This is a genomic window from Phyllobacterium sp. 22552 (assembly GCF_052044585.1).
GTDB lineage: Bacteria > Pseudomonadota > Alphaproteobacteria > Rhizobiales > Rhizobiaceae > Phyllobacterium > Phyllobacterium ifriqiyense.
This window is the reverse complement of sequence record NZ_JBQENG010000003.1, coordinates 115,344-227,409: the sequence shown is the minus strand read 5'-3', so window position 1 is coordinate 227,409 and position 112,066 is coordinate 115,344. Positions and strand designations below refer to the sequence as shown.

Genomic DNA, 112,066 nt, shown 5'->3' with positions numbered 1-112,066 from the left:
CAACCGTGCCTCGAAAAGTTCGCGCATGCGCGTTTCGATGGGGTCCGGCAATTTGCGGGTAATTACGACCAGAGGCTTTTTGCTCACCGATATTCCCCTCCCTTTCGCCTGCAATATTGAGAGCTCTTTAACCAAACCATTGCAAACTGCAATTGCTGTTATGCCGCTCTGGCGCGAAACTTGTCACGCCTGAACAACTGTCTACCAAGGCCAGACATAGAAGACAAAGAAAAACAAGGATCGTTCCGCGATCAGATGAAAATCACCAGGTTGAACGGAACGATGAAGGACCAATATTGTTGACGATTAAGAAATTCCGCCTTTTCGCCGTTTCCACAAGTCTTGCCGCAGCGCTCGTTACGGCAGCACCGCTGAGCCTGCCCGCGCTTGTCAAAGCCGAGGCCGCCGGGCAGATCGGCCCCAGTGGGTTACCCCTGCCGCGTTTCGTCAGCCTCAAGCCCGGACGCGTCAATCTGCGTGTTGGCCCCGGACGCGATTATGCGGTGACATGGCTGTTTCTTAAATCCGGACTGCCAGTCGAAATTGTCCAGGAATATGATAATTGGCGGCGGATACGCGATTCGGAAGGCACTGAGGGCTGGGTGTATCAATCATTGCTGTCAGGCAAACGGACCGGCATGACTGCACCTTGGCAAAAGGACAAGGACGGGGTCATGCTCAATGTCTTTGCCAAGGCAGATGACAAGACACCCGTTGTTGCGAAAGTACAGCCGGGTGTTCTTGGCACATTGAAGAATTGCAATGGTGATTACTGCCGTGTGGTTTTTGGTGGCGCAAGCGGCTGGATGCGCCAGAACGAGATTTGGGGTGCCTATCCCGGCGAGAAATTCGAGGATTAGGCCGAGGCTATTTTTTCCGACAATTGCTTTGGCCGGAAAACCAAATAGCTGCAAAGCGCCAGAATCCACACCGAGACTGCACCGTAAAGCAGCACCCAGCCATAGCCATGGATAAGCGCAGACCGAATGACCGAGGCGGAAAGGCCCGGCAATTCGGTTGCTATTGCCGCAAGGTTTCCTGATGCGATGCGCTCTGCTGCCGAATAGAGCGTCGTTCCGGACAGAGCCTCTTGCGCAACGCTTTGCAAATGCGCCGAAACACCACTGATAAGGATAAAGCCCATAAGCGCTATATTGATTGCAAGCGCAGTCAGGCGCGCACTCATATCAATCCCCGACGCCATGCCGGCACGGTTGCTTGCCACAGCTCCAGTTGCAGTGTTGGTGACTGGCGTATTGGTCAGGCCCAAGCCTGTTCCCGCGAGCACCGCACCGGGCAGCATGGTTAGCCAGCTTGCATTTTCCATGCCTGATCCCAACCACATGAAAACAAAGCCAAGACCGATGATGAAAAGTCCCATCGGAATGACAGTACCGGGTCCGAATCGCAGGGTCAGCTTTTCGGCAATAGGCGGGACAATCAAGGTTGGCAGCGTATAGGCAAGGACGGCAAGTCCCGTCGCCACATTGCTATAGCCAAGCGCGGCTTGAAAATAGAGCGGCAGATAAATCATGAATGGCCAGAAACAAAAATTCATGCCCATGGAGCCAAACATTGCACCGGAAAAACTCCGCACCTTGAAGACCGAAAAATCAAACATGGGATAGGGATGGTGCCGCTCGATCATTACAAAGGCGAAAAGACCAGCTAGAGACAGCCCGATCGCGCTCAGAGCAAGAGTGCTGGCAAACCCGGTAACAGGCCCCTGCGTGATGAAAAATACGAGGCAGAAAACCGCAACCGAGTAGGTTCCCATGCCAAAAAAGTCGAGCGACTTGGCTTCCTGATCCGAGGATTCCGTCACGCCCGCATAGGCAAGTACAAAGGTTACAGCTGCGACAACCGCGTGAACCAGAAACACCCATTTCCAATCCAGCAGTGCCAGAATCATACCGCCAATAATGGGTCCGAATCCTAGGCCTATGCCAAAAATGACGCCCCATACAGCAAAGGCACGGGCGCGCTGTTTGGCGTCGGAAAATAAATGCGACAAAACCGATATATGACCGATCAGCATGATGCCGCCGCTGATCCCTTGCAGAAATCTGGCGGCAATCAGCACAGCCATATTTTGTGCCAAACCACAAACCAGCGATGTCACACCGAACATTACAATACTGATCAAAAAGACCCGCTTGCGGCCAAACCGGTCAGCAAGCGTCCCTGCTGCCATCAGGACCGAGGTGCAAGCCAGCGTATAGGCGGTCATGACCCATTGCAGCTCATTGAAACTGCCGTGCAAAACCTGCTCCAGGACTGACAAGATGACCGGGACGCTGGAGATTTCCAGCCCGAACATGAGCGAAGCCAAACAGACCGCTGCCAAAGCAAGCGGTGTTTTGGCCGAGGTAGAACTGATCATGTGTAAATACTCTCTGGTTAAACGATGCCGGAGGGCCAAGCAGCAGGTGCCCCGTGACTATCGTTGTAAAGGGAGATGTCTTATGATAGAAATGATATAATTTCGCGTATTAATTAACATTGGTCATGAAATGAATCCCGACTTTGATCCCCCGCTTTTGCGCGCTTTCATTGCCGTCGTCGATACCGGCAGCTTCACCCATGCAGCGCAACGTTTGCACCTGACCCAATCGGCGATCAGCCATCAGATAAGACGTTTGGAGGAACAGGTCGGCACGCCTCTGCTCTACAGGACAACGCGCGCTTTAACTTTGACCCCGAGCGGCGTCGATTTCTTGCAATGCGCCAAACAGATTATTGTGATGCTGGACAGTCTGTCCCAGCGGTTCAATCCGTCGCCAGTCACAGGGATCGTACGGTTCGGCGTTATCGAAAATTTCCTGGGTGATAAATTGGCGCATCTGCTTTGCCAGTTCGGCCGCACATATCCCTCCATTACCCTTGATGTGAATGTCAGCCCCAATCTTGATTTGACAGCGATGGTTGCCGCCGGGCAACTCGATTTGGCAGTGCTGCTATGCAAGGAAAATGACGCGGATTGTGGTTCCGTCCTGCGTAAAACACGGCAAGTATGGGTAGCAGCTGACAATTTTACGCTTGCTCCCGGTGCATCGCTGCCGCTTGCCTTGTCCCCTTCGCCCTGTTTTCATCGGCGTGCCTGCGCCACTGCCCTTGAAGAGACCAATTTGGGCTGGCACATTGTTTTCACCTCGCCAAGCCAGCATGGCCTTCACGCCGCTGTTCTCTCGGGACTGGCAATTACCATCATGCCCGATGATGATGTGAGGCCCGGCATGCGAATTGTTGATGGTCAATATGGCTTGCCGCCGCTGCCCGACGCTGCTTTTGTTCTTGCATGGAGTGAAGGCAATAAAACTGATGCGGCCTGTGAATTTGGCAAAATGATCGAAGAAATATCCCGTGCGCCCATGCAATCACAAAAGATTACGGTTCCGGCATAGGCAGGAAAGCGCATCATTGAAAGCGAAGTTAGGAGGCGGAAGGCGATGTTTACAGCGTCGGCGCTTTACAGAAAGATGCGTATCAAGCTTTCCCTTGGAAGCTCGACCGTTCTGCGCTTCAGCCGCGCTTCTTGCGCAGTCGAATGACGATATCGACGTTGACGATTTCCATGCCCTCAGGAACAGGCGGCAGATGACCTACCATGGCGGAGCCATCTGGAATATCGATGACCTCGTTTTCACCTTCAACGAAAAAGTGATGATGGTCGGAGGTATTGGTATCGAAATAAGTCTTTGCACCTTCAACCGCCAGAATGCGCAACATTCCGGCTTGCGTGAATTGATGCAGTGTATTGTAGACCGTCGCCAGCGAAACGGGCACATCGGCGCCAAGCGCCTCTTCGTGCAGCTCTTCGGCTGAAAGATGGCGGTCGCCTTTGGAGAAAATAAGGTTTGCAAGGGCAATACGCTGACGGGTGGGCCTCAGACCAGCAAAGCGCAGGCGCTCCTGTAAGGGAACGTCGGCGTCAATTTCATAAGAAATATGCATGGCGCTTGTGCCACTCCGTTAACTGATATCCAAAGTCGCACAACAGATTTTTATTCAGCGTGCTACACCATTCATATATGCCGTCTTGCGAAATCGATCAATAGGCAGCAAATACGCCGATAATATGTGCTTTGCCAAGGATTCAGTCGCATAAGTTTCGCACTGTTTCCAGTGAAAGCAAGGGTTCCATTTGCGCGTGGTTTGCTCTAGGAAGCGTTTTCAGGCGGAAACACTCTATGATAGGGTCCTGCAGCCTGGATGTCGTGTGCCCCAAGCGCAAGATTTGAAGTTACCGATGGGAGAAAGAATGCCAGAACAGAAATCAAGCTACGGCTACGAAGAGCTCCTGGCTTGCGCCCGTGGAGAGATGTTCGGTCAGGGCAATGCCCAACTGCCAGCACCACCTATGCTGATGTTCGACCGCATTACCGAGATTTCTGAAACGGGCGGTGAAAACGGCAAGGGCTATATCCGCGCTGAATTCGATATCAAGCCTGACCTCTGGTTCTTTCCCTGCCACTTCATTGGCGATCCGGTCATGCCAGGTTGTCTCGGACTCGATGCCATGTGGCAATTGACCGGCTTCTATCTCGGCTGGCTCGGCGAACCTGGCAAAGGCCGCGCTCTATCCACGGGCGAGGTAAAATTCACCGGAATGGTTACGCCAAAAAATAAACTTGTCGAATATGGCATTGATTTCAAGCGTGTAATGCGCGGTCGTCTGGTCCTTGGCATTGCCGATGGCTGGCTAAAGGTCGATGGCGAGACTATCTACAAGGCAACCGACCTGCGGGTTGGCTTGTTCAAGGAAAGCGCGGCGTAAGCCGATGCAATACCTTTAAGGAGATCGCAATGCGGCGAGTGGTTGTGACGGGCATGGGTATTGTGTCCTCTGTAGGCAATAATGTGCAGGAGGTTCTCGAATCCCTGCGTACAGCGAAATCGGGCATCGTCTTCGCAGAAGAATATGCAGCCCATGGTTTTCGCAGCCAGGTCAAGGGCGCTCCAACGCTCGACCCGTCTACTCTGGTTGACCGGCGCGCCATGCGTTTTCACGGCGGCGGCACGGCATGGAACCATGTAGCCATGGATCAGGCCATTGCTGATGCCGGCCTTGACGAGAGCCATATCTCCAATGAGCGCACCGGCATCATCATGGGCTCTGGCGGCTCCTCCACACGAACAATTGTTGAGGCCGCTGAGAAGACCATTGAATCCGGCTCCAGCAAAAAAGTCGGGCCCTTCGCTGTGCCAAAGGCCATGTCTTCAACTGCGTCGGCAACGCTTGCTACATGGTTCAAGATCAAAGGCGTGAATTATTCTATCTCTTCGGCTTGCGCGACCTCCAACCATTGCGTCGGCAATGCCTATGAGATGATCCAATATGGCAAACAGGACATGATGTTTGCTGGTGGCTGCGAAGATCTGGACTGGACGCTCTCCGTGCTGTTTGACGGAATGGGCGCGATGTCATCGAAATTCAATGACCGGCCGTCCGTCGCCTCGCGTGCCTACGATAAGAATCGCGATGGCTTTGTCATTTCCGGTGGCGCAGGTGTTCTCGTTCTTGAAGAGTTGGAACATGCCAAAGCGCGCGGCGCCAAGATTTACGGCGAACTGGTCGGCTATGGCGTGACCTCTGACGGGGCCGATATGGTTGCACCGAGCGGCGAAGGCGCTGCACGCTGCATGCGTATGGCTATCGCCAACGTCAAGGGCAAGGTCGATTATATCAATCCGCATGCGACTTCTACACCTGTTGGGGATCTGAAGGAAATTGAGGCGATCCGCGAAGTTTTCGGCTCCGGCGATCAGTGCCCGCCGATTTCTGCCACCAAATCTTTGACCGGCCATTCGCAGGGCGCGACAGGTGTGCATGAGTCGATCTATTCGCTGCTGATGCTCAACAATGATTTTATCGCGGAAAGCGCCAATATCGAAGAACTCGATCCGGCATTTGAAGATATGCCAATCGTGCGCAAGCGCATCGACAATGTAAAATTAAACACAGTCCTGACCAATTCCTTCGGATTTGGCGGCACGAATGCGTCGCTGGTCTTCCAGCGCTACGAGGGTTGAGGAATCAAAATGGGTGATCTGATGAAGGGCAAGCGCGGTCTCATCATGGGAGTCGCGAACAGCCATTCCATTGCCTGGGGCATTGCCAAGGAACTCGCCGACAATGGTGCTGAGCTTGCCTTCACCTATCAGGGTGATGCATTTGGCAAGCGTGTGGCACCTTTGGCCGAACAGCTTGGCTCCAAGTTGCTGCTCCCCTGTGATGTCGAAGACATTGCAACAGTCGACGCTGTTTTCGAGACCCTGGAAAAAGAATGGGGCACGATCGATTTTGTCGTGCATGCCATCGGTTTTTCCGACAAATCACAATTGAAGGGCCGCTATGCGGATGTAACCACGCGCGATAACTTCTCGCGGACAATGGTTATTTCAGCCTATTCCTTTACCGAGGTCGCGCAGCGCGCTTCAAAGCTGATGAAGGAAGGTGGCTCTATCCTGACGCTGACCTATGGCGGCTCCACCCGCGTTATGCCGAACTACAATGTCATGGGTGTCGCCAAGGCCGCTCTTGAAGCCATGGTGCGTTATCTGGCCGCTGATTATGGTCCAGAAGGAATTCGCGTCAATGCAATCTCTGCGGGTCCTGTGCGGACTTTAGCGGGTGCTGGCATTGGCGATGCCCGCGCCATGTTCTCCTATCAGCAGCGCAACGCACCTTTGCGACGCACGGTTGATATTGGCGACGTTGGCCGTTCGGCCCTCTATCTCCTGTCAGATCTATCAAGCGGCGTGACTGGCGAAATCCACTATGTGGACTCCGGCTATAACATTGTTTCAATGCCTACATTGGAAGAGCTGAAAAAATCCGATGACGGCAAGGAATAATCTCCAGCCAGTATCTATAATTGAGAACTGATCTGCCGGTTTGAACCTAAAATTTAGAGAATCGGCAGATTTTCACCGAAAAACCAACGAAAATGACCGAGAATTTTCTACCCTAGGCCGAAAATTAGTTGCGTGCGGTAGAACTACTTCTTCGCTTCAATGATTTTGTACCCGGAATTGTCCTCAATGGGCGTCACGTGCTTGAACAACGATTTCAGTCCTGCCTCGTAGGGCATTTGCCGGTTGGCAACGAGTAGGAGCCGACCACCCGGCTTCATCCGTTTTGCAGCCGCTGCGATAAATCCCTGCCCCATTGTAGGATCGGCGCTTCGCCCGGCATGAAATGGCGGATTCATTACGATCGTGTCGTAAATCTCTGTAATTGCTTCACTATTTACATCATGCCAATGAAATTTAACTGGTATTTCGCCGCCAGTAATATTGGTTTTAGCAGCTTCCAGCGCTTCGAAATCGGCCTCATACAGATCCAGCGATTTCAGCTTTTCGGGGTATTTCAGCACCTCACTGGCAAGATAACCCCAGCCCGCTCCAAAGTCCGCTACATGACCGCTGATGCGTCCTGCGAAATGCTTGACCAGCATTGCTGAACCATTGTCGATAGCGGTGTGTGAGAACATGCCTGGCGCCGTATTGAAACGACTTTCAACTTGCGTTGGCGTCGGTATAAGTGACTGAACTTTCTCTTTATTTATCTCTACAGAGCGGTTGAACCAGAAGACCACTGCGTGGTTTTTTGACAGCCTGTCTTCTACCGGAGCAATGCTTTCTACGGTCTTGCGGAAACTGTCTACACCCAGTTTTTTATTGCCGCAGACAACTATTCGCCCGCCTGCTTTGACCTGATTCAATGCCTGTGCCAACCAGCCTTCGTTGCGGCCACGATGCTTGCCAAGCAAGATTAACGCACCGTCAAATTCTTCGTTGCCCTGTAATCGAGGAACGGCATTAAATCCTGCCTTCTGCAAGGTGAGATAATCCGGTTTGAACGGTTGAAGACAGGTCAGGATAGACTTCCACTCATCTGCAATAGTGCGATCAGCTTCCGCGCCAAGAAACAACCATGACGCGCCTTTACCAGGCACGGGCAGTATCTCGTCTTCGAACGGAAGGAACAGTGTCTGGAGAGCGCCGTTGGCCATGAGTGGGTCCATCTATAGATATTTATAACAAGAAAAAAGCGCGCCACTGGGGCGCGCCTTTATTATTACATGGAAGAAAGATTACTCAGCGTCTTCCTGAGCCTTCTTTTCCTGAACGATTTCCTTGCCAGTTTCCTGATCGACAACCTTCATCGACAGGCGAACCTTGCCACGTTCGTCAAAGCCCATGAGCTTGACCCAGACCTTCTGGCCTTCTTTGACAACATCTGAAGTCTTGGCAACGCGATCGGAAGCAAGCTGCGAGATGTGAACCAAGCCGTCGCGTGGACCAAAGAAGTTTACGAAGGCGCCAAAGTCAGCAGTCTTTACGACTGTGCCTTCATAGATCTCGCCTACTTCAGGTTCTGCAACAATCGAGTGGATCCACTTGCGGGCAGCTTCGATTTCCTTGGCTGAGGACGATGCAATCTTAACTGTACCATCGTCTTCAATGTTGATCTTCGCGCCCGTCTTTTCGACGATTTCGCGAATGACCTTGCCGCCTGAACCGATAACATCACGGATCTTGTCGGTCGGAATGTTCATGACTTCAATGCGTGGTGCAAATTCACCGAGTTCCGAACGGCCTTCAGTGATGGCCTTTGCCATTTCACCAAGAATATGCAGACGGCCATCCTTGGCCTGAGCCAAAGCAACCTTCATGATCTCTTCGGTGATGCCGTCGATCTTGATATCCATCTGCAGAGCAGTGATACCATTTTCAGAACCGGCCACCTTGAAGTCCATATCGCCAAGATGATCTTCGTCGCCGAGAATGTCGGAAAGAACAGCGAATTTCTCGCCTTCCAGGATCAAGCCCATTGCGATACCAGCAACGGGACGCAGCAGTGGAACGCCAGCATCCATAAGGGCAAGCGATGTTCCGCAAACCGTAGCCATCGAAGATGAACCATTGGATTCAGTGATCTCGGAGACTGTACGCAGCGTGTAGGGGAACTGTTCCTTGGCAGGCAGAACCGGGTGAATAGCACGCCATGCAAGCTTGCCATGACCGATTTCACGACGGCCTGGCGAACCCATGCGACCTGTTTCACCGACCGAGTAGGGCGGGAAATTGTAGTGAAGCATGAATGTCTCTTTGTACATGCCGGTCAGCGAGTCGATATATTGCTCGTCTTCGCCTGTGCCGAGCGTAGCAACAACGATGGCCTGTGTTTCACCACGGGTGAACAGAGCCGAACCGTGTGTACGGGGCAAAAGACCAACTTCCGAAACGATAGGGCGAACTGTTGAAAGATCGCGGCCATCGATGCGGCTGCCTGTGTCGAGAATGTTCCAGCGAACGATCTTCGCCTGAACTGACTTGAATACGGTCGCGATTTCTTCTGCGGAAAATTCTGGCTCTTCAACGCCTTCAGGGAAGAAATGCGCCTTCACCTTAGCCTTGGCAGCGTCAACCGCGTTGTAGCGATCCTGCTTGTCAATGATCTTGTAAGCGGCGCGCAAATCTGCCTCAACAAGCTTGAGGACAGCAGCTTCTGCTGCTGAAAGGTCATCGGTCTGGAAATCGCGTGGCTCTTTGGCAGCGACTTCAGCAAGCTTGATGATCGCATCGATAACCGGCTGGAAGCTGCGATGACCGAACATGACAGCGCCGAGCATGATGTCTTCAGCCAATTCCTTGGCTTCCGATTCAACCATCAGAACTGCCTCGCCTGTACCGGCGACGACCAGATCTAGGCTCGATTCAGGCATTTCATCGACAGTTGGGTTCAGGCGGTATTCGCCATTGATGTAGCCAACGCGTGCGCCACCGATCGGGCCCATGAAAGGAACACCGGAAAGTGTCAGAGCAGCGGAAGCGCCGATCAGCGAGATGATGTCCGGATTGTTTTCAAGATCATGCTGGATAACAGTCAGAACGACCTGGGTGTCATTCTTGTAGCCGTCAGCAAAGAGAGGACGGATCGGACGGTCGATCAGGCGCGAAACCAGTGTTTCGTTTTCGCTGGGACGGCCTTCACGCTTGAAGTAACCACCAGGAATTTTGCCGGCTGCGTAGGTCTTTTCCTGATAGTTGACAGTCAGTGGGAAAAAGTCCTGACCAGCCTTTGGTGCCTTGGCGGAAACAACAGTGGCAAGCACGACTGTCTCACCATAAGTGGCCAGAACCGCGCCATCAGCCTGGCGGGCGATCTTGCCGGTTTCCAGAATGAGCGGACGTCCGCCCCATTCGATTTCAACTTTGTGTTGATTAAACATATCTTGTCCTTGAGTGGAGAAAAACGCGCTTCCCTTTGGATCGCAGCATCTTTCTTCCGTTTCGTTTAGACCAATCACGGGCAAGACAATTTGCAACTCGCATAACGAGTTGCCAGCAATCCTGCCCCATGACCTGTCTCATGGGTATTCTTCATTCCTTGAAGGAATGAGTAGAAACCGGCGGGACAGAAATGTCACCGCCGGTTTCAATCCGTTATTAGCGGCGCAGGCCGAGCTTTTCGATCAGCGTCTGGTAGCGGCTCTGATCAATCTTCTTGAGATAATCAAGAAGGCTGCGGCGCGTCGAGACGAGCTTGAGAAGACCACGGCGGGAATGGTTATCCTTTTTGTGGTCCTTGAAATGTTCGGTCAAATTGACAATGCGCTCTGTCAGAACTGCAACCTGGACTTCCGGAGAACCGGTATCGCCTGGCTTCGTTGCATATTCAGTGATCACTGCCTGCTTGCGTTCAGCGGTTATCGACATCGTATATCCTTTCTTTTGAAGAGGAAAACAGGATGCCCACGGCCGGGATGTCGTCCAGCGGGGGCCAGTTAAAGCGACAGACAAAGCCTGAAGCTTGGGGCCGTATAGTCGAAATTGTGACGAATTACCAGTCGCAAATGATTCTTGGAGCTTTTCCGGCCGATAGCGCTGATTTTCGCTATTGCGAATGTGAAAGCATTTGCCGCAAATATGCTCCCAACTAAATTGGGAAGCCTGCATTATGAATGACACTCCTTGGATCAACCTATTCTCCTACGGGACCCTGCAATTGGAGAGCGTTCAAATATCGTCGTTCGGGCGGTTGCTTACCGGTTACAAGGATGCCATTCCGGGGTTCAGCCGCTCAATGGTGGAAATCACTGATCCCGATGTCATTCGGGCAAGCGGTAGCAATGTTCATCCCATTGTCAGGCCGAGTGGTAATCCTGCAGACGAGGTAGAGGGAACCCTATTTCACATTACCGAGCAAGAACTCGCTGCTGCCGATGCCTATGAGGTTTCAGATTACAAGCGAATTGAAGTCCGCCTGAAATCCGGCATCAAAGCCTGGGTCTATGTAAAGGCCTAATGCGCAAAAACCCGCTTGGGGTTGAATTGTCCATGCTCGATAAAGCCAATGGCTAGAAGCTTGCCCTTGGCTGTTACACAGGCCTCATCAGCCTCCACAGGTGCGTCACGGCCTCGCAAAATAATCGGATTGCCCATGCGAATCCGATGCGCCTGATCGTCAGATATGGCAATTTGCGGCAGACTTTCCAGCGCGGCGCCCGTATCGATCAAAAAGGCATCCATAACAGAGAAACGTTCGGCAAGACGCTCATATGAGCCTTCGTCACCCTCCCCTTCGGCAGGTGCCGGGGGATGTGCAGCTTCAAGTTCTTCGAGTGTTACAAAATCTGCCTCATCGAAAGGCGCAACTTCCGTTCGACGCAGATCGGCAATGTGGCCGTAACACCCAAGATCACGACCCATATCGCGGGCGAGCGAGCGCACGTAGGTGCCTTTGCCACACTCAACTTCAAAAATTGCAGTAGCCTCGTCAGGGCGTTCAATCAGCTCAAGCCGGTCAATCTCGACTTCTCGCGCAGGTATCTCGACCTCTTCGCCGCCGCGTGCCAGATCATAGGCCCGTTCGCCAGCGATCTTGATGGCTGAGAATTTCGGTGGGGTCTGCTGAATCACGCCAGTATATTTCGGCAGTACCGCCTTGATCGCCGCTTCGTCTGGGCGATTATCCGATGTAGCGCTGATTTCACCTTCCAGATCATCTGTCGTGCGTTCGGCACCCCAGCTCACCGTGAAGCGATAAATCTTTGTGCCATCCATCACATAGGGCACAGTTTTGGTCGCCTCGCCCAGGGCAATCGGCAACATGCCCGAAGCCAAGGGATCAAGCGTGCCCGCATGACCAGCTTTTTCCGCTTTGAACAGCCATTTTATCTTGGAGACGGCCTCCGTCGAGCCCATGCCTTTCGGCTTGTCAAAGATCAGCCAGCCGGATACCGGACGGCCCTTTTTCTTGCGCTGTCTTGCCATTTAATTATCGCCATGCCCCGGCACATCGCCCGGATTCGGATCGCCGCCATCATCATCGTCATGGTCATCATCCAGATCGCGTGTGACCTCCGGTTTGCGCAGCAAAGCGTCAATCTTCGCGTAATTATCGAAGCTTGTATCAATGCGAAAGCGAAATTCCGGCATATATTTCATGGATTTAAGGTATGTTCCTGCACGCCCGCGGATAAATTTAGCATGCTTGTTCAGGGCGGTAATGACACCTTCACTATCCGTTGCACCGACGGGCGATACGAAACAGGTAGCAATCTTCAAATCCGGTGACATGCGCACTTCGGAGATTGCAATGACGGCATTCTCAAGCTTGTCATCCCGCACATCGCCCCGTTGCAGCACTTGTGAAACCGCATGTCGCACCTGCTCGCTGACGCGTAGCTGGCGTTGAGATGGACCTGATCCGGTAGCAAAACGAGCCATTATTACCTATCCAGACAAACAAGAGATCGCCGGATTATTATTCCGGCGATCCTGTTATCAATAATCGAGACGCTTGAGTTTAGAGCGTGCGGGTTACATGTTCGACGCGGAAAGCTTCGATTGTATCGCCTGCGCGAATATCCTCGTAGTTTTCAAACGCCATACCGCATTCCTGACCCATCGGCACTTCGGATACTTCATCCTTGAAGCGCTTGAGCGTCTTGAGCTTGCCTTCGTGGATGACAACGTTGTCGCGGATGAGGCGTACGCCTGCACCACGTTCGACCTTGCCTTCCGTGACACGGCAACCGGCGACCTTGCCGACCTTCGTGATATTGAAGACTTCCAGAATTTCCGCATTGCCGATGAAGGTTTCGCGGCGTTCTGGAGAAAGAAGACCGGACATTGCTGCTTTCACATCATCGACCAGATCGTAAATGATGTTGTAGTAGCGAATTTCGATGCCTTCGCGTTCAGCCAAATCACGAGCCTGCTTGTTGGCGCGTACGTTGAAGCCGATGATTGCAGCGTTCGATGCTTCTGCAAGCGCGATATCACTTTCGGTGATTCCGCCCGCACCCGAATGGATGATGCGCGCGCGTACTTCTTCAGTACCTAGCTTGTCGAGAGCGCCGGCAATGGCTTCGATTGAGCCCTGTACGTCACCCTTGATGAGCAACGGGAACTCTTTCAAGCCGGTAACTTGCAACTGGCTCATCATCTGCTCAAGCGATCCGCGAGAACCGGCTTGCTTGGCCACAGCCTTTTCACGGGCCAGACGTGTGCGATATTCGGAAATCTCGCGTGCCTTGGCTTCGTTTTCGACAACGGCAAAACGATCACCCGCCTGTGGCGGTCCGCCAAGACCGAGAACCTCAACCGGCATGGCCGGACCGGCATCTTTCATGTTTTCGCCACGGTCATTGATCAGTGCGCGAACACGGCCCCATTCACTACCGGCAACAATGATGTCGCCAGGGTGCAGAGTACCCTTCTGCACGAGAACAGTAGCCACCGAACCGCGACCGCGATCAAGCTTGGCTTCGATAACCACACCTTCCGCCGTACGAATTGGATCGGCCTTGAGATCCAGAACTTCTGCCTGAAGCAAGATTGTTTCAAGAAGCTTGTCCAGGCCAACGCCGGTTTTCGCAGACACCTCAACGTCCAGCGTTTCGCCGCCCATCGATTCTACAAAAACTTCGTGCTGAAGCAATCCGTTACGCACCTTCTGCGGATCGGCAGAAGGCTTGTCGATCTTGTTGATCGCGACAATGATCGGAACGCCTGCCGCCTTGGCATGATTGATTGATTCAATCGTCTGCGGCATCACGCTATCATCAGCCGCAACCACCAGAATGGCGATATCGGTTGCTTGGGCACCGCGTGCGCGCATTGCCGTGAAGGCAGCGTGGCCCGGGGTATCGATGAAGGTGATCTTCTGACCGTTCTGCTCAACTTGGTAAGCACCAATATGCTGGGTAATGCCACCGGCTTCACCGGATACAACGTTCGCCTTGCGGATAGCGTCCAGCAATGAAGTCTTGCCGTGATCGACGTGACCCATAATGGTGACAACAGGTGGCCGTGATACGAATGCACCCTGATCATCCTGAACGTTAAAGATACCTTCTTCAACGTCCGATTCGGCAACGCGGCGAACCGTGTGACCGAATTCTTCGGCAATCAGCTGAGCCATATCGGCATCGATCAAATCGCCCGGCTTCATCATCTGGCCTTCTTTCATCAAATATTTGATGACGTCGACCGAACGCTCAGCCATACGCTGGGCAAGTTCCTGAATGGTGATGGTTTCCGGCAGAACGACTTCACGCGCGATCTTTTCGCGTGTTTCCTGCTGCATGCCGCGCTTGAACTTTTCCTGGCGGCGGCGCATGGCGGAAAGCGAACGGCTGCGGCCTTCATCATTGAGCGCAGAGCCCAATGTCAGCTTGCCGCGACGGCGTTCATCTTCACCTTTGACAACCTTAGGGGTGCGAACTTCAGGCTTTGCCGGGGCAGCACTGCTGCCGCGACGCGCGCCTGCCGGACTACCGCGGCGGGTCTCTTCTTCTTCCGCAACATTGGTCTTGCGAACGGATACTTTCGAGCTAGCCTCTTCAGTAGCGGCAGACTCGGGTTGACGCTTGCGTGATTCTTCTTCAGCGCGCTGCTTGGCCTGAGCTTCCTTGCGCAGACGCTCTTCTTCTTCTGCCTGACGGCGAGCGGATTCTTCACGCTCCTTGGCGCGCAACGCATCTTCTTCTGCGCGGCGGGCAGCTTCGATAGCTGCTTTGGCCCGATCCTCAATATCGCGTGCTTTAGACCCTTCAAGAGCCTTGCGGCGCGCTTCAAGCTCGGCTGCCGATAGCGTATTCAAGACCATGCCTGAACGATCATTCGGCCGCTGACCGGACGAACGGTATGGCTGTCCGGGACGCTGCGGCGATGATGGTTGAGCCCCACCGCGCTGTGCAGGGCGAGCAGGGGTGGCCGGTGCCGTAGCCTTGCTGGATGGAGCGGCAGCGGGTGCCGGCGCAGCCGAGCGAGGTTCTGGCGCAGGTGCAGGAGCAGCAGCAACTGGCTGAGGCGCAGCGGCAGCTGGCTGGGATACAGCCGGCGCAACTGGTGCCGCCGTCACTGGTGCAGCAGGCGCTGGCGCAGCAGGCGCTGTCTGAACAGGTGCTGGCGCTGGAGCCGGAGCAGCAACAGGTGCAACCTCCGGCTTCTGGTCCGGCAGGCTGAACTTGCGCTTCTTCGTTTCAACGACAACAGACTTCGTCCGCCCGTGGCTGAAATTCTGGCGCACCGTGCTTTGTTCGATACCGGGCCGCTTCAGGGTCAGGGTTTTCTTATTGACGCCAAGCGTCTTGTCGTCTGTCGATTTTATATCGCTCATTCCGTTTCCGTTTCCTTCGCAGCAGTTGCCGCTTTAGCGCTGGTCTGCTCGTCCAGACCCACGCGAAAATGCTGTAGCATCCAGACTCGTTTCATGAGTCCGGCAGCTGCCCTCCCTCTGAGTACGGCAGCATGTATCACATTAACCCCACCCAATGCCAAATCCATTTCATCGCTACTGAACAATGAAAGGGCGGGTATATCAGGTCCGTCGGCATAAACTACCGAACGCCGGGCCTGGTCAAGCTTTCGGACGCCGTCTTCCGCTGCTTCAGAAGCATGCAGCACAAGTCCTGCTGTGCCGTTGCGGATGGCGATATCCACTTTTGCGGCCCCTGTTATCACAACACCGGCCTTTCGCGCCAACCCAAAACTTCCCAAAGCCGATTTTACCAGCATCTGGTCGACGATCTGCCCGAAATTATCGGGAACTGTCACCGCTGTTTTCAGTCCACGCGGGAAAAGCTTTCGCTTTACCGCTTCGTCAATATAGCGCCGCTGGGCCTTGACCCAACATCCCCGTCCGGGAAGGTTGTGCTTTAAGTCAGCAACAACCGATCCATCGGGGCCAGCTACAAACCGGATCATGTCATCGACAGAACCTGCTTCACGCGTGACGATGCACGTTCTGTCGTTCATATCCGCTTCCATTTTCAAGCTACTGGGCTCAGCCAGCAACCTCTTCTTCAGCGTCGGCTTCGGTCTCGGTTGCAACGAGATCATCTTCCGTGATCCATCCAGCCTTCAAACGAGCAGCGAGCACCATCTGTTCCGCATCTGCACGGCTTACTTCAAATGCCGACAAAATGCCGGGGAAATTTACAGTTTCCCCGTCCTTGCGCTCACGCCATCCGGTCAGTTCGTCAACAGCATAGCCAGCAAAATCTTCCACGGTTTTGACACCGTCTTCACCGACGGCAACCAGAATCGCGTTGGTCATGCCTGGCAGATCACGAAGTTCGTCCGAGACACCCAATTCCTTGCGGCGGGCATCACGCTCTTCTTCGATTCGGCCCAGATATTCCTGCGCGCGCTGTTGAATTTCAGTCGCCGTGTCCTCGTCGAAACCATCGATCGAGGAAATATCGTCGCTATCAACATAAGCGATTTCTTCAACGCTGGCAAAACCTTCGGAGGCAAGAACCTGACCGACCATTTCATCAACGTCCAAGGCTTCCATGAACAGGTTGGAGCGTTCGACAAATTCCTTCTGACGGCGCTCGGACTCTTCCTGCTCTGTGAGGATGTCGATATCCCAGCCTGTCAATTGCGAAGCCAAGCGGACATTCTGACCGCGACGACCGATCGCTAGTGATAATTGGTCATCCGGAACCACAACTTCAATACGCTCGGCATCTTCATCGAGAACAACTTTGGAAACTTCCGCCGGCTGCAATGCATTAACGATGAAGGAAGCAGGCTCTGGTGACCAAGGAATAATGTCGATCTTTTCGCCCTGAAGCTCACCGACAACAGCCTGAACGCGCGAACCACGCATACCGACGCAAGCGCCGACTGGATCAATCGACGAATCACGCGAAATAACAGCAATCTTGGCGCGTGAACCCGGATCACGGGCTACTGATTTGATTTCAATGATGCCGTCATAAATTTCCGGTACTTCCATGGTGAAAAGCTTCGCCATGAATTGCGGGTGCGTGCGGCTCAGGAAAATCTGCGGACCGCGCTGTTCGCGGCGCACATCATAAACATAGGCGCGAACACGGTCCCCATAGCGGAAAGTTTCGCGGGGGATCAATTCGTCACGACGAACAATAGCTTCACCGCGACCGAGATCGACGATCACATTGCCATATTCAACGCGCTTGACGCTACCATTGATGATTTCGCCGACGCGATCCTTGTATTCGTCATACTGGCGGTCGCGCTCTGCTTCGCGCACTTTCTGCACGATAACCTGTTTTGCAGACTGTGCCGCGATGCGACCGAAATCCATCGGAGGCAATTGGTCCGCAAGGAAATCGCCTGGCTGCGCATCAGGGTTACGATCGCGGGCGGCATCCATACCAATCTGCGTGACCGGATCTTCAACGGTTTCGACGACTTCAAGCAGGCGTTGCAACTTGATTTCGCCCGTCTTGGCGTTGATGTCGGCGCGGATATTGGTTTCCTGGCCATAACGCGAGCGCGCAGCTTTCTGAATGGCATCGGCCATAGCCGCAATAACGATCTCGCGGTCAATCGACTTCTCGCGCGCAACCGCGTCGGCGATCTGCAGAAGTTCTAGCCTGTTTGCACTGACTGCCATTTTCTTCTCCTTGGGTTCACCACCACGCTTCCTCTGCGGGCGTATGAAATTCAATCCGGTTGTTAGCTCTGCTCTTCGTCCGAAGCGTTCGCTTCGTCAGCGTCCGAGCTATTATCTTCTGGTATGCGGCCTTCGCGCAGATCCTTGTCGCGGCGTAATGCATCGCGAATGAGATCATCCGTTAAAATAAGACGGGCATCGGCAATCATTTCGAATGGAACCTCGACAGCTGGCTTGTCGCCATAGGTCGCCTGATCGCTTTCGATCGTTATTGATTGATCTGTAACGTTGGCGATCCGGCCGCGAAACTTTTTCCTGCCATCGAGAACTGCGGAAGTATCAACCTTTACGATATGCCCACTCCAGACCGAAAAATCCGACTTCCGCACGAGCGGACGGTCGATCCCCGGGGAGGACACTTCCAGATGATAATTCCGGTCAATCGGATCTTCAACATCAAGAACCGGAGACAGCGTGCGGCTCACAAGCTCACAATCTTCAACGGTCATGGTGCCATCGTTCCGCTCAGTCATAATCTGTAGCGTAAGTCCATTAAGACCTGAAAGGCGCGCCCGAACAAGCCGGAAACCTATAGACTGAAGTACCGGCTCAATAATTGAAGCAACACGTGCATCAATGCCGGTTTCCGTAATAATACGCTCTTCCAGGCCACTTGCCGGTATAGCTTGCTCTTCTGTATTGGTGCCGTCTGTCACGCAAATTTTCCTTGTTTTGGCCCCAAGAAACAAAAAAGAGCGGGACCTGTGTGGACCCACCCCTGTTCTAACGACCAAGAATATACGATCTATATACCGAAACGGGCGGAGACTTTCAAGCGCCGTGACAAATTTCTGCGAACCCAGACCTCCTGTGGTCTGTATAGGTCAATTCGCATAGCTGCCTTGCATAAGAAGCTCTTACTAAACTTGCCTCTCATCCCTATCTTTGTTGCATCGCAATATAAACGCGAAAAGGATGAATAAAATGAGCAAGAATTCCGCAAGTTCCAAGATCAGCCGGATGCTGAACGTATTCGGCAGCGCCGTCGCAGTTGCATCAGCCACACGCACTGGCCACCAGCCAATTGCTTCTGATCTGCGCACGCTGGGCATTGATCCGGTTCAGTTCAGCTCCATCCACCGGAACTAATCGGTCCGGTGGACGGTGAATGAAGCTTAGTCTTCGTTCGCTGCAAGCGAGGCCAGAACTTTACCTTGGCCTCGGGCACGCATGATGAGCGGTATAACCACCGCACAGACAGCCAGAACCAGCAAGGTTACCGCGATTGGTGACCCGACCAATACAGAGAAGTCGCCCTGACTGATCTGGATGGCGCGACGTAATTGCGTTTCAGCCATCGGGCCAAGGATAAGGCCGACAACAACCGGCGCAATCGGATAACCGAATTGCCGCATGAAGTAGCCAAACAATCCAAAAAGTATCAGCATTGCCAATTCGAACGAGAAGGCGAGCCATCCAAGTTGAAAGACTGCGGAATTTGCTCCTATCGTGCCTAACGTCGCGAAAACAAGAATGCCCGCATAAAGCCATGGCTTGGGAATAGACAGCAAGCGCACCCAAAGGCCGATAAGTGGCAGATTCAGTACCAGCAGCATAAGGTTGGCTACCAGAAGGCTGGCAATCAAGCCCCACACCAATTGCGGGCTTGTTACAAACAGCAATGGCCCGGGCTGAAGTCCGAATTGCTGGAAACCCGCAAGCATGATCGCTGCAGTTGCAGTTGTCGGCAAACCAAGCGTCAGCAGTGGAACCAATGTACCTGCGGCAGAGGCATTATTGGCCGCTTCCGGTCCTGCCACACCCTCAATCGCGCCATGACCAAACTCTTCCGGCTTTTTCGCAAGTTGCTTTTCCACGGAGTAGGAAAGGAACGTACCGATTTCAGCACCGCCGGCAGGCATTGCCCCGATAGGAAAGCCGATAAATGTTCCGCGCAGCCATGGCTTCCACGAACGTGACCAATCTTCCTTGGTCATCCAGATCGAACCTTTAACCGCTTCGATTTTTTCGTCCATTGAAGAGCGTGAGGCCGCAACGGCAAGTGTTTCGCCAATCGCAAAAAGCGCGACTGCCAAGGTGGTGACTTCAATCCCGTCAAGCAAATCGGGAATGCCGAAGGCAAGCCTTGCTTGTCCTGTCAATTGGTCCTGCCCCACCAGACCCAGTGCCAGTCCGATGAACAGCGCTGTCAGGCCGCGTAAAGTAGAATCACCAAAGGCCGCGGAAACCGTCATGAACGCCAGAACCATGAGAGCAAAATACTCCGCAGGTCCAAACGACAAGGCGAACTTCACTATCCAGGGCGCGACAAGCGCCAGACCGATGGTCGCAATCAAACCCGCTACAAAGGAACCAATTGCTGCCGTGGCAAGAGCCGGTCCGCCGCGTCCCGCGCGGGCCATCTTATTGCCTTCAAGCGCCGTGACGATCGAAGAGCTTTCGCCCGGTGTGTTCAGCAGGATGGATGTCGTCGACCCGCCATACATGCCCCCGTAGTAAATACCGGCAAACATGATGAGTGACCCGGCAGGGTCCAGTTTGTAAGTGACGGGTAGCAAAAGCGCCACCGTCAAAGCCGGGCCGATGCCCGGAAGCACGCCAACAGCGGTGCCCAATGTCACGCCGATCAAGGCGTAGAGAAGGTTCATCGGGTCCATCGCAACGGCGAAGCCCTGGAACAGCAATCCAAACGTGTCCATTGACCTTAACTCCCAAAAAAGAAGTGTTCTGGCGGCCCTGCCGGCAGAGACAATTGAAGCCCCTTGGCAAAGAGTACCCAGACGACAAAGGAAAGGACGATGCCCGCAGGTATCGTTATCCAAAGCTTCGTTTTGCCGAAGCCTCGCGCTGTGGCGGCAAACAACAGGCCCGTGGCAATTGAAAAGCCGACAACGTTAAGAAGGAGCATTTGAGCGGCGAGTCCACCAACAATCCACAGGACCGGGCCCGGCGCCTGTGCCTCGCGCTCAGGAAATTCTCCACGGAAGGCTTCGAACACAGTCCAGATAGCCAAAATAAATAAAACAATACTGATGGCGTATGGGAAAACAGCGGGGCCAATCCGCGTGACGCTGCCGCCATGAGTGGTGGCCGTGCTGTATCCGATTATGATGGCCAGAACCGCCAGAAAGGCGGCAATGCCCAACGCCGCCCGATCAGGGCGGCGCGTTTTTGAGGTTGATGACTGCTGCGTCATTTTACCAAGCCGATATCTTTCAGGATAGCGGACGTTGCTTCCGTATCCTTGGCCAGCTGTGCCTTGAATGCATCGCCTGCAAGATATGTGTCAGCCCAACCTTTGGCATTCAACTGTTCCTGCCAGCCCTTGGACTTAACCAATTTTTCGATGTCGGCGCCAATAGCCGCTTCCTGCTCCTTAGTGATGCCGGGAGCCGCGGCGACCATGCGCCAATTCTGGATGGAAACGTCGAGGCCACCTTCCTTGAAGGTTGGCGCATCAATGCCCTCAACCTTGGTCTCACTGGAAATACCGATAATACGGAGAGTACCTGACTTGATCTGCGATTCGAACTCACCGTAACCCGAGATACCAACCGTCACCTGATTACCGAGAATGGCTGCAAGTGCTTCGCCGCCGCCGGAAAAGGCAATGTAGTTTACTTTGGTTGGATCGACACCCGCTGCCTTGGCCAAAAGACCTGCAGTGATATGATCTGTACCGCCAGCCGAGCCGCCACCCCAGGATACTGCGCCGGGATCAGCCTTAAGCTTCTCGACCAGATCGGCTATCGACTTGATTGGAGAAGCAGCCGGCACGACCAATGCCTCGTATTCGCCAGTAAGGCGCGCAATTGGCGTTACCTGCTCCAAAGTAACTGGCGATGCATTGGTGAGAATTGCACCAACCATCACGTAACCGCCCACGATGAGCTGCGACGGATCGCCTTTGGCGGAGTTTGCAAATTGTGCGAGACCAATCGTACCGCCCGCGCCGGTCACGTTGACGACCTGCACATTGCCCGAGATTTTCTCTTCCTGAAGCACTGTCTGGAGAGTGCGGGCGGTTTGATCCCAACCGCCGCCGGGTGCGGCTGGCGCCATTATTTTATAATCTGCGGCAAAGGCATTTCCGAAAATAGCCATTGCACCGGCAGCTACAAAAGCGAGCAACATCTTACGCATTGTGTGAAGTCCTCCCAAAACGGCCCTCGGCCATCGATTTTTTCAGTTTTTCGAAGATTGGAAAGTTGTCGCCATAGGATTGCGCAGGCATTGTTGCCACGATTAACGCGCAAATCTATGGACAGCCTCCCAGCGGTCTCCTCGTCTTTAGAATGATACTAGAAAACTGTCAGGAAGCTGTCACGCGAAATAGCGTGCAAAGAGGCTTAGCGTCGTAGAAATGTCAGATAAGCGCCGACCCTGCCTTCGCGATGAGCTTTCTGCTCATAGCGGGTGCCCGGCCATGCTTCGTAAGGTGTATGCCAATCAGCGGCTGTTTCAGCAAGCCAATCGAACTCACTATGTTCATGACAGTGCTGCAATGTCCAATTTACATAGGTATCTATGTCGGATGCAAAGCGAAAGCGTCCGCCCGATTTCAACACACGAGCAAAGCGGCCGAGATTTTTCTGGCTGATAAAACGGCGCTTCCAATGCTTCTTCTTGGGCCAGGGATCAGGATAGAAAAGATCTATTCCATCAAGCGATGCTTCCGGCAGCCAATCGAGCACTTGCGTTGCGTCGTCGTCGTAAAGCCTGATATTGGCGAGCGGATTGTCGTGAAGATCAACAACCAGCTTCGCCATGCTGTTGACGAATGGCTCAACGCCGATAAAGCCCGCTTCAGGGTGACGCGCGGCTTCATGCACAAGATGCTCGCCGCCCCCGAAGCCAATCTCCATACGCACCACGTCAACCTCGGCAGCAAAAAGACTGCGGAGGTCGACGGGTGCTGGGGAAGTAAGATCGAGCTTTAATTCAGGCAGGAGTTCATCCCTGATGGAACGCTGCAAAGGGCGCAGCGCCTTGCCGCTTCTCCTGCCGAAGAATGCTTCTGTTGAACGCTCGCGTCTGGGCTCGGTCATACCATTTATCCACATTGGCCGCTTAGGCGGCCAATGCTGTCTTCAATTGCTTGGCAAGATCTGTCTTTTCCCATGAGAAAGACCCATCGCGGCCGGGTTTCCGTCCGAAATGGCCATAGGCCGAAGTCTTGGCATAAATTGGCTTGTTAAGGTCAAGATGCTTACGAATGCCGGAGGGCGACAGGTCCATAACCTTGCGCAGGGCTTCCTCGACCGCATCTTCCTTTACTTTGCCCGTGCCATGCAGATCAACATAGACCGAAAGCGGCTGGGCAACGCCAATTGCATAGGAAAGCTGGATCGTGCAGCGATCAGCAAAACCCGCGGCTACAACGTTCTTTGCAAGATAACGTGCTGCATATGCCGCAGAACGGTCAACCTTGGTTGTGTCCTTGCCCGAGAAAGCACCGCCGCCATGGGGGGCAGCACCGCCATAGGTATCGACAATGATTTTGCGGCCAGTGAGGCCAGCATCGCCGTCTGGACCACCAATGACGAACTTGCCCGTAGGATTGATGTACCAGACGCAATCGTCAGCAATCTTGAGGTCACCCATGGCTTCGCGAATATAGGGTTCAACGACGCTGCGGACCTTTTTTGAGTCCCAGCTTGCATCCAGATGCTGCGTTGAAAGCACGATTTGGGTTGCTTCTGCCGCCACACCGTCCACATAGCGGACAGTAACCTGGCTCTTGGCATCAGGTCCAAGCTTGCCAGCATCGCCTTCGCCCTTGTGACGAGCTGCTGCCAGCAATTCCAGAATCTTATGGGAATAATAAATTGGAGCAGGCATGAGATCAGGTGTTTCGCGGCATGCGTAGCCGAACATGATGCCCTGGTCCCCAGCGCCTTCTTCACCTTGACGATCGGCTGCATTATCGACGCCTTGGGCAATATCTGCCGATTGGGGATGCAGCAGAACTTCAATCTTCGCCGTCTTCCAGTTGAAGCCTTCCTGTTCATAACCAATGTCGCGAATGGCGCGACGGGCGGCAGCACGGAATCTGGAAGGATTGATAACCGGATGGCCTTTGGCATCCTTGACGACAGCGCCGTTTTTATCTTTCTTCAGCAATGTATCCGGAACCCGGACTTCGCCAGCTATTACGACCCGGTTCGTTGTCGCCAGAGTTTCGCAGGCAATACGAACAGTCCAGGGATCAACTCCTGTTTTCTTCGCTTCTTTGTAGATCATGTCAACGATTTCATCGGAAATACGGTCACAGACTTTGTCCGGGTGACCTTCCGAAACGGACTCACTGGTAAAAAGATAAGAACTGCGCGTCACGGGGAACCCCTCTTGAAAGCAAACGAACGCCAGCAGGCATATGCCGACTGGCTGCATAGTGTTTGCCAAGCTGCAGCGGTTCCGTCAATTGCTTTCACTTTTAAAAGGATCGCGCCAAGAGGATTTTTTTCCCGTTTCACACCATAAACAGATGAAAAGTTGTGGTTGGAGCCTTTCTTGCTTAAGGAGAATCCTTCTACTGAAGGGAATCTTGGGGCAAAATCGAAGGGTTTAGCGAGGTTGATCTCGCCCCATTATGCGTAGGTGCAACGGAAGGATTTGGCCCAATTGCACGCGCCACGGATCGAACTGCATTTGTTACGAATCCAGTTAGCGCGACCGGCGGATTTGAAAGCTGGTTGGTTTGCTTTTGCAAACCAACGCTTGGGGTTTCAGCGCGCGTCCAGCCGCTTTGTCACGCAACTTCGGAGAGACGTCGCCCTCGCCACTTTCGGTGTCCCTTGTCACGCCTTTGGCGGAACAGAATTGCTTTTCTTTAAGCAGAAAAGCCTCTAGACCGCATCATCCTCTTGGCCAAGCGTGCGTACGAGGTCGAGCACTTTACGCCGGATTTTCGCGTCGCCAATTTTTGCAAAGGCGCGCGCCAACTGGATACCCTCTGAACTGTTCAGGAAACCAACGACATAGGTTGTCTCGTTTTCTTCCTCAAAACCACGAGGTTTGTCTGACTGACCGGGCATGTCGTCAAAAAAGAATGTAACCGGCACGTTGAGGATATTGGCTATTGCCTGAAGGCGACTGGCACCCACACGGTTCATGCCTTTTTCATATTTTTGAATCTGCTGAAACGTTATTCCAAGGCTCTCACCGAGTTTTTCCTGGCTCAAGCCTATCATATTGCGTCGCAATCTAATTCTTGCGCCAACATGGATATCAACGGGGTTCGGACTCTTTTTACTATTATCAGACATGAAAATCTCATTCATATGAAATGGAATTGAAAATGAATTTTACCATCAATGTATCAACGTACCAAATATCACTTTATTCGACAGGGCTGTATCGGAAATGTCAACCAACACGCCTTCTACCGCGCAAAAAATACCCCAACGCCACAATTAGAACCATTATTAATACAACCAGAAATTGAACCGTATGAACCCCCTCTCCCCAAGGTAGTTCTACGCGTCCTGGAAGTTGAGCATCAATCACACCCACCCCATTGAGTGCAAGCGCATCAATGATTCGTCCATAGGGGTCAACGACTCCTGAAAGACCGTTATTAGCGGCCCGCACCATCGGCAGCCCCTGTTCCACTGCGCGCAATTGCGCCTGTCTGAAATGCTGGTAAGGACCAGGAGTATCGCCATACCATGCATCGTTGGTGACGTTGACAATGGCATTGGCGGCTGCGCCTTGGTAGAACATCTCACCCGGAAAGATGGCCTCATAACATATGAGCGGCAGTACTGAGAAACCGCTGATAACCTCAAGCGAGCGGCGCACCGAAGCTGCGCTGAACCCGCCGGGCAGTTCCACCACTTCGCTAATGCCGATCTTTCGGAGAATGCTCTCAAGCGGCACATATTCCCCGAAGGGCACGAGATGAACTTTATCGGCCGCTCCGGTAATTTCTCCCGAGCTGTCGATGGTATAGATGGTGTTGTAGTAGAGAGGTTCCTCCGCCCCGCCAGGCTCTTCCATTCTGATGGCACCAGCCAAAAGAGTCTGCCCGTCAGCCAAATTATCGGCGATAGCTTGCAGTGCTTCCGGGGTTTTCGTCAGAATGTAGGGAACTGCTGTTTCCGGCCAAACTATAATCTGCGGCTTAACTTTCCCCTCTGCTGGCTCTTCAGCGGTCATGGCAAGGTACTTGTCAAATATACCGCGCCGCGCCTCTGCGTCCCATTTGAGATCCTGCGAAATGGAGGGCTGCACGATACGAATATGCGGGCCGTCGAGTTTGATATCCGCTGTGGAGAGCCGGAAAACGCCGAAGCCGACATGAGCGATGATCAGGATGAGTGCAACGGCAAGTCCAGCTATCCGGCCTTGCTTGGCATTATAAACCGCAGGCATGGCAAATACGATTACCGCCAGAATATTCATTGCGAGCAAGCCCACAATAACAGACGATTGCATCAGAACCGGTATTGGCATTGCGGCATAGCCGATGGCGTTCCAGGGAAAACCGGTTAGCACAAAGGAACGCAACCATTCGGCGAGGCCGAAACCAAGGCCGAGCGCAAATATGCGCCCGATCCCGTCGCTCCATATGAGACGCGCAATTACTGCTGCAAAAGCATAGAAAAATGCGAGAAATGCAGGAAGGCCAAAAATTGCCAAGGGAATTGCCCAGGCAAAATTTGCAGCATCGACCAGCAAAGCATTGCCGATCCACCACAGCCCGAAAACAAAATAGCCAAAGCCGAACCACCAGCCGACTATTGCGGCGGGAACCAGCCGACGGATCGGGCCGCTTCCGGCATTATCCACTGCGCCATCAAGCAGCCAGACCAAAACAGGAAAAGCAACAAATGCTACGGCAAAAAAGTCGTAGGGCGGCAAGGCAAAGCTCGCCAGAGCGCCCATAAGAAATGCCAGCCCACAACGCCGCCAACCCGACAGAAGCACGATCCTATCGATCAGACCCCGGATCATGCCTTGACCAATTTACACAAGATCATTCGTCATCCGCTGATGGCTCGACAACACCTTGGCGCTGGCTACGCGGCCTGCGTTCTGCGTGACGCAGGGGAACAATTCTAACCTTACGTATGCGGCGTGGATCGGCTTCCAAAACGTGAAACTCATATCCGGGAACGGCCTGGACCATTTCCCCGCGCACGGGAATGCGTCCGAGAATCGAGAAGATCAGGCCACCGACCGTATCAACATCCTCACCATGTTCGCCGACGACGAAGCCTGAACCGATCTTTTCAGACACTTCGTCAAGATCCGCCCGGGCATCCGTAATGAACACACCCTCCGGATCCTCGACGATCATCACTTCATCATCGTCATGTTCGTCTTCAATATCACCGACAACCATTTCCACGATATCTTCCAGCGAAACCAGACCATCAGTGCCGCCATACTCGTCAATCACGAGCGCTATCTGGATACGCTGCGCCTGCATGCGCCCCATCAAATCACTGGCAAGCATGGAAGGGGGCACGAACAGGATCGTGCGCATCAAGCTCAAATCTGAAATCGTTTTGGTGAGATCAACATTGGAGAGATCAAATTTTGCCGCAACCGGGGACTTGGGCGCGCGCGCCGTTTTTCGTGGCGTTTTAACCCGGGACGTCTTGGTAATGTGATTAACCACGTCGCGGATATGAACCATGCCGCGCGGGTCATCCAGCGTTTCGGCAAAGACTGGCATACGCGAATGACCGGACTTCTCGAATATTTCCAGGAGATCGCCAAGGCTCGTGCTGATTTCGACCGCTTCAATATCAGCGCGCGGAATCATCACATCTTCGACCCGCAACTCCCGCAGGCGCAAAATATTATGAAGCATTGCGCGCTCTTCAGGAGAAAAGGCCGTGTCACCATGATGATCCTCGGCAAGCGCAGCATCAAGATCGTCCCTTAAGGACGTTCCGGGACGCGCGCGCAAGAATGGAAAGATCGTGGAAAGGAGCGAGCGCTTTTCTAAAACAGGCGCTCTGGTGATACTTTGCCCTTCGGCATCACTTTCCTGCCCATTCATGCCTTTGGCTGGCGCGGCAGGATCGTTTTGGTGCGACGTGTCAGACATGGTCCTCAATCAAATTAATCGTCTATGACCGATAGCGCATATGGATCAGGAATTGCAAGCCGCGCAAGAATTTTGCGCTCAAGCTGCTCCATCTCTTCGGCTTCATCATCTGTTTCGTGGTCATATCCGAGGAGATGCAAAACCCCATGAACGATCAGATGCGTGAGGTGATGGTCGAAGGATTTTTCTTCATCTTCCGCTTCCCGCACAACGGTTTCGCGGGCAATAACGATATCGCCAAGCATCGGTCCGGGCGCTTGACCCGGTTTGATCGGAAAGGCCGGAAAGGACAAGACATTGGTAGGCTTGTCCTTGTGGCGCCAATCATTATTAAGTTCCTTGATCGCCGCATCATCGGTGAAAACCAGACTTAGCTCGCTATCGGGCTGGTTTCCGCTAGCCAGCTCGTCCCAAACTGCAGCAATAGCAATTGATGCAAGGTCCGACAGCGCCGCCTCCCCTGGCCAGCCATCGGTTTCAACCAATATGTCAATGTCGATCAAGATACTCCGTCAAGCTTTAGGCTTGGCGCCTTCCTTATCGTAAGCACGAACAATCGCCGCAACCAGCGGATGACGAACCACATCGACATCCGTAAACTTCACGGTGACGATACCCTGAACATCGTTCAAAATATTGAGCGCTTCCACCAATCCGGACTTCTGGCCTGGCGGTAGATCAATCTGGCTCGGATCGCCAGTAATAATCATACGTCCGTTTTCGCCAAGGCGGGTCAGGAACATCTTCATCTGCATTGCAGTCGTATTTTGCGCCTCATCCAGAATAATTGCAGAATGAGCCAGTGTACGCCCGCGCATGAAGGCGAGCGGTGCGATTTCGATAACGCCTGCGGCGATGGCACGCTCAACCTTATCAGCAGGCATCATGTCGTAAAGCGCGTCATAGAGAGGACGCAGATAAGGGTCGACCTTCTCTTTCATGTCGCCGGGAAGAAAACCAAGCCGCTCACCAGCTTCGACGGCTGGGCGGGAAAGGATGATGCGGTCCACCAGACCACGCTCCAGCAGCATCGCCGCATGGGCGACCGCCAGATAGGTCTTACCCGTACCCGCTGGCCCTACGCCGAACACCATTTCCGACCGGTCAAGCGCGCGCATATAAGCATCTTGCGTCGGCGTGCGAGCGAAGATCGTCTTCTTGCGGGTCGATATCTGGGCTACAGCCATCTTGCTCTTGTTTTCCATTGTGGGAAGCGTCAATTGATCGTCGGCAGCGATAGCCATTCGCAAAGCACCATCAACATCCGATGCGGATATATCATGGCCTTTTTGCAAATGTTCGTAGAGTTGATCCAGAGCGCGCCGAGCCTGCTCCGTTGCTCCTGGCTCGCCACGAATAGCGAGCTGATTGCCTTTGGAACGGACGTCAACGCCCAGCTTCTTTTCGATACGAGCAAGATTCTCGTCAAACTGGCCGAATAGCGCACTCGCCAGCCGATTGTTATCAAATGTCAGTACGATATGCGCCAGGTCCGAGGCTCCGGAAGGAGCGGGTTTCAGTTTTTCGGTGGCGTTCAAACGGCTCTCCTAAAAAAGTATTCGCCTGTTCATATAGTCGCTACTTGTTCCTCAAACCATCTCCCGGATACCGATAAGGCTGTTGGTTCCCGTGTCAATGATTCGTACATTGATAATGTCGCCGATTCTGCCGCCGTGTACATCGATAATTACAGGTTGTAACCAAGGAGATCGTCCAACCATCTGTCCAGGCACTCTTCCGGCCTTTTCAATGAGCACATCAAAGCTTTTATTCACAAGGCTGCGTTGGAAGGCATATTGCTGTTCGCTGAGCAAAGCCTGCAAACGCTGCAATCTCTCGTCTTTTACCGCTTCATCAATATGGTCAGGCAGATCGGCACCGGGTGTTCCTGGTCGCGGCGAATATTTGAACGAATAGGCTGCGGCGTAGGTAACGTCCCGAACCAGCTGCAACGTCGCCTCAAAATCCTCGTCCGTTTCTCCGGGGAAGCCAACAATGAAGTCACCCGACAGCGCTATATCGGAGCGGGCGTTTCGTATCCGCTCAATCAGACGCAGATAATCGTCGCCCGTATGCTTGCGATTCATCGCTTTCAAAATACGGTCCGAACCAGCCTGAACCGGCAGATGCAGATAGGGCATCAACATATCGAGATCACGATGCGCATTGATCAAAGCGTCATCCATGTCGCGCGGGTGACTGGTAATGTAGCGTAGTCGCGCAATGCCGGGTATCTCGGCCAGCCGGTAAAGCAATTCGCCCAGCCCCCACTCGCGGCCATCATGCCCCTCGCCATGCCACGCATTGACGTTCTGCCCAAGCAGCGTCAGCTCACGTACACCGGCATCGGCGAGTTTTTCGGCTTCTTTCAGAATCTGGGCAACAGGACGCGAAACTTCAGATCCCCGTGTATAGGGGACCACGCAGAACGTACAGAATTTGTCGCACCCCTCCTGGACAGTGAGAAATGCAGTAACGCCGCGGCTTCTCGTCTGCTCCTTTTTGGGAGCGGGCAAATGTTCGAACTTGTCCTCAATCGCATATTCAGTCTCGACGACACGCTCGCCTTTTGCCACACGCGCAAGCGCCTGTGGCAGGCGGTGATATGTTTGGGGGCCGACAACCAGATCAACAACGGGCGCACGCCGCGTAATTTCATCGCCTTCGGCTTGCGCCACGCATCCAGCAACGCCGACCGTGAGTTCGCGGCCCTCTTTGGCGCGCGCATCTTTCATTTTGCGTAGCCGGCCAAGCGCCGAGTACAGCTTTTCAGACGCCTTCTCACGAATATGACAGGTATTGATCAAGACCAGATCGGCATCATCCGCCGTGTCTGTCGGGCTATAACCCTCAGCTGCGAGACTGTCCGTCATCCGCTGGCTGTCATAGACATTCATCTGGCAGCCATAGGTCTTTACATAGACCTTGCGGGTATTGGCCAGTGATGGCGAATGGGCAAGCGCTGCCGACGTCTCGTCCAGCTGATGTTTAATAATGATATCGTCCATGCAGAGGCTTCTAAAGCTTTTTGGCCTCTTTGAAAATAGCCGGATCGGTGAGATTCGTGGCAGTTGCGATCTCCGGCTCGATATAGTCACGGTCCTGCAGCGACCTTTGCATCATCGCCCGCACTTTCTCTTCCATCAACCGCGCCAAGGCTTTCCGGTCAGACTTGCTGTCAATCACAACTGGCTCGCCAAATCGGACATCAACATCATAGGCGCCCTCCTTGAGCATCCCGATAAGGCTGGGACCAAGCTCCACGTCCCCCGGCCATGCGATGATCGGGCGATGAAACCTGCCCATTGGCAGTCCGTGCACCCGCGTATAAGCGATGGCAACAGGTTGGATCGTGACTGTTTCGACGCTGGTTTCGCGGATTGCTACCTGCGCAGCACCAAACAGCGATGTCTTGAAGGGCAATATACGGTTACCGTCTGATGTCGTGCCTTCCGCAAAAAGCACCATGACATCGCCATCGGCAAGACGCGTTGCTATTTCACTTGCCTGATCATGGGTCTTGCCGCGTTTTTCACGCTCAACGAAGACAGAGCGCTGCAACTTGGCGAAGAGACCGAATAATGGCCAGGTAGCCACCTGAGACTTGGCTATGAAAGAGACTTCCGCGATAGCCGATAAAACGACTATGTCGGCCCATGAGGAATGATTGGCTGCAAGCAGCAATGGCCGATTCTGCGCCATTTTGCCGTGCACATGAATGCGAATTCCAAGCAAATGGCGAACAACCTTATGAAAAAGCACAGGAAGCTTTTTCTGTAATGACCAGCCGGTCTTAACGAAAAGCAGTTGGACCGGCAGCAAGATTATTGTGATGAGTGCAAAGCCGGTCGCTGCCAGAATAAGTCTTAGATATGCGATCATCTTACCGGCCAGAACCCGTTTCGCGATGTCCCAGGTCACGGCGCATCGTCAAGGCCGCTGAGCGTCCTGAGGGCGTTTCGTAATAGCCGGGCCGTTTTCCCACCTGTTTGAATCCGAGTCTGCGATATAGAGCGAGCGCTGGTGCGTTCAGCTCATCCACCTCAAGAAACAGCATGGTCGCACGCGCATTGTACAAATGGCGCAATGCCGCATCCATCAAGGCATGACCGACGCCCTTGCGCTGAAACTGCGGAGCGACGGCAATGGTTAGTATCTCGGCCTCATCCAGAACAAGCCGTGCAAGAACAAAACCACCGGGCTGCGCTGCACGATTTCCCTCTTCGCGCGCGATAAAACCAAAGACGTTGGCTTCACCAAGCAGCGCGTGAAAATCGTCTTCACTCCACGGCTGCCGGAACGTACCGGCATGAATCGGCACCAGATGAGTTGCGTCCTCCCGCGCAAGCGTTTCGATTACGAAGCTGCGCTGACGCAGATTATCGAAAGGCAGGCCCATCATTCTGCGACCTGCCGCTTCAATACGAAACCCTGTTGCGGCTTAACGTCGAGACCACGTAAATAAAGGGGACTGGGCAAGGCTGTGTCTTGTGATCGTATTCCAAGTTGCGCAAACGCTTCGATCGTACCGGTCGCCATTGCCGACGCCACGTCCAATGGACGTTCCAGCTTTGCATTGATCAGCGCTGAGGCGGAACCGGCAAGAACAAGATTTTGCCCATGGCCGGCCAGTTGTTCCACGATCCCGGGCAAGGTAACAATCATGGGCTCGGAGGCAGGCGTACTATCGCTTGCGAAAAACTGCGCATAAAACTCATCGCGGCGCGCATCGATCACACTGAGAACTGGTCTTCCGGAGAGGGCTTTGCCGGCATCATAAGCCAGAGCCTCAAGCGTGGTAATCCCTATCGCAGGACAGCGCAAAGCCAAAGCCAGACCGCGCGCCGTTGCCACCCCTACCCGCACGCCAGTAAAGGATCCCGGTCCAATACTGGTGACGACCTTGCCAATTTCGTTGATTGCAATCCCAGCATTGGCAACGGCTTGTTCCATGATTGCCATCAACCGCTCGGCATGGCCTTTGCCAATATCTTCACTGATCTGCGCCAGCATCGTGCCGCTTTCAGCATCGAAGATGGCAACAGAACAAAGATTGGCGGCGGTGTCGAGCACAAGCAATTTCATGTGCTATCGCCTAAACAAGAATCAGTCGGCAAACAAGAGCACACTCGGCACGGGCAGCTATTCATGTTGATCGCCGCCCGGCATCGAAAAGGTTTATTGGCTTGCTTTCAACTCCAGGCGCCTGCGGTGCAGGACAGGTTCTGTATAGCCATTGGGCTGTTCGCGGCCCTTGAGAACGAGATCACATGCGGCCTGAAACGCTACCGACTTGTCAAAATTACCAGCCATTGGCTGATAAAGAGGATCATTGGCATTTTGCTTGTCGACGACGGCTGCCATACGCTTCATCGTCTCCAACACCTGAGCTTCATTGGTGATTCCATGATGCAGCCAGTTGGCAATATGCTGGGCAGAAATACGCAAAGTTGCCCGATCTTCCATCAATCCGACATTGTTGATATCGGGCACCTTGGAACAACCAACCCCTTGATCGACCCAGCGCACCACATAGCCTAAAATGCCTTGCGCATTATTGTCGAGTTCACGCTGAATATCCTCCGGCGTCCAGTTGGGGCGCAATACGACAGGCACAGATAGAATATCGCTGAGCTTTGCACGCCCCCGTGATTTCAATGCCGCTTGAACTTCCGCAACATTGACCTTGTGATAATGTGTGGCGTGCAGCGTTGCGGCTGTTGGCGATGGTACCCAAGCAGTATTCGCACCAGCCTTCGGGTGACCGATCTTCTGTTCAAGCATTGCCGCCATTAGATCAGGCATCGCCCACATGCCCTTGCCGATCTGGGCATGACCGGAAAGACCACATTCGAGGCCGATATCAACATTCCAGTTCTCATAGGCTCCGATCCACGACGCCTGCTTCATGTCGCCCTTGCGGATCATCGGTCCAGCTTCCATGGAAGTATGAATCTCGTCGCCAGTGCGATCAAGGAAACCGGTGTTGATGAAAACGACCCGTTCTTTTGCTGCACGGATGGATTCCTTCAGGTTGACCGTCGTTCGGCGTTCCTCATCCATGATGCCCATCTTCATCGTATTCGGCTGCATTCCCAAAAGTGCTTCTACGCGCCCAAACAATTCAGCCGCAAAAGCAACCTCTTCTGGGCCATGCATCTTTGGCTTCACCACATACATTGATCCGGCACGGGAGTTCATATGCCGGCCATTTGGACCAATATCGTGAAGTGCCGCCAAGGCCGTGATGGCCGCGTCCATAATGCCCTCAGGCACCTCATTGCCATCCTTGTCGAGGATTGCAGGATTGGTCATCAGATGCCCGACATTACGCACCAGCATGAGGGAGCGTCCCGGTACCGTTAGCGGCTTGCCGTCCTTGCCCGTATATTCCCTATCCGGGTTGAGCTTGCGGGTGACTGTCTTCCCGCCTTTTTCGAAACTGTCTTCAAGATCGCCATTCATCAGGCCGAGCCAATTGCGATAGACAATGACCTTATCCTGCGCATCCACTGCCGCGACAGAGTCTTCGCAATCCTGAATCGTTGTTAGGGCAGATTCCAACAGAACATCGGCAATGTGCGCCTTGTCTGTTGTGCCAATTGGATGATCGGCGTTAATCACGATCTCCACATGCAGCCCGTTCTTGATCAAAAGAATTGCCGTCGGGCTTGCCGGACCACCGCGATAGCCCGCGAACTGGCTTTCATTCGCAAGGGAAACAGCCTCATTCCCTGATTTGAGCGCAAGTCTACCGTCTTTAACAGTAAGCGCGGAAATATCCGCCCACTGCGCACCTTGCAATGGCGCACTCTCGTCAAGAAAAGACTTGGCCCAGGCAATGACTTTCGCACCGCGTACCGGGTTGAATGCTTTTCCTTTTTCCGCCCCGCCTTCATCCGAAATTGCGTCCGTACCGTAAAGCGCATCATAGAGCGAACCCCAACGCGCATTGGCAGCATTGAGCGCATAGCGGGCATTCATGACAGGAACGACAAGCTGGGGACCGGCCGTCACTGCAATTTCGGGATCTACATTGCTGGTCGAGACAGCAAATTTGTCGCCTTCGGGCAGCAAATAACCAATCTCACGCAGGAATGCTTCATATTCCTCCGGTGAGTAACCATTGTCACGCCTGCCCTTGTAGAAATCATCGAGTTGAAGCTGGAATGCATCGCGTTTTGCCAGCAAAGCGCGATTCTTCGGCGCCAGATCATCAACGATCTGCACAAAACCTGACCAAAACTGTGCCGCATCGACGCCTGTTCCGGGAATGGCTTCATTCACAACGAAATCGTGAAGCTCTGGAGCCACTTTCAGACCATTCATTTCGATACGTTCGCCCATGATCATGTCCTTATAGATTTGCATTGCATATCCTTGAACACGCCAAGGCCAGTGCAGTCAATTCTCCGATGGTCTGTGTTGAAATCTGTATCGATTGAAATCGATTAGTGCGCGATCCGCGGACGCCCTGACGCTGTAGCGATCAAGACCGCTTCAATGAATTTTCGCTGATCTTCCACCGTTGCCGCGCTAATATTGCGAATAATTGTAATGTGAGGCTCGTCCGTACCGGCCTCAAGCGCCAGTCGCTGCACCTGATCCTTCAGTGTTGATTCGGCAAATGCGATTGAATCTTCCTCAAGCTGAAAATCCTGAACAGCTTCACCCGCCATTACCCGGAAAAGACCTTCAACAGGCTGGCTTATATGCGCTTCCAGTGACACCCGGACTTGTCCGACAACGGCTCCCAAAGCGTTTGCCACATCCGTATCAACGGGAACGATACATTGAACACCAAGCTCGTCGCCCACAGCAGGGTAATAGACGGGTGCTGACGCTCCAAGTCCGATTAGGGGCCGGTCGATATGCAATTTGATACCGGCAATACCGCCCACCCCAGATAATGCTCGCTGAACGAGTGCGCTTGCGACGGTTTCCTGCCCCTCAAGCCCGTCCTCCGCAAAGACTGTTTCAAGAACGACCTCGGATGAACGCCTGACAAGAGCATCATAGGTTCGGCGTGAAACCTCTTCCGGCGTATCGCAAAAAGGACGACCCGCCCCATCCTTGCGCCTTGCATAAAGAATAGCACCATACCGCGCTGCTTCGGCATTCCAATTGTTCTGAAGACCCAAAACATGACAGGCATCCGAGGGCGTGAACCCCGCAAGATGAACCAATCCGCGAGAGACCAGCCGTGTTATTGCCGCCGTCTGCGAAACCGAGGCCAATAGACGATCAAGCGGCTGTGGCTCTGTGGTCATACGCTCGTAAAGCTCGGCCTCTCCCTTGCTCAGGCCAGACGCCATTTGCACCGGCACACCTGTGCGCAAGGCGAAACGTCCATCTAGCCGTCCTGCATTGACCGCTTTAACCTGACGGGCCAGATGTTCGATAACCATGGAACCGTGATTGGCCGCGAGAAGCGCCAGCGGCACAAGCCGTCTTGGTCCAAGCTTGATCCCGGGTGTCATGGCATTGTCGTCCAGCGACACTTCCGAGTCCCCGCCAAGGCCAAAGGTACGCATCGCCACGGCTTCAACCATGGTGCGAAACCCACCAACTGTGGCACCGTTGGGATCAAGCCTGGGGCGGCCATCATCCAGCACGGCAACATCAGTCGTCGTGCCGCCAATATCGGAAATAATCGCATTGTCGAGGCCGGTCATATGACGCGCGCCAACGAGACTTGCTGCTGGCCCCGAAAGAATGGTTTCAATGGGCCGGTGGCGGGCAAATGCGGCAGAGACCAGCGCGCCATCACCGCGAACTACCATTAAAGGTGCGTGAATCCCGCGCTTGTCCAGAAAACCTTCCGTGGCCGCGACAAGCCGGTCAATCATCGCAATCAGCCGGGCATTGAGTACTGTCGTCAATGCCCGTTTGGGACCGTTCAATTTGGCCGACAATTCATGGCTGCATGTGACTGGCAGCCCTGTCTTATCATGCACAAGATCGCGCACGGCAATCTCATGCTCCGGATTGCGCACGGCAAAATAGGCGCAAATGGCAAAGCCTGTCACTTCAGATTTCAGATGTGGCAATGCCTTTTCAAGGGATGACGCATCGAAAGGTTGAGCACGACCATAGACGTCATGACCACCCGGGATAAATATGACAGGATCGTTGCCAAGAGCATCTTTCAATCCTGCCTTCTCCAGATCAGCATCGGAAAATCCGATCATCACCAATGCGATGCGCCCGCCCTGGCCCTCAACCAACGCGTTGGTGGCCAGTGTCGTCGACATTGACACAAGCCGGATGTCGGCTGGAAGCACAGAAGCTTCGGCAATGATGGCATCGACCGCGCCAGAAATGCCAACACTCAAATCATGGCGTGTCGTAAGCGCTTTTGCCTTGGCAATAACGCCGCGCTCTTCCGACCAGAGTACGGCGTCGGTATAGGTCCCGCCCGTATCCAACCCTAGAAATATTGCTTGCTCTACTGTGGAATCAGTCATGTCGCCCTACACTGTTTGTGGAAGAGTTAGCGCATGAGATACAAAACCACTAGCATCATACCGACCACTTACTGCCGCAAGCCGGAACCTTACAAAACATTTGGCGTTCTCCGAAGGACAGGGGGCAGACCATGGCAACACAATCGGCGAAAGCGCATGCCGGATCCAAAAAAGTTATTTACGCAGCGATACTTGGCAATCTTCTGATTGCCGTCACCAAGTTTGTCGCGGCTTTCTTTACCGGCAGTTCCGCCATGCTTTCGGAAGGTGTCCACTCTCTGGTTGATACCGGAAATGGAGCGCTTCTCCTCTTTGGTCTGCGCCGCGCGGCCAGACCTGCCGACCGTAGTCATCCGCTCGGCCATGGCCGGGAGCTATACTTCTGGAGTTTCATCGTCGCCTTGTTGGTCTTTGCCGTGGGTGCCGGAGTGTCCTTCTATGAGGGCGTCATCCATATTCTTGATCCGGAGCCCGTTGAAAACCCAATCATCAACTATGTTGTTCTTGGCCTTGCCATGTTGTTCGAGGGAACCTCCTGGTACATAGCGTTGAAGGAATTTCGCACTGTTAAAGGCGACCTTGGTTACGTCGAGGCGGTGCGGATTAGCAAAGATCCAAGCGTCTTTACGGTATTGTTCGAAGACACAGCTGCCCTGCTCGGGCTTGTTATTGCTCTTGTTGGCATTTCCGCCGCGCAACTCTTCAATATTCCAGAATTGGACGGTGTCGCCTCTATCGGAATTTCGATCATACTTGGCGGAACCGCGATTTTTCTGGCGCGAGAGAGCAAGGGCTTGCTGATGGGCGAGGCTGCACTCCCAGAGGTGGATCAGCAAATCCTCGACATTGCCAACCAGGACCCGGCAGTTCAACGCGCCAATGGGGTGCTAACAGTCCATATGGGTCCAAAACAGATCGCGGCGAGCCTCAGTGTGGAATTCGAAGATCACATGCGCGCGCCAGAAATCGAAGCCTGTGTTCAACGCATCGAAGCGGCTCTGAAAAAAGCCAATCCTGATATTATCAGCCTCTTCGTCAAGCCGCAGACGACCGGAACCTGGGAGGTTCGGCGCAAAACCATCGAAGCTGGCTAAGATCGGAATTATCCGTCAGGTCAGATGCAGTCTGGCCTTACTCCTCGCCATCGACCACCCGCAAGCGCAACTGGCCTGTCGTGGAAGCTGCCGACCGCGTTGTATCGTGCGCTTTTGTTTCGCCCACTGGCGCTTCCGCGAATTCCAGCGCTTCGATCTTCTGGCCGCGCTTGGTCACCTTGCTGGAAGATACCAGAATATCGTCAATATCCTTGTTTGCCTGACTGAAATGGGTTTGCAGACGCCGCACACGATCATCAAGACGGCCAACATCTTCCATCAACCGGATGACTTCGCCCTGTATCAAATGCGCCTGTTCCCGCATGCGCACGTCTTTGAGCACAGCCTGAATGACCTGAATGGATAGCATCAGCAATGAGGGCGATACGATCACGATACGCGAGCGATGCGCCTTCTGGATCACGCCTTCGAAATTCTCATGAATTTCAGCAAAGACCGATTCCGAGGGCACAAACAGAAACGCCGTATCCTGCGTCTCGCCATTGATAAGATATTTTTCTGCAACATCACGAATATGAATCTCGATATCGCGCCGGAACTGAGTAGCGGCGATCTTCTTGCCTTCCGGCGTTTCGGATTCACGTATGGCGTTCCAGGCTTCCAGGGGAAACTTGGCATCAATGACCAGATTTGCTGCACCATTGGGCATGCGAACCACGCAATCAGGTCTGCTTCCATTCGACAGGGTTGCCTGAAACTCATAAGCGCCCTGCGGCAGACCATCGGCGATAATCGCTTCCATCCGCGCCTGACCGAAGGCCCCACGCGTCTGTTTATTGGCAAGAATTGCCTGTAATTGGACGACCTGACCCGCAAGCGTTTGAATATTATTCTGCGCCGTATCGATGACCGCCAGCCGTTCTTGCAGTTTGGCGAGATTTTCGTGCGTGGACTTGGTCTGATCGGTCATGGTCTGGCCAATTCGGGTGGTCATGCCGTCGAGCCGCTCCCGAATGGATTGATTAAGCTCTGCCTGACGAGAACCGAAAAGTTCAGCCATTGTCTGCATGCGACCTTGCATTTCAGATTGGCTTTTAAGAATTTCTCCCATTCGCGCTTCCGCGTCGCGGGCACGATCTTCCGCCTGTATCTCCGCGACAAGCCGCATCCGTGCTGCCCGCATGACAGCAACAATGGCAAAAATCACCACCAAAGCCATGACAAGCGCCACTGTAAACAGTGTTGCGCCTACAGATATTGAGGTCGCGCCGAGCTGAAACAGCGTTTGATCGAGAGAAATTGAAGTTTCCATAACCCTAGAGTAACCGATTCGATTGGCAAATGTGAGATCAAAACATGAACATTTTTATGATTGGGTCTGATGCCGCATTGACGGCTGAAAATCGAGATATTAGGTGAAGGACATGTCAATCAAACCGCTCGTCATCCTTCCCGATCCGCTGCTTCGTCAAGTTTCCAAACCTGTCGAAAGTTTTGACGTGGATTTGCGCAAATTTTCCGCTGATATGCTGGACACAATGTATGATGCGCCCGGCATTGGTCTGGCGGCCATTCAGGTCGGCACACCCATCCAGATGCTGGTCATTGATCTTGCCAAAGAGGACGAGCCGAAGGCGCCGCAGGTTTACATCAATCCACAGGTGCTTTGGTCCAGCGACGAGCGGAATATTTACGAAGAGGGCTGCCTTTCCATCCCTGATTACTATGCGGAAGTCGAGCGGCCCAAACAGGTTCGCGTTTCCTATTTCGATATTGAGGGGAAGCCCCAAGAAGTCGAAGCGGACGGACTTTTGGCCACATGCCTTCAACATGAGATCGATCATTTGAACGGTATTTTGTTCATCGATTATATTTCGCGGTTGAAGCGTGAAATGGTGGTGAAGAAGTTCAAGAAACTCGCCAAGGATCGCCCCACAAGTCGATTGGCGGTTTAGGCGATGAGTTTACGCATCGTATTCATGGGCACGCCGGATTTTTCCGTGCCGATCCTTAATGCGCTGATTGGTCAGGGCCATGAGATTGTCGCGGTCTATAGTCAGCCGCCACGTCCCGCCGGCAGGCGCGGACTTGAACTGACACCCTCGCCGGTTCACCGCAATGCTGAACAATTTGGCATTGAAGTTCGCACGCCCAAAAGCTTGAAGGACCCGGACGAACAGCAGGCTTTCATCGATCTCAAGGCAGATGTTGCGATTGTTGTCGCCTATGGCCTGATTTTACCGAAAGAAATTCTCGAGGGCACCCGCCTCGGTTGCTATAATGGACATGCCTCATTGCTTCCGCGCTGGCGGGGAGCTGCGCCAATTCAGCGTGCCATTATGGCTGGTGACCTTGAAACCGGCATCATGATCATGAAGATGGATGAAGGTCTCGATACTGGGCCGGTCGCCATGGTCGAGAAAATCAACATTACGGCTGACATGACGGCGGGCGAACTGCATGACCAGCTTAGCATGGCCGGCGCTGATCTGATGGTGCGCGCCATTGCCGCTCTGGAACGCGACAGCCTGACCCTCACGCCGCAATCCGATGAGGGAGTAACCTACGCCTCCAAGATTACCAAGGTCGAAACCCGCATCGACTGGACCCAGCCAGCCATAGACGTTCACAACCGTATTCGTGGCCTGGCGCCGTTTCCCGGTACCTGGTGTGAAATGGAAATTGGCGACGATCTGGAGCGTGTCAAACTTCTGCGCTCAGTGCTCGCCACAGGCGTAGGTGCCCCCGGAACCGTATTGGACGACGATTTGCGCATTGCCTGCGGCGAAGGAGCTGTCCGTCTGCGGACATTGCAGCGTGCAGGCGGCAAAGCCATGGATGGGCAGGAGTTTCAGCGCGGGGCTAAAATCGCGCAAGGCACACGACTGCCATGAGTGATGTCACGGTCCAGACTACAAGCCCTGACGATTATCCTGAAGTTGCCAACCTTGTCGAGCGTGCCTTCGGGGGAACCGGCGAAGTTGAATTGATTTCTCGGTTGAGAGAAAATAACGATGTTCTGCTCGAGCTTGTTGCCCGGAAAAACGGGATTCTGACAGGACACATCCTGTTTTCACGCGTGAAGATTACCGGTAAGAACCACGACGCCGTCGCTTTGGCGCCTTTGGCAGTATTGCCGGAGTTTCAAAAGCAAGGTGTCGGAAGTCTCCTCATTCAGACAGCCCATACGAAGCTCGTCGCTGCAGGAGAGACCTTATCGCTCGTTCTTGGCGATCCGGCTTATTACGGCAGATTTGGCTATGAGCATCTGCGCGCTGCTGGTTTTGAGAGCGCTTACCAAGGGGAATATCTGCAGGCTTTAGCTTTTGCCGATGCGCCATCGACCGGCGTCCTGCAGTATGCTCCAGCTTTTGGAGCACTCTAATGCCCCGCTACAAGCTTACTGTCGAGTATGATGGTACGCCATATGCAGGTTGGCAGCGTCAGGAAAACGGCCACACCGTCCAGGCCGCCATCGAACAGGCCATCTTCAAGTTTTGCGGTGAGAGCATATCTCTTGGCGCAGCCGGACGCACAGACTCGGGCGTTCATGCCAGCGCGCAGGTTGCCCATGTCGATCTCGTCAAGGACTGGAGCAGTTCAAAAATTCGCGAAGCGCTCAACGCCCATCTCGTTTTTGCGGGCGAAACTGTTAGTATCATAAATGTAGAACTGGTCAGTTCTCAGTTTGACGCGCGATTTTCAGCAACGGGCCGCCACTATCTCTACCGGATCGTCAATCGCCGCCCCCCTGCCCCGCTGGAGGCTTATCGCGCATGGTGGGTGAAAAAGCCGCTTGATGCAGAAGCCATGCACGCTGCAGCGCAGAGGTTGATCGGAACACATGACTTCACCACATTTCGTGCAACGCAGTGCCAATCAAGAAGCCCTGTTAAAACGCTCGATTTCTTGAGCGTCAGCCGCAAGGGCGAAATTGTCGAGATCAGGGCGTCCGCGCGGTCATTTCTGCACAATCAAATTCGCTCTTTCGCTGGAACGCTGCAGGAAGTTGGCTGTGGGCGATGGGATGCGGATGATGTGAGCGCTGCTCTTGAAGCGCGCGATCGGCAGGCGTGCGGCCCTGTAGCACCCCCCCACGGTTTATACCTGATCGGCGTAGACTACCCGCTCACCAACGGCATCGCAATTCCTAGAGCATTTTGAAACGTGATCACCATCAATATCGAACCGATGATGAATGCGATGAAAAACGTCGCTGACCAAATATAGGGTTTTTTCAATGCCACATGCACCAGCCTGTAGGTAAAAACGATAATCAGCGCATAAACCATCATACTCATGCTGCCAATCAGAGTTGGCCAGTCAGGAAAAAGCATTCGTACCAGCGTAGCTGGCACCGTTAGCCACGCACCTATCGCAGATCCCCAATTGGTGGCGACGACATAAGGGCTGAAACGCTTTACGATTCCCAATGGTCGGGCAAGCAATGCCACTATCACCAACGGCAGAACCCAGCTTGCAAGATCGATAAAGGCAGCACTTCCGATTATGGAAAGGCGGCTTCCAGTTCCCGGACGCAAAGCGACAAGGTCATTGGCAAAAACAATCCAGCCCAGAATGAGCGGCGGCAGCGATATTGTTATGGCGTGAAAAGACTGCCAAAAACCGTCTTCCGAAAAATCAAGCTCTTCAAGACCGTCTGCATGACCATTCATCATGCGCCAGGTGCCGCGAAGATAGCGTTGTATTTCGTTCCAGTCGGGTATGTCGTTCATCAACTCGTCACGCAAAAAAATCCGCAATGAACCGCTCGTAAATCTGCGTCAAGGTTTCAAGATCGGCAACCGATACGCGTTCATCGACCATGTGCATGGTCTGGCCAACAAGACCGAATTCAACCACCGGGCAATAGTCCTTGATGAAACGGGCATCTGATGTGCCGCCGGATGTCGAGAGCTGAGGACGCTTTCCCGTCACCTTTTCAACCGAGGAGGTCAAAGTTCCGATCAGCTTTTCATTATGCGTCAGGAATACGTGGCTTGGACGATCGCGCCAGACCAGGTCGTAGTTCACCGGCGTCTTCCTGCCGGGACGTAGCTTGCGGCGGCCTGCCGCCTTGTCGAGCCTGTTATGTATCTCGGCCATCAGCGTCTCATCGGTCCAAGTGTCGTTAAACCTGACATTGAAGGTCGCACTGGCTTCGGCAGGGATAACATTGACTGCTGGGTTTCCAACATCAATCGTCGTTACTTCCAGATTGGTCGCCTGGAAATTCTTGGTGCCCTTGTCAAAGGCGGGATAGAGAAGGCTGTCGACGAGCATGGTCAGGCCACGGATCGGATTATCCGCAAGATGCGGATAGGCAGCATGCCCTTGTATACCGCGCACGATAATCGTGCCCGATAGAGAACCGCGACGGCCAATCTTGATCATATCACCGAGCGTATCCGGATTGGTCGGCTCACCAACGATTGCAGCGTCCCAGCTTTCTCCCTTGGCTTTTGCCCATTCGAGCAATTTACCGGTACCGTTGATGGAAGGCCCTTCCTCATCCCCGGTTATCAGAAATGAGATTGAGCCTTTGAGCTCACCGTTTTTCTCCAGATAGCGGGCAACAGCTGCGGCGAAACAGGCGATGCCGCCCTTCATATCCACAGCCCCGCGCCCATACATCTCGCCATTATGAATGGTCGCAGAGAATGGCGGATAGGTCCATGCCGCTTCATCGCCCACAGGAACCACATCCGTATGTCCCGCGAACATCAAATGCGGTCCGTTTCCGGAACGCCATGCATAAAGGTTCTCTACATCGGGCGTCCCATCTTCGCTGAAAACGGGTCGTTCGACCGAGAATCCCAACGGTGCCAGAAGGGATTGGACTGTCGTCAATGCTCCGCCTTCCAAAGGCGTCACGGAAGGGCAGGCGATGAGCCGGGCGAGGTTTTGTACTGGATCAGCAGAGGATTTCATGTGTAATGCGATAATGGAAAAGCGCGATCCTGTCACGCTTCACGTGACTGATTTCGTGCCGCTTTTTGCTTGAAGGATGTGTCATGGTCTCCAACAAGTCGCGCATTGTTGTCGCTGGTTCAGGATCAATCGGGTGCTATGTCGGTGGAAGCTTGGTAGCAGCTGGACGCGCGGTCTGTTTTTTGACGAGGCCTCGCACCGAGGCAAAGCTTCGAGAGGCCGGACTTAAGGTCATCGACCTTGATGGGACACAGCAACTCATTCCACATCATGAGTTCGAACTGAGCAGCGATCCTGCAGTAGCCTTTGCGGATGCCGACATTGTTCTGATCACAGTTAAAAGCGGCGCCACCGAGGAAATGGCCGGACTTGCCGCAAAACATGCGCCTGCTGGTGCCATTATAGTCAGCCTTCAAAACGGCGTCGGCAACACGGAAATTTTACGCCGCATACTGCCGGAAGGAACGGTCGTCATTGCCGGAATGGTGCCATTTAATGTCGTCCTGTCCGACAATTCCGCAGAACCGCTCACGGTAAGGCGAACCACTCAAGGCACGGTCCTCATCAACAAGGTTTTGGCTGAACTGCCCCGCGTCCTTTCGGTGCCCGGCCTGCCGGTGCAAGCGCACCCGGATATAGAGGGTGTTCTTTGGGGAAAATTGCTGATGAACCTCAACAATGCGCCAAATGCGCTGTCAAACTTACCGCTTGCCGAGCAGCTGGCAGATCGCAAATGGCGGCAGCTTGTAGCCGACCAGATGAGCGAAGCCCTCAACATCATGACGGCGCACGGCATCGAGCCGGCAAAAATCCAGGGCGTAAAGCCCGCTCTTCTTCCCTGGATTTTAAGATTGCCAAATTTTTTATTTCGCGTCGTCGCGCGCAAGATGCTGGCCATTGATCCGAGGGCACGATCATCCATGTGGGAAGACTTTGCGCGTGGCCGGCCAACGGAAGTGGATTATCTCCAAGGAGTGATTATCCAAATGGCACGGGAGAAGGGCCTATCAGCTACGCTCGCCGGTAAAGTTCTGTCCTGCGTCAAACAAGCGGAGGGGAAACCCCTCCGCAGCCATTCCATTGAAGAAATCCGGTCTTAATCGCGCAGAAGCTCATTTATCGAGGTCTTGGAGCGGGTCTTTTCATCGACGCGCTTGACGATGACGGCGCAATAGAGACCTGGCCCCGGCTCACCATTTGGAAAAGGTTTTCCAGGCAGTGTTCCTGCAACCACGACAGAATATGGCGGCACTTCACCATAAAAGATTTCGCCCGTGGCACGGTCGACGATTTTGGTCGATTTGCCGATGAAGACGCCCATACCGAGAACGGCACCTTCGCGAACGATACAGCCTTCAACAACTTCCGAACGGGCGCCAATGAAGCAATTATCTTCGATGATCGTCGGGCCGGCCTGCATGGGTTCAAGAACGCCGCCAATGCCTACGCCGCCTGAAAGATGCACGTGCTTGCCGATCTGCGCGCAGGAGCCAATCGTTGCCCACGCATCGACCATAGTGCCCTCGCCGACATAAGCACCCAGATTAACAAAAGACGGCATGAGGATTGCGCCTGGCGCAATATAGGCGGAACGGCGAACGATCGCATTGGGTACTGTGCGTATGCCAGCCTTGGCAAATTCAGTCGCGCCCCAGCCATCGAACTTGGATGGCACCTTGTCCCACCAGGTTGCGCCACCGGGTCCACCTTCGATGATGCCCATTGGGTTGAGGCGGAATGACAGGAGTACAGCCTTTTTAAGCCACTGATTGACCTTCCAATTTCCGTCGGCCTGTTTCTCTGCCACGCGTGCTTCGCCGCTATCAAGGAGAAGCAACGATGTCTCGACCGCATCGCGGATTTCACCGCGTGTTTCAGTGCTGATCGCATCGCGTTCGTCGAAGGCCTTGTCAATCGTCTTTTCGAGGCCATTCAGATCGGGCTTGGACATTTTAAGGTCACTCCATTACACGGGCAATTAATATCAATGGCCTAGTAAGATAAGTCTGCGAGAGGGTCAATCGCAGCACCATAATGTTGGATAAGGAATCCGATTGGATGTCTGCCAGCGTCATCTACGCCGCAGAAGGAGAAGTGAAAATTGAATACTGACGAAAAAAACGGCTGGACGCCATTTTCCCACTCTTCTGAAGCGGTTCGCCGTGTAGGCGAAGCGCCTTCAACACCGCAGACCGAGTCTGACACCTATCGTCTTGCCTTTGCCGATCCCGATTTCATGACCAAACGTGAATTGCGTGCCGTGCGGCTGCAACTCGAATTGCTCAAGCCGGAAATGGCTTTGACCGAGCGTGGCATCCGCTCGACAGTTGTGCTGTTTGGCGGGGCGCGCATTCCGGAGCCCGGCGGTGAGGCATGGGCGGCCAAAAACGAGGTTCAGAAGAAAAACCTTGAAGCAAACTCACGCTATTATGCCGAGGCACGGAAGTTTGCGCAGCTCTGCTCCGTCTATTCGGCGACCACCTACAACCGTGAATTCGTCATTGTGACAGGTGGTGGCCCCGGCGTGATGGAAGCGGGCAATCGCGGTGCTGCCGATGTTGGCGCGCCAACGATCGGCCTTAACATTGTGCTGCCGCATGAACAGGCGCCCAACGCTTATGTTACGCCGGACTTGTGCTTCAATTTCCATTATTTCGCGATCCGCAAGATGCACTTCCTGATGCGCGCCAAAGCAATGGCCATTTTCCCGGGCGGGTTCGGGACAATGGACGAAACATTCGAGGCGCTGACCTTGATTCAGACCGGTCGTATGGAGCGCATACCATTCCTGCTTTTCGGCAAATCATTCTGGGAAAAGACGATCAACTTTGAGTTTCTCGCGGAACAAGGTGTCGTTTCTCCTTCTGATCTCGAACTGATTACGTTCGTGGATGAGGCGGAAGAAGCATGGGACGTCATTCGTAAATTCTACGATTTGCCTTGAACGCAATGATGGCCGCGCATTAACTCCAAGCGGCTCTCATTCCTCAACTTGAGCGGGAACCTGCCTGTCGACCTGACCCGGCAGGATCGCGCTCAAAAATGCCGACAGATTATCGGTGACATAATCAACATGATCCGTTTGACCAGGATCGCGTTCCCAAATTTCTGAAAAAGTCGGTTCGAAATTGTGCGGCACGATCAATACTGTTTTCATGCCAAGCGCTTTGGGCTCGATGAGATTACGAGCAAGATCCTCAAACATGACGCTGCAGCCGGGGTCTATCTTGTACAGGTCTAGAAACCGGTCATAGGTCGCCCTTTCAGGCTTGGGCATCAACTGAGCGGCGACAATATCAAAAATATCGTCAAACTCGTCCAGAACGCCTAGCTGTCTGGCGGCGCGTTCCGCATGACCGCGATCACCATTGGTGAAGATAAATTTGCGGCCGGGCAATTGGCGAAGCGCAATGGTCAATGATGGATCGGGAACCAGCCAAGAATAATCGATATCATGCACTTTCTGCAGAAAGTCATCTGAATCAATATCATAACGATCCATCAATCCCTTGAGGGTCGTGCCATATTCTTTGTAAAATTGTTTTTGTACAATGCGCGCATCTGCACGCGAAAGCTTCAACAAATCGGCTACATAACCCGTCATTTTCATATCAATCTGTGAAAACAGGTTGGAATGATGCGGGTAAAGGGTATTGTCGAGATCGAAAACCCAATCTGTCACATGGGCAAAACTTAAAGGATCTGGTTGGTTTGTCATATTCGATTGGGTTTCCGCTCAGCTTTCCATCATAGAAAATTGGAGACTCTGCTCATTCTTTTGAAGCAATAGGAGAAAACCGACTTAACTGCGACCGCTTTTAAGTTTTTCGCTAACTGCTGTTTCATGAATTCGTCGTAGTAAACCGTGTTGTTGCTTCCGAGGTTAGGGTCAGGACCCATTAATGTCCAGAATTCTTCTCAAATGTCTGACCATAACGATCGTCTCGGTGATATGCTCATTGTTGATCACCGGGATCATTATGCATGCCAATGACATGCATAATGCGATGGGTTATGTCATCGCGACGGTTTGTCCGGTGCTGATCTCTCCGATCCTCTCCTTTATCGTCATCCGGCAATCCGACCGGCTAAGCCGCGCTTTGGAAGCGCTCAGGCGCGTGAAAGAAGAGCTGGAAGTCACAAATGCAAAGCTCTTTGAGAAATCATCACGCGACAGCATGACGGGCCTGCTTAATCGTGAGGCATTTTTCGATCATCTTGACGAAGTAAGGACACGTCAGCCCTGCTCGCTTCTCATCATTGATGTCGACCATTTCAAGAAGATCAACGATGTTCACGGCCATTATGTGGGCGATGGTGCCCTGATGGCTATTGCGCGTTGCATAACGGATTGCGTTGGCACAGACGATAGTATCGGACGCATCGGCGGTGAGGAATTCGGCGTCTATCTGGCGACAAAAGAAAACAGCCGCGTAACTGCGGTTGCCGAGATAATCCGGGCTGAGGTAAACCGCATGGATTACCGAACACCCCATAGCGAGCGCGTCAGACTGAGCGTCAGCATTGGCGGCATTGTCGACATATCCAGCGGCGCGGTCGTCGATCATTTTCAGACCGCCGACCGCAAACTCTACGAGGCCAAGCGCAATGGCCGCAATTGTGTATTCATCCAGTCCGGGATGAAAGAAGCGGCCTGAGAATACTCACACGGCAGCCGCGTCCAGCGGTTCTGCATCCCTCCATTTCGCAATCAAGGCCGGCATATCAGCATTGCTGAACGCATCCCGTAGCGTGTCAAATGTGGGCAGCACAAAATATGCCCGCTGGAACTTGTCAATCTCGTAACCGGTACGCATGACTGTTTCCAGATCAAATGCCACATGATGGGCATCAGAGCTTGTCACCGCAAATTGCAGTTCGCTGAAGGACGACATCAACCCGGCACCAAATGCCTTTAGCGGTGCGCCTTCTTCCTGGATCAAGCCGAATTCGGCCGTATACCAGTACAGCCGCGAAACCATCTGATCGCCGCCCATTTTTACGGCTTCACCGCCTTTTTGTCCGTAGAGCTGCATGAAATCCGCAAAGACCGGCTGGCTCAAGATTGGCACATGGCCAAAGAAGTCGTGAAACATGTCCGGCTCGACGATGTAATCGAGTTCCTTCTTGCTACGCAGCCAGTTCGTCACCGGGAAACGGCGATTGGCGAGATGATCGAAAAATGGCTCGATCGGGATGAGACCCGGAACAGCAACAATTTCCCAATTTGTCAGCTTATGCAGACGCTCGCTTACCTCGTGAAAATCCGGGATCTGCTCCAATAGGCCTAGTGCTTCAACACCATCGAGATAGGAGCGATGAGCAAGCTTTGAGGTGAGTTTGGTCTGGCGGTCGCAAAGGGTGCGCCAAACCTCCTGATCCTCGTTTGAATAATCGTAATTTTGCTCCACGGTAAAATCTGGCTGACAAACCGTATAATTGCCACGCAGTCCCTGCTCGGCACATTCGCGCGCATATGCTTCTACCGAAACGGTCATGATACCCTCCTCCTCCAATTGTATCGAAATCAGATTAGAGCGAGGCTTGAGGTGAATTTGACCTATTCATCTCCTTAAGCGAATATTTGGAGGCAATCACACCTATAATTTGGGAGAATCGGGTGAAAGAACCTCAATTTGATGAATTTGAAATCAGAATGCTGCGATCCTTGCAGGATAATGGTCGTATTCCGGTTACGGACCTCGCGCAATCTGTCGGCCTTTCGGCCACTCCCTGCGCCAGAAGGTTTGAAGCGCTGCAGGAAAGCGGAGCCATCAAAGGCTTTGCTGCCATTATCGACAGAAAAGCCATTGGCTTGATGGTGGAAGTGTTCATTCAAGTGCGTCTGAATACGCATAGCGACGATTCGCCGGAACGTTTCATCGCAGAAATTCAACGGCTGGACGAAGTTTCATCCTGCTGGACGATGACTGGCACGCATGATTTTCTGTTGCATGTGATGGTTCCAGACGTTGATGATCTCAACGCTTTCGTCATGCATCGGCTCATGCGGTTAAAGGGTGTGCGCGACGTGCACACCCAGCTGGTTTTGCAGAATATCAAAGGTCCCGGGAAAATCCCTCTTGATCACTTGAAAAAATGATCAGGGGACGATGAGCGTTCCGGCACCACGCTCGGTGAACAGTTCCAGAAGCACTGAATGAGGTGTCTTGCCGTTGAGAATGACAACGCCTTCAACGCCGCGATTGATCGCGTCAATACAGGTTTCCACCTTCGGGATCATTCCACCGGAAATTGTGCCATCCTTGATCAGCGCACGCGCTTGTCCGACGGAAAGCTCCTTGATGAGTTCCTTGTTCTTATCGAGAACGCCCGGCACATCTGTGAGGAATAATAGACGTGATGCCGCCAATGCACCGGCAATCGCGCCAGCAAAGGTGTCAGCATTGATGTTGTAGGTGTTTCCATCCCGCCCCGGCGCAACGGGAGCGATGACTGGAATCATTTCGGACCGGGCCAGCAGATCAAGCAGCGTACGGTCTATTTCAACCGGCTCTCCGACAAAACCCAAATCGACGATCTTCTCGATATTGGAGTCCGGATCGATGATGGTTTTCTTTGCCTTCTCGGCAAAGACCATGTTTCCGTCTTTGCCGCACAGCCCGATAGCCCATTCGCCCTCGGCATTGATCAGAGCTACGATCTCTTTATTGATCGATCCTGCCAGCACCATCTCAACGATTTCCAGCGTCTTTGCGTCGGTAACGCGCAATCCGCCTTCGAACTTTGATTCAATACCCATTCTTGCGAGCATTGACGCGATTTGCGGACCACCGCCATGGACGACAATCGGATTGATTCCCGACTGTTTTAGAAGGGCGATATCGCGTGCAAAGGCTTTGCCCAATGCCGCATCCCCCATGGCATGACCGCCATATTTCACCACAACGGTCTTGTTTTCATAGCGCTGCATATAGGGAAGCGCTGCAGAAAGCAGGCTGGCCTGAACTTCAGCAGTGCGGTCGGCTTCAGTAGGGGATGACATGGATGCGAGAGCTCCAGTTTTGCAAGGACGGTGGGTTCTTAACGCTAAAGTCGAGACGGGGCAAACATGATTTCGGCTATTTGCGAATGTTTTTGCCCGATGACCATTGACAGCAAGTCTGTCAGGCAGATTTAACTTGGTTCAAATAGAAGAAAGTTGGAAACGCTGTCGTATGACGCCTGAAGGCATCTCCCAGCTCATAACACGAGTCTCGCTTAGGGACCGCAATGCTTTCGATGCCCTCTATTCATCAACGAGCGCGAAACTTTTTGGTGTGTGCCTGCGTATCTTGAGCAACCGAACGGAGGCTGAAGACGCACTACAGGACATCTACGTCAAGATCTGGAACAAAGCCGACCGATTTGCGATCGCCGAAACCAGCCCTATTTCATGGCTGGTTGCAATTGCCCGGAACCATTGCATCGATATCTTGCGTGCACGCAAACCATCGTCCAGCGATCTCGATCAGGCAGCCAACATCGCAGAACCTTCAGCCAACCCGGAACAATCTTCTATCGCTGCGAGTGAGTCACGGCGTATCTATGATTGCCTCGGCCAATTGGATCAAGCCAGAGCAAGTGCCGTGCGAGGTGCCTATCTGAATGGCGACAGCTATGAGGATTTGGCGGCGCGGCACAAAGTACCACTGAATACGATGAGGACCTGGCTGCGGCGCAGTCTTCTCAAATTGAAGGAATGTCTCGAAGCATGAGCGCGACCCCAACAGATAGCACGCCGCCGGAGGATGATTTCATCGCCGCTGAGTATGTGCTGGGCGTGCTTGCACTGGACGAGAAGCAAAGCGTTGAACGGCGTATCGCCACTGATGTGTCATTCGCCCGGCTTGTGGCCCGCTGGCAGCAGCAGTTCGATGGAATGAATGCGGAGTTTGATCCGGTAACTCCGCCATCGCATATGAAGGCTCTTATCGACAAACGCCTGTTTGGGACCGTTAGTCAGCAATCTGCTCCATTCTTCGGTAATCTTGCCTTCTGGCGCGCCGTTGCCTTTGCTGCGCTGGTTCTTGCTGCTATCGGCTTCGGCCGCGATTTCCTGAACAATTCTTCTGCGCCCGATAGGCAGCTCATTGCGTCAATGGATGCAAGTGGTAGCGCCTACCGCACGGTTGCTGTGTATAATCAGGATCGCAAGCAATTGAAGGTCAGCCTCGTGGCAGGCGAGTTGCCCGCAGATCGTTCACTTGAACTATGGCTGATTGCCGGCACCGACGCGCCTGTCTCGCTTGGCCTCATCAAGTCAGCACAACTTACTGAGTTTCCCCTCGACAGATCACTTGCGGGAAAGCTGCAGGAAGGGACAACGCTCGCCATTACATTGGAGCCTCTCGGCGGCTCACCTAACAAGACAGCAACTGGCGCAATTGTTGCGGCCGGTACCGTGCGCGAAATTTAATGTAGGTGTTTTGAAACTTAAATCAAACTGGCCCCGTATCTCCATCTGACCTCAACCGAGGGAAACAAACAGTGGAGAGAGACATGTTAAAGAAATCACTTGGTCTGATCGCGCTTTCGACAATGCTGATTGCCGGCGTAGCCTATGCAAAGAACCCTATGGTCGGCGGCGCTGCCATGTATGAAAACAAGAACATCATCGAAAATGCCGTTAACTCCAAGGATCACACCACGCTCGTGGCCGCTGTCAAAGCTGCCGGACTGGTCGAAACATTGTCAGGCAAAGGCCCGTTTACCGTGTTTGCCCCGACAAATGAGGCCTTTGCCGCTTTGCCAAAAGGCACCGTAGACACTTTGCTCAAGCCTGAAAACAAGGACAAGCTCACCAAAATCCTGACCTGCCACGTTGTTGCGGCCAATGCGTCTTCAAAGGCAATCATGAAGATGGTCGATGATGACAAGGGCGCGCATCCAGTAAAGACTGTTGGCGGATGTGTCTGGACTGCAAAATATGAAGGCAAAAAGCTCACACTTACCGATGAGAATGGCACCGTCGCCAATGTAACCATTGCTAACGTCAATCAATCGAATGGTGTGATCCACGTTATCGACAAAGTATTGTTGCCAAAGATGTAATCTGAGCAACAGACATGCGCAGACTGGCATCTGCGCATAATTGCCCCGCAGAATCCACCGACACCCGGATCAGCGGGGCTTTTTATCGATTTTCCTGCTCTTCCAGCAGCTGGGCAATTGCCGCTCGCAACTCATCAAGACCGGAGCTTTTTTCCGACGACGTTGCCAATATGTGCGGATAGGCGGCTGCACGCTTCTTGATCGCCAATGCCGTCTCATCCATCAACCGTGGAACACCGGCGGGTTTGATCTTGTCGATCTTCGTCAGGACGATCTGATACGAGACCGCCGCTCTGTCGAGCAGATCAAGCACTTCGGCATCATTCTTCTTAATGCCGTGGCGGGCATCTATCAGAAGATAGACGCGTCGAAGCGTTGTGCGTCCACGCAAATAATCGAAAACAAGTCGCGTCCAGGCATCGACCTGCTCTTTCGGCGCCTCTGCAAAGCCATAGCCCGGCATGTCGACAACGGCGAGTGGTGGCAGATCACCATCTTCGCCTGAATAGCCTTCGGGAACAAAGTAATTCAGTTCCTGGGTCCGGCCCGGTGTATTCGACGTACGTGCCAGACCCTTTTGCCCAATTATCGCGTTGATCAATGAGGATTTGCCGACATTTGAACGTCCGGCAAACGCGATCTCAAGCGGCCCTTCCGGCGGGAGGAATTTCATCGCAGGAACCCCGCGGATGAAAACCCATCCCTTGGCGAAGAGCATCCGGCCCTTTTCGATGAGCCTGTTTATATTGTTTTGCGCTTCGTTCACGTCTTTTCCATTCGTTAGGCGGTCGGTACCAGTGGTCTGCGACCGGTGGGACGCAAATGTCAAATTTGCTTTAGACTGCATTCAATATTGATCGGGTTGTTATCAACCGGAAGCCATCAAAAGAAAAGCCCCCGATCATGCCGGGGGCTCCTAAGCTCTTGCCGAGCCGATGTTATTCGGCCGGTTTTGGCTTTTTACGGAACAGCCCCGAAAGATTGTCCCAAAGCTCCACCTTCGCGCCCTGGCGCTTCATGATGATCGCCTGCTGTGTGATGGATAGCGTGTTGTTCCAGGCCCAGTAGATCACCAGACCAGCCGGGAAGCTGGCCAGCATGAATGTGAAAATAACGGGCATCCAGTTGAAGATCATCTGCTGTGTTGGGTCTGGAGGTGTCGGGTTCATGCGCATCTGCAGGAACATCGTCACGCCCATGATCAGCGGCCAGATGCCGATCATCAGGAATGCTGGAACTGTCCAGGGGATAAGACCAAAGAGGTTGAAGATCGATGTGGGATCGGGCGCTGCCAAGTCCTGAATCCAGCCGAAGAATGGCGCATGGCGCATTTCGATGGTGACGTACAGTACCTTGTAGAGCGCGAAGAACACCGGAATCTGGATAAGAATTGGCCAACAACCGGCGATCGGATTGATCTTTTCGGTCTTGTATAATTCCATCATGGCTTGCTGCTGCTTGACCTTGTCATCCGCATATTTCTCACGGATTTCAGTCATCTTGGGCTGCACAAGTTTCATGCGCGCCATTGAAGCATAGGACTTGTTGGCAAGCGGGAAGAACAGCGCTTTCAGGAGAACGGTGACAACAAGAATGGCGACGCCAAAATTGCCGATTGCCTTATAAAGCCAGTCGATGAGGTAGAACATTGGCTTGGTTATGAAATAGAACCAGCCCCAGTCGATCAGAAGGTCGAACTGAGGAATGTTGCGTTCTTTTTCATAGGCGCTGATCTTGCCAACTTCCTTGGCACCCGCGAAAATCATGTTTTCGATGCTTGTCGACTGACCTGGCTCAATCGTCGTTGCGTCCGAAAGGTAGTCACTCTGGTACAAGGGACGGCCACTGTCGAAATAGGACATGCGCGCTTGGAACGGCTTTGCCGGAGATGGTACAAGTGCCGCAGCCCAATATTTATCGGTTATGCCTATCCAACCGGTATTGGTCTTTTCCGGCAAAACTTCTTTTTCTTTTTCAATGGCTGCGAATTTATATTCAAGCAGCTTGCCGTTGGTTACGGCAATAGGCCCTTCCTGAATGACATAGGTGCTTGCATGCAGGGGCTTGGAGAAACGGGTTACACGGCCATAGGACGCCAAGGAGATCGGTGTTTGAGTGCCATTGGTCACGGCATCCTTCACCGTGAACATGTAATTGTCATCAACGCTGATTGTGCGCTTGAATGTCAGGCCCTTTTCGTTGGTAAAGGCAAGCGTGACAGGTGTTGCGGGTGTCAGCTTATTATTGCCCTCCACTGTCCAGACCGTGCTTGGTCCCGGGACCGCACCCGTGGTGTCGTTGCCAGTAAATCCGATTTCGACAAACTGGCCATCGACCATCTGCGAGGGGCTGAGAAGCTGAATAGTCGGCGAGCTATCATCGACAGTCTCGTGATATTGCTTCAGCCGCAGATCGTCCAAACGCGCGCCCGTCAGGCTCAACGAACCGCTAAGGCTGGGCGTATCGATCTGGATACGGCTTGTCTGACCCAGCGCTGCCTCACGGGTCACAGTTCCTGCCGCTTCCGGGGACTGACCTGGAATATTTGCGCCGGGGGCCGCTGGTGTCGATGATGGGAGAGTGGCCGTTCCGTCAGGATTTGTCCCAGCGGGCGCGCTGGCCTGCCCGTCAACACGCGTTTGCCCCTGGCGGGTCGCTTCGATCTGGGCTTGCTCTCGCTGCTGTTCAACGCGGGGGTTCATATAGAACACTTGCCACAGCGTCAGGATCACAATGGATAAGGCAATGGTGATGAAGAAATTACGGTTGGTTTCCATTGTCAGTCCTTGGTCTAATCCAGTCGGGTCGGGTTCAACTGCGCCTGTCAGGGCTTGGATGAACGCCGGGTCATTGATTTCTTGGCAACCCGTTTTGAGAGTTCCCGGGTCAAATCCGCAAACGATGCCTTCAGGGCGTCGGGGCGGGCAACGATCACATAGTCGGTTCCGGCAGCCATGTCATCAGCAACATTGACGCGCACAGCTTCTCGCAGGCGGCGTTTTATGCGGTTGCGGACAACAGCGTTTCCGTTTTTCTTGGTGACCGTAAAGCCTACGCGGGTGGGACCGTCCTGATCGTCCCGCTGTTTGACTTCAACAAGGAAATAAGCACCGCGGCGCTTTTCCCCGTTACGGACAGCCAAAAACTCCGCTCTCTTGCGAAGGCGGAGTGGCTTTTGCTCATTCATTCTATAGTGCCAACTTTGGCCATCCGCACGAAATCGCGCGGAATGACTTATGCCGACAACCGCTTGCGACCGCGAGCGCGACGCGCTGCAATAACCTTGCGGCCGCCTGCCGTTGCCATGCGGGCACGAAACCCGTGACGACGTGCGCGGACAAGCTTGGATGGCTGATAAGTACGCTTCATTTGTTAAATACCGCGGTGTGCGGCCCTTCTTGTGGTCTGTTCTATGACAGGAGCATATCAGGACCGCCGTTAGCGTATTAAAAATACACCGTTGATAAAACGTCACGCGGGGCGGTCAACCCGGACGTGCGCGGCTTATAGATGCGTGAGGCCTATAAGTCAATTGATGGACGTGATTCAAAAATAGGCAAATTCGCACAAGTGATTTATTGTATGGCATGGGCATTTGACCTACACAATGTAGGGTCAATGGAGCTTATATGGTCATCAGTCAGCAAAAGCCGGAACAAAGCCCGCAAATGAGTGCGGGAAGGCGTTTGCCTGTGCTGAAGCGTCTTTCTGGCAAGTTGCTGCGCCTGACCCTCCTGTTTGGCCTGCTGGCCGAGGTCATGATTTTCGTTCCCACCATCGCAGATATGCGCATTCGCTGGCTATCTGACAGGCTCAATACTGTTGCTGCCGCAAGCGTGGTGCTGGCAGCCAGCGACGCTAAAGACGTTCCGCAATCTGTGCAGGATGATGTCTTGCTGGCGACGGGCACCAAGGCCATTGCATTGAAGGAAAATGGAGCTTCCCGCTTGCTAGCGGTATCCGATATGCCTTCGAAGGTCGACAAACACATCGACATTACCGTAACCGACCCTCTGACAATGATCCGGGGTGCATTTGACGAACTCATCTATGGCGGCGACCGCATTATCCGGGTCTACGGCCCTGTGGGCGATACGGGAAAGGTCATAGAGCTACTCACATCCGACGCTCCGTTGCGCAATGCCATGCTACTTTATGCCCGCAACGTTGCCTTGATCTCTTTGTTCATCTCGGTCATTACAGCCAGTCTCGTTTTCCTCGCCATCAGCCGCCTGCTTATTCGCCCGATACAGCGAATGAGCGATAATATGCTTGCCTTTGCGCAGCAGCCCGATGACCCTCAGCGTATCATCGTACCCGGAAAACGGGAGGATGAGCTGGGTATTGCAGAGCGTGAGCTTGCCGATATGCAGCACCGGCTGCAACGCACCCTCTCCGAACAGAAGCATCTGGCTGATCTCGGCCTTGCCGTCTCGAAGATCAATCATGACATGCGCAATATTCTCGCATCCGCCCAGCTGATATCCGATCACCTTGCCAATTCCAGCGACCCGGCAATACAGCGTTTTGTTCCCAAGCTCGTACGGACAATCGACCGGGCCATCAACTATTCACAAACTGTTCTCGCCTATGGAGGGACACAGGAAGCTCCGCCGCAAAGACGCAGGGTCAAGCTCCACGCCATCGTCAATGACGTTGAGGAATTGCTCGATCTTGATGCAAAGGCGGGAGCCGAGACGAAACCAACTATCGAATTCAAGAATCTTGTGCCGGAAACATTCGAAATTGATGTCGACCCCGATCAATTTTTCCGGATTATTTCCAATCTCTGCCGAAACTCTGTCCAGGCCATGCTCGGCGATACCCGTAGCGATCCATCATTGGTCCGGCGGCTGACGGTCACGGCCGGACAAATCGGCACGACGTCAATCATTGGCGTAGACGATACCGGCCCCGGTCTGCCTGCGAAGGCGCGCGAGAATCTCTTTACCGCGTTCAAGGGTTCGGCGCGATCAGGAGGCACCGGCCTTGGCCTGGCAATTGTTCACGAACTCGTTCGAGCTCATGGCGGCACCATAGAATTGCGTGATCATGAGGGCGCTGGAACCAGTTTTGAAGTCCGCATTCCTAATCAGCCCGTATCGCTTGCTGAATGGCGATCCCGCCGCAGTTCAATTTCTTGACATGAAGTTCAAGCGCAATGTCTGAATACCTCCCTGCTTATTGGCCGCAAATTTTCTTCGTCCTGTCGATTGTTCTTGGCGTTCCCGCAGCCATCCATGCGACCATGACCAAGGAGGAAGTGCGCGCAGCAATTGGTTGGGTTGGCGTTATTATCCTCTCGCCGGTCATTGGCGCTGTCATTTATGCCGTGGTGGGCATCAACCGCATACGGCGCTCTTCCATTTCATCGCAGCGCGCATTCTTGCATGAGATCGGGCAAGGCCAGTTCCTGCGTTTTGATGCTACTGAAAAAGATGTTCTGGCACATTTCGAAAAACGCCTTTCGGCAATGAAGACATTGGGCGATCGCGTAAGCCGCTGCCGCCTGACCACCGGCAACACTATCACCATGCTTCAGACCGGCGACGATGCCTATCATGCAATGCTGGAAGCAGTGGGCTCGGCGGAGCGAAGCGTACTCGTCGAGACATATATATTTGATCGCGACAAGATTGGTTTGCGCCTTGCGGACGCGCTTATCGCTGCATCAAAGCGTGGAGTGGAAGTTCGGGTTTTAATCGATGCGGTCGGGGCGCGTTACTCCATTCCGAGTATTGTCGGCTACCTTTCCAAGCACGGCGTCAAGGTGGATGTGTTCAATGGCAATATTATCATTGGCCTCCGCCTGCCCTATGCCAATCTTCGAACTCACCGCAAGATATTGGTCGTTGATGGAAGGGTGGTCTTCACCGGCGGCATGAACATTCGAGCCGGTTTCTCGGCCGAGGTTGCAGGCGAAGACAATGCACGCGATACGCATTTTTGCTTGACTGGTCCCATCGTCACCGATCTCTTCCATATAGCCGCTGAAGACTGGCGGTTTTCCACGAACGAAGCTTTGACGGGAGAGGCCTGGCACATCGCTCCTCCGGAAAAGCAATCTGGCGAACCCGTATTTATCCGTGCTGTACCCTCCGGGCCGGACCGCAGCCTTGAAGCCAATCACAAGATGCTCATGGGTGCGTTCTCCATAGCGCAAAGCCACATTCGCATCATGTCGCCCTATTTTCTGCCGGACCGGGAGCTTATCAGCGCCCTGGTCACTGCGGCTCGACGTGGCGTTGAAGTTGATATCGTCATTCCATCCAACAACAATCTCAAACTGGTGGATCGCGCCATGACGGCACAGTTCGACCAGATTTTGAAAAGTCACTGCCGGATATGGCGCGCCAGCGGCAACTTCAATCATTCAAAGTTGCTTTCAGTCGATGGCGTTTGGGCCTATGTGGGCTCATCCAATCTTGACCCCCGATCGCTGCGCCTGAATTTCGAGGTGGATCTTGAGGTCATGGATGCAGAGTTTGCATCGAAGGTAGAGGGATTGGTTCAGAAAGCTCTGAACGATGCAAAACCTGTCCTGCTTCAGGACCTGCGCGCCCGTTCGTTCTGGGAACGTTTGCTGGACAGGATTATCTGGCTAGGCTCACCCTATCTTTGACAAAGGCGGCATCCGCTACAGCCGATTTCAAATCAACATAGGCCTTGATCGGGAGATGATCGGAGGCAACGCGCGCCAGGGGCGTGTCGTGAACTTCGATAGTTGTCACCAGACTATGGGGATGCCCCAATACCCGGTCCAACGCCAATACCGGAAAGCGTGACGGAAAGCTTGGCACGGCATTTTTTACCGGGTCAAAGATCGGCGATAAGAAATGCAAGGAAGAACCCTTGCCAATGCGCCATTCATTCAGATCGCCCATCAGCAGCGTTGGCCGCGAAGGATCGGCATTTACAGCCCGTAAAATCGCTTCCGATTGCTGCTGGCGCGAATGCCTCAATAGTCCGAAATGTGCCGCGATTATCCGTAAAGGTCCGGCGGCGAGATCAATGTCAACGACCAATGCGCCCCGCGGCTCAAGTCCCGGCAGGACGAGCTGCTGCACATGACGCACAACCCCTTCCCTGAACAAAAGAAGGTTGCCGTGCCATCCATGACCTTTGGGATGAAGCGACGTGACCGGCACAGGCACAAGGCTGTTTTCGCGATGCAACCGCGCAAGATCAAGCAATCCGGTACGCTCGCCAAAACGCTTATCAGCCTCTTGAATGGCGATGACATCCGCGCCGATTTCACTGATGACGTGTGCGATGCGGTCCGGATCAAATTTCTTGTCTATCCCGACGCATTTATGAACATTGTAAGAGGCAATCAGCAAATCATTGCGCACGACACGGGTCACGCCTGTAGGGCGCTTGTTGCGATTTCTGACAGCTGCCAAAATACTTGCTGAGACGCTTGGCTTGATTGGCCGCGCCGGTTTCTTGCTATCCATCAAATAGAGATAAGTCGGTATGCGCCGAATGGCAAGCAGGTGTTTTAGAGCCTGTTACCAACCAGATGCGCCAATTGCGCGCCTACCTCGTAATAACCTTCCCGAAGACCGCGCATCCCCTCCTCTTTCGGCTGGGACACCGGAAGCGGCAGATCGGCTTCACTGACGCGGCCGGTAATATGTTCGGCAAGCAAGCGCCCAAAAACAGTTCCTGGAGCAATGCCGCGGCCGTTATAGCCACTGAAGCTTATAATATTGGGCGCGAGCGTGTGGAACCTTGGAAGATTATCACTTGTCATGCCGATCTTGCCGTACCAGCCAGCTTCGAAGGTCACGTCCTTGATTTGGGGGAAGAGTTTGCGGATCGATCTTGCAGCCCAGGCTTTGTGAACAGCCATTCCTGTTCCGCGCAACGCACCGACGCTTCCGAAAACGAGGCGTCCGGCACGGTCCATCCGGAATGAGCTGAGAATTTCCTTCGTATCCCAGCCACCCTGACGTTCAGGCAAAATCGTGTCGCGCACATTTTCCGGCAAAGGCGTCGTGGCGAAATTGAAATAGGGCAAGTGCAAAAGTTCAGCTCTGAGAGCGGGCCATGGCGATGTGGTATAGGCGTTGGTGGCGACAATTACCCAGTCAGCCGAAATGGTACCCGAAGGCGTCCGCACAAGCCAATGCGAGCCGGATCGCTCAGTCGCGCTCACGGCTGTCCTGGTATATATCGCAACGCCAATTGCCTGTGATGCTCTGGCCAAGCCACGCACATAACCAAGCGGCTGTATCGTACCTGCCCGATTATCCAGCAGCGAGCCAGTATATGCGCTCGAGCCTACCTTAGCTGCCGTTCCCGCCGCATCCAGAAGACGAACAGCCGCGCCCCGCGCCTGCCATTGTTCTGCACGCTGTTCGAGTTGCTTCATCCCGCTTTTGCCCACAGCGCAATGCAAGGTGCCCTTGCGCACCAGTTCGCACTCGATCTGATGTTTGTCCACGAGATTGAAAACGGATTGCGGCGCGTTGCCCAGAAGTTCAAGCAGGCGCTCGCCATGCAATTGCCCAAGCACGGCAGGCAAATCATTTGGCATTACCCACATGCCCGCATTGACGAGGCCAACATTGCGGCCAGAACCACCAAAGCCGATGTCCACCGCGTCGACAACTGCAACCTTCGTTCCGGCTTCAGCAAGATGCAATGCCGCCGAAAGGCCGGTAAAGCCTGCGCCGATTACCGCAACATCGACGGAAATATCGCCACGCAACGGTTCTGTTTTCGGTGCGGGAGGCGCCGTTTTTTCCCATAGGCCGTGCGAGTGTTCATCGTTCAGCATAGCATCACCGTTTGGCCAGTATTATAGATTGCCGTTATAGATCGGGTTTCATTTTGCGAAAATGAAATTCTTGGAAGACATGATGCTTTCAGCGAATGACTGACATATCTGGTTGCTGGTCAGTAACCTGCGCCGCAATCCAGCTTATAAAGCTTTGCACAAGAGGATTCTCCTTTTTGTGCTCCGGCACGACAAGATAATAATTGTTCTCGGTTTGCAGTGGTTGGTCAAAGAGCACCTGCAGGCGGCCCGTCTCCAGCTCCTTTTCGATGAGATAGCGCGGAAGCAGCGCAAATCCCAGTCCCGCCAGAGCGGCTTCAATGACCATGGAAAAATGCTCGAACCGATGTCCCTTATAGGGACTGATGACTTCGGCTTGCTGTGTCTCGAACCACGACGCCCAAGCTTTCGGTCTCGTGGATAAATGCAGCAATGGTGCCGAATTTGCCAATCCGGCAGGCGTATCAACAGGATTGGCGCGGCATAATTCCGGGCTGCCAACAGGGACAATCATTTCGCTGCACAGATAGGTGCATGTGGCATGCGCCCAGACCGGCTGACCATAATGGATTGCCAGATCGAAAGGTTCTTCATCAAAATCAAACGGCTGGGAGCGGGATGCGACGCTTAACGCCATTTCCGGATGATCATTCAAAAAATTTGGCAGTCTTGGCATGAGCCACCGGCTGCCAAATGTCGGCAATGTCGCAATGCTCAATGATGATGCGGATTGCGATGCAGCCATGGCGCGCAACATTGTTTCTTCCGTCAAACCAAGCAGACGCCTGACCTCTGGCAAAAACTTCTGTCCCGCATCAGACAGTACAACCCGCTGACGTATGCGCTCGAACAAGAGCACGCCGATCTGGTTTTCAAGTTCGCTCAATTGCCGCGACACGGCGCTTTGTGTGAGACTCAACTCCTTTGCCGCCTGGGTGAAACTGCCATGGCGGGCCGCACATTCGAATGTTTGAAGAATATCGATGTCGGGGATCAGGCGTCTCGTTAACTTCATTCTCTTCTCGCATCAACCAAGTTTGAATCGTCGTAATACGTGGGGGCTGATAATCTGTATAATCCATATTGAGCATGACAGGAAAAGATTTGCTGTCCAAATTCAATGCGGAATCGATCATTATGAATTCATCGACGTTTCTTTCGCCGGATGCGATCCGGGCGTCTTTCTCTTCGGCCATGTCTTCCATGTATCGCACTGAGGTGCCTGCTTATGGAACATTGCTGTCACTGGTTGCCGAAGTGAATGCAAAAACCCTCGCGGCCTCGCCCGAAATGGCGCAGCGCCTTGAGCAAACCGATACGCTTGAACGTATATCGGAAGAGCGTCACGGCGCCATTCGCGTTGGAACCCCAGCCGAGCTTTCCATGCTTCGCCGCGTTTTTGCGGTCATGGGAATGTATCCTGTCGGTTATTACGACCTGAGTGAGGCCGGTGTACCGGTACATTCCACCGCATTCCGTCCCGTTGGCGATGCGGCCTTGAAGATCAATCCTTTCCGGGTCTTCACTTCCTTGTTGCGCCTTGATCTTATCGAAGATGCGGCGCTGCGCGAAGAGGCGCGCAAGACCCTTGATGCCCGTCAGATATTTACGGCAAAGGCTATTTTGCTTCTCGAGAAGGCCGAAATGAATGGCGGGCTTGACGCAGCTGATGCTGCATCCTTCGTCCAGGAGATACTCGAAACTTTCCGCTGGCATGATCATGCAAGCGTCAGCAACGACCTCTATCGGCGTCTGCACGATGCCCACCGCCTGATTGCCGATGTTGTGTCCTTCAAGGGACCGCACATCAACCATCTGACACCCCGCACTCTCGATATTGATGCTGTTCAGGCATTGATGCCCGCCAATGGCATTTCGCCGAAAGCGGTCATTGAGGGTCCGCCCACGCGCAATTGCCCCATCCTTTTGCGCCAGACATCATTCAAGGCATTGGAGGAGAGCGTTTCCTTCATCAATGCTGAAGGTGTTTGGGAGAAAGGCTCCCACACTGCACGTTTCGGTGAAATCGAACAGCGCGGGATTGCACTCACGCCCAAGGGCCGCGCGCTATATGACCGGCTGCTGACGAAGTCACGCGAGGTCATTCGACCGGCGGCGGATGGCTCCAACGCGCAGGCCTATATTGACGCCCTGCAGGCTGCGTTCGCCGGCTTCCCCGATGATTGGGCAACCATTCGCACGGAGAAACTCGGCTATTTCCGTTATTCCCCGGTTGCCACCTCGACTATTCGTGGCAGCGATCTTGAAGAGCTTATCCGCAAGGGTGCGGTGCAGTTCGATCCCATTGTCTATGAGGATTTCTTGCCCGTCAGCGCAGCAGGCATCTTCCAGTCAAACCTTGGCGATACAACTGCTCAAAACTTTGCGGCCAGCCCGAGCCAGCAAGAGTTTGAACTCCACCTCGGTGCTCCGGTCCTTGATGAATTCGAGCACTATGCCAATCTTGAGAACGCGTCCATCGAAGCCTGTTTACAGCAATTGCGCCCGGTCGCGCTTGCCAGCTAGGCCGTTTCAATAATCCGCGCCGGCTGATAAAAGCCGGTCAGCTCATTCGACAGATAATAAAAGGTAAGCAAGATGACTATTGCTCAGGAAGTAAAGACACTCCTTTCCAAGCTCGGCGTCGCAGACGCGGCTTATACGGGCGGCACGATGGCTTCATTCAGCCCGGTTACTGGTGAAAAAGTTGCCGATGTTGCAGTTCACTCCGCCGCAGATACTGCACAAGCAATCGAAGCTGCTGACGCCGCCTTCCGCGAATGGCGTCTTGTTCCAGCGCCGAAACGTGGTGAACTGGTACGCCTTTTTGGTGAAGAACTGCGCGCGCACAAGAATGACCTTGGCCGGCTTGTTTCCATCGAAGCTGGCAAAATCCCATCAGAGGGTCTGGGCGAAGTTCAGGAAATGATCGATATCTGCGATTTCGCGGTTGGTCTTTCGCGTCAGCTCTATGGTCTCACCATTGCCACGGAACGTCCCGGCCATCGCATGATGGAAACCTGGCATCCGCTCGGCGTCGTTGGCGTTATCTCTGCCTTCAACTTTCCAGTCGCTGTCTGGGCGTGGAATACGACACTTGCCCTCGTGTGCGGCGATTCCGTTGTCTGGAAGCCGTCAGAAAAAACCCCGCTGACCGGTCTCGCCTGTCAGGCAATTTTTGATCGTGCCGCCAAGCGTTTCGGTGACGTTCCCGCCGGACTTGCGCAAACGCTCATGGGTGACCGCACTATCGGTGAAGCCCTTGTCGATCATCCGAAAGTGGCACTGGTTTCAGCCACGGGCTCGACACGGATGGGCCGCGAAGTCGGTCCGCGTCTGGCCAAGCGTTTTGCCCGTTCAATCCTTGAGCTGGGCGGCAATAATGCCGGTATCGTTTGCCCATCGGCTGATCTCGATATGGCGCTGCGTGCCATTGCTTTTGGGGCCATGGGAACAGCCGGTCAGCGCTGCACCACGCTTCGTCGTCTGTTCGTCCATGAGAGTGTTTATGACACGCTCGTCCCGCGCCTCAAAAAGGCCTATGAAAGCGTTTCCGTCGGCAGCCCGCTTGATACGCCTTCTTTGGTCGGTCCATTGATCGACAAGGCGGCATTTGACCATATGCAAAAATCAATCAGCGAAGCTGTTGCGCATGGCGGCAAGGTTACTGGCGGCGCACGCGTCGACACAGATCATGCCAACGCCTATTATGTGCGCCCTGCCCTGATTGAAATGCCAAAACAGACAGGACCTGTCGTTGAAGAGACCTTCGCTCCAATCCTTTATGTGATGAAGTATAGCGATTTCGATCAGGCGATTGTCGAGCACAATGCCGTCGGCGCTGGTCTGTCATCGTCGATTTTCACGCTTAATTTGCAGGAAGCCGAACGCTTCCTCAGCCCGGACGGTTCGGATTGCGGCATTGCAAATGTCAATATCGGAACATCCGGCGCTGAAATCGGCGGCGCATTCGGCGGCGAAAAAGAGACTGGCGGCGGGCGCGAATCCGGCTCGGATGCGTGGAAAGCCTATATGCGCCGCGCAACCAACACTGTGAACTATTCCAAGGCTTTGCCACTCGCTCAAGGCGTGTCATTCGATATTGATTGATTGAACTTCACTGCGATATTGTTGCTCCCGCTGTTCACACGGCGGGAGCGATACTTCCATAAACCCGCCTAGGCGGACTGGAATTTCTCTCCAACAAATTGCCAGTTGACCAGCTTTGCCAGCACTGCGGCGACATGCTCGGTTCGCCTGTTCTCATAGTCGAGATAGTAGGCATGTTCCCACACATCGATACCGAGTAGCGTCTTCTTGCCATCTGCCAGCGGATTGCCTGCATCCTGCATTCCAACGACGGCAAGTTTATCGCCATCCTTTACCAACCACACCCAGCCGGTGCCAAACACCTTGTCCGATTCCGCGACGATCTGCTTTTGCAATTCGTCAATGCCACCGAATGAACTTTTCACCGCATCAAGCAAAGCACCCTCAGCGGCGGCAGGACCACCTTTGAACTGTTCCCAATACAGATTGTGATTCCACGCCTGCGCAGCATTGTTGAAAATCGCCGTTTCATTTTCCTTTTTGGCGCGCACGACAACCTCCTCCAGAGGCAGTTCCGCGTAAGGCGTTTTCTCGGTCAGCGTATTGAGCTTTTTGAAGTAGCCCGCATGGTGCTTTCCAAAATGTAGGCCGACAGTGCGAGCTGAAATGACCGGGCTCAATGCCCCTTCTTCATAGGGCAGTTCAGACTGCTTGAAAGGCATTGAAGCCTGGGCACGAACCGAGGGAGAGAAAAGCGTCGTGGCGGCTGCCGCGCCGGATAGCGCGAGCATATGACGGCGGTTCATTTTCATTTTTCATTCTCCTGCGTTCGGTGAATCTCCAGATACATCGCAAACGACTGCAAAGCGCCAGAGTTCCACCGTACACATCTGCTTGTGCAGCTCAGTTTATGGTTTTTTCAATTCTGCAACGACTGCATCAAAGAATACATTTGGATCGATCGGCTCCTTGCCCACCGGCTTGGGTTGCGCGCCAAAAGTGACAATGACGACCTTTTCAGCCGGGTCAATATAGATGTTTTGACCCTGAATCCCGATGGCGGAAAATGCGCCATCCTTGATGGAAGGCTCTGTCCATGCGGTCCACCACATATAGCCGTAATCGAGCTTTTTGCCGCCTTTAAGCGTCTTTGGCGTAGTCGCTTCCTTTACCCAGCCCTCCGGCAATATGGACTTTCCATCAATAACGCCGTTGTTCATGAAGAAGAGGCCGAAACGCCCGTAGTCGCGCAAGGTCGCGCTAATCCCACTGCCGCCAATCTCAACCCCGTCGGGCGAATCCAGCCACCAGGTCGCATCGGTTTCCATTCCGAACGGCGCCCAGATTTTCTCCGACAGATAATCCGCAAGCGGCTTTTTCACCGCACCCCGTACTATCTCACCAAGAATCTGTGTTTCGCCCGTGCTGTAAGTATTCAATGTGCCAGGCTCAGCAGCTCGCGGCAATTTTGCCATAAGCTCTACGGCAGAGCGCGGCTTTTGCGATATCTGTGCCTTCAACAGGGCGCGCCGGTCAGAGTTTGGGTCGGTATAGGTTTCATTCCATTTGACGCCAGACGACATCATCAAAACATCCCGAACCGAAACGCCATCATAGGCGCTGCCTTTCAGCTCAGGCACATAGTCCACGACTTGCGCATCGAGGCCCTTTATCAGCCCATCCTTTATCGCAATGCCCGCAAGGGTAGAACTGATGGACTTTGCCACCGACATCGACATCCAACGTGTCTTTTCCGTATTGCCGCGTTGATATGTTTCAAAGGCAATCTTGCCGTCCTTGATGACGAGCATGGCTGTAATATTGTCCAGCGCCACAAAATCGTAGAGATCGTAATCCTTTTCCTCATACTTGAATTTGACATTCGTGAGCTGCTTGTCAGCTTTTGGAAGATCGAGAGGCTTCGTTCCGGCTTTGATCGTGCGTGTTGGAAAGAGCCGGTCAATGTTCCGGTAGGTGCTGACAGCCAGATCCGGCAAGAGTGCACCATCATAAACCTGTTCGACAGTCCCAATAGGCTCATTGCCATGCGGATATGTGCTTTCATCCGCCATCATGGGCGATGTCGCCCCTATAAGAAGCGCTACCGTACTAAACATCGTGGCTCTGAATGACGGCACAATCATATAATTTCGAAACATTCACATCTCCTCCTTTGTTGCCAGGCGAGAGTGCGGTGTTCTTCGCTTCGGTTCAATGCTTGAAACCGGTTTTTTCCATCATAGCGTGCATTAACTCAGGGACGTGATCGCCAGATATATGCCGAGCAATAGCAGCCCGCTGAAAAAGACACGCCTGAATGCCTCGGCGCTCATTCGCGCTCTAAGCATTTGTCCAATGAACATGCCCAGTAAAGCGGGAATCAGCGCAAGCAGCGAGACACCAAGCAACGGCACAGGTGCCATTTGATCATCAGCATGCAGCGCGAGCCCAAGAGCCAGTGCAATCGTGGATACTGTGAATGACAGCCCCAATGCCTGAATCAGCTCTTCTTTTTCCAGCATCAACGCCTGCAAATAAGGAACCGCCGGAATAACGAATACGCCGGTTGCGCCGGTCACGAGCCCCGTTATCAGCCCGACCAGCGGCGAGAGCAGATTTTCATAACGCACGCTCACCTGAAACCTGACTTGTAGCAATCCCAGCATTGCATAGATCGTCAAAGCTGCACCAAGGCCGGAGAGCGCAACGCCGGTGTGACCGCCTGTCAGCCAACCGCTTCCAGCAACGGTTCCAACAGCAACACCCGCCATCATGGTCCAGAGACGCTTGAAAAGCCGCTTGAACGATGGGCCTGCCAGCAACTGCCATATATTGGTGACGAAGGATGGAATAATCAGGATTGCCGCGCCCTGTGCGGGAGGCATGGTAATTGCCAGAAGGCCCATTGCGACGGTGGGCAAGCCCATTCCCACGACACCCTTTACAAGGCCGGCCAACAAAAACACCGATGCAACGGTAATCCAGATCATCGGAAAGGAGATAAGATGGCCGGTTGCGAGATTGACCAGATTTCCGGCGACTTCCATCATAGCAGCACTTCCTGTTCTTTTGAGCTATTCCACGCCGACTCTTGACCTTTCCCTATCAAGTCCACAATCTGGAATTGCCCGGGCCAGCCTTCGTTATGGCCGAAGTCACGAGGTGTTGGTTTGCGATTTGATCTGGTTGACCTGAGGTTGTTTTTGCATATCGCTGAAAGCGGCAGCATCACTGCGGGTGCAGACCGCTCGGGCCTCGCGCTTGCATCGGCAAGTGCCCGCATCAAGGGCATGGAGGATATGCTTGGCGTAGCGCTGGTTGAGCGGAAACGGCGCGGCGTCACCCTCACCTCGGCTGGGCATACACTCCTTCATCACGCGCGAACAATTCAGAATCAGATCGAGGCCATGACAGGGGATCTTGGCGAGCACGCCGATGGTTTCAGGGCGCGCATTCGTCTACTGGCAAATACGGCGGCGGCTACACAGTCTCTTCCTGAACTTCTATCGACTTTTCTCGTGGCAAATCCTCATATTGATGTGGACCTTGAGGAACATCCCAGCCACCTGATTGCTGAAAAGCTTGTCAATGGCTATGCAGATCTTGGCATTGCTGCCAGTTGGGCCGATCTGTCGAATCTCGAACAACAGCCCTTTTGCACCGACCGCCTCGCAATCATCGCAGCGCATAATTCCCCATTTGCTTCCGGTGCCCGCTCAATCCGCTTCGAGGATGCGGTAAACGAACCCTTCATCGGCCTCAACATCGGCAATGCCTTGCAGGAGCACATCATCCGGCGGGCAGCACAACTCGGACGCCACGTGAACTTTCGGGTGCGTGTGACAACGCTGGAAACTGTCATCCAACTTGTTTCTAATAATGTTGGAATTGCCATTGTCCCGGAAGGGGCGGCACGCAAGTCCTCTCGCACGCGCAAATTGAGGATAGTTCCTCTCAGCAATGATTGGGCCACACGCCGCCTGTGCCTCTGTGCCCGTCGCTTCAGTGACCTCACACCGCAGGCAGCACGCCTTGCTGATATTTTGTCTCAAACGGGATAAGACGGCGGCGTTGAAAGCCAGGATGCCCTGCGGGGCGTCTACGACCCGACGACTTTCGGATCGCCCGCCTTGCCAAGAGCCTCGATCATGTAATCAACAACATCGTCCCCTACTGCCTCTTCGATCTCCGCCTCGTTATAGCCAGCAGCCTTTGCATCGGCGAGCAACGCGCGCGCAAGCTCCTCTCCTCGCTTTTCCGCATCACCAAGCTTATCAAGGTGGACGTTCTGCGCCGTCCAAGTCTTCACGAACGCCAGTGCTGGACCAAGTGTGATCATAATTTCTCCTCCAATTCAGCGCAGCGCCAATGAGAGCGCTAGAACCTTAATACCGTTCATATTCAAAATTCGCCATTGAAGCCTTGACGCGCATCGGCTAGAACCGCTTCGCGCATGCGAGCTGTCGCAGCCCCATGCACCCGTAGCTCAGCTGGATAGAGCGCTGCCCTCCGAATCCGCCCAACCCCTTGAAAAGGCAATATATTTACGTTTGATTTCAAAGGTTTTTCCGCCGGATAAACGCGTATTTCGCATAGGAGCGGCACGAATTCGCCACTCTAATGATTCCGTCTCAACTGTTAGATCAATCCGGCGTTTTCTTAGGCATCTGGCGAATGAGTTCTAGCGCATTTTCCAGGCGCCCTTCAATATCGTTCAAACTAACTGCGACCAGAAGCGTTTCTCTGCCCGCCAATAAAATCAATGCTTCCATGACCTCATCACAGTGATGGGCCAACGACATCAAATGTTCACCGCTGGGACCATACTTTCCTTTAAACCAATTTTTTACGGTTCGTTCGTTTGCCCCTGTCCACTTTGCGGCTGTTTTGATCGATCGATGTGAATTTCCAATGGACCTCTTCAGAGCTAACGATATCACCATCGCGAAACTCAGATCATCAATGCGAGTTTCGTCGGTGTTTTGGTCAAGTGGAAAGGGCTTGCCCTTCTTGGGAAACGACATTCCATGCTCCGCTTCGTAAGATTGGTTTCTCGTATGATTACGTTTTGACGTCGTCGGAACCCATCTCTGCAGTCTTTGGTGAAGCTTGAATCGCACAATTACATCGCAAGATGATGAATTAGGTGCCTCCCCGGCGGTGGCATACGTTCGCATGTCGACCGATCATCAAAAATATTCAACCGACAACCAGCTAGCCACAATTCGTAAGTATGCGGATGAGCGCGGCTTTATCGTTGAAAAGGTCTATACGGACTCGGGTCGAAGTGGCCTAACCATAGATGGGCGTGCTGCGCTCACGGATTTGATGAATGAGGTCAGGTCAGGTCGCGCAAACTTTACTGCAATTCTCGCTTACGACATTAGCAGATGGGGCAGGTTCCAAGATGCAGACGAGAGCGCATACTACGAGCACCTATGTTCCCGAGTAGGAATAAGGGTTCATTATTGCGCAGAACAGTTTGAAAACGACGGGAGCATCGGCTCCAACTTACTAAAAACAGTCAAGCGGGTCATGGCTGGAGAATATAGCCGCGAACTATCTACTAAAGTCTTTGCCGGCCAATGTCGCCTGATCGAATTGGGCTATCGCCAAGGTGGTGCGCCGGGTTTTGGTTTACGTCGTTTATTGATTGATGAACATGGTGTGCCGAGAGGGGAGCTCGTGGCCGGCCAGAGAAAGAGCTTTCAAACCGACCGCGTGATCCTTGTGCCAGGTCCGATCCACGAACTCAATATTGTCCGGCGAATCTATAAACTGTTTGTCGAAAATCACCTGTCTGAACAGCCGATCGCAGACATCTTGAATTCCGAGGCAATTTGGTCCGATTTGGGTCGGCCCTGGTCAAGATCAACCGTGCGCCAAATTCTCACCAATGAAAAATACATTGGCAATAACGTCTACAATCGAATTTCATACAAGCTCAAGAAGCGCCGGGTAAGGAATAACCCGGAAATGTGGATTCGCGCCGATGGCGTGTTCACCCCGATCGTTGACATCGAAACTTTCCGGCAAGCCCAATCTATTATCGAGCTCAGGTCTCAGCATCTTAGCAATGATGAGTTGCTCCTTATGTTGAGAGATTTACTCAAATCTCAGGGAAGCCTCTCTGGACTGATTATCGATGAACGCGATTCTATGCCATCTGCTAGCGTATATCGGAACCGCTTCGGAAGCCTCATCAACGCATATACATTAATTGGATATGACCCAGAGCGCGATTATCGCTATATAACTGTCAACCGACAATTGCGGCAACAACACCCGCAAATCGTCAGGGAGCTCATTTCAAAACTCGAAGAAGTCGGAGCGTCAGTCAGTCAAGAAGATGACACCGACCTCCTCTGTCTCAATGATGCCTTCACAGTATCGGTCGTCTTATCGCGATGCTTCGTTACACCCGCAGGCTCAATGCGCTGGAAGGTGCGACTGGACAGCGGCTTACTCCCTGACATTACGATCGTTGTGCGAATGAATCGAGCGAATGAGCAGGCACTCGACTACTATTTACTACCTTCCATTGATGTAGCAGCTCCAACGTTGCGGCTTGCCGAACGGAATGCATTTTCTCTTGATGCATATCGCTTTGACACCCTCGATTTCTTCCTTCAAATCGCTCAACCAGTATCCTGGAGTGCTTCCTATGCACGTTGATCAGATAGAGCCGTCCTGGAAATATATTGATCTAATACCCATTCAAGCAATCCGAATTTTGAATCCAAGAGTTCGCGATAGGAGACGGTTCAACCAGATTGTAGAGAATATCACTAGAGTGGGGCTGAAGCGTCCAATCACTGTTGCTCGAACCTTGTCCGACGTAAAAACTCATCAGTATGAACTAGTTTGCGGGCAAGGGCGGATCGAGGCTTTCAAAGAATTAGGACAGACCCACATCCCCGCGATGATCATTCAAGCCGACGTGAATGACTGTCTTTTGATGAGTTTGGTTGAGAATTGTGCCCGGCGCCAGCACCGATCTGTGGATTTGCTACAGGAGGTTACCTTGTTAAGAAAGGACGGTTACAGCGATAAAGAGATCGCAAATAAGATCGGCGTCACTCCTGAATACGTAAATATGATTGCAGGGCTCTTGGAGAGAGGCGAGGAGAGGTTAATCGCGGCCGTTGAGGCTGGCACGATACCACTAAGTCTTGCCGTTGACATTGCGAAAGCTGATGAAGAGGGGGCACAAGCGGCACTTGTGGAAGCCTATACTCACAAGAAACTCCGCGGGAAAAAGCTCGTGCTTGCTCGGCGGTTACTTGAGCTACGCAGTCGAACTGGTGGCCGTCTACGAGGCCAGGTTTTTGGACGATATGAAGCTCCTCAGCGCCCTTTAACGAGCGAAGAAATGGTGCGTGCTTATCAGCGGGAAGCCGACAAGCAAAAAGTGCTCATTAAAAAAGCCGCACTCACTCAGGATAAGCTGCTGTTTGTAGTCGAGGCGATGCGGTCTTTATTTGCAGATATTGAGTTTGTGAACCTTCTGAAATCCGAAAGCTTAGATGCCCTTCCATCCCAACTAGGAAATAGGATTTGGGAAGGAGCACCTGATGGGCGATGAAAAAACGAGCCATAAGCCGAAAAGCGTTAAGCAGGGCTTTGAAAAAGATTGCATGCTGGTCAAGATTGATCAATTGCTCCCGCGCAGGGCGGCAACCAAAGCTCTGAAATCGAGCAAGAAGTATCGTCAAATTGCCATCTCAATTTCAGAGGTGGGTCTCGTCGAACCACCCGTTATTGCCCGCAACCGAAATGATCCACGTCAATACTTTATACTCGATGGCCATTTACGAATTGAAGTTCTCAAAGACATGGGGCGCGACGAAGTAGAGTGCCTCGTGTCCACCGACGATGAGGCATTCACTTACAATAAACAGGTTAGTCGCATCGCGTCCATCCAAGAGTATGCCATGATTGTGAACGCCCTGAAGCAAGGCGTGCCTGAAGCTAAAATTGCCAGCGTTTTTTCATTAAGTGTTGAATCTATCAGGCGGCGCGCCCGTATGCTTCGCGGCATATGCGCGGAAGTCACCGAATTACTTAAGGACAAAAACTGTCCAATGACCGTGTTCGAGATTCTGAAAAAACTGCAGCCAATACGCCAGATCGAAGCAGCAGAACTGATGATGAACGCCAACAATTATTCGGTTGGCTATGCAAGTGCAATATTGGCTGGCACCCCGCAAAGCCAACTGGCGGAACCAAACAAAGTCAAAGCCATCAAGGGCATTAGTGTTGACGCTATCGCTCGGATGGAAAAGGAACTTGGACGCCTTCAACAGTCAATGCATTCCATACAAGGGTCTTATGGCAAGGACCACTTAGAGCTCACCGTGACGAAAGGTTATCTGAAACGGCTGTTGGAGAACTCTCGGATCGTCAACTACCTGATGACACGGCGACCCGAATACATAACTGAGTTTCGAAGTATCGTAGACCTTGCTTCTACCGATCAATCTGAGAACTAGAATCTCTTCGTCAATGTATTCCTGCGCTGTCGGTATTCCCTTGCATTCGCAGAGCACCAATACTACCGCGTTGCATAAGCCCCATTATGGAACTTGCCTGCACAGCGCTTGAAATGGTCGGACGTCGGCGGGTGCTAACAGACGTCTACTCCAAGCTAATGATCGAGCTTGCAGAGAACGTTTGCATCGTTTTCACTCCCGTTACCATGCCTGAACCGTAGATCGGCTTCCCAATCGCTCCCTTTAGCCAACACTCGCTTTTGTGTTTTATGTATGTGAAGGCAATGCAGCGGCCGTCTGCGATACACGCAAGGCGACATTGTTGAGCCGTTCCGTTTTTCTTGAAAGGCCTTGATGAGAGATCGCCGCCGGGCAAATCGACGTCTTTAAACAGAGCCAATTTAGGGTCAATCGTGCCCATAGAGAACGTTTGTGGATCCGGATCGGCGCTGCTGAGAAACTTACCCGAAACTGCTACCGCATTGCCGTCGGCGGTGCCTTCACTGGCTTTGAGGAAACAGTTCGGACCCTGCGAGACACGGGGATTGGCGTTGAAGGTAAACGCCTTGCATTGACCGTTCATCGCAAGGCAATTCCTGGCGCATTGCGCGGCATCTTTGGTCCGCACTGATGAGATATCATCTCCAAAAAGATCAAGGCCGGTATAAACCGCCATACGCGTTGGACGTTTCGCATATTGTTCAATGGCCGAGAGTTTTTCCTCTGCCTGGCCACTCAATTTACTCGCTGCCGTTTCTGTGCTCGCGGGAGCCAAGACCACCGTCGGTGTCGGGCTTGTTGGGGACTCCGTTGGTTGGAATTCGTTTTCCACTGCTTCGACCGAGTCAACGGACACCGGAGTTTCCCGTTTACGGTTAATGTTAAAACGGGCAACTTCTTCCTGAGAGAAGACATACATGTCCTTCGGCGGAGTCTTGAACATAACAGTGAGAACTTCGGTGGGCGTGTTGAACCTGTTCAACATGTCGATGATATCGGAAATCGAATACTGCGCGCTAACAAGATCATTCGAGTCATTCGAGATTTGATGAACTCCAAGTTCGCCGTCGACCTGTCGCTCATTTCCAGCCAGGAAGATGTAAGCACACGCTGAATAGCAGCTGGATCCCTTAGGGATGAACGTGGCGAGATTGCGCTGATGAACATCATCGGCGATGAGGAGTGCCATCGCTACAGTCCCGCCTGGGCTATTAAGAACAAAAAGTTTGGCATTCGGTGCGGCCTGCAGCACGCGGCGAAAATCAAGCGCTGTTCCGACGCCAATTTCACCGTTTAGAGAGATCACATCTGGACGACTTTCATCAATCGAGAACGGACCGAAGGATCGTTCTGCTGCAAAACCAGCAGCAATAAACGATGAAAAAAAGAAAAGAACCGACAAAAATCGGCAGACGGTAACGCATATACTCATTACTGACGCCCCCCCAGCGCTATTTCTTCTTATTAGATCACCAATGGCGGGAGTTTTTCAAGTTGTAACCAACCTATCCTTTGGGTCGTTCTTTCAGGGCTAGCGAACACAAATCCGGGCTCATGCCACGCCCAAGGTCCAAACGGCCATTGCCCGAGACATTAGGCCACTCTGGCGATATCCAAGCTGGTCCGGCGTCCACTCATCCACGTCTAAGACCTGCTTTGTCGTGTCGAAGGACACGATCTTATTTTTTTCCGCATAGATGTCCTTCTTTCGACTAAATGAGAAATATTGCGCTCTGTAGTTTTTCGTCCCAGCCAGAAGGGCAAGATTGCCCAGCCTGTGCAGCCAAGAGCGGTGCTCTTCCTCCGTGAACCTTTCTGACCAATATTCGTCTTTCAAAGCCTGAGGAAGGACGTGTTCAATGGTGATTTTCCCTCGATATGTCTTTGTAACGGACTCGTCTTGATCGGCTTCCTCTAGCCGCATCAACACTGCGTGCGCGAACGGCCGACCATACACCTCGCCATCAAGTAGTGACCTAAATTCTGTGTCGTTAGCACCGCCACGGAAAATCGAGATAATCTCTTCGGATGTTTTGCTGTCTCGGATCGCATTGATGAGCTGAAAATAAACCGTTAAGCGAGCTGTGAAAGCCAATCTCCGGATCCAATTTTGATAGGTTATCTTCTCAAGAAGCACTACAAAATCGCCCTCGGTCATACTCGGAACGGGTTGATTGAGAAAAGTGAGAAGAGGTGGAATCCACTCTTCGAAAGCAACACGGTGGAGCGAGCGAAGCGACCTTAGAGCCACACTGTCGTCGAAGTTGGCTTGCAAAATGCGCACGTAGTTTTTCGCAGATGCGATGATCTGGTCCAGGAACACAAACGGATTAGCTGATCTCTCAATTATCGGTTCAAATTCTTCGTGAAGGGTCTTTCGGGATTTCACTGCTACGAGTGAGGAGCGGTGGTGGGCAAAAAACTGATCAAGCCGATCGATCCCGATCGTTTCTTCGAGCTCTAACCAACGCTCTTCAAGCTCCTCACTTTTTTGTCCACCTTGAAGACGCGCGAAAAGGAGATTTTTGATCAGGTCGGCGTTCGAAAGTGGCATGCCACGAGCATTCAGCACATTGAAAAGCCGATAAGCCGATTTCATTGACTGCGTCGCAACCATGACTACAAAGACTCGGTCGAGGAGATAGTCTTTGAACGCCTGGATAGTCTTTTCGTCTTTGCCTTCACAGAAGCGGTCGATCGCTTCGATATTTTCAAGAATATTGAGCTTAGGCTTATCCTGCATCTTCTCCAGCTCGCGCTGATAAACGGAGCTCACAGGTTGGTTTTCTAAGACGTGCTTTAGATAGAAGGCCTGATCTCGGCTACGTAAAGTTAGCCGTGCTTTGCTCTCGTCATCCTTGTTCTTTTTTGGGAGACGAACGCGTGCTTCAAGGTCCACCATGGCATAGGGGTCGCTCATTCTATCTCGGAGCCTAGCGAAAATGAGATTGAGCGTTGTCAGACGTTGCTGGCCATCTACGACGTCATAGAGGGCACCCTTTATCCGCTCGATGGTAATAAGCGAACCAATAAAATATTCCTCGTCGTCAGCCTCATACGCCTCCCAAACGTCGTCGAGCAGCTGTTCAACGTTCCCCTTTTCCCACGAGTAGGGCCGCTGATATGGCGGGATTTCGTATCGATATTGCTCAGTCAAAATTTGCGAGATCGTGCGCTCGGAAGCTTCCATTGTGTTTCCCATTTAGTGATGGCAAAAATCAGAACATGGTCAGCAGCTAAGTCGCCACAAGTAAAGGGCACACACCGAATCAACCAGGCGGCCTTAAAATTAAGCCATGACACGATAATAAAAAAGACGGACCGCAGGTCGATCTTTCAATGGTGCCCTGCCTGCTAGATTTCATTTGCCACTGGTCCCAAGTCCGCGAATCGTCAGGTGACCTCGCCCGGCCTACCATGTGCAGCGCGGTTCCGACATCGTCTCCTTCTGAGAGCATCGGACCACTTGGCGACGGTTATATGCACCGATAAGTTGCATCTGAGACTGCTCCGTGACAATTGTGAGCATCCTCTTTACTAAGGTGCATGCATGCCTCATTTGAACCGCGAAGCGATCCTTTGGAGTCTGGAACATATTACGCGCCACGGGGATACAGACATATTTCCATATTCTCTTGAGGCCGAGTTTTTACAAGATTGCAAGGAGCAAGTCGCCGACGCGCTTGCGGCTGTAAACACTGCAACATTCAAGCCATTGAGTTCCTTGGACTCACTAGTTCCCAAAAGCCGACATGGTTTTCGCGTCGCGCACCAATTGTATCTCTCTGATGCCGTGATGTTATTGGCCGCTACCTCATCAATTGGTAATCAAATCGAAGCTGCGAGAGGGCCGTCGGATGAGCGACCCGGTTTTTCCTACAGGTTTCATCCGGGCGAAGACTTCGTAATGTTCGCTGACGGGTGCCGCTATGGACAATGGCTAATGCAGCAGTTTTCAAAGGTTAGATTTTGCGACGACGATCAATATACTCATGTCGTTGAAGCCGATATCTCTGATTTTTATCAGCGGATTTACCACCATCGCCTTGAGAACTGCCTTCAAGACGCAGCGGGGCAGGTGACCGAGACTCGAATGATAATGTCATTTATGCGAGATATACGGGCACGACAGTCCTTTGGGATACCTGTTGGTGGCAATGCAACTCGATTATTAGCGGAACTTGCTCTTCTGGATATTGATAGGGCATTGTCCGCAGAAGGATATGAATTTACCCGCTATGTCGACGACTTCAGAATATTTATCCGTGCAGGACAAGATCCTTACAATGCACTAGCATTTCTTGCCGATAATCTTTGGGCGGGTGAGGGTCTTTCGCTGGCATCCTCAAAAACGCGTGTTATACCATTTGAGCAATACAGAGAAAATTTGGAGCTGTTGAGCGGTGAAGATACGGCTCAGGCAGAGGCTTCGGCAGTTGAACATCTTCTCTATGAAATCTATGACTCGGAAGACAGCTCAGAGCCGTTGGCACAGCTTGCTAATATAGACCTTGTTGCCGAGATATCAGCCGAAATAGACCAAGAATTTTGGGATTTAGGCAAGATAAGAATCCTACTCCGATGCATGAAACTGACACGGGATCTAAATGCCGTGCAGTTCATCCGCGAAAACTATGGGCTATTGATTCCTTTCGCCAAAGAACTAGTGCTACTAATGGAAGAGCTCGCGGCAGACGATGATATATCTTTTCAAGATATTGAAGCAGGCATTGTGGACCTGATACTGAATCCTGCTGTGAGACATCTTCACGTGACCCGGGCATGGCTACTCGAATTGTTTGTGCGGGGCGTTATCAACATCAGCTCACTGCAGGCGCGCCGACTTGATGTGCTCAACCATACCCTAGATCAGCGCGCCCTTTACCGGATTAGAGCGCGTTTAGGAGAGGTCAATTATTTTCGTCAGCAGAAAGCCCGCATCAATGAGCTGACGCCGTGGCTGCAACCCGCTTTTCTTTACTCGGCCGCTTGCCTGCCAGCTGAAGAATATCGCACTTGGCTCAGCAATATTCGTCAAAACTTGAGCTTTCCTTTAGCGTCATTGTTTGTTGATTGGGCACGAGCTCGCCGTTGATCCTAGCGTTGTCACCTATTGCGGAAAACTCAGCTGCAATTTGCAGTTGGCTCACCGCTAGGTTTGCCGCCCGCAGCTAACACAACCCAGCAAGCGATCTGGTTGTGCTTATCTGTCGTTCAACCAAACCCACATAAGTCTTGGAGTCATCTGACTTACGTCTTTTATTAAATTTTCATTAAATTTTACTGAATGTTGGTATTTTTTTACATTCGACAAACCTGATGTTAGCAGAAACCTGAAAACTACTTCTGACCGTTCCTTCTCATCTTTTCCCCATATACTCTGTATTCTCTTTAGGCGATAATTCTCATCTGCGGATATTTTCCCCTGACTATCCCCAATCTTCATCCATATCAGCTCTCGGAGATACTTTTCTGCGTTCAGTTTGCTGAGTTGGAGAGCCTCGAGTTCCTGGATAGTATTCTGCACAGCATGAATAAGAGAGGCAACTTCCTTAAACGATGGCTCGCTAGTCTCGAAACCAACAATCATTTCGTTAACGTCAAGACCACGATATTGGTTGGCGATCGAGTCTTTTGCCCCGATTAAAACTTGTATCTTGTGGCGGTCAATGTCTACGTCAGCTTCTGCATGCGCGGCTCGGTTGCGCCAAGCTATCATAAGGGATGTCATTGATATCAGGACTGGCGATAAACTCGTATGATATCTTGATAGAGAATTGAACTTTTTCGCAACGCTTGAACCAGCATTATCTATATCGTTCTGAAGCTTAGGATCTTGGATAAGATACGGGATACGCCTCGAATAGCTCATATACATATCGAGCGAATCCACCGCCCGAACTAGCGCCATATCTAACACCAAGCGACGTGTTCGCCTTGCCGAAGCGACTGGATTTTTCGGAGACCAAGCTGCGCGAAGTTCCTGCGGAATGTCGGTAACCAGACCACGCTCCACCCCATCAAGGCCAACGAGCGACGTGATTATCAAATGATTGGCATTCCCGAGCATGCTCTTAAAACGAGCTCGCGCTTGGCTTTCATTCAAGAAAATATTCATGAGTATAATGATTGGATGCCGAACACGTATCGAAGGTGCATATTCCGCTCTAAGAAAGCCGAGGCTTGATGAAGGCGGCTGCTTTACCATTAAGCTACCGGCTAGTATTCGAATAGCACAAGCACAAATACTTCACAAGCGCCGCACACAAGCATCGATAGTCTTCGTCATGCAAACTTTCGACACGAAGAGTGCTGCCTTTCTAAGCCAGCACTCTCTCGGCAAATCCTTCACCGGAACCCTTTGATTTCATTAAGAGCTGAGCCGGTCACAGTGCTCGCCGACAGTCATTTGGGCGATTACGGCACAAATCCGTCACACTTGGGTGAACACCGCGTCTCTCACTGTTGAGCACTTCCTTATGACGACATGAAAGCACAATGGCGTCTACCCAAATATTTTTACAGACTTCCCTTGGCGGGGTGCGGGGGGCGTCCTACGCGATAGAGGCACGATTTCAGGAGTTCCTCTATGGCAACGATCCGCAAACTCAGAGGGCGCTGGCAAGGTCAGGTCAGACGCAAAGGCATGCAACCGCGCGCCAAAAGCTTTGACAGCAAGAGCGAGGCCGAGAAATGGGCGCGTAATCTGGAAGCTGATCTCGATCGTTGCGGATCCATGCCGGATACAAGGCTCGCTGAACAAATGACAGTCCATGCCCTTCTGACACGCTATCGGGTGGAGATTACTTCCGCAAAGCGTAGTGCACAAACAGAGTCAATCCGCATCGGTGCAATGCTGAGGCGGTCGATTTGCTTTCGAACACTGGCGATCCTTAGTCCCACAGATATTGCGGTCTACAGGGACGAGCGATTGAAGGTGGTTTCGGGCTCAACGGTGCTTAAGGAACTCAATGTCCTCGGACACGCGATTGATATTGCGCGCAAGGAGTGGGGTGTGCACTTGCCCCAGAATCCTTGCCGGATGATCAGGAGACCAGCACCTTCACGTCCTCGGGATCGCCGCCTGGAAGCCGGTGAAGAGCAAAAGCTGCTGGATGCTGCTGACACCGGTCGCAACCCCTATATGCGCTCACTGATCATTCTTGCGCTCGAAACAGCGATGCGTCAGGGCGAGTTGTTGTCGCTGTCGTGGACCGACATCGATCTGGAACGCCGTATTGCACATCTCGACATGACGAAGAACGGTGAGAGCCGGGATGTCCCTCTTTCCACACGTGCCATAAAAACCCTTCAGCGGCTCGCAGATCAGAGCACTGGTGATCTGGTGCTACCCATTTCGAAAAGCTCAGCAGGGCAAGCATGGGGACACCTCAGAGGGCGCGCGGGGTTACCGGATTTGCGTTTTCACGACCTGCGCCATGAAGCCGTGACCCGTCTTCTGGAGCGAGGTTTCAATGTCATCGAAACGGCAACGATCTCGGGGCATAAAGAGCTGCGAATGTTGCAACGCTACTCTCATCTGCGTGCCGTCGATCTGGTGGATAGATTGGGCTGAGACAAGCCGGGCATTCTCATAACGATCGCAGAATAACCTCCTTGGCTCCCCTTCAACCCCGTCCTAGTCATCATTCATCGACCCACATTTGGAGCCTTAAAATGATCTATCAGAAATTTTCTCGCCACCATGCAACTGCAAAATTTGCTGCTCTTGGACTAGCCGTCTTCACCCAGCTTCATGCCACTGAAGCGCAATCTCAGTCGTTAGATCATGCTGAGGTAGTAAAAGTAGTCGTTTCTAAAGCGCCCTATACACTCCCAGGTGCGGAGCACATGCGCTTTACAGTTGAGCGTATCGAGATGCCTCGTTCTGAGCGCAAAGTAGGATTTGTCTGCGGAAAACTCATTTCGACAGGAAATTCCGAGGTCGGCGTGACAATGCAATCATATCAAGCACTGTTGTTTGAGAAAGGCGGTGCAGTAGCAGCGGGACCCGTTGTGGGTTTCTTCAAACCTGTTGAACAACTGCTACAAGATGAGATGTGCCAATAAGAACTTGGATGTCACGCTGAGCACAGCGACTCAATCTGACGGCATAACTGCCATTTGGGCTGCTGCTTATATCTGCGGCAGCTCAAGCGGTATCATCGACCCGATATAGGATCGAAGTCCTAGAGGTTTTGATAGTATGCAAAGGGGATGCTTTTTGCTGCCTGAGCATCCCCGGCTCTCCAGTCCACCCATACCCGCCAGGATCCGGGAATTCATGCTAATCCACCCATACCGAGGTGTCCGATATCCGTATGCAAACTTTGGACAGTTGAAACGTCAGGAATAATCCTTGGGCGTGTATTGGGCGTCAAAGTCCTTTTCCAGCTGGACGTATTCCTCGAACGACATAGGCGACGGGTTCTTCTTGTCCCATGCCTTGAGCTTCTTGTTGGCGTCTGTCAGTTCTTTATTGCTCAATTTCCAAGCAGGTGTCTCATCCTCTGGCGGGAGAAACGACTTGAAGACCGCCTTGCGCTCCTCAATGTGTTTCGCATAGGCGGGATGGTTGTCTTGGCGATACTTATGCAGATCGTTCATGCGCTCTGTGGCTGCGCGCTTTACCCACGGAGCTGCCTTACCCTTCTTGCCGGGATTATTACTCATGTGCGCCCTCTCCTCTCATTCTTCGCTTGATTGTATCTGCCGTGCCTTGCTGATGTAGTCGAGCTCCCAATGGTATTTGAGCTGCTCATCAGTGGAAAACCACGATCTCTCCTCGGGTAGCAGACGTTGCTCGTTCTTCTTGGAATCCCGTCTGAAAAAGAACCACGGAACGATTATCATCGCGATGAGACCTAGACGCGTGAAAACATCGTCCATGGGCTTTAGGCCGTAGATGCTGGCGTAAAGCAGGAAAGCTCCAAGCCCACTTGTGACGATTGTCCGCGAAAAGCTCATCTGCCCGTGCAGATCATGGACTTCCATTTCTAGGTCGCTGATGTAACTGTTCGCTGCCTCTGGTAGATCCTCACGGGTGACAGCAGGGTGATTAGGTTGCATCCGGATAGCATCGAGCTTGCGCTTGTCAGCCTCAGCCATTTTCCCCTTGTAGCCAGGATCGCGATACCACGGTAGCTGCTCGGTCGGCTTCTTCTTCCACATACTGATCTTCCTCCATTCGCTCTAGTAGAAGCGAGAAGTGACGAAAATCAATAGGATCGAGATTGGCCTAACAGCGATCTAACCAATTGGCGATTTAGCCAGCATCTGAAGGCGGCCAGTCAGATATGTTTACATCAATGTTGTCAAAGGTCCGAAAAGGTAAACTTAGAGGGTCCAAAATCACTCCGACGCCAGACTCTATGTTGTCAAGTAACCGCCTTTGACAACATAATCCTGTTCAGAGCCAATCATGCAATTGGCACTTCGTAACATTAAGTTTACGTTTGGTTGTCAACGGAAACAGAAATGCAAAATCGGGCTCAAATGTAAACATAATCCCGCAATCAAAGAAAACGTCATAGAAGCTCACCAGAGCAAACCATCGAGAAGAACGTGCAGAGCAGGCAAAATACTTGCTGGAACTATTTCTCAGCAAATCTCGAATCAGGTTCGCAGAGATACGCAACGCCGTTGAAAGTCTGGCCGCTTCAGGGAATAATAGCTATTCTAAAAGCCCTCATAACCAGATGACTAATAGAAGAATTGTTTGTAGGCGGCTGTCGCGAATGACACTCTTTACTGGAAAGAGATATTGATTGTGAGCCGAAACCCCAGGTCAGGCGGGCCTCCTGGAAAGCGCGATAGAATACAGTGCGGTTTGTTTGGAGAGCTAAATTCGAAGTTGCGTTTCAGTTCCCTCTTACTCACGTTCGTTCCACTCCGGCCATACTGGTCGGCTAAAGGGCCAGTTGCAGACCGGAGCGGTAGTCTTTAATTTAACAGTGTAACGCCTTAACTCGACCGGTAGCGGCCAGCAGCCTTTACGCGGATTCGAGGCTTGGGCTGAGGCTCGCGCTCATCCATCTTGCCAACACCCCGTATAAGCGGTCGCTTTAGTTCCTCAATCTGCCGCTTTATCTCTCGATGAAGTGCTGCCAATTTTGGTGAAAGCTTGCCATCCCTGCCAACACCATCTGTTACCCAGTTGCTGCGATCACTCATATCGTCATCTTTTTTGTAGAAGACTTCCCCATTTTCAAACCCTACAATTTTGGACTCGATGTCATCGAGAAGTGACGTGGCCGTGCCGTGCCTATCGACAAGATAGTTGGGATTGATGATTGACTCCATGTCCGCCTGTTCCAACTTGTCAAAAATGAAATCGATCACTCTGTCACGGGAATTTCCGGTCATCATGCTAGCTCACTGTCAGAATGTTTTTCGCACTTTTTGATATTCGACATTACGCGGCCTCCCTCATTTCGTCGGCGGCAACCGCAGGCCGAATGACATGCGCTACATTAGTAGCGTAATCATGGATTCCGATGACAGGGCCATGAGGCGCATCGTAAACGGCCACACTGAAAAACCCGTCAGAACTATCATCGTCATCTCCAACCTTAAGGTAGGGCGCTTCCGGGTCGCCGCCATCAATCATGCGATCAAAAGCGGTAAGGACCAAACTCCCCTGCGAACGGCGCGTCATCCAATGCATATTGTAACCGACCGGCGAGTTTCGAAACAACGCCTTGTCGTGCCCCTTCAACGGCTCAATAATGTTCAGCGTGCTTTCAATGCTATGGCTAAGGCGTGCTGGATGAATGCCATCAACCTGTCCATTAAAATCGCCTTGATGTGCTAACACAACCAAACCACAAGGAGAATTCAGGTATTCGACGTAACTATAAGCGTTTCCGAGCGTGGTGTAATTCCACCCCTGTGATAAGGTGTCGAATGCTTTCCCACTCATGGTTTCATGCAAGTAGACAGGCGCCATAGTTGCCGTGGCAATAGCGGGCGTGTTAGTATGCTTTGTCATTTAATTTCCCTTTCTAGGATTGATGACATTTAGGATTCCGGTGCTGGTAACACCGGCATTCAGTAACGGCGCGGCCTTGGTCGCGTCGTTCGCTTACGGACGATTACTCGCCGCTAACCTTCCATTCGGGAAGGGTGTAACGGACTTGCTTATCAAGCCGGTCGCGTGCCTTGGTCAGCCGAACAATATCCGCTAGCGCATCTTTCCTAGTCACTGGATCGGTTAGATTGGCATTCTCCAACTCCTCGATCCGTGCGCTGATCTCTTCGCGTTTATATGCATTGACGTGCTCAGCAAGCGCACGTGCGGCCTCTAACAAACCGTCAACTGTCAATTCCGCCCTAGCGATTGAACCGCGCTTGCCGGCATAGGTGTTATTGTCGATTTCGCCAGTTGCCGATGAAGGATCGCGATTATCCTCAAATTCCGGCGGTGTAATTCCGGCGATATCAAGCGGTATAACGAACTCATCCCAGTTAATCCGATTTGCGGCTAACCAATCGTGGAACGGTCGGCGCAAGTCATTACTTGTCGCGTCGGTTGCTTTCTGGCGCTTTGTCTTTTGGCGTTCGCGCCATTGCTTTTGAATTTCTGCATTGCTCAGTGCCATGATCTACTCCATTATTATTACGATATCGCATAATGATAATGGCTTTGCAAGCCCTTTCAAACAGAGTTCGCACACGGATAAATTGGAACATCGCAACCGTCGTTGATAGTGTCGGGCCATACGTCCAAGGCCTCACCAAGAATTAGAGTGATCCGGCTCTTGAGATCGAGCAAGCTGTGGGCAGAAGGCGCGGCGATGATTTGATCGATTGCGGCGTGGTAGTCAGCGGCGGGGTGATAAGTGCTCATGTGAACCTCGTTTCGTGTTGTTGACGATCGAAACATGAGTCAAAGCAAAATGGAAAGCAAGCAAGAATTTCAAAAAAATACAACAACTTCAAATAGATAAGTCAGCACTGACTTATTTTTCGGATGCCGCTGCCGGAGATATTTTGGCTATTACCCGATAGTTTGCATCTAGCGGTCCGGAATTACACCAGTGAGCGCTGAACTGCATTATAGCGATGTTAAAGGCACCTGTTGTTCGTCTCGCTTTGCTCGCTCACCTGCGCGCTTCGCTTGCCAGCGCTGCGCGCTGATCACTGTTTGTGTTTCTTCTCCTCACTAATAGACCTGCGGGTATAGTTCTTATCCCCCTCTAGGAAAGAACATACAAAAGCAGAATACTAGACAATCTAATGTTCTGCCCGTTTCTAACCTAGAGGGGGATTTCTGCGTTACACAGGTGGTGAAGAGTCTTGGTTCATTAGACCGGCTAGGTGGTTTCCCTTTACCTAGCTGAAACTCCGCTATCCGATCTTACGATCAAACGGTTATGAACCCCGCAGGGTTCAGGCATCACATTCGACTTTCCTTCAATCGATATGTGACCGGCGTTGTGGTTGCTCATCTTGTGAGCGTTTCACAGTGCGCCGTCTTTTTGGGCCTTTCGATATCGAAGATATCCGGCGTTCGCTACAAGGCATTCCAGCCTACGAGATGGGCGTCCTACGTTTTCCATAGGGGAGCTGACATCTCGGCTTCCGTATCGTCTGGCGGTAAAGATGGCGGTCATGATCCCGCGCCGTTCCTTGCAGTGAGGCCAGTATGCAAACCAATGCGCTAATGAACGAATTGGCGACAGTCCAAAATCAATTCCGGAATAGAGAACTGACACAGCTTTGTGATTTGGGTGCTTTGATTAGTGGGGCGCTTTGAGACTGCCTAGCGAAAACGGTCGGCAAACACATATTGCCATATTCGAATCTTGCAGCGCAAGGGTAAATCGCGTGCCGAAGTTGAAAATAAGAAACTATCGGAGAACAAGCGATGAACTTGAAGCGTCATAAGAACGAGTATGCGGTTAATAGCACTGAGCGTCACAGTGAGTCACTGTCGAGCATTCTGATGTTCCAACACGAGGAACACGTATTCGGAGACGGACTGCCTCAGCGGCCATCCTAGAGTTAACCGCACATCAGAAGCGTAATCGCCGCATCTACCGAAATGAGTTCCCCAAGTTTTATAGTCGAAGACCGATGCCCCTTGGACTTTTGAACTCGGTAAAAAAGCAATCGGCATATGCTTCAAGTCAAAAATGAAATATGTCGACAAGGCATGGGTTGGATCTTGCCCTTTCCGGCCGACAGGGTATTATTGCCTATTATTCAACTCGAGAAGGCGTGAGTCGTTATGGGTGTTCTGTGCGTGCGATAGATCTTTATGCAGGAATTGGCGGCTGGAGTCTTGGCTTGAGGCTGGCAGGCGTAGATGTCATTGATTCTTACGAATGGTGGCAACCCGCAATTGATACTCACAACGGCAATCATGGCGGAAGCCTTACATCTGTTGATATTCGCAAACTGAAACTGAGTGATCTGCCCAAAGACATTGATTTGGTAGTAGGTAGTCCACCCTGCACAGAATTCTCATATGCGAATAGAGGAGGGCGTGGAGATATCGCCGAAGGACTGAAGGACTTGGTCAAGTTCCTTGAGATTGTTGACCATCTAAAACCCCGGTTTTGGGCTTTGGAGAACGTTCCTCGTGTTGCCCAGGTGTTGCGCCATGGATTCAGTGATCCGGAACACGTCCTCCATCGCTTCAAGCATCTAAACCCAGAAATCGAATTGGTGGATTTCTCACAGTATGGTGCGGCGCAAGCTCGCAAACGATGTATTGCAGGCAATATTCCCTTTTCTTTATTGAAAACTTACCAAACATGTTTACCAGCTCGCACGCTCGGCGACGTGATCGAGGGCTTGGCTAACCCAGATTCGGTATCCGATCCAGTTTGGGGCACGACGCTTGCGGCAGAGCAGCTAACGGACCATCAGGCAGAAGCACCTCTTAACAACGAAGAACTAAGAATGAACCGTGAATCAAAAGAGTTTCACTCGGTTTACAATAATATGGCTTTTCCTGACCCTCTTACACAACCGTCAAGGACGGTAACAGCAACCTGCACACGTGTTTCTCGTGAGAGTATTGTGATCGCTGAGCCTAAGTCTCCTGGAGCTTTTCGGCGGCTCACTATTCGTGAACGAGCTAGTTTACAGGGTTTTCCGATTACCTATCAGTTCTTCGCTCGATCCTTTGCAGAGAAGGCGAAAATGGTAGGAAATGCGATACCTCCCACATTCACATTTCTTGTTGCTCACGCAGCACAGCACACAGCGGCCGAGCGTCTCCCAAACTTTTGTCAAGCTGGGAAGCTGCTCACGTTACCGTCGAAAATCCCTGCAAAAACACCTCCGGATACTGAGGGCAAATCCTACCCGGAAACTCGACGATTTCGCGCGGCTCTACCTGGACTTCGGTTCAAGAGTGGAATGCGGTTTGATTTATCAAACGAATTTGTGAATGGCTGTGTAAACTGGAAAGTTCGTTTTTTCTTCGGCTCATCGAAAGATATTCGCGTAGTCGATTTGGACGGAAGCATAGAGAATTACCTTCGTCATTCCTCCTTGACTATTTCAACGTTGACCAAACTTCGCAGTGATTTAGTGAAAGCAGAAAATAGACTTAGTTCTACCGACCCGGCAATACTTCAGGCAACATGGACGCGTCGAGCTAATGGTCTTAGCCCATATGAAGTTACGGACTTGCTGGGAGAACTGGCCGGCAAGCTATCCGATAGCTTCAACAAAAACACCGACGCCGATATGGTAGAATATTTGGCCGATTATGTCGTGACCATTGCGGATCACGCTGTTGGCGATGGGCCGCTTCCCGGACAAGCCAAGCTTAAAAAGAACGCCATCCCAATTTTGAGCGGGTTCATCATCGGTGAGTGGTTCAATACTCTACAGTGGCACAGCAAAAGCAAAATCGCGGCTTAGTCGTCTGGCGCTATGCCGAACATCACCAGCGGAACAGGCGGAACGCCGCGTCCTTCTCGGATGAGATTATAAAGCTCAGCCTCATAATAACCCGGACCAGAGGACATCTCACTCTGCAAGCATTTCATTGGCATTATCTCAACACCAACGTCGATTTTATCCGCAACGTAAAAGGCAACATGCTTCACGAAAAGATCGTAAGCAATAAAAGCATATTTTCCCAGCTGCACCTCCACAGCAACGCGTTCCTTAACGAAATCTGTTTGGTTGCGAGACTGATATGGAATGAAACCAGCTAAAAGAATTTCAGCCTTCTGCTGTGTGGGATTAAGATCCATTACCTTTCGGTTTGTCCGCGCGTCTTCACACACCCAATAGGTAGTCTGAACTGCTTTCCATTGGTGTTGACCAAAGCCAACATCAAATGCTTTGTTCATCTCTCGGGGTGAATATACCTTTTTGCCGAGTTTGGTCTTCTCCTTGGAAATTTTAGTCCTGCAAGCTGCCGCATCGATTCCAGCAACAACCAACCTGATTTCTGCGAGAAGTTCTGGCTTGCGCGCTTCAAGGAACTCCAATCCATTAAGGTGCGAATGACACGCTGCTATCCTCACCTTGATTATCGCAGTCGAATAAAGACTAATTTGTCCGGATTATTTACCGTTTTATAATTCATTGAATTTTCCTCTATCCGCGACTTCGCAACGGATTTAAGGCTAACCTAAGTCGGCGATTCGTTCCAAGTCTCGTTTAGAGTCATCGGGCCGGAACCAATAAAAAAGGTATAAAATGTTTGAAGCACTGGTTGAACGTGGCTTCCAAATTGAATTCCAGTCGCATGCCCAAGCAATTCTCAGTGTGGATTTTCCCGAGGCAATTCAGGAGCTCGAGCTGGCACTCCTCGCAACTACAATTCCAATCGAGGAAATCATTGCTGGTGGAGGAGGAGAAGCAAAAGGAACACAGAGGTTGCGAAATGCGCTTAACAATTTGTCATGGCCAAAAACAGAATTTATTGTGGAACGACGGATTAACGGAGTGCCTCGTGAAAGCCAATCCCATGAGGTGGACCACGTTCGCACGTTTCCCTCGGGCGAACGAGTAGCCTTAGAGATAGAGTGGAACAATAAGGATCCATTTTATGACCGAGACTTAGAGAATTTTAAGCGGCTCCATGCAGATGGGGCAATATCAGTTGGCGTGATCGTTACGAGGGGCAAAAAACTGCACGACAATATGCGCTCTCTGGTCCGGCGATTTCTAGATGAGCGCCAAATTCAAACATTTAATGACATGAAACAATGGGGATATGAACCAACATCTCGACAGCGCAGGGCTATTGAAACGAAAGTTGGGAGGGCAATCAATCCATTGTCTTTTCGCGATGCATTTACCGGCCAATTTGTTTCAGATAAATTTGGTGAAGCTACAACGCATTGGAGAAAGCTAGATGATAGGCTTCGGCGCGGCGTAGGAAACCCATGCCCCCTGCTGCTAATTGGATTGCCGGATACTATTGTGACGTTTCACGAAGGTAAGGAAGCACTTGCAGAAGTCGAGGCTGCTGAAACTGCCGATAGCGAGTTAGATTTATAACCGCACATTAGGCACTGCAACGGCACGTCTAGCGTGTCGCACGTTCAAGCCTGCCCATTTGGGCATCGCACACCGGCAGGATCGCTTCTGCTATTCATTCCGGGATTTTGATCCCAGACTCGGAGAGTTGGCTGAATGGTTAAAAACACCGCACTCGAAATGCGACTCCAGGTCATCCGGCACACTAATGGCACACCGCTTTTAAACGGAGTCGCACCCTGCAATATCCATGTTACCTCCACAGCTTCTTCGCCAAATCCAAAATTCGCCATTGAAGCCTTGACGCGCATCGGTTAGAACCGCTTCGCGCATGCGAGCTGTCGCAGCCCCATGCACCCGTAGCTCAGCTGGATAGAGCGCTGCCCTCCGAAGGCAGAGGTCACAGGTTCGAATCCTGTCGGGTGCGCCATTTCAGTAGAGAACTGCTGGAACTGCGGACTTCGCCCGCTGGGAGGGTGTAGCCTGCTCGGGACCGTTTGAGACAGTCACCTGACAATAGTGGTCGATGGCAAAACTTTGCGCTGTTTCCAGCCAAGCCAGATCAGGGCGAGCGCGGCAGCCCCCATCCAGGGCAGCAGTAACAGGTTGAGCATTTGCCATCCAAGGAATTCCAGCAGCGCTGCTGCGCTCACCGAAGACATAAGCCCACAGGCAAAGATCGTCATGTCATTGGTCGCTTGCGCACGCCCTTTTTCGGCTGGCGTATAGGTGCTGGTCAGCAATGTTGTACCGCCAATATAGAGGAAGTTCCAACCGATTCCGAGCAGGACAAGCGCGCCTGCAAACGAACCGAAACCAGTTCCCGTCAATGACATGGTCACATGACCGGCCAAGAGAACCAGGCCCGTCAGCATAATAGGCAGCACGCCGAAGCGCGCGATCAACGAGCCTGTAAAGAAGGACGGCAAAAACATCCCAAGCACATGGAGTTGAATGACTGTCGCAGTGGCTGGGAGGTCGTGATGATGATGCGCCATGGCAAGCGGCGTTGCGGTCATGGCAAGAATCATGATTCCGTAGCCGGTCACGGCCCCGAAAAGCGCAACGAGATAGACTGGTTGAGTAACGATCTGGCCCCAGGACCGCCCCTTATCCGCATCACTATAAATGGCCTGCGGGGTGGGAACGCGAAGCCAGAGCAGCGCTCCGGCGGCAACCAGAGAGACCAGTGCCAAAAGCAGAAATGAACCGACATATTCGGGCTGCAGCAGCGGACCACCGAGGCGTGCAAGCATGGGACCCGCCACAGCCGCGACGACACCGCCTCCCAGCACGAGCGAGATTGCCCGGGAGCGGAAGGTCTCGTCAGCGACCTCGCTCGCAGCGAAGCGGTAGAATTGTGCAAAAGATTGATAACCTCCGACCAGAAACGTGCCGAATGACAAAAGAAGTAGCGATTCCAGCCAGATGCCCAGCGCCGCGCAGAGCCCGCCAGCAACACCAAGCAGCGCCCCGGCGACAAAGCCCGTCCGGCGGCCGACCCGTGCCATCCACATTGATGCAGGAAATGTCGCTGCCGCTGTGCCCAGAAACATCGCAGCTATCGGCATAGTTGCCAGCCCCGGACGCGAGGCGACCTGACCGCCGGCCAGAGCGCCGACAGTCACGACAAGCACCGTGACCGTTTGAAAGAGCGCTTGTGCGCTCGCTAGCAAAAATACCTGCCGATGCATGGGATTGCCGATCATGCGGATGCCCTTCAATGCAGCTTAAAGTTGATATACATCTCTAACAACAATCACCAATTATCAAAAGTATAGAATTGCCGGAAAACCATGGCGGCTCATTCTCGCAATGCTTCTGGGGGTCCGGCCCCTGCCTCAACGAGATGGAATGGAACAAAACGTCAAAAATACTGTTGCAATGTGTACGGCAAGACGGCATGCGTTGACTTGCCTTCATCGGCACCCAACATGGCCGTTCATCAGACCTTAATCGGCATTCGATTATTGCTGGACGGCTAACGTGACTGGTCAACGACAGAGCTCATTATGACACTGGAATCCGACTTGAACTTCTCCATCACTGATATTGAGCAGCTTGAAGACCGCCTGCGCAAGGCGATGCTTTCCAGCGATACTGCCGCGTTGGATGAATGTCTCGACGACAATCTCATCGCGATAGATCCTTTTGGACGCAGGCTGAACAAGCAGGAAAACCTCGATTTCCATCGTGCCAATATCCTTAAACTTGATCAGATTGACATGTTGGATTGCTCGGTGCGACTCATGGAAAATGCCGCGACAGTCTCATGGTTCGGAAAAATCGCCGGAACATATTACGGGGAAAGCTTTTCCGAAAAGCTCGCTTATAGCCGGGTCTGGTCACGAACTGACGGGCGGTGGACATTGATCCTCATCCACAGCACCAGAATTACGATGTGAGTTATCCGTCTTAAGTACCGCGATATCTGGGACCAGAGCCAACTCACCCCAGTCGCAGATCAATGATTCAATGTGCGGAAACTGCTCTATTCGAGCTCCAGCACCTCTCCCGCTGTATAGATAATTTCCGGCGGGCCATACTCGCCAACATCCGGCTTCGCTTCCCGGGCCCAAGCGATAACACCAGCATGTTTTGAAGCCAAATCCTTGGCCGTGCGGATGGCGCGATCTTTTGTTTCGAATTGCTGCGGTTCTCCAACCGGGAAAAGCTCGCCAGCATCCCCTTGGTCGAACGCTATGACAACAATCAATTGCACTGGGTCCATTACACTAGCCTTACGTCAAACGATAATCTTAATACTGACCCAAGAATTCAAAGGCAGGCCTTCGATCCAGAAAACATCAGTAAACACATGGGGCCATAGGTGCCCTATTCGATACTAAACGCCAAGCACTAACAGCGGTTCCAATAGCGGCACTATGTTACTACTTTTGGTAACGTTTTATTTCAAAGCGCACCTTGCGTGATCTTATTCGGCGGCCATATAATAGCGGATGATAACTCCTCCACAAAAAAATAGCCCTGCAGCAAGCTCTGATGCTCGTCCTTGGCTTAAAATTCTAAGCCAATATCGCAAACCGCATAGAGGCCGGAGCGCCTTTGAACTTGCGGTTACGCTTGTTCCTTTCGCTATTTTCTGGGCTTTGTGCTGGGCCGCTGTCCATTATGGCTATTGGTGGGGTTTGGTTCTCATTATTCCAGCAGCAGGCTTCCTGTTGCGATTGTTCATGATCCAGCATGATTGCGGCCACGGATCATTCTTTGCTCACCGTCACACGGATGACTGGACTGGCCGGGTCATTGGCGTGCTGACATTGACACCTTATGATTATTGGCGACGCAGCCACGCTATTCACCACGCCTCGGCGGGAAATCTGGATGAACGCGGCATTGGTGACATTACTACGCTGACGGTTGCCGAATATCGCGCGCTGTCGCGTTGGGGCCGGATTGGCTATCGCTTCTATCGCCACCCGGCGGTTATGTTTGGTGTGGGGCCTGTTTGGCTGTTCTTCTTCAAGCAGCGTTTGCCCTTCGGCATGATGCGGTCTGGTGCTGCGCCGTGGATTTCAACCATGGCAACCAATCTTGGCATCGCTGTCTGCGCCATATTTCTGATGTGGCTTGTCGGCGTCGGTCCATTTCTGCTGATACACCTGCCCATCGTTACGCTTGCGGGAGCGGCGGGTATTTGGCTGTTTTACGTTCAGCATCAATTCGAAGAGACGCATTGGTCATCGGCACCGGAATGGCAGTTCCATGAAGCCGCCCTGCATGGTTCTTCGCATTACATATTGCCGGGTTTTCTCCAATGGATCACCGGCAATATTGGCATTCACCATGTTCATCACCTTTCCAGCAAGGTTCCCTGCTACCGGCTTCCGCAAGTTCTGAAGGACTATCCGGAGCTTGCCGATATTGGCCGTATTACAATCATGGAAAGCCTGCGCTGCGTGAAGCTTGTATTGTGGGATGAAAACCGCAAAAGACTGGTTTCCTTCAGGGAAGCAAGGGCGCAGGTCTGATATCAGCGCCCGGCCCTCGCGCGATCACGCAATCGACAGATGCTCTTTGGGCCTCGCGGTGCGGGCCAGCCTTATTACCGCAAGACCCAGGATTGAGAATATACTGCCAACAGTGCCCAGATAGTTCAGCCCCAGATTGGTGATGACCAGCCCTCCGATCATTGATCCTATGGCAACCCCAAGGTAGAGCGCGGAATAATTGAGCGATAAAGCGAGCGGCGCGCTTTCCGGCGCTATCGCCAATATGCGGCTTGCCTGTGCCGGTGGAAACATCCAGGCGATAACACCCCAGACCACCATGTGCGCGATCAAGACAATACCGGCAAACTCATGTGGCAAGATCATGATCCAACTGACCAGGATCAGGGCAACTGTATTGAGAATGGATGCAGCAATCACCGTTTTGGTGGCACCGAAGCGATCGGCCAACTGCCCGCCAAGAAAATTGCCGAATGCCGCGCCAACTCCAAAAGCCAAAAGGATAATCGGCAAGTATTCACGGGAAAGACCTGTCCCCTCCACTGCAACAGCCGCGATATAGGTATATACGGCAAAGCCTCCGGTCATATAGAGAAGCATGGTCAAGAGTGCAGGCAGCAGGCCCGGATGACGGATGACGCTCAGGCGCTTGGCCAAGGTCATTTTATCTGCGTAAAGGCCGCGTGGCAGCAATAGCCAAACGATCAACGTGGCCAGAACACCGATCAGGGCAATGAACAGATATGTGCCGCGCCAGCCCGCAAAGCTGCTTATAAATGCCCCCAATGGCGCGCCAAACGCCACGGCCAGAGTTGTTCCCCCGACAATCACAGAGATCGCTCTGGCGCGATGATGCGGCTGCGATATTGCAACGGCCGTCGCCTGCGCTGTCGCGGCATAAAGCCCGGCAACCACTGCAATCAGGAGGCGTGCTATCAGTAAGAGAATATATGTCGGGGATATTGAAGCAAGAATAGCACCGAGAACAAAGACCAATGCGCTTCCAGCCAGCACGATACGCCTATCTAGCGCACCTGTGAGGGCAGCGACGATGGGCGCTCCAATTGCATAGGCGAAAGCATAGGTCACAACCAGATAGCCTGCCTGAACAAGACTTACCCCCGTGTCTCCAGCGATCTCGGGCAGAAGGCTTGCCACAACAAAGCCTTCAATGCCGATTGCAAATGTACCCAGCGCCAGTCCTACAAGACGAATGTCCATGGCTAATACCTAGATGTTCAACGATCATTGAACTATTCGCCTCCTCCAAATCAAAGTCAAGCGGTAAGTTCAATAATTATTGAACATTGAAATCTCTCCTGCCAATTGCTATTACATAGGTATGACGAACGCTCTGTATCATCCTGCTCCGGAAGAAATCGCTCTGCCAGCTGTTCTTGCGGCACTGGGCGATGAAACCCGCCTGACAATCATCTCCATGCTTGCGAGATTTGGCGAAGACGAGCGCAATATGACCTGCAGCTATTTTCTAAGCCTCGGATCAAAAACCGCGTTGAGTTATCATATTGGCAAGCTTCGTGAGGCGGGCATTATTTACGTTCGCCCTGAAGGGACAAAACGCTTGCTGTCCTTGCGGCGCACGGATTTGGAAAAGCGGTTTCCCGGTTTTCTGGATTCAATTCTGGCATCAGCAACGCAGCTCTCACCTGGCGTTGCTCCCTCCTCCACTGAATTTCCGAAACAATCAGGATTGCCATCATGAGAATAACGCCAAACGGCTCTGTCCCCTCGCGCCGCCCTCCTTCCGATTGGTTTACCGGAACTGTCTGGCAGGATCCAATCATTGAAGCGGAAGAACCTGCGCGATTGCGCGCTGTAACTGTCCGTTTCGAGCCAGGTGCTCGTACGGCCTGGCACACCCATCCACTCGGCCAGACTTTGCACGTGACATCCGGCTCCGGGCTTGCTCAGGTTTGGGGCGAAGCAATAAGGGAGATCAAGGCTGGGGATACAATCTGGATCCCACCGGGGGAAAAGCATTGGCACGGCGCCAGCCCCACTACTTTCATGACCCATATTGCCATGCAGGAAGCGCTCGACGGCAAAGCGGTGGAATGGATGGAAAAGGTTTCAGATACGCAATATTCCGGCCACGATTAGTCTGCTACATTTCTGTTACCTGTTCGGGTTGGAAATGTATGTTCGCATGAAAGGGAATAATCATGGCATTCGAAGACGTCAAAGCCAGAATCGCACTTTTGGTTGAAGAGATGGTCAAGCGGCCAGCGGATGCCCATGAAATCCATGAAACCCTGCGCGAACATTTGAATGAGCTCAGGGCCATGGGCATGCCCTTGCCCGATGACCTTGTAGCGCTTGAACGCAAGCTCGAGACTGATTTCGATTCATAACCGCCATTATAGCGGCCCATTGAAATTATCGTCGAGCCGTCCGTCGACAGAGTGCCTGCGTCTGTAGCCCGTTGAGCTCCTGCCATCCAGGGCTCCAATATCACGCATCATATGGTCTGAGAACTCATCCATACGGACATGACTGACAGGCGCGTTTTTGCCGTGCCCGGTTCTCAATCCCTTGATCCAATTTATCCATGCGGAGAATACTGGTTTGGGTGGTGTATGCGCTTTTGACATGTTCATTTCTCTAACTCCGAGTAAAGGCTGTTGGCCCTTTGTTGAAGCGAAGATGCGCCATACCCCAGTTGTTTTCCAACAAAACGGCAAGTAGTATGCATAAGGACAGCTTATGCGAGAAACTTGATGCAACTCCCTCCCTTATCTGCCATCCGGGTTTTTGAAGCCGCTGCACGCCACGGCAATTTTACCAAGGCCGCCGAAGAGCTGGGCATGACCCAAGCGGCTGTGAGCTATCAGATCAAGCTGCTGGAAGAGCGTATTGGGGCGCTGCTGTTTTTACGCAAACCGCGTCAGGTTGTGCTTACTGAAGTGGGCGTCCGGCTTTCTCCAGCGATCAGCGAAGCGTTTGAGCTTATGCGCGCTGCCATCGCCGCCACACGTGAAAATGCTGACGGCGTCTTGACCGTCAATACAATACCGACTTTTGCTTCAAACTGGTTGGTGCCGCGATTGGGGTCCTTCCAGCTTTCACACCCGCAATTGGCGGTACGATTGCAGGCGAGTCGGGAATTGATCGACTTTAACCGCCATCAGGTCGATGTTGCCATCAGGTCGGGAAATGGAAAATGGCCTGGCCTGACGAGCCATAAGCTTTTTGCTGCGGAATTTTCTCCGATGTTGACACCGGCATTGGCTGCCTCGGTCGGAGGGATAGAAACCCCAAGGGATCTTCTCAAATTACCAATTGTCGACACGGGAGATTATTGGTGGAAATTATGGTTCAGGTCGGTAGGCATTGATAATCCGGATCTGAAAGGCGACCCTCGCAACCGCTTTGGCGATCAGCATCTGGAGGGCAAAGCTGTTTTGGCTGGCATGGGCGTTGGAATTCTCACTCCCGCCTTTTATCAATCCGAAATTCAACAAGGTCAGCTTATCCAACCATTCGATATGGTTGGTGCCGATGCGGATCATTTTTATTGGCTGGTCTATCCTGAAGCACGCAGAAATGTCCCAAAGATCCGCGCTTTTCGCGACTGGATGCTGGAGCAAATCGGCAGCAATGGCAATTGAAAAGGGCGGGTTTAATCCCGCCCGCTCCGATCTTTAAAATACTGCGAGATAGCGCAGCAGCGAGATAATACCGATCACCACCACGATGACCTGAATAATCTGCTTGGCACGGCCATCCAGTGGCAGCATCTGGATGAGATAGAGCACGAGAAAAATCACCAGAACGGTGATCAAAAGACTGATCAAAATCGACATTATTTATTTCCTGTTTTCGGGATCAATACGAGTGTAGCCCTTAGAAACTCTCGTGAGCCGGCTTTTGTTCCATGCAATGCACGTAAAGAGTGCATTGTGCTCGTCCTGCATTGTTTGCTCTGGGCTGCACTGATAGTTTGCGGCAACCGCCATGCTTTCAGGAAATACCCATGCGCTCCTTGTTTCATTTTGCCTATCATGTAACCGATCTCGATGAAGCTCGTCGCTTCTATGGCGAGATTCTTGGCTGCGAGGAGGGTCGCAGCACGGAAACATGGGTTGATTTCGATTTCTTTGGTCATCAGATTTCGCTGCATTTAGGCAAGCCATTCGAGACAACCAATACCGGCAAGGTGGGAGATCACATGGTGCCCATGCCGCATTTCGGCATCATACTTGCGCTTGAAGATTGGAACAGGCTGGCAGATCGGCTGAAGGCTGCAAATGTGGAATTTGTCATGCCACCGGTTGTACGCTTTAAGGGCGAGCCGGGCGAACAATGGACAATGTTCTTCCGCGATCCGTCAGGCAATCCCATCGAAGTCAAAGGCTTTGCCGACTTCGCCAGCATCTACGCCAAGTAGCTTAAAATTCATGGAAGTGCCGCCGTCCAATATCAAGGCTGCGTTCTGGATGACCGGATCGCTGGCAGCCATCATTCTGATGGCGGTTTCCGGTCGCGAAGCTTCCAAAGAGCTGAATGTCTTTCAGATCATGGAGATGCGGTCGTTGATCGGCCTCGCCATGCTTTATCCGCTTATCCGCTCATCGGGCGGTATAAGAGCGATGCGAACCAGCCGCATCTGGCAGCATTTGGGCCGTAATACCGCACATTATGCCGGTCAGTTTGCATGGTTGATGGCGCTGTCAATGATCCCATTGGCGCAGCTCATTGCAATAGAATTCACCACGCCAGCCTGGACCGCGATCATGGCCGTGGCGTTTTTGGGCGAGCGGCTCAATATCTGGCGCATGCTTACAATAGCGCTTGGAATTATCGGCGTGATCATCATCGTTCGCCCCGGTATCGGCACCATTGAAATCGGTCAATTGATCGTGCTTGGCGCCGCTTTTACCTTCGGGATTTCTTTCACTATGGTCAAATCTCTGACGCGCACGGAAAGCGTGGTCAAGATCATTTTCTGGATGCTGGTCATTCAGTCGGGCATAGGTCTTTTACCTGCCCTGTATAGCTGGCAATGGCCGAGCCTACACGTCATGCCATGGGTTATCATTATTGCCTTCACCGGCACATTCTCGCATTTCTGCATGGCGAAAGCTTTGCTCTATGCCGATGCCACTGTGGTCATTCCCATGGATTTTCTTCGCGTGCCCCTCACCGCAATCGTCGGCTGGCTGGTCTATTCCGAACATATCGATGTCTATACTGCCATCGGCGCGGCGCTGATCCTTTCGGGCAATTTGCTCAACCTCAAGAATCGCAAGGCCTAGAGAGGTCTATTCGTCGGGCTTCTGCATGTCTGATTCATCGGCGTCATTCTTGGCCAGATCCTCCATTCGCGCTTCCGCAGCAGAGGACAGATGCGACCAGATTTTTGCAAGGCTGCCAGCGGCGCGGCTATAGGTTTCGTCAAGCCCCGGCCTGTTGACCAGTTCCTGAACCTCCTTGAAATCATCGACACCTTTTTGAATTACCCGGTGCAGCCTGGAAACCTGTTCCAGCGTAAGGCTGGGCTTTGAAAGGGCCGCTGGAACCTGCTTTACAAGCTGCTGAACCAGATCGGCATGCTGCTTGAGCCGCGCGACCCCAGTGTTTTGTATCTTTCCATCTTCTGTCATGGCTGCATATTCGCCTGCATCCGGCACGAAAGACAGCCCATATTGCTAATTAATGCTGAATCTGGGGTGTCACGTCGGGCAGCCCAACCGAATGCGCTATCCGATGTAACTTGCTTGGCTCGGCCTCAGCGCCCGTCTCGATACCATTGAGCTCTTCCACGGTCAGGCCGCTGGCAATTGCGAGATCTTCGACCGTATAACCGAATTTTTCCTTGATTGTTTTTACAAGATTGACCCCGGCAGTGATCGCGGAGGCTGTTGTTTCAATCACATCGGCCATTGTCATCTCCTTGTTTGGAAAATTTGCGTCTCCGGTAATGCGCCGCCGCGAATTTGGTTCCTATGCTTTCGGCATATTCTCCGCCAGAAAATCAATAAATGTGCGCACGCGAGTAGCCAGGTAATCATGCCCGACAAATACAGCATTGATCTGCTCCATATCGCCAGCATTGTAATCCTCCAGAATGACCTCCAGCCGACCGGCTTCTATGTCATCGGCCAGATGAAAATATCCGAGGCGCGCTATGCCCAACCCAGCCAGACACATCTGCCGCACGATTGCGCCGCTGCTCGCCAGAAAATTGCCGGAAATACCCATCCGCTCGATTTCACCGGTATCGCGATTTTTGAATGGCCACTCCTCAAGAGCGCGGCGGAAATTGAAATTCAGGCAATTGTGCTTCTCTAGATCGGCTGGCTGCTTGGGCCTGCCTCGCCTTGCAATGTAGTCCGGAGATGCAACTACAACCTTGCGGCTTTCACACAGTTTGCGTGCTTTCAGGTTCGAGTCGCGCATGGGGCCAACGCGAATTGCGATATCTGCTCGCTCGCCGATAAGATCGACCACGCGCTCGCTCAGGGTGAAATCAAGTTCTACCTCGGGGTATAATTCCAGAAATTTCGGCATAAGCGGAAGGATGAGAAATTGACCGACCGCAACCGACGAATTGACCCGCAACAATCCATGCGGCGCGACCGATGCGCCAGAGGCGACGACACGCTCGGTTTCTTCTATTTCAGAAATGATCCGTAGCGCACGCTGGCGGTAAATCTCGCCTTCAGGCGTCAATTGCAATGAGCGTGTCGAGCGTACAAGCAAGCGTGTACCGAGCCGATCCTCGATACGGCGGATCATTTTACTGACCGCCGATGGCGAAAGGCCAAGCTTTCTGCCTGCCGCAGAAAAACTGTCCAATTCAACCGCCGTCACGAAGACGTCCATTTCTCCGGCTCTATTATCCATATCAGACCCGCTACCGCTTATGAATTAGTTTCACAACAGCTGGTCGATAACAAGGAATTATCACACTGGCTGTTTAAGCCCATATGAGGCTTTGGATCATCAGATTTTGTAGCTGCCGCAAATGAGAGGAATAAAGAATGTTCAATGTAAGCGCTCATGGAGCAAAAATTCCGGCAATCGGGTTTGGCACGTTCCGTATGCCTGGCGCGGATGTGCTTCGCATGGTTCCCGCTGCTCTGAAGCTCGGCTATCGCCATATTGATACCGCACAGATCTACGGCAATGAAGCTGAGGTGGGTGAAGCAATCAAGAACTCCGGCGTCTCGCGCGGCGATATATTCCTGACCACCAAGGTTTGGGTCGATAAATACAAGCATGATGATTTCATCAAATCGGTCGATGACAGCCTGTCGAAACTAAAGACAGACTATGTTGACCTCCTGTTGCTGCATTGGCCAAAGAGCGATGTGCCTCTGGCCGAACGCATTGGAGCGCTCAACGAAGTCCGCGATGCGGGCAAGGTCCGTAATATCGGCGTCAGCAATTTCAGTTCAGCCCTCATGGCTGAATCAGTCAAGTTGAGCAAAGCTCCGATCGTGACAAATCAGGTGGAATATCACCCCTATCTCGATCAAAGCACTGTGTTGAAGGCCGCGCGGGATAGCGGCATGAGCATCACCGCCTATTATGCCATGGCCGATGGCAAAATCATTGGCGATCCGGTCATCAAGGCAATCGCCGCAGCCCATGGCAAGAGCGAAGCGCAGGTTGTTCTGCGTTGGCTCATTCAGCAAGAAGGCGTCATCACGCTTTCCAAAACTGTCAGCGAAGAACGCGCCAAGAGCAATTTCGAGATCTTTGATTTCGAACTGACCAATGAAGAAATGCAGGCCCTGCATGCACTTGCCAAGCCAGATGGACGGATTGTCAATCCGGGCCATCTTGCTCCAAAGTGGGATTAACTCTCCCCAACTTTGCTATTGGAACGCGGCATCTCCTCAACCGAGGAGGTGCCGCAGTCGCGTTTAGACCTATCTGTGAATTGAATTCATAACCATTGAGCATGATCTGGTCATTATCAATGGAATTGCGATGGCTCATATTGGGGGCAACCAACCGGCCATCAGTAATTTCTATTTGAGGGCTGGCTTAACGCAGCATCCAATCAAAGGATAGGATCATGCCTCTCGCACTTCTGGCGCTGACGATCAGCGCCTATGCCATCGGAACGACAGAGTTCGTCATTGTGGGCCTCTTGCCCACAGTTGCCAGCGATTTGAATATTACACTGCCGCTTGCCGGGCTTATCGTCAGCGTTTATGCGCTTGGCGTCACCTTCGGCGCCCCCATACTGACCGCCCTCACAGGCAGGATCGAGCGCAAGCCCTTGCTGCTCGGTCTCATGGCCCTGTTCGTCGTCGGCAACACGGCGGCAGCACTCTCGCCTACCTATGAGCTATTGCTCGTCGCCCGCGTCATCAGCGCATTTGCACATGGCGTGTTTTTCTCGGTCGGCGCAACAATCGCCGCTGATCTGGTTGCGCCCAATCGCCGTGCCTCAGCAATCGCCATGATGTTTCTTGGCCTGACTGTTGCTATCGTCACTGGGGTTCCACTCGGCACATTTATCGGCCAGCAACTTGGCTGGCGTGCAACCTTCTGGGCCGTAACCGTGCTTGGCATCATCGCATTCCTTGCCATTGCATTCCTTTTGCCATCCAAGATCGCAAAAGCCGCCCCTGCCCGCATCATTGATCAGATTCGTGTTCTGGGGAGCGGGCGTCTTCTGCTTGCCTTTGCCATGACAGCACTCGGCTATGGCGGCACCTTTGTGATGTTCACATTCCTTGCGCCTGTTCTCGAACAGATCACTGGCTATGCCAATTCCACGGTCAGCCTGATCCTTGTGCTTTATGGCCTGTCCATCGCCGTTGGAAATATGGTCGGTGGTCGTGTCGCCGATGGCAATCCGGTCAGAGCGCTTGCAGTCATGTTCCTCTTACAGGCGATTGTCTTGGCGGCGTTCACCTTCACCGCCACATCGCCGGTCTGGGCGCTGGTAACTCTGGCCGCTTTAGGGGCATTGTCCTTCTCCAATGTGCCCGGCCTCCAGCTCTATGTGGTGCAACTCGCCAAGATCCATACACCTGAAACGGTTGACGTGGCTTCGGCGCTGAACATCGCTGCCTTCAACCTTGGCATTGCCGGTGGTGCCTTCCTTGGCGGCATTGTCGTTGCTTCGCCGCTTGGCCTTGGTGCCACACCCTGGGTTGGCTCGCTGCTTGTTATCGGTGCGCTTGGCCTTACCCTTTGGAGCCAGATGCTCGACCGACGCGAGTCTGCCCGGGTTCTCGCCCACGCCTGACAGGCTCAAAACTTGGCAGCCTTGTAAAAATCGGTAAGGTCAGCATGAGATTCGCAAGAGGTGTTTCATGCTGGCCGAAGTGGCACTGCCCATCAAGCTGACTTTCAAGCTCTGGTTGCGCTTCTGGCCCCAATTGGTGGCGGTGGTGCTTCTGGGACTTACTGCTTCCCATATATTGATGCATCTGGCTGTCAAAACAGCCTATATAAACCATTATGCCGGGCTTGGCGTGTTGACCCTCGTTGCGCTTACGCAGCTGGTAACAACTGTTTCCATGATCCAGATTGTGCGCCCGGGACTGCCTTCTGTCAGCGCTGCCCAAGCACAATCTGACAAGGCAGCGGCGGGCAGCGGCTCCGGATTTTCCCGTTTGACGACGATTATCGCTGTCGCCCTTATACCGTTCTTTGCCTATTATGCAGCCTGGGGTTTTCTTGGCGATACGGTTCGCCAATATTCCCGTTTGGCCCTGTCGATGATGCCCTTTGGCGGAAATGGCAATGTCTTGGATGTCCTAGACTCCAAATGGATATTGCTGTCCGTTGCGCTCTCCTGGCTTGTTCGCTGGTTTGCCAAGACCATGAAAGAACGCACAAAGCGATCTTTCTGGGAAATCGTCATTGTGGTTTGCGAAACCAACTGGATTTTCATCGGTCTCTACATTATCAGCCGCTGGAAAGATGACTGGATGCAGGCACTGGTCAATGGCAAACTATGGTCATGGTTTGAGCAATTGCTTGCCGGGATCGCTCAACCTGTTTCGGTTGCCTATGCGGCGACAATGATCCCGGTAGAACAGATTCCCGAAAGCTTTGGCACAATTGCCACCAACCTGTTTTTCCACGCGCTTTTACCCGTGATCTGGCTGGTCATGATTGCGCTGGTCTATGGCTATGATGTTCGTGACCAGACAGAACTCATGCGGGTGCATCACCGGGTCGAGCGTTTTGGCGAACGCTACCAGGCAGTGCCTAAATTTATCCGAGACTTTATCAATCACTTCGTCAGCGGCTATCGCTCACGTTATCTTCCAATCGCCAATGGCGTGCGGCTGACACTGAATTCCGGGCTGCTGCTTATCATCACGCTGATTCTTGGCTATCGCTTTATCGAGTGGGTGGCCGCTTGGGCGTGGCTGGGCGCAGCCCATATAATCGGCCCGCAACCCGGCAGGATTTGGGAATTTGCTGGCAATGCGATTGTCTTTTTATTGGGCAGCCCGATGCAGGATTCTTCCACCGGCCTGCTCGTGGAGCCCTTGCGCATTTGTTTCCTCGCCGCGATTTTGGAAACAGCCTTCTCGATGAGAAAGACAGAGCCTCAATCGGACACCAGCCTTGTGGCGAAGCCAATCTGATCTATTCGGTGCGGGCGAACCTCAGATAATAAGGCCGCTCGCTATAGACACCCAATGTCGGTCGCAATTCACCTGCCACATCGCTTGGCACGAGGAACCGCTCTTCGATCACCATTCTTGTGCCTTTTTCCGCTCCTGAAAATATGGCCGACGTGCATGTCTGGATACCCTCTTTTGCAGGGCGCATTCCGGGAATGGACGTTGGAGACCAAGAGCGACCAGCCTTGTCTGTCAGTCGGATTGCACACATGAGCCATCGCTCCTGCAAATTGGTATCGCCGATCTCCACGAGAAATCTTGCAATCACAGGCACGGAACCTGCGGACAGCGAGCCGGGGCGAATGCCCTCTTCCACCTTCCGCGTCCCGTAAAACTGCCAGTCGCTGCCACCATAATGCTTGACCTCACCCGCAGCCACTTCAGTGGGGTAAAGATCGGTGTAACGGCTCATTTCCACATAGTCGCCATAACTGATGGTGAACAATGAGACCGGGACAATCACCAGCTGGGCCCACAGGCAGCGGCGGCGCCAGCGACGCTCGGAAGTTTGGGTACCCTGATCCGTCACAGCCATCGCGTCAGCTTCCCGCAGCCGGTTGTGGACGTGATATGTCGAAACGATCGACGATCAACGGCATGCCATCATTGAATTTTTTGAAGTCGTCGATTTTGATCCGCGCTTCGGAATCCAATGAGGGTTTCATCTGCGCCGATAGAAGCAGCGTCGCGCCATTGACCTGATCAGGCAATATCTCAAACGCCAGTTGCACCTGTTTCGGCAATCCGGGCTCGAGCATGTAAGGCGGTTGTCCGGGCAACCAGCCAACGCGATTGCTTTGTGCAAATCTGAGGCCGGTAGGTCCTCGCCAGATGGCCGTTGAAACACCCGTACTTTTGGTTGTTGCAGCAAGCTCTACCAAGGCGACCGCCCAAAGACCGGAGGTCGTAAGCACCTTTTCTTTTCCGAACTGGGTATAAGTCAATTCGCGCGCAAAAATCACCTGATTGAGCGTTACGTCAAATTCGCGTGTGTGCACTCGATCATGCATCTTGCCATAAGCAGCAATCGGCCCTGTGAGTTCGCCATAACGCGGTTTCGTCACCCACATGCCGTACAGCAAGGCCACCGCCACAAGGATGACGGCAATATTCGCCAAGCGGCGCATCAGCCCTGCTCCCTTTGCAGCGGCAAGCGCACCGAACCCACAATGCTTTTGCTCCACCACCCCGGCGTTCCGGTCAAATTGTTGCGATGCTTGAATCCCCAAGCCTCAATTGCCAGTTCTACATCATTGCCCGCCACCACATCGCTGGGCATCAGCCAGACATAAACCATTTTCTCCGGCATTCCGGGTTGCAGATTTGGCGACATGGATTCATCGCGCGTAAGATAGACCATCGGTTGTTCGGTCTTTTCTGCAATATTGGCAGGCCATTGAAAGATTTTGTAATAGCCGCTATCGGACTCGATCGTGCGGTTCATCAATTCCACTTCAAGGATGATCGCCTTTTGCCCGTCCTTCGGTGTCGTGCTGTAAACTTTCTGGTCAGTTACCCGAATTGAAAGAGGCTTGATAAGCCACTTTCCCGCCTCCATGGATTGACCGGCTGTAATTTGCGGAAGCTGCGGCTTTTCAGCCGCTTCAAATGCTCCCAATACAAAGGCGAGCCCCAACGCCGCGAATGAACCAAACCCTGCTGTCAGCCAGGCCGTAGCCTTGCTGCGAAACGTGACGAAATGGGACCACATCTATCTGCGTCTCTCCACAACCGTTCCGTAACCCAAAAAATGAGTCGCGCTGGACAGACCATGCAACAGCAAGGGGGTGTTTTTCAACCCTGCGGAGAAACCGTCCCGATAAGGCTACTTATGTGCGACTTGCGGCAGATAGGCATTAACAAGACTTACAACCTGCGCATCGCGCTGTCTGGCAGTTTCGCCGCCCATCACGACAGCGACGAGCTGGCGGCCATTATCACTGATCGATGTGACGATATTGAAACCGGAGGCGCGAACATAGCCTGTCTTGATGCCATCTGCGCCGTTCAACTGGGCCAGAACACGGTTATGTCCACGGATGATTTTGCCGTCGAACATGAAATCCTGTGCTCCGAAGTAATGATATTGCTGCGGATAATGCTTACGCAAAGACAAGCCCAGCAAAGCCATATCTCGCGCAGTGGTAATCTGCTGCGCGTCGGGCAACCCGGAAGCGTTGTGAAAAATCGTGCCGCGCATACCGAGCTGTCGGCCTTTTGCGGTCATCTGGGCCGCAAATTGCTCTTCAGTTCCGCCCAGATACTCAGCTAAAGCCACGGCAACATCATTAGCGGATTTAACCACCAGCGCCTTGATTGCTGTATCCACATCAATCGTTCTGCCGGGTTTAAGACCAAGCTTGCTTGGTGCCTGCGAGGCCGCACGAGCCGAAATCGGTATCTGCGTATCCTTGCTGATCCGCCCCGATTGCAACGCCTCGAATGTCAGATAAAGCGTCATCATTTTGGTAAGCGATGCCGGTATGCGCGGCAGATCGGCACCCGCTTGATAAAGCACGGCACCCGTGCTGCCATCAACCACGATGGCAGCGGATTTTTCAGTCGTTGGGGCTGGCGTAATTGCCCCAACGGAATCGAGCGACGTTGCCGTCGTGCATCCACTTGCAACGCTTAAGGTCAGACCCAACACAGCTACGAATTTCACGACAGGATGCAAAAACATGGATACTCGCGGCATATTGTGGTTGGACCAGATGCGCCTTGTTAGCTGATTTCAGCGGCAACGCCAAGCGGTCGCATGAGCATCAGGCTGTCAGAACAACCTTGACGCTGCGCGACCTGTCTAATGCTGTGCGGAAGGCCTCCGGCGCGTCGGCGAGTTTGTATTCGCCTGTTACCAGCTTGAGGACATCAATCTTGTTTTCAACAATCAATTCCACAGCCTCGAAGAATTCATCGCCAAAGCGGAATGTGCCGATCAGATCGAGTTCCTTGGACATGACCGCATTGGCAGGCACGGGAATTGATCCACCGGCAAGATTGCCGACCTGAACGACTGTGCCGCCACGCCGCACCGTGCGAATGGCCGAGGCAAGACCTGCAGGGGTGCCGGAGATTTCAAAAGCAATGTCGAATGGTGTTGCCGCAGCAACTTCGGCCAATCTTTCCTCTCCGCCGGAGACATCGACGATCTGGTCTGCGCCCAGCTCTTCGGCAAACTTCAACGGTGCAGCCGCGATATCGACCATTGTCACGGATTCCGCCCCCGCATGTTTCAGTGCCAGCAATGTTAACAGTCCGATTGGTCCGGAGCCGAAAATGATCGTTGAAGTCCCTTTTACATGCCCTGCGCGCCGAACGGCATGCAGGCAGACCGCAAGGGGTTCAGCCAATGCCGCAGCTTGGAATGGCAGATCGTTCGGGACTTTGACGCATTGCGCGGCAACCGCGTCAAACACACTGGCGAAACCGCCCTGCATGTGAGGCGTCTTGGATGCAGAACCCATGAAATAGATATTTTCGCAAAGGTTCGGGCGTCCCTCATGGCAATAGGCACAGGTTCCGCACCAACGGGACGGGTTTACGGCAACCCTGTCGCCAACGGCAATACCAGTAACGTCGCGGCCGATTTCGATGATCTCACCGGCAACTTCATGGCCGAGAATGAGCGGCGAAGTGACCACGAAATCGCCCGTCTTTGCATGCCGGAAATAGTGCATGTCAGAGCCACATATCCCGCCGGCTCCGAACTTGACCCGCGCCATATTGGGCGCGAGTTCTCCAAGTTCAATGTCAACGACGCGGAGATCTTCCGCTGCAAAAAGCGTGGCAGCGATACCTTTATTACTCATTTTATCAGGCCTAGTTGGGTTGGGAGCCAAAGTGTAATCGCCGGAATGAAGGTGATGGCGATCAGTGCGATGAAGAGCGGCACCAGCCAGGGCAGAATTGCCATGGTGGTTCGCTCCACGGAAAGCTTCGCGACGCGGGACAGTACAAACAGCACCATGCCCAGCGGCGGATGCAACAGACCGATCATGAGATTAAGCGTCATGATCAGTCCGAAATGAACCGGATCAATGTCGAAACCCAAGACCAGCGGCAAAAGGATCGGCACAAGAATTGTGATTGCCGCAATGGTATCGAGGAAGCAACCGACAAACAGCATCAGTATATTGACCAGTATCAGGAACACCCATTTGCTGTCGGTAATCGAGAGGATGGCCGCAGAAAGAAGCTGCGCCGCCTGACTGACCGTCAGGAGCCAGGCGAAAACCGAAGCGGCAGTGACAATAAAGAGCACGGAAGCGGTGGTCTCGATTGTATCAAAGCTCGCTTTGGCGAGACTAGCCATTGTCATGGTACGATAGCGTACCAACCCAAGAAACAGTGACCAGAGAACTGCGGCAACGGCTGCCTCTGTCGGTGTAAACCAACCCATGGTCATGCCGCCAATAAGGATCACAGGTGTCATCAGTGCCATGACGGCGGAAAAGTCGAAATACCAGTCGGCAGCCAGCAGAACCACAAGTGCAATGCCGACCGAAGCATTTATAGACAAGCCGGTAAGCGTGAGCAGATAGATGAGGACTGGCACGCAGGCGACGACGACGATTTCCAGCGACGCTTCAAGCAGATTCTTGAGTTCGAATGGCGTGTCGGAACCCCAGCGCTTCACATAAGCGAAGATAGCAACCGTAATCATCATCAAGACGGTCATGACAATTCCCGGGACGATACCGGCCATAAACAGCGCGCCAATCGAAACATTGGCCATCATGCCATAGATCACAAAAGGCAGTGATGGCGGGAAAATAGGGCCAAGCGTTGCCGAAGCTGCCGTAACGCCAACCGCTGCTTCCACCGGATAGCCATGATCCTTCATCGCCTTGATTTCGATTGTGCCGATACCGGCGGCATCGGCCAGTGCCGTTCCCGACATGCCAGAAAAGATTACCGAGCCAATAATATTGACCTGCGCCAGTCCGCCCTTCATCCATCCCACAAGCGAAACCGCAAAGGAATAGATGCGGCCTGTCACACCGGCCGAATTCATCAGATTGCCGGCAAGAATGAAAAACGGCACGGCGAGCAGCGGAAAGCTCTCAACCCCGGCGATCATGCGCTGGGCGACAATAATGTCGGGTGCAACACCGAAAAACACGAGATAGAGCACTGACGCCACGGCCATCGAAATGGCGACCGGCACACCGACAATCATCAATAGTAGAAATGAACCAACAAGCAGCAACATTGATCAGCCCTCGACGCTCTGGAATTCTTCGGGACGTTCCAGAACGGAATAGCCACGGCGGATATTGGCAATAAAAACCTGAATGGAACGAAGCAGCATCAGGACGAAAGATAAGAGAACCCCATAAAAAACGATGTTGCGGGGCAGATCGATTGTCACCATCATTTCGTCAGCAACAATCTCGACATAGCGCCACATCAACCATACAGCGTAAACGAAGAAGCCAATGCGAACGAGATCAACAAAAGTTGCAAGAATGCGGGCAATGGGAGCAGGCAGATAGTGGTAGAGCACGTCTACCTGAATATGGCGCGAAACACGCACACACATGACAGAGCCGAGAAATACGACGCCGATCAGGCAATTGATCGCGATTTCCTCTGTCCAGGCATAGCTGTCATTGAGAACATAACGCGTGAAAAACTGCAAAAAAACGCAGCCGGTCATCAGCCAGAAAACAACGAGTGTCAGCCAGTCTTCAACCGCATATTCGCGCAGGTTAATAACCGGCGCCGCATCCTCGAATGAATGGGCAATTTCTTCCGCTGTGATCTGTGTATGAACTTCCTTGGACATGGCTGTCTCCGTCCTCAGGGCAGAAAAAGAGGCCGGGAGCCAAGGCTGCCCGGCCAGACTGATAGGTTACTTGATGGCGCGAATGGCTTCCCAGTCGGACTTTTCGTAACCGAAGTCTTCGAACTTCACCTTCTCCAGAACGGTCTTTTCAAAGTCAGCCTTGTCGACATCGGTGACTGACAGGCCGCGCTCCTTGAAACTCGCAACAAGTTCCTTTTCCCTGGCGGCAATCGTCTTGGTGGTCTTTTCGGCGGCTTCCTGCATCACATCGCCGAAGATTTTCTTGTCTTCGTCGCTAAGGCTGGCCCAAAGCTGCTTGGAAATGACGGTATTCAGGTGATCGACAATATGGCCGGTCAAAATGATGTTCTTCTGAACTTCGAAGAACTTCTTGG

115 protein-coding genes, 1 tRNA gene and 1 pseudogene (2 of these 117 only partly in view) are annotated in these 112,066 nt (G+C 52.8%); 44 read left to right on the top strand and 73 right to left on the bottom strand.

Features of this window, described 5'->3' with window-relative positions:
• Nucleotides 1–93: the 5' end (the start) of a 2-hydroxyacid dehydrogenase gene (locus ACTJI9_RS08315; RefSeq protein ID WP_440807703.1), read on the bottom strand. 909 nt of this gene lie to the left of the window's left edge; the window shows 93 of its 1,002 coding nt (coding positions 1–93); the start codon lies at nt 91–93; the stop codon falls past the left edge of the window.
• Between the two features lie 206 nt (nt 94–299).
• Between ACTJI9_RS08315 and ACTJI9_RS08310 the strand changes: the two genes are divergently transcribed.
• Complete coding sequence (locus ACTJI9_RS08310; protein WP_440807192.1) at nt 300–860, top strand: SH3 domain-containing protein; 561 nt, start codon at nt 300–302, stop codon at nt 858–860.
• Here the strand turns inward: ACTJI9_RS08310 and ACTJI9_RS08305 are convergent.
• Nucleotides 857–2,383 (bottom strand): MFS transporter, encoded by a 1,527-nt coding sequence (locus ACTJI9_RS08305; protein ID WP_440807189.1) that lies wholly within the window; start codon nt 2,381–2,383, stop codon nt 857–859. The genes ACTJI9_RS08310 and ACTJI9_RS08305 overlap by 4 nt on opposite strands.
• A gap of 130 nt (nt 2,384–2,513) precedes the next feature.
• On the opposite strand from ACTJI9_RS08305, the gene ACTJI9_RS08300 reads away from it, so the two are divergent.
• Nucleotides 2,514–3,404 carry a LysR family transcriptional regulator gene (locus tag ACTJI9_RS08300; RefSeq protein WP_337353531.1) on the top strand — a complete coding sequence of 297 codons (891 nt, stop codon included), beginning with the start codon at nt 2,514–2,516 and terminating at the stop codon, nt 3,402–3,404.
• Between the two features lie 118 nt (nt 3,405–3,522).
• Here the strand turns inward: ACTJI9_RS08300 and irrA are convergent, their stop codons facing one another.
• Nucleotides 3,523–3,954, bottom strand: a complete 432-nt coding sequence (gene irrA / locus ACTJI9_RS08295; protein WP_115051412.1) for an iron response transcriptional regulator IrrA — start codon at nt 3,952–3,954, stop codon at nt 3,523–3,525.
• 307 nt (nt 3,955–4,261) lie between these two features.
• Between irrA and fabA the strand changes: the two genes are divergently transcribed.
• From fabA to fabI, 3 genes are read left to right on the top strand one after another with little or no spacing between them, the layout of a single operon-like run.
• On the top strand, nt 4,262–4,777 hold the full coding sequence (gene fabA, locus ACTJI9_RS08290; protein WP_008122449.1) for a 3-hydroxyacyl-[acyl-carrier-protein] dehydratase FabA: 516 nt from the start codon (nt 4,262–4,264) through the stop codon (nt 4,775–4,777).
• Between the two features lie 29 nt (nt 4,778–4,806).
• Nucleotides 4,807–6,033, top strand: a complete 1,227-nt coding sequence (fabB, locus tag ACTJI9_RS08285) for a beta-ketoacyl-ACP synthase I (protein ID WP_440807183.1) — start codon at nt 4,807–4,809, stop codon at nt 6,031–6,033.
• 9 nt (nt 6,034–6,042) lie between these two features.
• A complete protein-coding gene (gene fabI / locus ACTJI9_RS08280; RefSeq protein ID WP_115051414.1) occupies nt 6,043–6,858 on the top strand; it encodes an enoyl-ACP reductase FabI in 816 nt (271 codons plus the stop codon).
• A gap of 143 nt (nt 6,859–7,001) precedes the next feature.
• Here the strand turns inward: fabI and ACTJI9_RS08275 are convergent, their stop codons facing one another.
• The 3 genes from ACTJI9_RS08275 to rpsO all read right to left on the bottom strand — a co-directional run bounded on the left by ACTJI9_RS08275 (nt 7,002) and on the right by rpsO (nt 10,728).
• A complete protein-coding gene (locus tag ACTJI9_RS08275) occupies nt 7,002–8,018 on the bottom strand; it encodes a class I SAM-dependent methyltransferase (protein WP_440807180.1) in 1,017 nt (338 codons plus the stop codon).
• 81 nt (nt 8,019–8,099) lie between these two features.
• Nucleotides 8,100–10,241 carry a polyribonucleotide nucleotidyltransferase gene (gene pnp / locus ACTJI9_RS08270; protein ID WP_440807177.1) on the bottom strand — a complete coding sequence of 714 codons (2,142 nt, stop codon included), beginning with the start codon at nt 10,239–10,241 and terminating at the stop codon, nt 8,100–8,102.
• 217 nt (nt 10,242–10,458) lie between these two features.
• Nucleotides 10,459–10,728, bottom strand: coding sequence for a 30S ribosomal protein S15 (gene rpsO, locus ACTJI9_RS08265; RefSeq protein ID WP_008122441.1), 270 nt, complete (start codon nt 10,726–10,728; stop codon nt 10,459–10,461).
• Between the two features lie 241 nt (nt 10,729–10,969).
• On the opposite strand from rpsO, the gene ACTJI9_RS08260 reads away from it, so the two are divergent.
• Nucleotides 10,970–11,317, top strand: a complete 348-nt coding sequence (locus tag ACTJI9_RS08260) for a gamma-glutamylcyclotransferase family protein (protein WP_336440680.1) — start codon at nt 10,970–10,972, stop codon at nt 11,315–11,317.
• Here the strand turns inward: ACTJI9_RS08260 and truB are convergent.
• From truB to rimP, 6 genes are all read right to left on the bottom strand, one after another.
• A complete protein-coding gene (gene truB / locus ACTJI9_RS08255) occupies nt 11,314–12,285 on the bottom strand; it encodes a tRNA pseudouridine(55) synthase TruB (protein ID WP_115051418.1) in 972 nt (323 codons plus the stop codon). The genes ACTJI9_RS08260 and truB overlap by 4 nt on opposite strands.
• Nucleotides 12,286–12,741, bottom strand: coding sequence for a 30S ribosome-binding factor RbfA (rbfA, locus tag ACTJI9_RS08250; RefSeq protein ID WP_115051419.1), 456 nt, complete (start codon nt 12,739–12,741; stop codon nt 12,286–12,288).
• A gap of 79 nt (nt 12,742–12,820) precedes the next feature.
• Nucleotides 12,821–15,640, bottom strand: a complete 2,820-nt coding sequence (gene infB, locus ACTJI9_RS08245) for a translation initiation factor IF-2 (protein WP_307282379.1) — start codon at nt 15,638–15,640, stop codon at nt 12,821–12,823.
• Nucleotides 15,637–16,290: an RNA-binding protein gene (locus ACTJI9_RS08240; RefSeq protein ID WP_115051421.1), complete on the bottom strand. Its 654-nt coding sequence runs from the start codon at nt 16,288–16,290 to the stop codon at nt 15,637–15,639. The genes infB and ACTJI9_RS08240 overlap by 4 nt, the downstream gene beginning before the upstream one ends.
• A gap of 16 nt (nt 16,291–16,306) precedes the next feature.
• Nucleotides 16,307–17,908 (bottom strand): transcription termination factor NusA, encoded by a 1,602-nt coding sequence (gene nusA, locus ACTJI9_RS08235; protein ID WP_115051422.1) that lies wholly within the window; start codon nt 17,906–17,908, stop codon nt 16,307–16,309.
• A gap of 62 nt (nt 17,909–17,970) precedes the next feature.
• Nucleotides 17,971–18,624, bottom strand: coding sequence for a ribosome maturation factor RimP (gene rimP, locus ACTJI9_RS08230; protein ID WP_440807173.1), 654 nt, complete (start codon nt 18,622–18,624; stop codon nt 17,971–17,973).
• Nucleotides 18,625–18,892: 268 nt separating this feature from the next.
• Between rimP and ACTJI9_RS08225 the strand changes: the two genes are divergently transcribed.
• On the top strand, nt 18,893–19,057 hold the full coding sequence (locus ACTJI9_RS08225; protein WP_307282376.1) for a hypothetical protein: 165 nt from the start codon (nt 18,893–18,895) through the stop codon (nt 19,055–19,057).
• 26 nt (nt 19,058–19,083) lie between these two features.
• Here the strand turns inward: ACTJI9_RS08225 and ACTJI9_RS08220 are convergent, their stop codons facing one another.
• The 16 genes from ACTJI9_RS08220 to ACTJI9_RS08145 all read right to left on the bottom strand — a co-directional run bounded on the left by ACTJI9_RS08220 (nt 19,084) and on the right by ACTJI9_RS08145 (nt 37,459).
• Nucleotides 19,084–20,628 carry a tripartite tricarboxylate transporter permease gene (locus tag ACTJI9_RS08220; protein WP_115051424.1) on the bottom strand — a complete coding sequence of 515 codons (1,545 nt, stop codon included), beginning with the start codon at nt 20,626–20,628 and terminating at the stop codon, nt 19,084–19,086.
• A 5-nt stretch (nt 20,629–20,633) separates the two neighbouring features.
• Nucleotides 20,634–21,125 carry a tripartite tricarboxylate transporter TctB family protein gene (locus ACTJI9_RS08215; protein WP_307282372.1) on the bottom strand — a complete coding sequence of 164 codons (492 nt, stop codon included), beginning with the start codon at nt 21,123–21,125 and terminating at the stop codon, nt 20,634–20,636.
• Complete coding sequence (locus ACTJI9_RS08210) at nt 21,122–22,072, bottom strand: Bug family tripartite tricarboxylate transporter substrate binding protein (protein WP_440807169.1); 951 nt, start codon at nt 22,070–22,072, stop codon at nt 21,122–21,124. Before ACTJI9_RS08210 ends, ACTJI9_RS08215 begins: the two co-directional genes overlap by 4 nt.
• A 206-nt stretch (nt 22,073–22,278) precedes the next feature.
• Nucleotides 22,279–22,977: a tRNA (guanosine(46)-N7)-methyltransferase TrmB gene (gene trmB, locus ACTJI9_RS08205; RefSeq protein ID WP_354342667.1), complete on the bottom strand. Its 699-nt coding sequence runs from the start codon at nt 22,975–22,977 to the stop codon at nt 22,279–22,281.
• Nucleotides 22,978–22,999: 22 nt separating this feature from the next.
• The gene (metK, locus tag ACTJI9_RS08200) at nt 23,000–24,265 is read right to left on the bottom strand and encodes a methionine adenosyltransferase (protein WP_115051615.1); all 1,266 of its coding nucleotides are present in this window, start codon (nt 24,263–24,265) and stop codon (nt 23,000–23,002) included.
• Nucleotides 24,266–24,777: 512 nt separating this feature from the next.
• Nucleotides 24,778–25,197, bottom strand: coding sequence for a helix-turn-helix domain-containing protein (locus ACTJI9_RS08195; protein WP_115051428.1), 420 nt, complete (start codon nt 25,195–25,197; stop codon nt 24,778–24,780).
• A gap of 100 nt (nt 25,198–25,297) precedes the next feature.
• The gene (gene lnt / locus ACTJI9_RS08190) at nt 25,298–26,887 is read right to left on the bottom strand and encodes an apolipoprotein N-acyltransferase (RefSeq protein WP_440807166.1); all 1,590 of its coding nucleotides are present in this window, start codon (nt 26,885–26,887) and stop codon (nt 25,298–25,300) included.
• 22 nt (nt 26,888–26,909) lie between these two features.
• Nucleotides 26,910–27,992 (bottom strand): hemolysin family protein, encoded by a 1,083-nt coding sequence (locus ACTJI9_RS08185; RefSeq protein WP_115051430.1) that lies wholly within the window; start codon nt 27,990–27,992, stop codon nt 26,910–26,912.
• 14 nt (nt 27,993–28,006) lie between these two features.
• Nucleotides 28,007–28,495, bottom strand: coding sequence for an rRNA maturation RNase YbeY (gene ybeY / locus ACTJI9_RS08180; RefSeq protein WP_440807163.1), 489 nt, complete (start codon nt 28,493–28,495; stop codon nt 28,007–28,009).
• Between the two features lie 9 nt (nt 28,496–28,504).
• Nucleotides 28,505–29,530 carry a PhoH family protein gene (locus ACTJI9_RS08175; protein ID WP_307282363.1) on the bottom strand — a complete coding sequence of 342 codons (1,026 nt, stop codon included), beginning with the start codon at nt 29,528–29,530 and terminating at the stop codon, nt 28,505–28,507.
• Nucleotides 29,531–29,581: 51 nt separating this feature from the next.
• Entirely contained in the window at nt 29,582–31,000 is a 1,419-nt protein-coding gene (gene miaB / locus ACTJI9_RS08170) for a tRNA (N6-isopentenyl adenosine(37)-C2)-methylthiotransferase MiaB (RefSeq protein ID WP_440807160.1), read from the bottom strand.
• 10 nt (nt 31,001–31,010) lie between these two features.
• Entirely contained in the window at nt 31,011–31,874 is an 864-nt protein-coding gene (locus tag ACTJI9_RS08165) for a lysophospholipid acyltransferase family protein (protein ID WP_440807700.1), read from the bottom strand.
• 1 nt (nt 31,875) lies between these two features.
• The gene (gene rimI / locus ACTJI9_RS08160) at nt 31,876–32,394 is read right to left on the bottom strand and encodes a ribosomal protein S18-alanine N-acetyltransferase (protein ID WP_115051432.1); all 519 of its coding nucleotides are present in this window, start codon (nt 32,392–32,394) and stop codon (nt 31,876–31,878) included.
• Entirely contained in the window at nt 32,391–33,077 is a 687-nt protein-coding gene (gene tsaB, locus ACTJI9_RS08155; RefSeq protein ID WP_440807157.1) for a tRNA (adenosine(37)-N6)-threonylcarbamoyltransferase complex dimerization subunit type 1 TsaB, read from the bottom strand. The genes rimI and tsaB overlap by 4 nt, the downstream gene beginning before the upstream one ends.
• A gap of 93 nt (nt 33,078–33,170) precedes the next feature.
• Entirely contained in the window at nt 33,171–35,339 is a 2,169-nt protein-coding gene (locus tag ACTJI9_RS08150; RefSeq protein ID WP_440807697.1) for a malate synthase G, read from the bottom strand.
• A 104-nt stretch (nt 35,340–35,443) separates the two neighbouring features.
• On the bottom strand, nt 35,444–37,459 hold the full coding sequence (locus tag ACTJI9_RS08145; RefSeq protein ID WP_337353523.1) for a hydantoinase/oxoprolinase family protein: 2,016 nt from the start codon (nt 37,457–37,459) through the stop codon (nt 35,444–35,446).
• A gap of 131 nt (nt 37,460–37,590) precedes the next feature.
• On the opposite strand from ACTJI9_RS08145, the gene ACTJI9_RS08140 reads away from it, so the two are divergent.
• Entirely contained in the window at nt 37,591–38,553 is a 963-nt protein-coding gene (locus tag ACTJI9_RS08140; protein WP_336440687.1) for a cation diffusion facilitator family transporter, read from the top strand.
• A gap of 37 nt (nt 38,554–38,590) precedes the next feature.
• Here ACTJI9_RS08140 and ACTJI9_RS08135 read toward each other — a convergent pair.
• Nucleotides 38,591–39,697, bottom strand: a pseudogene (locus ACTJI9_RS08135) (DNA recombination protein RmuC); the annotation flags it as partial.
• Nucleotides 39,698–39,938: 241 nt separating this feature from the next.
• On the opposite strand from ACTJI9_RS08135, the gene def reads away from it, so the two are divergent.
• The 4 genes from def to truA are packed head-to-tail and all read left to right on the top strand — an operon-like array spanning nt 39,939 to nt 42,678.
• Nucleotides 39,939–40,469, top strand: coding sequence for a peptide deformylase (gene def, locus ACTJI9_RS08130; protein ID WP_115051437.1), 531 nt, complete (start codon nt 39,939–39,941; stop codon nt 40,467–40,469).
• 3 nt (nt 40,470–40,472) lie between these two features.
• Nucleotides 40,473–41,408, top strand: coding sequence for a methionyl-tRNA formyltransferase (fmt, locus tag ACTJI9_RS08125; protein WP_336440690.1), 936 nt, complete (start codon nt 40,473–40,475; stop codon nt 41,406–41,408).
• Nucleotides 41,405–41,899 carry a GNAT family N-acetyltransferase gene (locus tag ACTJI9_RS08120; protein ID WP_440807153.1) on the top strand — a complete coding sequence of 165 codons (495 nt, stop codon included), beginning with the start codon at nt 41,405–41,407 and terminating at the stop codon, nt 41,897–41,899. Before fmt ends, ACTJI9_RS08120 begins: the two co-directional genes overlap by 4 nt.
• Nucleotides 41,899–42,678, top strand: coding sequence for a tRNA pseudouridine(38-40) synthase TruA (gene truA, locus ACTJI9_RS08115; protein WP_440807150.1), 780 nt, complete (start codon nt 41,899–41,901; stop codon nt 42,676–42,678). The genes ACTJI9_RS08120 and truA overlap by 1 nt, the downstream gene beginning before the upstream one ends.
• Here truA and ACTJI9_RS08110 read toward each other — a convergent pair.
• Together ACTJI9_RS08110 and dapE are read right to left on the bottom strand one after the other, a co-directional pair.
• Nucleotides 42,636–43,250, bottom strand: coding sequence for a hypothetical protein (locus ACTJI9_RS08110; protein ID WP_440807148.1), 615 nt, complete (start codon nt 43,248–43,250; stop codon nt 42,636–42,638). The genes truA and ACTJI9_RS08110 overlap by 43 nt on opposite strands.
• 7 nt (nt 43,251–43,257) lie before the next feature.
• Nucleotides 43,258–44,445, bottom strand: coding sequence for a succinyl-diaminopimelate desuccinylase (gene dapE / locus ACTJI9_RS08105; RefSeq protein WP_440807145.1), 1,188 nt, complete (start codon nt 44,443–44,445; stop codon nt 43,258–43,260).
• An 83-nt stretch (nt 44,446–44,528) separates the two neighbouring features.
• Between dapE and ACTJI9_RS08100 the strand changes: the two genes are divergently transcribed.
• The gene (locus ACTJI9_RS08100; protein ID WP_440807142.1) at nt 44,529–45,545 is read left to right on the top strand and encodes a 2-dehydropantoate 2-reductase; all 1,017 of its coding nucleotides are present in this window, start codon (nt 44,529–44,531) and stop codon (nt 45,543–45,545) included.
• Here ACTJI9_RS08100 and dapD read toward each other — a convergent pair.
• Nucleotides 45,542–46,396 (bottom strand): 2,3,4,5-tetrahydropyridine-2,6-dicarboxylate N-succinyltransferase, encoded by an 855-nt coding sequence (gene dapD / locus ACTJI9_RS08095; protein WP_440807140.1) that lies wholly within the window; start codon nt 46,394–46,396, stop codon nt 45,542–45,544. The genes ACTJI9_RS08100 and dapD overlap by 4 nt on opposite strands.
• Nucleotides 46,397–46,546: 150 nt before the next feature.
• Between dapD and ACTJI9_RS08090 the strand changes: the two genes are divergently transcribed.
• Entirely contained in the window at nt 46,547–47,389 is an 843-nt protein-coding gene (locus ACTJI9_RS08090; protein ID WP_307282336.1) for an LOG family protein, read from the top strand.
• Nucleotides 47,390–47,425: 36 nt separating this feature from the next.
• Here the strand turns inward: ACTJI9_RS08090 and ACTJI9_RS08085 are convergent, their stop codons facing one another.
• Nucleotides 47,426–48,163 carry a pyrimidine 5'-nucleotidase gene (locus ACTJI9_RS08085; protein ID WP_307282334.1) on the bottom strand — a complete coding sequence of 246 codons (738 nt, stop codon included), beginning with the start codon at nt 48,161–48,163 and terminating at the stop codon, nt 47,426–47,428.
• A gap of 184 nt (nt 48,164–48,347) precedes the next feature.
• Between ACTJI9_RS08085 and ACTJI9_RS08080 the strand changes: the two genes are divergently transcribed.
• A complete protein-coding gene (locus ACTJI9_RS08080) occupies nt 48,348–49,103 on the top strand; it encodes a GGDEF domain-containing protein (RefSeq protein ID WP_115051446.1) in 756 nt (251 codons plus the stop codon).
• Nucleotides 49,104–49,109: 6 nt separating this feature from the next.
• Here the strand turns inward: ACTJI9_RS08080 and phhA are convergent, their stop codons facing one another.
• Nucleotides 49,110–49,943, bottom strand: a complete 834-nt coding sequence (gene phhA, locus ACTJI9_RS08075) for a phenylalanine 4-monooxygenase (protein WP_440807136.1) — start codon at nt 49,941–49,943, stop codon at nt 49,110–49,112.
• Nucleotides 49,944–50,065: 122 nt separating this feature from the next.
• Here phhA and ACTJI9_RS08070 point away from each other — a divergent pair, with 122 nt between their 5' ends.
• On the top strand, nt 50,066–50,548 hold the full coding sequence (locus tag ACTJI9_RS08070) for an Lrp/AsnC family transcriptional regulator (RefSeq protein WP_307282328.1): 483 nt from the start codon (nt 50,066–50,068) through the stop codon (nt 50,546–50,548).
• Here the strand turns inward: ACTJI9_RS08070 and argB are convergent, their stop codons facing one another.
• On the bottom strand, nt 50,549–51,451 hold the full coding sequence (gene argB / locus ACTJI9_RS08065; RefSeq protein WP_115051448.1) for an acetylglutamate kinase: 903 nt from the start codon (nt 51,449–51,451) through the stop codon (nt 50,549–50,551).
• 172 nt (nt 51,452–51,623) lie between these two features.
• Here argB and ACTJI9_RS08060 point away from each other — a divergent pair, with 172 nt between their 5' ends.
• The 3 genes from ACTJI9_RS08060 to ACTJI9_RS08050 all read left to right on the top strand — a co-directional run bounded on the left by ACTJI9_RS08060 (nt 51,624) and on the right by ACTJI9_RS08050 (nt 53,499).
• Complete coding sequence (locus ACTJI9_RS08060; protein ID WP_115051449.1) at nt 51,624–52,163, top strand: sigma-70 family RNA polymerase sigma factor; 540 nt, start codon at nt 51,624–51,626, stop codon at nt 52,161–52,163.
• Nucleotides 52,160–52,864, top strand: coding sequence for an anti-sigma factor (locus ACTJI9_RS08055; RefSeq protein ID WP_440807133.1), 705 nt, complete (start codon nt 52,160–52,162; stop codon nt 52,862–52,864). The genes ACTJI9_RS08060 and ACTJI9_RS08055 overlap by 4 nt, the downstream gene beginning before the upstream one ends.
• Nucleotides 52,865–52,947: 83 nt before the next feature.
• Nucleotides 52,948–53,499: a fasciclin domain-containing protein gene (locus tag ACTJI9_RS08050; RefSeq protein ID WP_440807131.1), complete on the top strand. Its 552-nt coding sequence runs from the start codon at nt 52,948–52,950 to the stop codon at nt 53,497–53,499.
• Between the two features lie 82 nt (nt 53,500–53,581).
• Here ACTJI9_RS08050 and yihA read toward each other — a convergent pair whose 3' ends face one another.
• The 4 genes from yihA to rpmH form a co-directional block, all read right to left on the bottom strand.
• A complete protein-coding gene (gene yihA, locus ACTJI9_RS08045; protein ID WP_307286340.1) occupies nt 53,582–54,217 on the bottom strand; it encodes a ribosome biogenesis GTP-binding protein YihA/YsxC in 636 nt (211 codons plus the stop codon).
• A 220-nt stretch (nt 54,218–54,437) separates the two neighbouring features.
• Nucleotides 54,438–56,276, bottom strand: coding sequence for a membrane protein insertase YidC (yidC, locus tag ACTJI9_RS08040; RefSeq protein ID WP_115051452.1), 1,839 nt, complete (start codon nt 56,274–56,276; stop codon nt 54,438–54,440).
• A gap of 47 nt (nt 56,277–56,323) precedes the next feature.
• Nucleotides 56,324–56,686, bottom strand: a complete 363-nt coding sequence (gene rnpA, locus ACTJI9_RS08035) for a ribonuclease P protein component (RefSeq protein WP_307282321.1) — start codon at nt 56,684–56,686, stop codon at nt 56,324–56,326.
• Between the two features lie 47 nt (nt 56,687–56,733).
• Nucleotides 56,734–56,868 (bottom strand): 50S ribosomal protein L34, encoded by a 135-nt coding sequence (gene rpmH, locus ACTJI9_RS08030; protein ID WP_040853797.1) that lies wholly within the window; start codon nt 56,866–56,868, stop codon nt 56,734–56,736.
• A gap of 260 nt (nt 56,869–57,128) precedes the next feature.
• Between rpmH and ACTJI9_RS08025 the strand changes: the two genes are divergently transcribed.
• Together ACTJI9_RS08025 and ACTJI9_RS08020 are read left to right on the top strand one after the other, a co-directional pair.
• Nucleotides 57,129–58,643: a sensor histidine kinase gene (locus ACTJI9_RS08025; RefSeq protein ID WP_440807127.1), complete on the top strand. Its 1,515-nt coding sequence runs from the start codon at nt 57,129–57,131 to the stop codon at nt 58,641–58,643.
• A 17-nt stretch (nt 58,644–58,660) separates the two neighbouring features.
• The gene (locus ACTJI9_RS08020; protein ID WP_115051455.1) at nt 58,661–60,121 is read left to right on the top strand and encodes a phospholipase D-like domain-containing protein; all 1,461 of its coding nucleotides are present in this window, start codon (nt 58,661–58,663) and stop codon (nt 60,119–60,121) included.
• Here the strand turns inward: ACTJI9_RS08020 and ACTJI9_RS08015 are convergent.
• From ACTJI9_RS08015 to ACTJI9_RS08005, 3 genes are all read right to left on the bottom strand, one after another.
• Nucleotides 60,093–60,959 (bottom strand): endonuclease/exonuclease/phosphatase family protein, encoded by an 867-nt coding sequence (locus ACTJI9_RS08015; RefSeq protein WP_435530081.1) that lies wholly within the window; start codon nt 60,957–60,959, stop codon nt 60,093–60,095. The two genes, ACTJI9_RS08020 and ACTJI9_RS08015, sit on opposite strands and share 29 nt — an antisense overlap.
• Before the next feature lie 41 nt (nt 60,960–61,000).
• Nucleotides 61,001–62,284, bottom strand: coding sequence for an NAD(P)/FAD-dependent oxidoreductase (locus ACTJI9_RS08010; protein WP_440807125.1), 1,284 nt, complete (start codon nt 62,282–62,284; stop codon nt 61,001–61,003).
• Nucleotides 62,285–62,372: 88 nt separating this feature from the next.
• On the bottom strand, nt 62,373–63,299 hold the full coding sequence (locus tag ACTJI9_RS08005) for a LysR substrate-binding domain-containing protein (RefSeq protein WP_115051458.1): 927 nt from the start codon (nt 63,297–63,299) through the stop codon (nt 62,373–62,375).
• Nucleotides 63,300–63,421: 122 nt separating this feature from the next.
• Here ACTJI9_RS08005 and hglS point away from each other — a divergent pair, with 122 nt between their 5' ends.
• Both hglS and amaB read left to right on the top strand, forming a co-directional pair.
• Nucleotides 63,422–64,810, top strand: a complete 1,389-nt coding sequence (hglS, locus tag ACTJI9_RS08000; protein ID WP_440807124.1) for a 2-oxoadipate dioxygenase/decarboxylase HglS — start codon at nt 63,422–63,424, stop codon at nt 64,808–64,810.
• Nucleotides 64,811–64,882: 72 nt separating this feature from the next.
• Complete coding sequence (amaB, locus tag ACTJI9_RS07995) at nt 64,883–66,394, top strand: L-piperidine-6-carboxylate dehydrogenase (protein WP_307282302.1); 1,512 nt, start codon at nt 64,883–64,885, stop codon at nt 66,392–66,394.
• Nucleotides 66,395–66,462: 68 nt separating this feature from the next.
• Here amaB and ACTJI9_RS07990 read toward each other — a convergent pair whose 3' ends face one another.
• From ACTJI9_RS07990 to ACTJI9_RS07980, 3 genes are all read right to left on the bottom strand, one after another.
• Nucleotides 66,463–67,146, bottom strand: a complete 684-nt coding sequence (locus ACTJI9_RS07990) for a superoxide dismutase (RefSeq protein WP_440807122.1) — start codon at nt 67,144–67,146, stop codon at nt 66,463–66,465.
• A 96-nt stretch (nt 67,147–67,242) separates the two neighbouring features.
• Nucleotides 67,243–68,493, bottom strand: a complete 1,251-nt coding sequence (locus ACTJI9_RS07985) for a serine hydrolase domain-containing protein (protein WP_307282297.1) — start codon at nt 68,491–68,493, stop codon at nt 67,243–67,245.
• A 90-nt stretch (nt 68,494–68,583) separates the two neighbouring features.
• Complete coding sequence (locus tag ACTJI9_RS07980; RefSeq protein ID WP_440807695.1) at nt 68,584–69,324, bottom strand: sulfite exporter TauE/SafE family protein; 741 nt, start codon at nt 69,322–69,324, stop codon at nt 68,584–68,586.
• Between the two features lie 180 nt (nt 69,325–69,504).
• On the opposite strand from ACTJI9_RS07980, the gene ACTJI9_RS07975 reads away from it, so the two are divergent.
• On the top strand, nt 69,505–70,395 hold the full coding sequence (locus ACTJI9_RS07975; RefSeq protein ID WP_440807119.1) for a LysR family transcriptional regulator: 891 nt from the start codon (nt 69,505–69,507) through the stop codon (nt 70,393–70,395).
• A gap of 38 nt (nt 70,396–70,433) precedes the next feature.
• Here the strand turns inward: ACTJI9_RS07975 and ACTJI9_RS07970 are convergent, their stop codons facing one another.
• Nucleotides 70,434–70,673, bottom strand: coding sequence for a DUF768 domain-containing protein (locus ACTJI9_RS07970; RefSeq protein WP_115051462.1), 240 nt, complete (start codon nt 70,671–70,673; stop codon nt 70,434–70,436).
• Between the two features lie 304 nt (nt 70,674–70,977).
• Nucleotides 70,978–71,358, bottom strand: a complete 381-nt coding sequence (locus ACTJI9_RS07965; protein ID WP_440807117.1) for a hypothetical protein — start codon at nt 71,356–71,358, stop codon at nt 70,978–70,980.
• Nucleotides 71,359–71,494: 136 nt separating this feature from the next.
• On the opposite strand from ACTJI9_RS07965, the gene ACTJI9_RS07960 reads away from it, so the two are divergent.
• Genes ACTJI9_RS07960 through ACTJI9_RS07950 form a run of 3 tightly spaced genes read left to right on the top strand, consistent with a single transcriptional unit; the run spans nt 71,495 to nt 74,826 of the window.
• Nucleotides 71,495–73,009, top strand: a complete 1,515-nt coding sequence (locus tag ACTJI9_RS07960; protein WP_440807692.1) for a recombinase family protein — start codon at nt 71,495–71,497, stop codon at nt 73,007–73,009.
• The gene (locus ACTJI9_RS07955) at nt 72,999–73,919 is read left to right on the top strand and encodes a plasmid partitioning protein RepB C-terminal domain-containing protein (protein WP_440807115.1); all 921 of its coding nucleotides are present in this window, start codon (nt 72,999–73,001) and stop codon (nt 73,917–73,919) included. The genes ACTJI9_RS07960 and ACTJI9_RS07955 overlap by 11 nt, the downstream gene beginning before the upstream one ends.
• Nucleotides 73,909–74,826 carry a plasmid partitioning protein RepB C-terminal domain-containing protein gene (locus tag ACTJI9_RS07950; RefSeq protein WP_440807114.1) on the top strand — a complete coding sequence of 306 codons (918 nt, stop codon included), beginning with the start codon at nt 73,909–73,911 and terminating at the stop codon, nt 74,824–74,826. The genes ACTJI9_RS07955 and ACTJI9_RS07950 overlap by 11 nt, the downstream gene beginning before the upstream one ends.
• A 145-nt stretch (nt 74,827–74,971) precedes the next feature.
• Here ACTJI9_RS07950 and ACTJI9_RS07945 read toward each other — a convergent pair whose 3' ends face one another.
• Both ACTJI9_RS07945 and ACTJI9_RS07940 read right to left on the bottom strand, forming a co-directional pair.
• A complete protein-coding gene (locus ACTJI9_RS07945; RefSeq protein WP_440807112.1) occupies nt 74,972–76,258 on the bottom strand; it encodes a PAN domain-containing protein in 1,287 nt (428 codons plus the stop codon).
• A gap of 120 nt (nt 76,259–76,378) precedes the next feature.
• Complete coding sequence (locus ACTJI9_RS07940) at nt 76,379–78,016, bottom strand: DUF262 domain-containing protein (RefSeq protein ID WP_440807110.1); 1,638 nt, start codon at nt 78,014–78,016, stop codon at nt 76,379–76,381.
• A gap of 360 nt (nt 78,017–78,376) precedes the next feature.
• On the opposite strand from ACTJI9_RS07940, the gene ACTJI9_RS07935 reads away from it, so the two are divergent.
• Entirely contained in the window at nt 78,377–79,921 is a 1,545-nt protein-coding gene (locus tag ACTJI9_RS07935; protein WP_440807108.1) for an RNA-directed DNA polymerase, read from the top strand.
• Nucleotides 79,922–80,029: 108 nt separating this feature from the next.
• Here the strand turns inward: ACTJI9_RS07935 and ACTJI9_RS07930 are convergent, their stop codons facing one another.
• The gene (locus ACTJI9_RS07930) at nt 80,030–81,034 is read right to left on the bottom strand and encodes a hypothetical protein (protein WP_440807106.1); all 1,005 of its coding nucleotides are present in this window, start codon (nt 81,032–81,034) and stop codon (nt 80,030–80,032) included.
• A 381-nt stretch (nt 81,035–81,415) separates the two neighbouring features.
• Here ACTJI9_RS07930 and ACTJI9_RS07925 point away from each other — a divergent pair, with 381 nt between their 5' ends.
• Nucleotides 81,416–82,402 carry a site-specific integrase gene (locus ACTJI9_RS07925; RefSeq protein ID WP_440807105.1) on the top strand — a complete coding sequence of 329 codons (987 nt, stop codon included), beginning with the start codon at nt 81,416–81,418 and terminating at the stop codon, nt 82,400–82,402.
• 101 nt (nt 82,403–82,503) lie between these two features.
• Nucleotides 82,504–82,896, top strand: coding sequence for a hypothetical protein (locus tag ACTJI9_RS07920; RefSeq protein ID WP_440807103.1), 393 nt, complete (start codon nt 82,504–82,506; stop codon nt 82,894–82,896).
• 276 nt (nt 82,897–83,172) lie between these two features.
• On the opposite strand, the gene ACTJI9_RS07915 is transcribed toward ACTJI9_RS07920, so the two are convergent.
• The 6 genes from ACTJI9_RS07915 to ACTJI9_RS07890 all read right to left on the bottom strand — a co-directional run bounded on the left by ACTJI9_RS07915 (nt 83,173) and on the right by ACTJI9_RS07890 (nt 86,674).
• A complete protein-coding gene (locus ACTJI9_RS07915; protein WP_440807101.1) occupies nt 83,173–83,499 on the bottom strand; it encodes a hypothetical protein in 327 nt (108 codons plus the stop codon).
• Between the two features lie 15 nt (nt 83,500–83,514).
• Nucleotides 83,515–83,997 (bottom strand): hypothetical protein, encoded by a 483-nt coding sequence (locus ACTJI9_RS07910; protein WP_440807099.1) that lies wholly within the window; start codon nt 83,995–83,997, stop codon nt 83,515–83,517.
• A gap of 792 nt (nt 83,998–84,789) precedes the next feature.
• Nucleotides 84,790–85,194: a hypothetical protein gene (locus ACTJI9_RS07905; RefSeq protein WP_440807098.1), complete on the bottom strand. Its 405-nt coding sequence runs from the start codon at nt 85,192–85,194 to the stop codon at nt 84,790–84,792.
• A gap of 46 nt (nt 85,195–85,240) precedes the next feature.
• A complete protein-coding gene (locus ACTJI9_RS07900; RefSeq protein WP_440807097.1) occupies nt 85,241–85,816 on the bottom strand; it encodes a hypothetical protein in 576 nt (191 codons plus the stop codon).
• Between the two features lie 103 nt (nt 85,817–85,919).
• Nucleotides 85,920–86,426 carry a hypothetical protein gene (locus tag ACTJI9_RS07895; RefSeq protein ID WP_440807095.1) on the bottom strand — a complete coding sequence of 169 codons (507 nt, stop codon included), beginning with the start codon at nt 86,424–86,426 and terminating at the stop codon, nt 85,920–85,922.
• A 56-nt stretch (nt 86,427–86,482) separates the two neighbouring features.
• Complete coding sequence (locus ACTJI9_RS07890) at nt 86,483–86,674, bottom strand: hypothetical protein (RefSeq protein ID WP_440807093.1); 192 nt, start codon at nt 86,672–86,674, stop codon at nt 86,483–86,485.
• 1,295 nt (nt 86,675–87,969) lie between these two features.
• On the opposite strand from ACTJI9_RS07890, the gene ACTJI9_RS07885 reads away from it, so the two are divergent.
• Nucleotides 87,970–89,706: a DNA cytosine methyltransferase gene (locus ACTJI9_RS07885; protein WP_440807091.1), complete on the top strand. Its 1,737-nt coding sequence runs from the start codon at nt 87,970–87,972 to the stop codon at nt 89,704–89,706.
• On the opposite strand, the gene ACTJI9_RS07880 is transcribed toward ACTJI9_RS07885, so the two are convergent.
• Complete coding sequence (locus ACTJI9_RS07880) at nt 89,703–90,320, bottom strand: BglII/BstYI family type II restriction endonuclease (RefSeq protein WP_440807089.1); 618 nt, start codon at nt 90,318–90,320, stop codon at nt 89,703–89,705. The genes ACTJI9_RS07885 and ACTJI9_RS07880 overlap by 4 nt on opposite strands.
• A 175-nt stretch (nt 90,321–90,495) precedes the next feature.
• Here ACTJI9_RS07880 and ACTJI9_RS07875 point away from each other — a divergent pair, with 175 nt between their 5' ends.
• Together ACTJI9_RS07875 and ACTJI9_RS07870 are read left to right on the top strand one after the other, a co-directional pair.
• Nucleotides 90,496–91,302 (top strand): BglII/BstYI family type II restriction endonuclease, encoded by an 807-nt coding sequence (locus ACTJI9_RS07875; RefSeq protein WP_440807087.1) that lies wholly within the window; start codon nt 90,496–90,498, stop codon nt 91,300–91,302.
• A 332-nt stretch (nt 91,303–91,634) separates the two neighbouring features.
• Nucleotides 91,635–91,711: transfer RNA gene (locus ACTJI9_RS07870), tRNA-Arg, on the top strand.
• Between the two features lie 76 nt (nt 91,712–91,787).
• On the opposite strand, the gene ACTJI9_RS07865 is transcribed toward ACTJI9_RS07870, so the two are convergent.
• Nucleotides 91,788–92,990 (bottom strand): MFS transporter, encoded by a 1,203-nt coding sequence (locus tag ACTJI9_RS07865; RefSeq protein WP_440807085.1) that lies wholly within the window; start codon nt 92,988–92,990, stop codon nt 91,788–91,790.
• Between the two features lie 303 nt (nt 92,991–93,293).
• On the opposite strand from ACTJI9_RS07865, the gene ACTJI9_RS07860 reads away from it, so the two are divergent.
• The gene (locus tag ACTJI9_RS07860) at nt 93,294–93,686 is read left to right on the top strand and encodes a nuclear transport factor 2 family protein (protein ID WP_440807083.1); all 393 of its coding nucleotides are present in this window, start codon (nt 93,294–93,296) and stop codon (nt 93,684–93,686) included.
• Between the two features lie 86 nt (nt 93,687–93,772).
• Here ACTJI9_RS07860 and ACTJI9_RS07855 read toward each other — a convergent pair whose 3' ends face one another.
• The gene (locus ACTJI9_RS07855; protein WP_115051465.1) at nt 93,773–94,012 is read right to left on the bottom strand and encodes a hypothetical protein; all 240 of its coding nucleotides are present in this window, start codon (nt 94,010–94,012) and stop codon (nt 93,773–93,775) included.
• A 229-nt stretch (nt 94,013–94,241) separates the two neighbouring features.
• Here ACTJI9_RS07855 and ACTJI9_RS07850 point away from each other — a divergent pair, with 229 nt between their 5' ends.
• Nucleotides 94,242–95,273, top strand: coding sequence for a fatty acid desaturase (locus tag ACTJI9_RS07850; protein ID WP_307282282.1), 1,032 nt, complete (start codon nt 94,242–94,244; stop codon nt 95,271–95,273).
• 24 nt (nt 95,274–95,297) lie between these two features.
• Here ACTJI9_RS07850 and ACTJI9_RS07845 read toward each other — a convergent pair whose 3' ends face one another.
• The gene (locus ACTJI9_RS07845) at nt 95,298–96,473 is read right to left on the bottom strand and encodes an MFS transporter (protein WP_440807079.1); all 1,176 of its coding nucleotides are present in this window, start codon (nt 96,471–96,473) and stop codon (nt 95,298–95,300) included.
• A 121-nt stretch (nt 96,474–96,594) separates the two neighbouring features.
• Between ACTJI9_RS07845 and ACTJI9_RS07840 the strand changes: the two genes are divergently transcribed.
• The 3 genes from ACTJI9_RS07840 (at nt 96,595) to ACTJI9_RS07830 (ending at nt 97,624) form a co-directional block, all read left to right on the top strand.
• Entirely contained in the window at nt 96,595–96,975 is a 381-nt protein-coding gene (locus ACTJI9_RS07840) for an ArsR/SmtB family transcription factor (protein WP_336440705.1), read from the top strand.
• A complete protein-coding gene (locus tag ACTJI9_RS07835) occupies nt 96,972–97,373 on the top strand; it encodes a (R)-mandelonitrile lyase (protein WP_115051469.1) in 402 nt (133 codons plus the stop codon). The genes ACTJI9_RS07840 and ACTJI9_RS07835 overlap by 4 nt, the downstream gene beginning before the upstream one ends.
• A 62-nt stretch (nt 97,374–97,435) precedes the next feature.
• Nucleotides 97,436–97,624: a hypothetical protein gene (locus tag ACTJI9_RS07830; protein WP_115051470.1), complete on the top strand. Its 189-nt coding sequence runs from the start codon at nt 97,436–97,438 to the stop codon at nt 97,622–97,624.
• A gap of 6 nt (nt 97,625–97,630) precedes the next feature.
• On the opposite strand, the gene ACTJI9_RS07825 is transcribed toward ACTJI9_RS07830, so the two are convergent.
• A complete protein-coding gene (locus ACTJI9_RS07825) occupies nt 97,631–97,870 on the bottom strand; it encodes a hypothetical protein (RefSeq protein ID WP_307282276.1) in 240 nt (79 codons plus the stop codon).
• 120 nt (nt 97,871–97,990) lie between these two features.
• Between ACTJI9_RS07825 and gcvA the strand changes: the two genes are divergently transcribed.
• Complete coding sequence (gcvA, locus tag ACTJI9_RS07820) at nt 97,991–98,881, top strand: transcriptional regulator GcvA (protein ID WP_115051472.1); 891 nt, start codon at nt 97,991–97,993, stop codon at nt 98,879–98,881.
• A gap of 33 nt (nt 98,882–98,914) precedes the next feature.
• Here gcvA and ACTJI9_RS07815 read toward each other — a convergent pair whose 3' ends face one another.
• Entirely contained in the window at nt 98,915–99,076 is a 162-nt protein-coding gene (locus ACTJI9_RS07815) for a Thivi_2564 family membrane protein (RefSeq protein ID WP_115051473.1), read from the bottom strand.
• A gap of 170 nt (nt 99,077–99,246) precedes the next feature.
• Between ACTJI9_RS07815 and ACTJI9_RS07810 the strand changes: the two genes are divergently transcribed.
• Entirely contained in the window at nt 99,247–99,660 is a 414-nt protein-coding gene (locus ACTJI9_RS07810) for a VOC family protein (protein ID WP_115051474.1), read from the top strand.
• A gap of 10 nt (nt 99,661–99,670) precedes the next feature.
• Entirely contained in the window at nt 99,671–100,528 is an 858-nt protein-coding gene (locus tag ACTJI9_RS07805) for a DMT family transporter (RefSeq protein ID WP_440807073.1), read from the top strand.
• Between the two features lie 6 nt (nt 100,529–100,534).
• Here the strand turns inward: ACTJI9_RS07805 and ACTJI9_RS07800 are convergent, their stop codons facing one another.
• The 3 genes from ACTJI9_RS07800 to ACTJI9_RS07790 are packed head-to-tail and all read right to left on the bottom strand — an operon-like array spanning nt 100,535 to nt 102,119.
• Nucleotides 100,535–100,876, bottom strand: a complete 342-nt coding sequence (locus tag ACTJI9_RS07800; RefSeq protein WP_354342725.1) for a hypothetical protein — start codon at nt 100,874–100,876, stop codon at nt 100,535–100,537.
• Nucleotides 100,877–100,925: 49 nt separating this feature from the next.
• Complete coding sequence (locus ACTJI9_RS07795) at nt 100,926–101,156, bottom strand: XRE family transcriptional regulator (protein ID WP_115051477.1); 231 nt, start codon at nt 101,154–101,156, stop codon at nt 100,926–100,928.
• Nucleotides 101,157–101,216: 60 nt separating this feature from the next.
• The gene (locus tag ACTJI9_RS07790) at nt 101,217–102,119 is read right to left on the bottom strand and encodes a LysR family transcriptional regulator (protein ID WP_115051478.1); all 903 of its coding nucleotides are present in this window, start codon (nt 102,117–102,119) and stop codon (nt 101,217–101,219) included.
• Nucleotides 102,120–102,256: 137 nt separating this feature from the next.
• On the opposite strand from ACTJI9_RS07790, the gene ACTJI9_RS07785 reads away from it, so the two are divergent.
• From ACTJI9_RS07785 to ACTJI9_RS07775, 3 genes are all read left to right on the top strand, one after another.
• On the top strand, nt 102,257–103,081 hold the full coding sequence (locus ACTJI9_RS07785) for an aldo/keto reductase (RefSeq protein ID WP_307282263.1): 825 nt from the start codon (nt 102,257–102,259) through the stop codon (nt 103,079–103,081).
• Between the two features lie 218 nt (nt 103,082–103,299).
• Nucleotides 103,300–104,484, top strand: coding sequence for an MFS transporter (locus tag ACTJI9_RS07780; protein ID WP_440807070.1), 1,185 nt, complete (start codon nt 103,300–103,302; stop codon nt 104,482–104,484).
• Nucleotides 104,485–104,551: 67 nt separating this feature from the next.
• A complete protein-coding gene (locus ACTJI9_RS07775; RefSeq protein WP_440807067.1) occupies nt 104,552–105,841 on the top strand; it encodes a hypothetical protein in 1,290 nt (429 codons plus the stop codon).
• A 1-nt stretch (nt 105,842) separates the two neighbouring features.
• Here the strand turns inward: ACTJI9_RS07775 and ACTJI9_RS07770 are convergent, their stop codons facing one another.
• The 8 genes from ACTJI9_RS07770 to ACTJI9_RS07735 form a co-directional block, all read right to left on the bottom strand.
• Complete coding sequence (locus ACTJI9_RS07770) at nt 105,843–106,415, bottom strand: hypothetical protein (protein ID WP_440807065.1); 573 nt, start codon at nt 106,413–106,415, stop codon at nt 105,843–105,845.
• A gap of 4 nt (nt 106,416–106,419) precedes the next feature.
• The gene (locus ACTJI9_RS07765; protein WP_115051483.1) at nt 106,420–107,007 is read right to left on the bottom strand and encodes a hypothetical protein; all 588 of its coding nucleotides are present in this window, start codon (nt 107,005–107,007) and stop codon (nt 106,420–106,422) included.
• On the bottom strand, nt 107,007–107,591 hold the full coding sequence (locus ACTJI9_RS07760; protein ID WP_440807061.1) for a hypothetical protein: 585 nt from the start codon (nt 107,589–107,591) through the stop codon (nt 107,007–107,009). The genes ACTJI9_RS07765 and ACTJI9_RS07760 overlap by 1 nt, the downstream gene beginning before the upstream one ends.
• 114 nt (nt 107,592–107,705) lie before the next feature.
• Nucleotides 107,706–108,563, bottom strand: a complete 858-nt coding sequence (locus tag ACTJI9_RS07755) for a D-alanyl-D-alanine carboxypeptidase family protein (protein ID WP_336440716.1) — start codon at nt 108,561–108,563, stop codon at nt 107,706–107,708.
• An 82-nt stretch (nt 108,564–108,645) separates the two neighbouring features.
• Complete coding sequence (locus ACTJI9_RS07750; RefSeq protein ID WP_336440717.1) at nt 108,646–109,692, bottom strand: L-idonate 5-dehydrogenase; 1,047 nt, start codon at nt 109,690–109,692, stop codon at nt 108,646–108,648.
• Complete coding sequence (locus ACTJI9_RS07745; protein WP_115051487.1) at nt 109,689–111,095, bottom strand: TRAP transporter large permease; 1,407 nt, start codon at nt 111,093–111,095, stop codon at nt 109,689–109,691. Before ACTJI9_RS07745 ends, ACTJI9_RS07750 begins: the two co-directional genes overlap by 4 nt.
• Nucleotides 111,096–111,098: 3 nt before the next feature.
• Complete coding sequence (locus tag ACTJI9_RS07740) at nt 111,099–111,671, bottom strand: TRAP transporter small permease (protein ID WP_440807058.1); 573 nt, start codon at nt 111,669–111,671, stop codon at nt 111,099–111,101.
• Between the two features lie 66 nt (nt 111,672–111,737).
• A protein-coding gene (locus tag ACTJI9_RS07735) for a sialic acid TRAP transporter substrate-binding protein SiaP (protein WP_115051489.1) crosses the window boundary here: on the bottom strand, nt 111,738–112,066 show its 3' end. It continues 646 nt past the right edge of the window; only the last 329 of its 975 coding nucleotides appear in the window; the start codon falls outside the window, past its right edge — the gene reads right to left on this strand; its stop codon occupies nt 111,738–111,740.

Coding starts and splice junctions, on each gene's coding strand:
- ACTJI9_RS08305 (WP_440807189.1), bottom strand. CDS start 2,383: ATGATCAGTTCTACCTCGGCCAAAACACCGCTTGCTTTGGCAGCGGTC.
- ACTJI9_RS08300 (WP_337353531.1), top strand. CDS start 2,514: ATGAATCCCGACTTTGATCCCCCGCTTTTGCGCGCTTTCATTGCCGTC.
- irrA (WP_115051412.1), bottom strand. CDS start 3,954: ATGCATATTTCTTATGAAATTGACGCCGACGTTCCCTTACAGGAGCGC.
- fabA (WP_008122449.1), top strand. CDS start 4,262: ATGCCAGAACAGAAATCAAGCTACGGCTACGAAGAGCTCCTGGCTTGC.
- fabB (WP_440807183.1), top strand. CDS start 4,807: ATGCGGCGAGTGGTTGTGACGGGCATGGGTATTGTGTCCTCTGTAGGC.
- fabI (WP_115051414.1), top strand. CDS start 6,043: ATGGGTGATCTGATGAAGGGCAAGCGCGGTCTCATCATGGGAGTCGCG.
- ACTJI9_RS08275 (WP_440807180.1), bottom strand. CDS start 8,018: ATGGCCAACGGCGCTCTCCAGACACTGTTCCTTCCGTTCGAAGACGAG.
- pnp (WP_440807177.1), bottom strand. CDS start 10,241: ATGTTTAATCAACACAAAGTTGAAATCGAATGGGGCGGACGTCCGCTC.
- rpsO (WP_008122441.1), bottom strand. CDS start 10,728: ATGTCGATAACCGCTGAACGCAAGCAGGCAGTGATCACTGAATATGCA.
- ACTJI9_RS08260 (WP_336440680.1), top strand. CDS start 10,970: ATGAATGACACTCCTTGGATCAACCTATTCTCCTACGGGACCCTGCAA.
- truB (WP_115051418.1), bottom strand. CDS start 12,285: ATGGCAAGACAGCGCAAGAAAAAGGGCCGTCCGGTATCCGGCTGGCTG.
- rbfA (WP_115051419.1), bottom strand. CDS start 12,741: ATGGCTCGTTTTGCTACCGGATCAGGTCCATCTCAACGCCAGCTACGC.
- infB (WP_307282379.1), bottom strand. CDS start 15,640: ATGAGCGATATAAAATCGACAGACGACAAGACGCTTGGCGTCAATAAG.
- ACTJI9_RS08240 (WP_115051421.1), bottom strand. CDS start 16,290: ATGGAAGCGGATATGAACGACAGAACGTGCATCGTCACGCGTGAAGCA.
- nusA (WP_115051422.1), bottom strand. CDS start 17,908: ATGGCAGTCAGTGCAAACAGGCTAGAACTTCTGCAGATCGCCGACGCG.
- ACTJI9_RS08225 (WP_307282376.1), top strand. CDS start 18,893: ATGAGCAAGAATTCCGCAAGTTCCAAGATCAGCCGGATGCTGAACGTA.
- ACTJI9_RS08220 (WP_115051424.1), bottom strand. CDS start 20,628: ATGGACACGTTTGGATTGCTGTTCCAGGGCTTCGCCGTTGCGATGGAC.
- ACTJI9_RS08215 (WP_307282372.1), bottom strand. CDS start 21,125: ATGACGCAGCAGTCATCAACCTCAAAAACGCGCCGCCCTGATCGGGCG.
- ACTJI9_RS08210 (WP_440807169.1), bottom strand. CDS start 22,072: ATGCGTAAGATGTTGCTCGCTTTTGTAGCTGCCGGTGCAATGGCTATT.
- trmB (WP_354342667.1), bottom strand. CDS start 22,977: ATGACCGAGCCCAGACGCGAGCGTTCAACAGAAGCATTCTTCGGCAGG.
- ACTJI9_RS08195 (WP_115051428.1), bottom strand. CDS start 25,197: ATGTCTGATAATAGTAAAAAGAGTCCGAACCCCGTTGATATCCATGTT.
- lnt (WP_440807166.1), bottom strand. CDS start 26,887: ATGATCCGGGGTCTGATCGATAGGATCGTGCTTCTGTCGGGTTGGCGG.
- ACTJI9_RS08185 (WP_115051430.1), bottom strand. CDS start 27,992: ATGTCTGACACGTCGCACCAAAACGATCCTGCCGCGCCAGCCAAAGGC.
- miaB (WP_440807160.1), bottom strand. CDS start 31,000: ATGGACGATATCATTATTAAACATCAGCTGGACGAGACGTCGGCAGCG.
- ACTJI9_RS08165 (WP_440807700.1), bottom strand. CDS start 31,874: ATGATCGCATATCTAAGACTTATTCTGGCAGCGACCGGCTTTGCACTC.
- rimI (WP_115051432.1), bottom strand. CDS start 32,394: ATGATGGGCCTGCCTTTCGATAATCTGCGTCAGCGCAGCTTCGTAATC.
- tsaB (WP_440807157.1), bottom strand. CDS start 33,077: ATGAAATTGCTTGTGCTCGACACCGCCGCCAATCTTTGTTCTGTTGCC.
- ACTJI9_RS08150 (WP_440807697.1), bottom strand. CDS start 35,339: ATGGGCGAACGTATCGAAATGAATGGTCTGAAAGTGGCTCCAGAGCTT.
- ACTJI9_RS08145 (WP_337353523.1), bottom strand. CDS start 37,459: ATGACTGATTCCACAGTAGAGCAAGCAATATTTCTAGGGTTGGATACG.
- ACTJI9_RS08140 (WP_336440687.1), top strand. CDS start 37,591: ATGGCAACACAATCGGCGAAAGCGCATGCCGGATCCAAAAAAGTTATT.
- def (WP_115051437.1), top strand. CDS start 39,939: ATGTCAATCAAACCGCTCGTCATCCTTCCCGATCCGCTGCTTCGTCAA.
- fmt (WP_336440690.1), top strand. CDS start 40,473: ATGAGTTTACGCATCGTATTCATGGGCACGCCGGATTTTTCCGTGCCG.
- ACTJI9_RS08120 (WP_440807153.1), top strand. CDS start 41,405: ATGAGTGATGTCACGGTCCAGACTACAAGCCCTGACGATTATCCTGAA.
- truA (WP_440807150.1), top strand. CDS start 41,899: ATGCCCCGCTACAAGCTTACTGTCGAGTATGATGGTACGCCATATGCA.
- ACTJI9_RS08110 (WP_440807148.1), bottom strand. CDS start 43,250: ATGAACGACATACCCGACTGGAACGAAATACAACGCTATCTTCGCGGC.
- dapE (WP_440807145.1), bottom strand. CDS start 44,445: ATGAAATCCTCTGCTGATCCAGTACAAAACCTCGCCCGGCTCATCGCC.
- ACTJI9_RS08100 (WP_440807142.1), top strand. CDS start 44,529: ATGGTCTCCAACAAGTCGCGCATTGTTGTCGCTGGTTCAGGATCAATC.
- dapD (WP_440807140.1), bottom strand. CDS start 46,396: ATGTCCAAGCCCGATCTGAATGGCCTCGAAAAGACGATTGACAAGGCC.
- ACTJI9_RS08085 (WP_307282334.1), bottom strand. CDS start 48,163: ATGACAAACCAACCAGATCCTTTAAGTTTTGCCCATGTGACAGATTGG.
- ACTJI9_RS08080 (WP_115051446.1), top strand. CDS start 48,348: ATGTCCAGAATTCTTCTCAAATGTCTGACCATAACGATCGTCTCGGTG.
- phhA (WP_440807136.1), bottom strand. CDS start 49,943: ATGACCGTTTCGGTAGAAGCATATGCGCGCGAATGTGCCGAGCAGGGA.
- argB (WP_115051448.1), bottom strand. CDS start 51,451: ATGTCATCCCCTACTGAAGCCGACCGCACTGCTGAAGTTCAGGCCAGC.
- ACTJI9_RS08060 (WP_115051449.1), top strand. CDS start 51,624: ATGACGCCTGAAGGCATCTCCCAGCTCATAACACGAGTCTCGCTTAGG.
- ACTJI9_RS08055 (WP_440807133.1), top strand. CDS start 52,160: ATGAGCGCGACCCCAACAGATAGCACGCCGCCGGAGGATGATTTCATC.
- ACTJI9_RS08050 (WP_440807131.1), top strand. CDS start 52,948: ATGTTAAAGAAATCACTTGGTCTGATCGCGCTTTCGACAATGCTGATT.
- yihA (WP_307286340.1), bottom strand. CDS start 54,217: ATGCTCTTCGCCAAGGGATGGGTTTTCATCCGCGGGGTTCCTGCGATG.
- yidC (WP_115051452.1), bottom strand. CDS start 56,276: ATGGAAACCAACCGTAATTTCTTCATCACCATTGCCTTATCCATTGTG.
- rnpA (WP_307282321.1), bottom strand. CDS start 56,686: ATGAATGAGCAAAAGCCACTCCGCCTTCGCAAGAGAGCGGAGTTTTTG.
- rpmH (WP_040853797.1), bottom strand. CDS start 56,868: ATGAAGCGTACTTATCAGCCATCCAAGCTTGTCCGCGCACGTCGTCAC.
- ACTJI9_RS08025 (WP_440807127.1), top strand. CDS start 57,129: ATGGTCATCAGTCAGCAAAAGCCGGAACAAAGCCCGCAAATGAGTGCG.
- ACTJI9_RS08020 (WP_115051455.1), top strand. CDS start 58,661: ATGTCTGAATACCTCCCTGCTTATTGGCCGCAAATTTTCTTCGTCCTG.
- ACTJI9_RS08010 (WP_440807125.1), bottom strand. CDS start 62,284: ATGCTGAACGATGAACACTCGCACGGCCTATGGGAAAAAACGGCGCCT.
- ACTJI9_RS08005 (WP_115051458.1), bottom strand. CDS start 63,299: ATGAAGTTAACGAGACGCCTGATCCCCGACATCGATATTCTTCAAACA.
- hglS (WP_440807124.1), top strand. CDS start 63,422: ATGAATTCATCGACGTTTCTTTCGCCGGATGCGATCCGGGCGTCTTTC.
- amaB (WP_307282302.1), top strand. CDS start 64,883: ATGACTATTGCTCAGGAAGTAAAGACACTCCTTTCCAAGCTCGGCGTC.
- ACTJI9_RS07990 (WP_440807122.1), bottom strand. CDS start 67,146: ATGAAAATGAACCGCCGTCATATGCTCGCGCTATCCGGCGCGGCAGCC.
- ACTJI9_RS07985 (WP_307282297.1), bottom strand. CDS start 68,493: ATGTTTCGAAATTATATGATTGTGCCGTCATTCAGAGCCACGATGTTT.
- ACTJI9_RS07980 (WP_440807695.1), bottom strand. CDS start 69,324: ATGATCTGGATTACCGTTGCATCGGTGTTTTTGTTGGCCGGCCTTGTA.
- ACTJI9_RS07970 (WP_115051462.1), bottom strand. CDS start 70,673: ATGATCACACTTGGTCCAGCACTGGCGTTCGTGAAGACTTGGACGGCG.
- ACTJI9_RS07965 (WP_440807117.1), bottom strand. CDS start 71,358: ATGTCGTTTCCCAAGAAGGGCAAGCCCTTTCCACTTGACCAAAACACC.
- ACTJI9_RS07955 (WP_440807115.1), top strand. CDS start 72,999: ATGCACGTTGATCAGATAGAGCCGTCCTGGAAATATATTGATCTAATA.
- ACTJI9_RS07950 (WP_440807114.1), top strand. CDS start 73,909: ATGGGCGATGAAAAAACGAGCCATAAGCCGAAAAGCGTTAAGCAGGGC.
- ACTJI9_RS07945 (WP_440807112.1), bottom strand. CDS start 76,258: ATGAGTATATGCGTTACCGTCTGCCGATTTTTGTCGGTTCTTTTCTTT.
- ACTJI9_RS07940 (WP_440807110.1), bottom strand. CDS start 78,016: ATGGAAGCTTCCGAGCGCACGATCTCGCAAATTTTGACTGAGCAATAT.
- ACTJI9_RS07935 (WP_440807108.1), top strand. CDS start 78,377: ATGCCTCATTTGAACCGCGAAGCGATCCTTTGGAGTCTGGAACATATT.
- ACTJI9_RS07930 (WP_440807106.1), bottom strand. CDS start 81,034: ATGGTAAAGCAGCCGCCTTCATCAAGCCTCGGCTTTCTTAGAGCGGAA.
- ACTJI9_RS07925 (WP_440807105.1), top strand. CDS start 81,416: ATGGCAACGATCCGCAAACTCAGAGGGCGCTGGCAAGGTCAGGTCAGA.
- ACTJI9_RS07920 (WP_440807103.1), top strand. CDS start 82,504: ATGATCTATCAGAAATTTTCTCGCCACCATGCAACTGCAAAATTTGCT.
- ACTJI9_RS07915 (WP_440807101.1), bottom strand. CDS start 83,499: ATGAGTAATAATCCCGGCAAGAAGGGTAAGGCAGCTCCGTGGGTAAAG.
- ACTJI9_RS07910 (WP_440807099.1), bottom strand. CDS start 83,997: ATGTGGAAGAAGAAGCCGACCGAGCAGCTACCGTGGTATCGCGATCCT.
- ACTJI9_RS07905 (WP_440807098.1), bottom strand. CDS start 85,194: ATGATGACCGGAAATTCCCGTGACAGAGTGATCGATTTCATTTTTGAC.
- ACTJI9_RS07900 (WP_440807097.1), bottom strand. CDS start 85,816: ATGACAAAGCATACTAACACGCCCGCTATTGCCACGGCAACTATGGCG.
- ACTJI9_RS07895 (WP_440807095.1), bottom strand. CDS start 86,426: ATGGCACTGAGCAATGCAGAAATTCAAAAGCAATGGCGCGAACGCCAA.
- ACTJI9_RS07890 (WP_440807093.1), bottom strand. CDS start 86,674: ATGAGCACTTATCACCCCGCCGCTGACTACCACGCCGCAATCGATCAA.
- ACTJI9_RS07885 (WP_440807091.1), top strand. CDS start 87,970: ATGTCGACAAGGCATGGGTTGGATCTTGCCCTTTCCGGCCGACAGGGT.
- ACTJI9_RS07875 (WP_440807087.1), top strand. CDS start 90,496: ATGTTTGAAGCACTGGTTGAACGTGGCTTCCAAATTGAATTCCAGTCG.
- ACTJI9_RS07865 (WP_440807085.1), bottom strand. CDS start 92,990: ATGATCGGCAATCCCATGCATCGGCAGGTATTTTTGCTAGCGAGCGCA.
- ACTJI9_RS07860 (WP_440807083.1), top strand. CDS start 93,294: ATGACACTGGAATCCGACTTGAACTTCTCCATCACTGATATTGAGCAG.
- ACTJI9_RS07855 (WP_115051465.1), bottom strand. CDS start 94,012: ATGGACCCAGTGCAATTGATTGTTGTCATAGCGTTCGACCAAGGGGAT.
- ACTJI9_RS07850 (WP_307282282.1), top strand. CDS start 94,242: ATGATAACTCCTCCACAAAAAAATAGCCCTGCAGCAAGCTCTGATGCT.
- ACTJI9_RS07845 (WP_440807079.1), bottom strand. CDS start 96,473: ATGGACATTCGTCTTGTAGGACTGGCGCTGGGTACATTTGCAATCGGC.
- ACTJI9_RS07840 (WP_336440705.1), top strand. CDS start 96,595: ATGACGAACGCTCTGTATCATCCTGCTCCGGAAGAAATCGCTCTGCCA.
- ACTJI9_RS07835 (WP_115051469.1), top strand. CDS start 96,972: ATGAGAATAACGCCAAACGGCTCTGTCCCCTCGCGCCGCCCTCCTTCC.
- ACTJI9_RS07830 (WP_115051470.1), top strand. CDS start 97,436: ATGGCATTCGAAGACGTCAAAGCCAGAATCGCACTTTTGGTTGAAGAG.
- ACTJI9_RS07825 (WP_307282276.1), bottom strand. CDS start 97,870: ATGAACATGTCAAAAGCGCATACACCACCCAAACCAGTATTCTCCGCA.
- gcvA (WP_115051472.1), top strand. CDS start 97,991: ATGCAACTCCCTCCCTTATCTGCCATCCGGGTTTTTGAAGCCGCTGCA.
- ACTJI9_RS07815 (WP_115051473.1), bottom strand. CDS start 99,076: ATGTCGATTTTGATCAGTCTTTTGATCACCGTTCTGGTGATTTTTCTC.
- ACTJI9_RS07810 (WP_115051474.1), top strand. CDS start 99,247: ATGCGCTCCTTGTTTCATTTTGCCTATCATGTAACCGATCTCGATGAA.
- ACTJI9_RS07805 (WP_440807073.1), top strand. CDS start 99,671: ATGGAAGTGCCGCCGTCCAATATCAAGGCTGCGTTCTGGATGACCGGA.
- ACTJI9_RS07800 (WP_354342725.1), bottom strand. CDS start 100,876: ATGACAGAAGATGGAAAGATACAAAACACTGGGGTCGCGCGGCTCAAG.
- ACTJI9_RS07795 (WP_115051477.1), bottom strand. CDS start 101,156: ATGGCCGATGTGATTGAAACAACAGCCTCCGCGATCACTGCCGGGGTC.
- ACTJI9_RS07790 (WP_115051478.1), bottom strand. CDS start 102,119: ATGGATAATAGAGCCGGAGAAATGGACGTCTTCGTGACGGCGGTTGAA.
- ACTJI9_RS07785 (WP_307282263.1), top strand. CDS start 102,257: ATGTTCAATGTAAGCGCTCATGGAGCAAAAATTCCGGCAATCGGGTTT.
- ACTJI9_RS07780 (WP_440807070.1), top strand. CDS start 103,300: ATGCCTCTCGCACTTCTGGCGCTGACGATCAGCGCCTATGCCATCGGA.
- ACTJI9_RS07775 (WP_440807067.1), top strand. CDS start 104,552: ATGCTGGCCGAAGTGGCACTGCCCATCAAGCTGACTTTCAAGCTCTGG.
- ACTJI9_RS07770 (WP_440807065.1), bottom strand. CDS start 106,415: ATGGCTGTGACGGATCAGGGTACCCAAACTTCCGAGCGTCGCTGGCGC.
- ACTJI9_RS07765 (WP_115051483.1), bottom strand. CDS start 107,007: ATGCGCCGCTTGGCGAATATTGCCGTCATCCTTGTGGCGGTGGCCTTG.
- ACTJI9_RS07760 (WP_440807061.1), bottom strand. CDS start 107,591: ATGTGGTCCCATTTCGTCACGTTTCGCAGCAAGGCTACGGCCTGGCTG.
- ACTJI9_RS07755 (WP_336440716.1), bottom strand. CDS start 108,563: ATGTTTTTGCATCCTGTCGTGAAATTCGTAGCTGTGTTGGGTCTGACC.
- ACTJI9_RS07750 (WP_336440717.1), bottom strand. CDS start 109,692: ATGAGTAATAAAGGTATCGCTGCCACGCTTTTTGCAGCGGAAGATCTC.
- ACTJI9_RS07745 (WP_115051487.1), bottom strand. CDS start 111,095: ATGTTGCTGCTTGTTGGTTCATTTCTACTATTGATGATTGTCGGTGTG.
- ACTJI9_RS07740 (WP_440807058.1), bottom strand. CDS start 111,671: ATGTCCAAGGAAGTTCATACACAGATCACAGCGGAAGAAATTGCCCAT.